The sequence below is a fragment of the Paenarthrobacter sp. NPDC090522 genome (assembly GCF_044769225.1).
GTDB lineage: Bacteria > Actinomycetota > Actinomycetes > Actinomycetales > Micrococcaceae > Arthrobacter.
In genome coordinates, this window is record NZ_JBIVXL010000006.1 from 1 (window position 1) to 113,734 (window position 113,734).

109 protein-coding genes, 3 tRNA genes and 2 rRNA genes are annotated in these 113,734 nt (G+C 62.8%); 76 read left to right on the top strand and 38 right to left on the bottom strand.

Going from position 1 to position 113,734, the window contains the following annotated elements; translation table 11 throughout:
- A 23S ribosomal RNA gene (locus tag ACIQT2_RS08910) occupies nt 1-212 on the top strand; the annotation flags it as partial.
- 152 nt (nt 213-364) lie between these two features.
- Nucleotides 365-481: ribosomal RNA gene (rrf, locus tag ACIQT2_RS08915) — 5S ribosomal RNA — on the top strand.
- Between the two features lie 209 nt (nt 482-690).
- Here the strand turns inward: rrf and ACIQT2_RS08920 are convergent.
- The gene (locus ACIQT2_RS08920) at nt 691-1,677 is read right to left on the bottom strand and encodes a hypothetical protein (protein WP_402945659.1); all 987 of its coding nucleotides are present in this window, start codon (nt 1,675-1,677) and stop codon (nt 691-693) included.
- Between the two features lie 6 nt (nt 1,678-1,683).
- On the opposite strand from ACIQT2_RS08920, the gene ACIQT2_RS08925 reads away from it, so the two are divergent.
- The 9 genes from ACIQT2_RS08925 to xerD all read left to right on the top strand — a co-directional run bounded on the left by ACIQT2_RS08925 (nt 1,684) and on the right by xerD (nt 10,886).
- A complete protein-coding gene (locus ACIQT2_RS08925; RefSeq protein ID WP_402945661.1) occupies nt 1,684-2,508 on the top strand; it encodes a hypothetical protein in 825 nt (274 codons plus the stop codon).
- Nucleotides 2,501-3,487 (top strand): HAD-IIA family hydrolase, encoded by a 987-nt coding sequence (locus tag ACIQT2_RS08930; protein ID WP_402945663.1) that lies wholly within the window; start codon nt 2,501-2,503, stop codon nt 3,485-3,487. Before ACIQT2_RS08925 ends, ACIQT2_RS08930 begins: the two co-directional genes overlap by 8 nt.
- Nucleotides 3,488-3,496: 9 nt before the next feature.
- On the top strand, nt 3,497-3,757 hold the full coding sequence (locus tag ACIQT2_RS08935; protein WP_402945665.1) for a hypothetical protein: 261 nt from the start codon (nt 3,497-3,499) through the stop codon (nt 3,755-3,757).
- A 3-nt stretch (nt 3,758-3,760) separates the two neighbouring features.
- The gene (locus tag ACIQT2_RS08940) at nt 3,761-4,573 is read left to right on the top strand and encodes a TlyA family RNA methyltransferase (RefSeq protein ID WP_402945667.1); all 813 of its coding nucleotides are present in this window, start codon (nt 3,761-3,763) and stop codon (nt 4,571-4,573) included.
- Between the two features lie 13 nt (nt 4,574-4,586).
- A complete protein-coding gene (locus ACIQT2_RS08945) occupies nt 4,587-5,609 on the top strand; it encodes an NAD kinase (protein ID WP_397322947.1) in 1,023 nt (340 codons plus the stop codon).
- A 3-nt stretch (nt 5,610-5,612) separates the two neighbouring features.
- A complete protein-coding gene (recN, locus tag ACIQT2_RS08950) occupies nt 5,613-7,352 on the top strand; it encodes a DNA repair protein RecN (protein ID WP_402945670.1) in 1,740 nt (579 codons plus the stop codon).
- A 135-nt stretch (nt 7,353-7,487) separates the two neighbouring features.
- Entirely contained in the window at nt 7,488-9,233 is a 1,746-nt protein-coding gene (locus ACIQT2_RS08955) for a CTP synthase (RefSeq protein WP_400334728.1), read from the top strand.
- 28 nt (nt 9,234-9,261) lie between these two features.
- Complete coding sequence (locus ACIQT2_RS08960; RefSeq protein WP_402945672.1) at nt 9,262-9,924, top strand: NUDIX domain-containing protein; 663 nt, start codon at nt 9,262-9,264, stop codon at nt 9,922-9,924.
- A 2-nt stretch (nt 9,925-9,926) separates the two neighbouring features.
- Entirely contained in the window at nt 9,927-10,886 is a 960-nt protein-coding gene (gene xerD, locus ACIQT2_RS08965) for a site-specific tyrosine recombinase XerD (RefSeq protein ID WP_402946074.1), read from the top strand.
- Nucleotides 10,887-10,891: 5 nt separating this feature from the next.
- On the opposite strand, the gene ACIQT2_RS08970 is transcribed toward xerD, so the two are convergent.
- On the bottom strand, nt 10,892-11,704 hold the full coding sequence (locus tag ACIQT2_RS08970) for a hypothetical protein (protein ID WP_402945674.1): 813 nt from the start codon (nt 11,702-11,704) through the stop codon (nt 10,892-10,894).
- Nucleotides 11,705-11,761: 57 nt separating this feature from the next.
- Here ACIQT2_RS08970 and ACIQT2_RS08975 point away from each other — a divergent pair, with 57 nt between their 5' ends.
- Complete coding sequence (locus ACIQT2_RS08975; protein ID WP_402945676.1) at nt 11,762-12,256, top strand: 8-oxo-dGTP diphosphatase; 495 nt, start codon at nt 11,762-11,764, stop codon at nt 12,254-12,256.
- 61 nt (nt 12,257-12,317) lie between these two features.
- Here the strand turns inward: ACIQT2_RS08975 and ACIQT2_RS08980 are convergent, their stop codons facing one another.
- The 6 genes from ACIQT2_RS08980 to ACIQT2_RS09005 form a co-directional block, all read right to left on the bottom strand.
- Nucleotides 12,318-13,457, bottom strand: coding sequence for a bifunctional 2-methylcitrate synthase/citrate synthase (locus tag ACIQT2_RS08980; protein WP_402945678.1), 1,140 nt, complete (start codon nt 13,455-13,457; stop codon nt 12,318-12,320).
- A gap of 73 nt (nt 13,458-13,530) precedes the next feature.
- The gene (prpB, locus tag ACIQT2_RS08985) at nt 13,531-14,436 is read right to left on the bottom strand and encodes a methylisocitrate lyase (protein WP_402945680.1); all 906 of its coding nucleotides are present in this window, start codon (nt 14,434-14,436) and stop codon (nt 13,531-13,533) included.
- Nucleotides 14,437-15,957: an MmgE/PrpD family protein gene (locus ACIQT2_RS08990; RefSeq protein ID WP_402945682.1), complete on the bottom strand. Its 1,521-nt coding sequence runs from the start codon at nt 15,955-15,957 to the stop codon at nt 14,437-14,439.
- A 23-nt stretch (nt 15,958-15,980) separates the two neighbouring features.
- The gene (locus ACIQT2_RS08995) at nt 15,981-16,622 is read right to left on the bottom strand and encodes a GntR family transcriptional regulator (protein ID WP_402945684.1); all 642 of its coding nucleotides are present in this window, start codon (nt 16,620-16,622) and stop codon (nt 15,981-15,983) included.
- Between the two features lie 76 nt (nt 16,623-16,698).
- Nucleotides 16,699-17,412, bottom strand: coding sequence for a response regulator (locus ACIQT2_RS09000; protein ID WP_402945686.1), 714 nt, complete (start codon nt 17,410-17,412; stop codon nt 16,699-16,701).
- The gene (locus tag ACIQT2_RS09005) at nt 17,409-19,073 is read right to left on the bottom strand and encodes an ATP-binding protein (RefSeq protein ID WP_402945688.1); all 1,665 of its coding nucleotides are present in this window, start codon (nt 19,071-19,073) and stop codon (nt 17,409-17,411) included. The genes ACIQT2_RS09000 and ACIQT2_RS09005 overlap by 4 nt, the downstream gene beginning before the upstream one ends.
- Nucleotides 19,074-19,214: 141 nt before the next feature.
- Here ACIQT2_RS09005 and ACIQT2_RS09010 point away from each other — a divergent pair, with 141 nt between their 5' ends.
- The 10 genes from ACIQT2_RS09010 (at nt 19,215) to ACIQT2_RS09055 (ending at nt 28,928) form a co-directional block, all read left to right on the top strand.
- The gene (locus tag ACIQT2_RS09010; RefSeq protein ID WP_402945690.1) at nt 19,215-20,558 is read left to right on the top strand and encodes a cation:dicarboxylate symporter family transporter; all 1,344 of its coding nucleotides are present in this window, start codon (nt 19,215-19,217) and stop codon (nt 20,556-20,558) included.
- A gap of 244 nt (nt 20,559-20,802) precedes the next feature.
- Nucleotides 20,803-21,702: a ParA family protein gene (locus ACIQT2_RS09015; protein WP_397322929.1), complete on the top strand. Its 900-nt coding sequence runs from the start codon at nt 20,803-20,805 to the stop codon at nt 21,700-21,702.
- Between the two features lie 32 nt (nt 21,703-21,734).
- Nucleotides 21,735-22,607, top strand: a complete 873-nt coding sequence (locus ACIQT2_RS09020; RefSeq protein ID WP_402946075.1) for a segregation and condensation protein A — start codon at nt 21,735-21,737, stop codon at nt 22,605-22,607.
- On the top strand, nt 22,600-23,256 hold the full coding sequence (locus ACIQT2_RS09025; protein WP_402945693.1) for an SMC-Scp complex subunit ScpB: 657 nt from the start codon (nt 22,600-22,602) through the stop codon (nt 23,254-23,256). The genes ACIQT2_RS09020 and ACIQT2_RS09025 overlap by 8 nt, the downstream gene beginning before the upstream one ends.
- A 134-nt stretch (nt 23,257-23,390) precedes the next feature.
- Nucleotides 23,391-24,602, top strand: coding sequence for a pseudouridine synthase (locus tag ACIQT2_RS09030; RefSeq protein ID WP_402945695.1), 1,212 nt, complete (start codon nt 23,391-23,393; stop codon nt 24,600-24,602).
- Between the two features lie 2 nt (nt 24,603-24,604).
- Nucleotides 24,605-25,711: a prephenate dehydrogenase gene (locus ACIQT2_RS09035; RefSeq protein ID WP_400334704.1), complete on the top strand. Its 1,107-nt coding sequence runs from the start codon at nt 24,605-24,607 to the stop codon at nt 25,709-25,711.
- Nucleotides 25,711-26,424 carry a (d)CMP kinase gene (cmk, locus tag ACIQT2_RS09040; RefSeq protein ID WP_402945697.1) on the top strand — a complete coding sequence of 238 codons (714 nt, stop codon included), beginning with the start codon at nt 25,711-25,713 and terminating at the stop codon, nt 26,422-26,424. Before ACIQT2_RS09035 ends, cmk begins: the two co-directional genes overlap by 1 nt.
- Nucleotides 26,414-27,148, top strand: coding sequence for a lysophospholipid acyltransferase family protein (locus tag ACIQT2_RS09045; protein WP_402945699.1), 735 nt, complete (start codon nt 26,414-26,416; stop codon nt 27,146-27,148). The genes cmk and ACIQT2_RS09045 overlap by 11 nt, the downstream gene beginning before the upstream one ends.
- Before the next feature lie 11 nt (nt 27,149-27,159).
- Nucleotides 27,160-28,710 carry a ribosome biogenesis GTPase Der gene (gene der, locus ACIQT2_RS09050; protein ID WP_400334699.1) on the top strand — a complete coding sequence of 517 codons (1,551 nt, stop codon included), beginning with the start codon at nt 27,160-27,162 and terminating at the stop codon, nt 28,708-28,710.
- Nucleotides 28,711-28,851: 141 nt separating this feature from the next.
- Nucleotides 28,852-28,928: transfer RNA gene (locus tag ACIQT2_RS09055), tRNA-Pro, on the top strand.
- Between the two features lie 108 nt (nt 28,929-29,036).
- Here ACIQT2_RS09055 and ACIQT2_RS09060 read toward each other — a convergent pair.
- Nucleotides 29,037-29,483 carry a MarR family winged helix-turn-helix transcriptional regulator gene (locus ACIQT2_RS09060; RefSeq protein ID WP_402945701.1) on the bottom strand — a complete coding sequence of 149 codons (447 nt, stop codon included), beginning with the start codon at nt 29,481-29,483 and terminating at the stop codon, nt 29,037-29,039.
- 172 nt (nt 29,484-29,655) lie between these two features.
- On the opposite strand from ACIQT2_RS09060, the gene ACIQT2_RS09065 reads away from it, so the two are divergent.
- On the top strand, nt 29,656-30,864 hold the full coding sequence (locus ACIQT2_RS09065; RefSeq protein WP_402945703.1) for an MFS transporter: 1,209 nt from the start codon (nt 29,656-29,658) through the stop codon (nt 30,862-30,864).
- 106 nt (nt 30,865-30,970) lie between these two features.
- On the opposite strand, the gene ACIQT2_RS09070 is transcribed toward ACIQT2_RS09065, so the two are convergent.
- On the bottom strand, nt 30,971-31,561 hold the full coding sequence (locus ACIQT2_RS09070; RefSeq protein ID WP_402945705.1) for a hypothetical protein: 591 nt from the start codon (nt 31,559-31,561) through the stop codon (nt 30,971-30,973).
- A 117-nt stretch (nt 31,562-31,678) separates the two neighbouring features.
- Here ACIQT2_RS09070 and gcvH point away from each other — a divergent pair, with 117 nt between their 5' ends.
- The 5 genes from gcvH (at nt 31,679) to ACIQT2_RS09095 (ending at nt 34,754) form a co-directional block, all read left to right on the top strand.
- A complete protein-coding gene (gcvH, locus tag ACIQT2_RS09075; protein WP_400334692.1) occupies nt 31,679-32,065 on the top strand; it encodes a glycine cleavage system protein GcvH in 387 nt (128 codons plus the stop codon).
- A gap of 139 nt (nt 32,066-32,204) precedes the next feature.
- The gene (locus ACIQT2_RS09080) at nt 32,205-32,681 is read left to right on the top strand and encodes an FHA domain-containing protein (protein WP_397322917.1); all 477 of its coding nucleotides are present in this window, start codon (nt 32,205-32,207) and stop codon (nt 32,679-32,681) included.
- 23 nt (nt 32,682-32,704) lie between these two features.
- Nucleotides 32,705-33,421: a MerR family transcriptional regulator gene (locus ACIQT2_RS09085; protein WP_400334690.1), complete on the top strand. Its 717-nt coding sequence runs from the start codon at nt 32,705-32,707 to the stop codon at nt 33,419-33,421.
- Nucleotides 33,421-33,924 (top strand): bifunctional nuclease family protein, encoded by a 504-nt coding sequence (locus ACIQT2_RS09090; RefSeq protein ID WP_397322914.1) that lies wholly within the window; start codon nt 33,421-33,423, stop codon nt 33,922-33,924. Before ACIQT2_RS09085 ends, ACIQT2_RS09090 begins: the two co-directional genes overlap by 1 nt.
- A 236-nt stretch (nt 33,925-34,160) precedes the next feature.
- Nucleotides 34,161-34,754, top strand: coding sequence for a MerR family transcriptional regulator (locus ACIQT2_RS09095; RefSeq protein ID WP_387438600.1), 594 nt, complete (start codon nt 34,161-34,163; stop codon nt 34,752-34,754).
- 82 nt (nt 34,755-34,836) lie between these two features.
- On the opposite strand, the gene ACIQT2_RS09100 is transcribed toward ACIQT2_RS09095, so the two are convergent.
- Nucleotides 34,837-35,646 carry a ParA family protein gene (locus tag ACIQT2_RS09100; RefSeq protein WP_402945709.1) on the bottom strand — a complete coding sequence of 270 codons (810 nt, stop codon included), beginning with the start codon at nt 35,644-35,646 and terminating at the stop codon, nt 34,837-34,839.
- Between the two features lie 307 nt (nt 35,647-35,953).
- Here ACIQT2_RS09100 and ACIQT2_RS09105 point away from each other — a divergent pair, with 307 nt between their 5' ends.
- Nucleotides 35,954-39,349, top strand: a complete 3,396-nt coding sequence (locus ACIQT2_RS09105; protein ID WP_402945711.1) for a pyruvate carboxylase — start codon at nt 35,954-35,956, stop codon at nt 39,347-39,349.
- A 78-nt stretch (nt 39,350-39,427) separates the two neighbouring features.
- Here the strand turns inward: ACIQT2_RS09105 and ACIQT2_RS09110 are convergent, their stop codons facing one another.
- Nucleotides 39,428-41,239 (bottom strand): AMP-dependent synthetase/ligase, encoded by a 1,812-nt coding sequence (locus ACIQT2_RS09110; RefSeq protein WP_402945713.1) that lies wholly within the window; start codon nt 41,237-41,239, stop codon nt 39,428-39,430.
- A 186-nt stretch (nt 41,240-41,425) separates the two neighbouring features.
- Here ACIQT2_RS09110 and ACIQT2_RS09115 point away from each other — a divergent pair, with 186 nt between their 5' ends.
- Entirely contained in the window at nt 41,426-42,484 is a 1,059-nt protein-coding gene (locus tag ACIQT2_RS09115; RefSeq protein WP_402945714.1) for an ROK family protein, read from the top strand.
- A gap of 26 nt (nt 42,485-42,510) precedes the next feature.
- Here the strand turns inward: ACIQT2_RS09115 and ACIQT2_RS09120 are convergent, their stop codons facing one another.
- Genes ACIQT2_RS09120 through ACIQT2_RS09130 form a run of 3 tightly spaced genes read right to left on the bottom strand, consistent with a single transcriptional unit; the run spans nt 42,511 to nt 44,613 of the window.
- Complete coding sequence (locus tag ACIQT2_RS09120) at nt 42,511-43,038, bottom strand: hypothetical protein (RefSeq protein WP_402945715.1); 528 nt, start codon at nt 43,036-43,038, stop codon at nt 42,511-42,513.
- The gene (locus ACIQT2_RS09125; RefSeq protein ID WP_400334681.1) at nt 43,025-43,828 is read right to left on the bottom strand and encodes an alpha/beta hydrolase; all 804 of its coding nucleotides are present in this window, start codon (nt 43,826-43,828) and stop codon (nt 43,025-43,027) included. Before ACIQT2_RS09125 ends, ACIQT2_RS09120 begins: the two co-directional genes overlap by 14 nt.
- Entirely contained in the window at nt 43,825-44,613 is a 789-nt protein-coding gene (locus ACIQT2_RS09130; protein WP_400334679.1) for an alpha/beta hydrolase, read from the bottom strand. Before ACIQT2_RS09130 ends, ACIQT2_RS09125 begins: the two co-directional genes overlap by 4 nt.
- A 106-nt stretch (nt 44,614-44,719) precedes the next feature.
- Here ACIQT2_RS09130 and ACIQT2_RS09135 point away from each other — a divergent pair, with 106 nt between their 5' ends.
- Complete coding sequence (locus ACIQT2_RS09135; RefSeq protein ID WP_402945718.1) at nt 44,720-45,511, top strand: lysophospholipid acyltransferase family protein; 792 nt, start codon at nt 44,720-44,722, stop codon at nt 45,509-45,511.
- A gap of 66 nt (nt 45,512-45,577) precedes the next feature.
- The gene (locus ACIQT2_RS09140) at nt 45,578-46,981 is read left to right on the top strand and encodes a class II 3-deoxy-7-phosphoheptulonate synthase (protein WP_402945720.1); all 1,404 of its coding nucleotides are present in this window, start codon (nt 45,578-45,580) and stop codon (nt 46,979-46,981) included.
- 68 nt (nt 46,982-47,049) lie between these two features.
- Here ACIQT2_RS09140 and pknB read toward each other — a convergent pair whose 3' ends face one another.
- A complete protein-coding gene (gene pknB, locus ACIQT2_RS09145; RefSeq protein WP_402945722.1) occupies nt 47,050-49,089 on the bottom strand; it encodes a Stk1 family PASTA domain-containing Ser/Thr kinase in 2,040 nt (679 codons plus the stop codon).
- Between the two features lie 75 nt (nt 49,090-49,164).
- Nucleotides 49,165-50,514: a LysM peptidoglycan-binding domain-containing protein gene (locus ACIQT2_RS09150; RefSeq protein WP_402945724.1), complete on the bottom strand. Its 1,350-nt coding sequence runs from the start codon at nt 50,512-50,514 to the stop codon at nt 49,165-49,167.
- A 260-nt stretch (nt 50,515-50,774) separates the two neighbouring features.
- On the opposite strand from ACIQT2_RS09150, the gene ACIQT2_RS09155 reads away from it, so the two are divergent.
- Entirely contained in the window at nt 50,775-51,128 is a 354-nt protein-coding gene (locus tag ACIQT2_RS09155; RefSeq protein ID WP_400334671.1) for an Rv2175c family DNA-binding protein, read from the top strand.
- 73 nt (nt 51,129-51,201) lie between these two features.
- Here ACIQT2_RS09155 and ACIQT2_RS09160 read toward each other — a convergent pair whose 3' ends face one another.
- Nucleotides 51,202-52,299, bottom strand: a complete 1,098-nt coding sequence (locus tag ACIQT2_RS09160; protein ID WP_402945726.1) for a polyprenyl synthetase family protein — start codon at nt 52,297-52,299, stop codon at nt 51,202-51,204.
- Nucleotides 52,296-52,853 carry a hypothetical protein gene (locus tag ACIQT2_RS09165; RefSeq protein WP_402945728.1) on the bottom strand — a complete coding sequence of 186 codons (558 nt, stop codon included), beginning with the start codon at nt 52,851-52,853 and terminating at the stop codon, nt 52,296-52,298. Before ACIQT2_RS09165 ends, ACIQT2_RS09160 begins: the two co-directional genes overlap by 4 nt.
- Nucleotides 52,854-52,927: 74 nt before the next feature.
- Here ACIQT2_RS09165 and dinB point away from each other — a divergent pair, with 74 nt between their 5' ends.
- The 23 genes from dinB to dnaE all read left to right on the top strand — a co-directional run bounded on the left by dinB (nt 52,928) and on the right by dnaE (nt 80,055).
- Nucleotides 52,928-54,190: a DNA polymerase IV gene (gene dinB / locus ACIQT2_RS09170; RefSeq protein WP_402945730.1), complete on the top strand. Its 1,263-nt coding sequence runs from the start codon at nt 52,928-52,930 to the stop codon at nt 54,188-54,190.
- A gap of 241 nt (nt 54,191-54,431) precedes the next feature.
- Nucleotides 54,432-54,800 (top strand): DUF3040 domain-containing protein, encoded by a 369-nt coding sequence (locus tag ACIQT2_RS09175; protein ID WP_397322898.1) that lies wholly within the window; start codon nt 54,432-54,434, stop codon nt 54,798-54,800.
- Nucleotides 54,801-55,269: 469 nt separating this feature from the next.
- On the top strand, nt 55,270-55,701 hold the full coding sequence (mraZ, locus tag ACIQT2_RS09180; protein ID WP_397322897.1) for a division/cell wall cluster transcriptional repressor MraZ: 432 nt from the start codon (nt 55,270-55,272) through the stop codon (nt 55,699-55,701).
- A 164-nt stretch (nt 55,702-55,865) separates the two neighbouring features.
- Nucleotides 55,866-56,864 carry a 16S rRNA (cytosine(1402)-N(4))-methyltransferase RsmH gene (gene rsmH, locus ACIQT2_RS09185; RefSeq protein ID WP_402945733.1) on the top strand — a complete coding sequence of 333 codons (999 nt, stop codon included), beginning with the start codon at nt 55,866-55,868 and terminating at the stop codon, nt 56,862-56,864.
- The gene (locus tag ACIQT2_RS09190; protein WP_402945735.1) at nt 56,861-57,526 is read left to right on the top strand and encodes a hypothetical protein; all 666 of its coding nucleotides are present in this window, start codon (nt 56,861-56,863) and stop codon (nt 57,524-57,526) included. Before rsmH ends, ACIQT2_RS09190 begins: the two co-directional genes overlap by 4 nt.
- A 42-nt stretch (nt 57,527-57,568) precedes the next feature.
- Nucleotides 57,569-59,365: a peptidoglycan D,D-transpeptidase FtsI family protein gene (locus tag ACIQT2_RS09195; RefSeq protein ID WP_402945738.1), complete on the top strand. Its 1,797-nt coding sequence runs from the start codon at nt 57,569-57,571 to the stop codon at nt 59,363-59,365.
- Between the two features lie 104 nt (nt 59,366-59,469).
- Nucleotides 59,470-61,101 (top strand): UDP-N-acetylmuramoyl-L-alanyl-D-glutamate--2,6-diaminopimelate ligase, encoded by a 1,632-nt coding sequence (locus ACIQT2_RS09200; RefSeq protein WP_402945741.1) that lies wholly within the window; start codon nt 59,470-59,472, stop codon nt 61,099-61,101.
- 6 nt (nt 61,102-61,107) lie between these two features.
- Entirely contained in the window at nt 61,108-62,598 is a 1,491-nt protein-coding gene (gene murF / locus ACIQT2_RS09205; RefSeq protein WP_402945743.1) for a UDP-N-acetylmuramoyl-tripeptide--D-alanyl-D-alanine ligase, read from the top strand.
- The gene (gene mraY / locus ACIQT2_RS09210; protein ID WP_400334654.1) at nt 62,595-63,704 is read left to right on the top strand and encodes a phospho-N-acetylmuramoyl-pentapeptide-transferase; all 1,110 of its coding nucleotides are present in this window, start codon (nt 62,595-62,597) and stop codon (nt 63,702-63,704) included. The genes murF and mraY overlap by 4 nt, the downstream gene beginning before the upstream one ends.
- Nucleotides 63,686-65,266: a UDP-N-acetylmuramoyl-L-alanine--D-glutamate ligase gene (murD, locus tag ACIQT2_RS09215; RefSeq protein ID WP_400334652.1), complete on the top strand. Its 1,581-nt coding sequence runs from the start codon at nt 63,686-63,688 to the stop codon at nt 65,264-65,266. Before mraY ends, murD begins: the two co-directional genes overlap by 19 nt.
- 2 nt (nt 65,267-65,268) lie before the next feature.
- On the top strand, nt 65,269-66,579 hold the full coding sequence (gene ftsW, locus ACIQT2_RS09220) for a putative lipid II flippase FtsW (protein WP_402945744.1): 1,311 nt from the start codon (nt 65,269-65,271) through the stop codon (nt 66,577-66,579).
- Nucleotides 66,576-67,694: an undecaprenyldiphospho-muramoylpentapeptide beta-N-acetylglucosaminyltransferase gene (gene murG / locus ACIQT2_RS09225; RefSeq protein WP_402945745.1), complete on the top strand. Its 1,119-nt coding sequence runs from the start codon at nt 66,576-66,578 to the stop codon at nt 67,692-67,694. Before ftsW ends, murG begins: the two co-directional genes overlap by 4 nt.
- Nucleotides 67,691-69,061: a UDP-N-acetylmuramate--L-alanine ligase gene (murC, locus tag ACIQT2_RS09230; protein ID WP_402945746.1), complete on the top strand. Its 1,371-nt coding sequence runs from the start codon at nt 67,691-67,693 to the stop codon at nt 69,059-69,061. The genes murG and murC overlap by 4 nt, the downstream gene beginning before the upstream one ends.
- A complete protein-coding gene (locus ACIQT2_RS09235) occupies nt 69,054-70,025 on the top strand; it encodes an FtsQ-type POTRA domain-containing protein (protein ID WP_402945747.1) in 972 nt (323 codons plus the stop codon). The genes murC and ACIQT2_RS09235 overlap by 8 nt, the downstream gene beginning before the upstream one ends.
- Before the next feature lie 216 nt (nt 70,026-70,241).
- A complete protein-coding gene (gene ftsZ / locus ACIQT2_RS09240; RefSeq protein ID WP_400271631.1) occupies nt 70,242-71,462 on the top strand; it encodes a cell division protein FtsZ in 1,221 nt (406 codons plus the stop codon).
- A 20-nt stretch (nt 71,463-71,482) separates the two neighbouring features.
- Nucleotides 71,483-72,196, top strand: coding sequence for a polyphenol oxidase family protein (locus ACIQT2_RS09245; RefSeq protein WP_402945748.1), 714 nt, complete (start codon nt 71,483-71,485; stop codon nt 72,194-72,196).
- Nucleotides 72,183-72,938 (top strand): YggS family pyridoxal phosphate-dependent enzyme, encoded by a 756-nt coding sequence (locus ACIQT2_RS09250; protein ID WP_402945749.1) that lies wholly within the window; start codon nt 72,183-72,185, stop codon nt 72,936-72,938. Before ACIQT2_RS09245 ends, ACIQT2_RS09250 begins: the two co-directional genes overlap by 14 nt.
- An 86-nt stretch (nt 72,939-73,024) precedes the next feature.
- Complete coding sequence (locus ACIQT2_RS09255; RefSeq protein WP_397322879.1) at nt 73,025-73,558, top strand: cell division protein SepF; 534 nt, start codon at nt 73,025-73,027, stop codon at nt 73,556-73,558.
- A gap of 109 nt (nt 73,559-73,667) precedes the next feature.
- Entirely contained in the window at nt 73,668-73,955 is a 288-nt protein-coding gene (locus tag ACIQT2_RS09260) for a YggT family protein (RefSeq protein WP_397322878.1), read from the top strand.
- Nucleotides 73,956-74,109: 154 nt separating this feature from the next.
- Nucleotides 74,110-74,820, top strand: coding sequence for a DivIVA domain-containing protein (locus tag ACIQT2_RS09265; RefSeq protein WP_397322877.1), 711 nt, complete (start codon nt 74,110-74,112; stop codon nt 74,818-74,820).
- 97 nt (nt 74,821-74,917) lie between these two features.
- Nucleotides 74,918-75,508, top strand: a complete 591-nt coding sequence (gene lspA, locus ACIQT2_RS09270) for a signal peptidase II (protein ID WP_402945752.1) — start codon at nt 74,918-74,920, stop codon at nt 75,506-75,508.
- Nucleotides 75,501-76,427, top strand: coding sequence for an RluA family pseudouridine synthase (locus ACIQT2_RS09275; RefSeq protein WP_402945754.1), 927 nt, complete (start codon nt 75,501-75,503; stop codon nt 76,425-76,427). The genes lspA and ACIQT2_RS09275 overlap by 8 nt, the downstream gene beginning before the upstream one ends.
- A 70-nt stretch (nt 76,428-76,497) precedes the next feature.
- The gene (dnaE, locus tag ACIQT2_RS09280; RefSeq protein ID WP_400334634.1) at nt 76,498-80,055 is read left to right on the top strand and encodes a DNA polymerase III subunit alpha; all 3,558 of its coding nucleotides are present in this window, start codon (nt 76,498-76,500) and stop codon (nt 80,053-80,055) included.
- A 13-nt stretch (nt 80,056-80,068) separates the two neighbouring features.
- On the opposite strand, the gene ACIQT2_RS09285 is transcribed toward dnaE, so the two are convergent.
- The gene (locus ACIQT2_RS09285) at nt 80,069-80,608 is read right to left on the bottom strand and encodes a flavin reductase family protein (protein ID WP_402945756.1); all 540 of its coding nucleotides are present in this window, start codon (nt 80,606-80,608) and stop codon (nt 80,069-80,071) included.
- A 79-nt stretch (nt 80,609-80,687) separates the two neighbouring features.
- On the opposite strand from ACIQT2_RS09285, the gene ACIQT2_RS09290 reads away from it, so the two are divergent.
- From ACIQT2_RS09290 to nrdR, 3 genes are all read left to right on the top strand, one after another.
- Nucleotides 80,688-81,221 carry a hypothetical protein gene (locus tag ACIQT2_RS09290; protein WP_402945757.1) on the top strand — a complete coding sequence of 178 codons (534 nt, stop codon included), beginning with the start codon at nt 80,688-80,690 and terminating at the stop codon, nt 81,219-81,221.
- Nucleotides 81,222-81,225: 4 nt separating this feature from the next.
- Complete coding sequence (gene hisD / locus ACIQT2_RS09295) at nt 81,226-82,590, top strand: histidinol dehydrogenase (protein ID WP_402945759.1); 1,365 nt, start codon at nt 81,226-81,228, stop codon at nt 82,588-82,590.
- Between the two features lie 167 nt (nt 82,591-82,757).
- Nucleotides 82,758-83,261 (top strand): transcriptional regulator NrdR, encoded by a 504-nt coding sequence (gene nrdR / locus ACIQT2_RS09300; protein ID WP_400334626.1) that lies wholly within the window; start codon nt 82,758-82,760, stop codon nt 83,259-83,261.
- A 93-nt stretch (nt 83,262-83,354) separates the two neighbouring features.
- Here nrdR and ppgK read toward each other — a convergent pair whose 3' ends face one another.
- Nucleotides 83,355-84,173: a polyphosphate--glucose phosphotransferase gene (ppgK, locus tag ACIQT2_RS09305; protein WP_400334624.1), complete on the bottom strand. Its 819-nt coding sequence runs from the start codon at nt 84,171-84,173 to the stop codon at nt 83,355-83,357.
- A gap of 56 nt (nt 84,174-84,229) precedes the next feature.
- Nucleotides 84,230-85,108 (bottom strand): type I methionyl aminopeptidase, encoded by an 879-nt coding sequence (gene map, locus ACIQT2_RS09310; RefSeq protein WP_402945762.1) that lies wholly within the window; start codon nt 85,106-85,108, stop codon nt 84,230-84,232.
- A 108-nt stretch (nt 85,109-85,216) separates the two neighbouring features.
- Between map and ACIQT2_RS09315 the strand changes: the two genes are divergently transcribed.
- Nucleotides 85,217-85,381 carry an SPOR domain-containing protein gene (locus tag ACIQT2_RS09315; RefSeq protein ID WP_387438536.1) on the top strand — a complete coding sequence of 55 codons (165 nt, stop codon included), beginning with the start codon at nt 85,217-85,219 and terminating at the stop codon, nt 85,379-85,381.
- Here the strand turns inward: ACIQT2_RS09315 and panB are convergent.
- Entirely contained in the window at nt 85,378-86,283 is a 906-nt protein-coding gene (panB, locus tag ACIQT2_RS09320; protein ID WP_402945765.1) for a 3-methyl-2-oxobutanoate hydroxymethyltransferase, read from the bottom strand. The two genes, ACIQT2_RS09315 and panB, sit on opposite strands and share 4 nt — an antisense overlap.
- Before the next feature lie 188 nt (nt 86,284-86,471).
- Here panB and glnA (ACIQT2_RS09325) point away from each other — a divergent pair, with 188 nt between their 5' ends.
- Together glnA (ACIQT2_RS09325) and ACIQT2_RS09330 are read left to right on the top strand one after the other, a co-directional pair.
- Entirely contained in the window at nt 86,472-87,812 is a 1,341-nt protein-coding gene (glnA, locus tag ACIQT2_RS09325; protein ID WP_397322864.1) for a type I glutamate--ammonia ligase, read from the top strand.
- A gap of 8 nt (nt 87,813-87,820) precedes the next feature.
- Nucleotides 87,821-90,832, top strand: a complete 3,012-nt coding sequence (locus ACIQT2_RS09330; RefSeq protein WP_402945767.1) for a bifunctional [glutamine synthetase] adenylyltransferase/[glutamine synthetase]-adenylyl-L-tyrosine phosphorylase — start codon at nt 87,821-87,823, stop codon at nt 90,830-90,832.
- Here the strand turns inward: ACIQT2_RS09330 and ACIQT2_RS09335 are convergent.
- Entirely contained in the window at nt 90,820-92,304 is a 1,485-nt protein-coding gene (locus ACIQT2_RS09335; protein ID WP_402945769.1) for an arylsulfatase, read from the bottom strand. The genes ACIQT2_RS09330 and ACIQT2_RS09335 overlap by 13 nt on opposite strands.
- 91 nt (nt 92,305-92,395) lie before the next feature.
- On the opposite strand from ACIQT2_RS09335, the gene ACIQT2_RS09340 reads away from it, so the two are divergent.
- From ACIQT2_RS09340 to ACIQT2_RS09380, 9 genes are all read left to right on the top strand, one after another.
- A complete protein-coding gene (locus ACIQT2_RS09340) occupies nt 92,396-92,935 on the top strand; it encodes a GNAT family N-acetyltransferase (protein WP_402945771.1) in 540 nt (179 codons plus the stop codon).
- Nucleotides 92,936-92,989: 54 nt separating this feature from the next.
- Nucleotides 92,990-93,205 carry an AsnC family protein gene (locus ACIQT2_RS09345; protein ID WP_397322859.1) on the top strand — a complete coding sequence of 72 codons (216 nt, stop codon included), beginning with the start codon at nt 92,990-92,992 and terminating at the stop codon, nt 93,203-93,205.
- 53 nt (nt 93,206-93,258) lie between these two features.
- On the top strand, nt 93,259-93,486 hold the full coding sequence (locus tag ACIQT2_RS09350; RefSeq protein ID WP_400334614.1) for a hypothetical protein: 228 nt from the start codon (nt 93,259-93,261) through the stop codon (nt 93,484-93,486).
- A gap of 1,172 nt (nt 93,487-94,658) precedes the next feature.
- Entirely contained in the window at nt 94,659-95,204 is a 546-nt protein-coding gene (locus ACIQT2_RS09355; RefSeq protein ID WP_402945774.1) for a hypothetical protein, read from the top strand.
- A gap of 100 nt (nt 95,205-95,304) precedes the next feature.
- Nucleotides 95,305-96,117, top strand: coding sequence for a hypothetical protein (locus ACIQT2_RS09360; protein WP_402945776.1), 813 nt, complete (start codon nt 95,305-95,307; stop codon nt 96,115-96,117).
- A 149-nt stretch (nt 96,118-96,266) separates the two neighbouring features.
- Complete coding sequence (locus ACIQT2_RS09365; protein ID WP_402945778.1) at nt 96,267-97,043, top strand: serine protease; 777 nt, start codon at nt 96,267-96,269, stop codon at nt 97,041-97,043.
- 253 nt (nt 97,044-97,296) lie between these two features.
- On the top strand, nt 97,297-97,914 hold the full coding sequence (locus tag ACIQT2_RS09370) for a hypothetical protein (RefSeq protein WP_402945780.1): 618 nt from the start codon (nt 97,297-97,299) through the stop codon (nt 97,912-97,914).
- Nucleotides 97,915-98,340: 426 nt separating this feature from the next.
- Nucleotides 98,341-98,850: a hypothetical protein gene (locus tag ACIQT2_RS09375; RefSeq protein WP_402945782.1), complete on the top strand. Its 510-nt coding sequence runs from the start codon at nt 98,341-98,343 to the stop codon at nt 98,848-98,850.
- 85 nt (nt 98,851-98,935) lie between these two features.
- The gene (locus ACIQT2_RS09380) at nt 98,936-99,553 is read left to right on the top strand and encodes a hypothetical protein (RefSeq protein WP_402945784.1); all 618 of its coding nucleotides are present in this window, start codon (nt 98,936-98,938) and stop codon (nt 99,551-99,553) included.
- A gap of 71 nt (nt 99,554-99,624) precedes the next feature.
- On the opposite strand, the gene ACIQT2_RS09385 is transcribed toward ACIQT2_RS09380, so the two are convergent.
- The 5 genes from ACIQT2_RS09385 to ACIQT2_RS09405 all read right to left on the bottom strand — a co-directional run bounded on the left by ACIQT2_RS09385 (nt 99,625) and on the right by ACIQT2_RS09405 (nt 102,090).
- On the bottom strand, nt 99,625-99,891 hold the full coding sequence (locus ACIQT2_RS09385) for an HNH endonuclease (protein ID WP_402945786.1): 267 nt from the start codon (nt 99,889-99,891) through the stop codon (nt 99,625-99,627).
- A 93-nt stretch (nt 99,892-99,984) separates the two neighbouring features.
- Entirely contained in the window at nt 99,985-100,218 is a 234-nt protein-coding gene (locus ACIQT2_RS09390) for a hypothetical protein (protein ID WP_402945788.1), read from the bottom strand.
- A 10-nt stretch (nt 100,219-100,228) separates the two neighbouring features.
- A complete protein-coding gene (locus ACIQT2_RS09395; protein ID WP_402945790.1) occupies nt 100,229-101,545 on the bottom strand; it encodes a hypothetical protein in 1,317 nt (438 codons plus the stop codon).
- 348 nt (nt 101,546-101,893) lie between these two features.
- Nucleotides 101,894-101,967: transfer RNA gene (locus ACIQT2_RS09400), tRNA-Leu, on the bottom strand.
- Nucleotides 101,968-102,017: 50 nt separating this feature from the next.
- Nucleotides 102,018-102,090: transfer RNA gene (locus ACIQT2_RS09405), tRNA-Leu, on the bottom strand.
- A gap of 55 nt (nt 102,091-102,145) precedes the next feature.
- Here ACIQT2_RS09405 and ACIQT2_RS09410 point away from each other — a divergent pair.
- Nucleotides 102,146-102,631 (top strand): hypothetical protein, encoded by a 486-nt coding sequence (locus ACIQT2_RS09410; protein ID WP_402945792.1) that lies wholly within the window; start codon nt 102,146-102,148, stop codon nt 102,629-102,631.
- 5 nt (nt 102,632-102,636) lie between these two features.
- Here ACIQT2_RS09410 and ACIQT2_RS09415 read toward each other — a convergent pair whose 3' ends face one another.
- The 7 genes from ACIQT2_RS09415 to ACIQT2_RS09445 form a co-directional block, all read right to left on the bottom strand.
- On the bottom strand, nt 102,637-102,918 hold the full coding sequence (locus ACIQT2_RS09415) for a hypothetical protein (RefSeq protein WP_402945794.1): 282 nt from the start codon (nt 102,916-102,918) through the stop codon (nt 102,637-102,639).
- Nucleotides 102,919-104,027: 1,109 nt separating this feature from the next.
- Nucleotides 104,028-104,453: a hypothetical protein gene (locus ACIQT2_RS09420; RefSeq protein ID WP_402945796.1), complete on the bottom strand. Its 426-nt coding sequence runs from the start codon at nt 104,451-104,453 to the stop codon at nt 104,028-104,030.
- Entirely contained in the window at nt 104,450-105,052 is a 603-nt protein-coding gene (locus ACIQT2_RS09425) for a hypothetical protein (RefSeq protein WP_402945798.1), read from the bottom strand. Before ACIQT2_RS09425 ends, ACIQT2_RS09420 begins: the two co-directional genes overlap by 4 nt.
- A gap of 18 nt (nt 105,053-105,070) precedes the next feature.
- Complete coding sequence (locus tag ACIQT2_RS09430; protein WP_402945799.1) at nt 105,071-106,372, bottom strand: replicative DNA helicase; 1,302 nt, start codon at nt 106,370-106,372, stop codon at nt 105,071-105,073.
- Nucleotides 106,369-107,238 carry a hypothetical protein gene (locus tag ACIQT2_RS09435; RefSeq protein WP_402945801.1) on the bottom strand — a complete coding sequence of 290 codons (870 nt, stop codon included), beginning with the start codon at nt 107,236-107,238 and terminating at the stop codon, nt 106,369-106,371. Before ACIQT2_RS09435 ends, ACIQT2_RS09430 begins: the two co-directional genes overlap by 4 nt.
- Nucleotides 107,239-107,540: 302 nt before the next feature.
- Nucleotides 107,541-107,858, bottom strand: coding sequence for a hypothetical protein (locus tag ACIQT2_RS09440; protein WP_402945803.1), 318 nt, complete (start codon nt 107,856-107,858; stop codon nt 107,541-107,543).
- Between the two features lie 102 nt (nt 107,859-107,960).
- Complete coding sequence (locus tag ACIQT2_RS09445) at nt 107,961-108,131, bottom strand: helix-turn-helix domain-containing protein (RefSeq protein ID WP_402945805.1); 171 nt, start codon at nt 108,129-108,131, stop codon at nt 107,961-107,963.
- Nucleotides 108,132-108,251: 120 nt separating this feature from the next.
- Between ACIQT2_RS09445 and ACIQT2_RS09450 the strand changes: the two genes are divergently transcribed.
- The 3 genes from ACIQT2_RS09450 (at nt 108,252) to ACIQT2_RS09460 (ending at nt 110,606) form a co-directional block, all read left to right on the top strand.
- On the top strand, nt 108,252-108,953 hold the full coding sequence (locus ACIQT2_RS09450) for a helix-turn-helix domain-containing protein (protein WP_402945807.1): 702 nt from the start codon (nt 108,252-108,254) through the stop codon (nt 108,951-108,953).
- Nucleotides 108,954-109,077: 124 nt separating this feature from the next.
- On the top strand, nt 109,078-110,022 hold the full coding sequence (gene xerC, locus ACIQT2_RS09455) for a tyrosine recombinase XerC (RefSeq protein WP_402945808.1): 945 nt from the start codon (nt 109,078-109,080) through the stop codon (nt 110,020-110,022).
- A 65-nt stretch (nt 110,023-110,087) separates the two neighbouring features.
- Nucleotides 110,088-110,606: a hypothetical protein gene (locus tag ACIQT2_RS09460; RefSeq protein WP_402945810.1), complete on the top strand. Its 519-nt coding sequence runs from the start codon at nt 110,088-110,090 to the stop codon at nt 110,604-110,606.
- Nucleotides 110,607-110,720: 114 nt separating this feature from the next.
- On the opposite strand, the gene glnA (ACIQT2_RS09465) is transcribed toward ACIQT2_RS09460, so the two are convergent.
- Complete coding sequence (gene glnA, locus ACIQT2_RS09465) at nt 110,721-112,145, bottom strand: type I glutamate--ammonia ligase (RefSeq protein ID WP_397322857.1); 1,425 nt, start codon at nt 112,143-112,145, stop codon at nt 110,721-110,723.
- A 311-nt stretch (nt 112,146-112,456) separates the two neighbouring features.
- Here glnA (ACIQT2_RS09465) and ACIQT2_RS09470 point away from each other — a divergent pair, with 311 nt between their 5' ends.
- Nucleotides 112,457-112,894: an RDD family protein gene (locus ACIQT2_RS09470; RefSeq protein ID WP_402945813.1), complete on the top strand. Its 438-nt coding sequence runs from the start codon at nt 112,457-112,459 to the stop codon at nt 112,892-112,894.
- Between the two features lie 75 nt (nt 112,895-112,969).
- Here ACIQT2_RS09470 and ACIQT2_RS09475 read toward each other — a convergent pair whose 3' ends face one another.
- Nucleotides 112,970-113,731, bottom strand: a complete 762-nt coding sequence (locus ACIQT2_RS09475; RefSeq protein WP_400334610.1) for a DUF4191 domain-containing protein — start codon at nt 113,729-113,731, stop codon at nt 112,970-112,972.
- Nucleotides 113,732-113,734: the final 3 nt, after the last annotated feature.

Below are 113,734 nucleotides of genomic sequence, written 5' to 3' on the forward strand. Positions count from 1 at the left end.
TGTACTGCCAAGTGCACCGCTGATTAGCTACGTTCGGATGGGATAACCGCTGAAAGCATCTAAGCGGGAAGCTCGCTTCAAGATGAGATTTCCACGCACTTCATGTGTGAGAGGCCCCCAGCCAGACCACTGGGTTGATAGGCCGGATGTGGAAGCGAGGACTAAAGACTCGTGAAGCTGACCGGTACTAATAGGCCAACAACTTACACCACCCAAAAAACACACTGCACGCGTCCACTATGTGGTTCCCAACCAACAACACCAGTTGAACAACAGGAACCAACACAACCAAATACACAACCAAGCACCACAGTTGTAACCACACAAAGCTTCCCAACCCCCAACAGGGTACGGGTAAAAAGGTTACGGCGGTCATAGCGTGGGGGAAACGCCCGGTCCCATTCCGAACCCGGAAGCTAAGACCCACAGCGCCGATGGTACTGCACCCGGGAGGGTGTGGGAGAGTAGGACACCGCCGGACAACCATTCAGGTCGAGGCCCCCCAACCACCAGGTTGGGGGGCCTCCCAGTTTAAGAAGCGAAAATGCCCGAGAACAAGTTGTGAGACTTGCCACGGGAACACTATGAGGCACCCTGGGGGTTCGGCTCCAGAAGTACGGTCGCCTAGAATTGCATAAGACAAACGAGCCGGCATCAGCTATTGCCGGCGGCGTGACAACGAAATAAGGGTTATGAGCGACTACGCACGCGCCACTGGTCGGCTCGCAACAGGAGGAATCCATAATGGCTGAGCACAACGGCGGCAATCGAGGCGGCAATCGCGGTAACTTCGGCGGGAATCGTGGTGACCGAGGGTCCTACCGCCCCAACAACAACTCCGGTGGTGCCCCCCGAGGCTTCCGCTCCAGGGAAAACCGCGACGGCAATGACCAAGGCCGTCCCTATGGCGAGCGTCCTGCCCGTGATGGGGAGCGCCGTCCGTACAACAGTGACCGCAAGTCTTTCGGAGAGCGTTCCGAGCGTGGCTTCGATCGTCCGCGTCGTGATGGCGATGACCGTCGTAGCTTCGGTGATCGTCCGCGTCGTGACGGCGACGAGCGTCGTTCGTTTGGTGGCGACAGGAAGCCTTTCGGTGACCGCCCGCGCCGTGACGGTGATGACCGTCGTAGCTTTGGTGATCGTCCGCGCCGCGATGGCGATGACCGTCGTAGCTTTGGTGATCGTCCGCGCCGTGATGGTGACGAGCGTCGTTCCTTTGGTGACCGCCCGGCACGTGGCGGCGAGCGTCCTTCCCGTGATGGTGAGCGCCGGTCGTACAACGGTGACCGCAAGCCCTTCGGTGACCGCCCGGAACGTGGTCCGCGGAACTTTGACGGTCCGCGCCGTGACGATGACCGCCGCGCTTTCGGTGATCGTCCGCGCCGTGACGATGACCGCAAGCCCTTCCGCGATCGGAACGACCGTGACCGGAATGACCGCAGTGGGGATCGTCGGTCCTTCGGGGAGAACAGGCCCAGTGGTGGCCGTTTCGGCGAAGGCCGCGAAGACCGTCCCGCCCGTGTGCCCAACGCCAAGGACATTCGTAGCGCCAACCGTCCGGACCGCGAGCGTTCGCCGGAGATCGACGCGGATGTCACGGGCAATGAACTGGACCGGGCCACGGGTCACCAGATCAAGACCCTTGAAGACCAGAATGCCGGTTGGGTCGCCAAGCACCTGGTCATGGCAGGACGCCTGATCGATGTGGAACCTGAGCTCGCGTTCCAGCACGCCCTCGCTGCGAGCCGTCGCGGTGGCCGTTTGTCTGCAGTCCGCGAGGCTGTGGGCCTGACGGCATACGCTGCCGGACACTACGGTGAGGCACTGCGTGAGTTCCGTACGTACCGCCGCATCAGCGGCTCCAACGTGCACCTGCCGGTGATGGCTGACTGTGAGCGTGGTTTGGGCCGCGCCGACCGTGCCTTGGACATGGTTCGTTCACCCGAGGCCCAGGACCTGGACGCTCCGGGCAAGGTTGAGCTTGCCATTGTGGCTTCGGGCGCCCGTGCCGACCTGAACCAGTTGGATGCAGCGGTGGCCGAACTCGAGATCCCGCAGCTGGACATCAACCGGGCCTTCTCCTACAGCCCCCGTTTGTTCCGTGCCTACGCCGAGGCCCTGACGGCTGCCGGCCGCGCTGACGAAGCAGTGCGCTGGGAGCGCCAGGCCGTCGTGGCCGAGAACGCCCTGGGCGTCGGCGAGTTCGCGGAGCCGGAGATCCTTGACCTCGGTTGGGACGAAGAGGACGAAGCAGCCGAGCGCAAGCCCCGTTTCCAGAAGCAGGACGGTGACGCCGCCGTCGGGCAGGGCGAAACTGACACTGTGATCGCCGAAGCCGCGGCCGCGGACGCTGCCCACGAGGACGTTGAAGTGGACGACGCCGAGTCCGACTACTTTGAATCCGACGACCCCGAGTCCGACATCGATTCCGCCGAGGACGAGGACGAAGACGAGGCCGAGGATGCTGAAGACAACGAGACCGCAGGAGACGAGTCCCGGAATGGCTGATGCGCTGATTGAGTCGTTTGACGCCGTTCTCTCCGATCTTGACGGCGTGGTGTACGCAGGGCCGCACGCCATCCCGGGCGCCGTGGAGTCGCTGCAGCGGCTGGAGACCGTGGGCGTCGGCTTGGGCTACGTGACCAACAATGCGTCGCGGACGCCGGCCCAGGTTGCCGCCCATCTGAGGGAACTGGGGGCGCCGGCAGAGGACCACCAAGTGGTGAGTTCCTCGCAGGCCGCGGGCGAACTGCTTGCTTCGATGCTTCCGTCGGGCGCACACGTCCTGATTACAGGCAGTGCGGCCTTGGCCCATGAGATCGAGCTGGTGGGCCTCAAGCCCGTGCACAGCGCAGCTGAACATCCGGTGGCAGTGGTGCAGGGTTTCAACCCTGAGATTGGCTGGAAGGAGCTCGCCGAGGCCTCCTACGTCGTCGCTGGCGGGGCCAAGTGGTTCGCCACCAACACGGACATGTCCATTCCGCAGGCCCGCGGAATGGCTCCGGGCAACGGCACCCTGGTGGCGGCTGTTGCCGCAGCGACCGGGCAGTATCCCCTGGTTGCGGGCAAGCCGGAAGCGCCCCTGTTCCACGCCGCTGCGAAGCGGCTCAAGGCCGACCGGCCGCTTGTGGTGGGCGACCGCCTGGACACCGACATCCTGGGTGGTAACCGCGCAGGATACGCGACGGCGGCAGTCCTGACCGGCGTCGATACGAAGCACACCATCCTGGCCGCCCGGACTGATGAACGGCCGACGTACTTGCTGTCGGATCTCACGGAGCTCTACGAGCCCTATCCGGACGTCGTCGGAGAAGACCACTCGTTCCGTTGCGGGGAGGCATCCGCCTCCGTGGAGGACAATGTTGTGACCGTCATTGGTTCCGAGGACGATCTCGATGCCTGGCGCGCGGCGTGTGCGGCCTGGTGGAGTGCTGTGCCGGATGCCTCCGAAGCGCAGGCGCCGAAGCTTGAGTGGCGTTCTCACTAGACTGGTGCGATGACCGAGTCCCCTGAAGAAACACCATGGCCCGGGCCTGCCGCCCCCACGGGTGAAACGGCGGTCGACCGGACCCTGGAACTGTTGAACGCAGTTCCGGGGACTCCGGTTTCGGAGCATGCGGACTTGTACACGGCCCTGCATGATTCGCTGTTGGAGGCCCTCGACGCCGAACCCGGCCTCCCGCCGGCCGCGGCGGGACAGACGGCGAGACAAGCGGCGGGACAGCCGGCCGCCGACACCCCGGAAGGCAACAGCTAGCGTATGGCACGACTCGATCAGGAACTCGTCACCCGTGGGCTGGCGAGGTCCCGGACGCATGCGGCCAAGCTCATTGCCGATGGCAAGGTCACGTCCGGCGGCGCCGTCCTGTCCAAGGCTTCCCAGCCGGTGGATGCCGGGACAGCCTTGCAGGTGGAACCCCATCCGGAGGATGCCTACGTCAGCCGCGCAGGTCACAAACTCGCCGGTGCACTGGCAGCCTTCCCGGACGTGGTGGTCGCCGGCCGGAGGTGCCTCGACGCCGGTGCCTCCACCGGCGGTTTCACGGACGTCCTGCTGAGGCAGGGCGCCGCCCAGGTGGTGGCGGTGGACGTCGGGCACGGCCAGTTGGTCCAACAGCTTCGGGACGACCCGCGGGTGGATGTCCATGAGGGACTCAATGTCAGGTACATGACGCCCGATCAGATCGGTGGGGCCGCGTCCCTGACCGTGGCAGACCTCTCTTTCATTTCCTTGACGTTGGTCCTGGAGCCACTGGCGGCCTGCACTGCGCCGGGCGGTGACCTGGTGCTCATGGTGAAGCCGCAGTTCGAGGTTGGCAAGGAACGCTTGAGCCGCACCGGCGTGGTGTCGTCCGAACAGGAACGACGCCGGGCAGTCGCCCAGGTGGTGCGGGCCGCGGTGGATACCGGCCTGGAGGTGCAAGGCCTCGCAGTCAGTCCGTTGCCGGGCCAGGACGGAAATGTTGAGTACTTCCTGTGGATGAAACGCAGGATGTCGGCGGTGTTGCCTAAGATCGAAGAGCGGGACGGGGACGTTGCTGCGTTGATGGAATCACTCTGGCCGAACCACTAGAAAGCAGAACCCGATGAGCAGGCACGTATTGGTCCTTGCCCACACCGGACGGGAGGAATCGCTCCGCGCGGCGTGGGATGCCTGTACCCAACTGCATTCTTCCGGACTTGTTCCGGTGTTGCAGAAGTCCGAGCTGGCCGACGTCGAACGCTTTTTCGGCGCCGTGGATACGCCCATCGAGATCCTTCACGATCACGTGAGCCTGGAAGACGTCGAACTGGTGATGGTGCTTGGCGGCGACGGCACCATCCTGCGCGCTGCCGAACTCGTCCGCGAAGTGGATGTTCCACTGCTGGGGGTGAACCTTGGCCATGTCGGATTCCTGGCTGAGAGCGAGCGTGCGGACCTGGCCCAGACCGTTGAATGGATTGCCAGCCGCCAGTACACGGTGGAAGAGCGCATGACCATCGATGTCCAGGTGTGGATCAAGGGCCAAAAGATCTGGCACACGTGGGCGCTCAATGAAGCAGCCATCGAAAAAGCCAACCGTGAGCGCATGCTGGAAGTGGTCACCGAGGTGGACGAACGTCCGCTGACCTCGTTCGGCTGTGACGGTGTGGTCCTGGCAACTCCAACAGGTTCCACGGCCTACGCTTTCTCTTCCGGCGGCCCGGTTGTTTGGCCGGAAGTGGAGGCGTTGGTGATCGTGCCGATCAGTGCCCACGCCCTTTTCGCCAAGCCCCTGGTGGTATCCCCGAGGTCCAAGCTGGCCGTAGAGATCATGAACCGGACGGATGCCTTGGGTGTGTTGTGGTGCGATGGCCGGCGTTCGGTGGACCTGCCGCCCGGAGCACGCGTCGAAGTGACCCGCTCCGCCACGCCAGTCCGGCTGGCCCGGACCCACATGACCCCGTTTTCCGCCCGGCTGGTCCGGAAGTTCCAGCTACCCATCCATGGCTGGCGTGGTCCCGCCCCACGCAGCGGCGAAGTCCACACCGGCCCGATCCCCGTGATCCGCACACCGTCGCCGGCACCCTTGCCGAGCCCGCACGAGCCTGGGCACGGTGAACCCTCCGACCCCACGAATGCGAAGTGAAGCATGCTTGAAGAACTCCGAATCCGTGACCTTGGCGTCATCACCGACGCCGCCCTCCCGCTCGGCCCTGGCCTGAGCGTCGTCACAGGTGAAACCGGCGCCGGCAAGACCATGGTGGTCACCGCCGTCGGGCTTCTCCTGGGCGCCCGCTCGGACGCCGGTGCCGTACGCAGCGGCGCCAAGTCAGCATCCGCCGAGGCGGTACTGAAGCTCGACCCGCAACACCACGCCGTGGAGCGCACCCGCGAGGCCGGCGGCGAAGCGGAAGAGTACGACGGCGTGGCTGAACTCCTGCTTGCCCGTACCGTCAGTGCCGACGGACGCAGCCGGGCTTACGTGGGTGGGCGGACGGCGCCGGTAGGCGTCCTGGCGGAGTTGGGGGAGAGCCTGGTGGTGGTCCATGGCCAAACGGACCAGATCAGGCTCAAGGGTGCGGCAGCGCAAAGGCATGCCCTGGACCGCTTTGCCGGACCATCGTTGGCCAAGCCGCTGGGGGAGTACCAGGAGCTGTACAAGCACTGGAAGTCGATTCAGTCCGAGCTGGAGACGCTGCGCAACGAGGCCCGTGAACGCTTGCGCGAAGCGGAGTCGTTGGATGCCGCGCTGACCGAGATCGATGAGATCGATCCCCAGCCCGGCGAAGACGAGGCACTCAAGGCCGAAGCTGTGAAACTGGCCAACGTCGAAGAGTTGCGGATCGCCGCGGCATCAGCCCATGAGTCCTTGATCGCGGAGGAGTTCGGTGAGTCCGGCGATGCCACCTCCTTGGTGGATGCGGCCAAGCGGACCCTCGAACAGGTGGCAGACCATGATGAGGCGCTCGGCGCTGCGGCTGCCAGGCTGGCCGAGGTTGGGTTCCTCCTGAACGACATCGCGGCCGAACTGTCCAGCTACCAGGCCGCCCTGGACACCGAGGGACCCGAGCGACTGTCCGAGATCGAGGAACGCCGCGCAGCGCTGGCCAAGCTGATCCGCAAGTACGCCCCGAGCATCGACGAGGTGCTGGAGTGGGCCGCCGTGGCGCGGATCCGCCTTGACGAACTCCAGGACGACTCGACCCGCATCGAATCCCTGGACGCGGAAGTGGCCGCGTCGGAAGATAAGCTGCGCAAACTGGCAGCGGCCATGACCAAGGCGCGGCAGAAGGCCGCCAAAGACCTCTCTTCCCGGGTCAGCGCAGAGCTGAAGGCCTTGGCCATGGCCGACGCCACGTTGGTCATTGAGCTCGAGGACAGCGGCTCCCTGGGCCCCTGGGGAACCGACGAGATCGCGTTCCTGCTCCGACCGCACTCCGGTGCCCCGGCGAGGCCTTTGGGCAAGGGTGCATCCGGCGGTGAACTGTCCCGCGTCATGCTGGCCATCGAAGTGGTCCTCGCTGCCGTGGACCCGGTTCCGACGTTCGTCTTCGACGAGGTGGACGCCGGCGTCGGCGGGCGTGCCGCCGTCGAAATCGGACGCCGGCTGGCCATGCTGGCCCGGCACGTCCAGGTGCTGGTAGTCACGCACTTGCCCCAGGTTGCCGCGTTTGCTGACCAGCACATCCGGGTCATCAAGACCTCGGTGCGCGGCGCGGATGGCAAGACCACCTCTGGATTCACCTCCAGCGATGTCCAGTTGTTGTCCGAGGAAGAACGGGTCAAGGAACTCGCCCGCATGCTGGCCGGGCAGGAGGACTCGGAGTCCGCGCAGGCCCACGCCCAGGAGCTCCTGGACGACGCGAAACTCCTTCCGCAGCAGGCCTAGTGGCCGGGAGAGGCACTGCGAGGACAATTACATTCAGTGCACTTTGTTCCGGCCGAACCCTTGATTGCAGGCAGGTAACTGGGCAACCATGGACCATTTGGGGAATCCGGACAGGACGCTTGGAAGGCGTAATTGATGATAAGCTCGAATTCCGTGGTGCAGCGATCAAATTCCCGTGTAAATTCCCGGTTCCCGGGCTCGTCCAAGACGACCAAACACATCTTCGTCACCGGCGGTGTGGCGTCCTCGCTCGGTAAGGGACTGACGGCTTCGAGCCTCGGCCACCTGCTGCGGGCACGCGGTTTGTCTGTAACTATGCAGAAGCTCGATCCCTACCTGAACGTGGATCCGGGCACGATGAATCCCTTCCAGCACGGCGAAGTGTTCGTGACTGACGACGGCGCCGAGACCGACCTCGACATCGGACACTACGAGCGCTTCCTCGACGAGAACCTTGAAGGTTCGGCCAACGTCACAACCGGCCAGATCTACTCCACGGTCATCGCGAAGGAGCGCCGCGGCGAGTACCTTGGCGATACTGTCCAGGTCATCCCGCACATCACTGACGAGATCAAGCGCCGCATGCGCCTGCCCGCCGAGGGCAAGAACGCTCCGGACGTCATCATCACCGAAATCGGTGGAACCGTTGGCGACATCGAATCGCAGCCGTTCCTGGAGTCAGCCCGCCAGGTCCGCCAGGACATCGGCCGGACGAATGTCTTCTTCCTCCACGTATCCCTGGTCCCGTACATCGGACCTTCCCAGGAGTTGAAGACCAAGCCGACGCAGCACTCCGTCGCGGCCCTGCGCTCCATCGGCATCCAGCCCGAAGCGATCGTGATCCGTTCGGACCGCGAAGTTCCCGAAGCCATGCGGGAGAAGATCGGCCGCATGTGCGACGTCGACATCGACGCCGTGGTCAACGCCGCCGATGCTCCGAGCATCTACGACATCCCCAAGACCCTGCACTCCCAGCAGTTGGACTCCTATATCGTCCGTGCCCTGGACCTGCCGTTCAAGGACGTGGACTGGAGCAAGTGGGACAAACTGCTTGAAGCCGTGCACAACCCGAAGCACGAGGTCGAGGTTGCCCTGGTGGGCAAGTACATCGACCTTCCGGACGCCTACCTTTCGGTGACCGAGGCACTGCGCGCAGGCGGATTCGCCAACGAGGCGAAGGTCAAGATCCGTTGGGTTCCCTCCGACGAATGCGAAACCCTCGCAGGTGCCACCAAGTCCCTGGCGGGCGTGGACGCGATCTGCGTTCCGGGTGGTTTCGGCATCCGTGGACTGGAAGGCAAGCTTGGCGCCCTGAAGTTCGCCCGTGAAACCAAGCTCCCTGTCCTGGGCCTGTGCCTTGGCCTGCAGTGCATGGTGATCGAGTACGCCCGCAACGTGGTTGGCCTGGAGGGTGCTTCCTCCAGCGAGTTCGAGCCCGACTCCAAGTTCCCGGTCATCGCCACGATGGAAGAGCAGTTGGACATCGTGGACGGCAAGGGAGACCTCGGCGGCACCATGCGCCTGGGGCTCTACGAAGCCAAGCTCGACGAAGGCTCCGTGGTAGCCGAAACCTACGGCACCACGTCAGTGAGCGAACGCCACCGCCACCGGTACGAGGTCAACAACAAGTACCGTGACCAGATCGCGGCCGAGGGCCTGGTGTTCTCCGGTACCTCACCCGATGGCAAGCTGGTGGAGTACGTGGAGCTTCCCCGCGACGTGCACCCGTACTACGTCGCCACCCAGGCGCACCCCGAGCTCAGCTCGCGTCCTACGCGTCCGCACCCGCTGTTCGCAGGCCTGGTGAAGGCTGCACTGGATCGCCGTGAAGGTGGAGCTGTCGAAGCAAAGCAGGCCGCCGACGCGGTAGCTGCCAAGTAAACAAACCGCACAAGCAAAGGACGGCGCGATGCCCGGTACTTCTGAAACCCCCAGCACAATACGGCAGGTTTCGGACGTGCCGAGCCCGCGCCGTCTTTTGTCCTCCAGCAAGGTCTATGAGGGCCGCATCTGGGATGTGGTCAGCGATTCCTTCCAGCTCGGCGAGGACACCGACACACTGGTGCGAGACTATATCGACCACCCCGGTGCCGTGGCCGTGTTGCCCATGAACGTGGATGGCGAAATTCTTCTGTTGAAGCAGTACCGCCACCCGGTGGGCATGGACCTCTGGGAAATCCCCGCAGGCCTCCTGGACGTGGAGGGTGAAGACTTCGTGGTGGGGGCTGCCCGTGAGCTGGCGGAAGAAGCGGACCTCACCGCGGCAACCTGGAACGTCCTTGTGGACTTCTTCAACTCGCCGGGCTCTTCCAGCGAGGCCGTCCGAATCTACCTGGCCCGCGGCCTCAGCGGCGTTCCGGAAGCCGAACGCCATGTCCGGACGGACGAAGAAGCCGAGATTGAGCTGCACTGGATTCCGTTGGACGATGCCGTGCAGGCCGTCCTTGAGGGCCGGCTGCACAACCCCTCCGCGGTCCTTGGCATCCTTGCCGCGGCCGCTGCTAAAGCTGACGGCTTCCGCAGCCTCCGCCCGGCCAATGCTCCTTGGCCGGCACACCCGAGCCAGCGCTGAGCATGGCCGAGGCCGCCACCCGGACTGCCACAGCCATTGACCGTGGGATCACCGATTACCTGCAATACGTGGGAGTGGAACGCGGCTTGGCGGCGAACACCCTTGCCGCGTACCGCCGGGACCTGGGCCGCTATGCCAATTTCCTTGCCGCGCAAGGGGTCGGCGAGCCCGGCGGAGTAACCCGTCACCATGTCACGGCGTTTGTGCAGGCCCTGTCCGACGGCGCCGACGGTGCATCCGTCCTGGGCGTTCGTTCGGCGGCCAGGACCGTGGTTGCGGTGCGGGGTTTGCATAAGTTTTGGGCTCTTGAAGGCCTGACCACCTCCGACCCCGCGGGCGACGTCCACCCACCCATGCCCGGGAAGAGGCTTCCGAAGGCCATCAGCGTGGATGAGGTGACCCGGATCCTCGAAGCTGCCGGCACGGAGACAGCCACAGGCCTGCGGGACCGCGCCCTCCTGGAGTTCCTCTACTCCACGGGTGCCCGCATCAGCGAGGCCGTGGGCCTGGACGTGGACGACGTCTCCCTTCAGGAAACGGGCCCTGGCCCGGCCATTGTCCGGCTGTTCGGCAAGGGATCCAAGGAACGCCTCGTACCCCTCGGCTCCTACGGCGCCCGGGCAGTCGGAGCTTACGTTGTCCGCGGCAGGCCGCTCCTTGCGTCCAAGGGCAAGGGCACCCCGGCCCTGTTCCTCAACGCGCGCGGCGGCCGGATCAGCCGGCAGAGCGCCTGGACCATCCTGAAGACCGCGGCTGAGAAAGCGAATATCACCAAGGATGTTTCGCCCCACACACTGCGGCATTCCTTTGCCACCCACCTCCTGGAAGGCGGAGCGGATGTGCGCGTCGTGCAGGAACTGCTGGGCCATGCCTCGGTGACCACCACGCAGGTGTACACCCTGGTGACGGCTGATACGTTGCGTGAGGTTTATGCTGCAGCGCATCCCCGGGCGCTTGGGTAGCCGCCCTAGCCAATTACGCTGAACGTCAGCTCTACTGCGTCCACGAAGACGGCCAGCAGCGATGTTCCCAGGCCGGCCACCAGGAGCAATCCGGGGTGGGCCAGGCCCACCACGACGCGCTTGAGGGCGGGCCGTCCGCGGAGGAACTTCTTGGGCACCCGGGTCTTCAACGGTATTTGCCGCCAACCACGCAGCCTGCGCAGGAACCAGGCACAGCGCACAATGAAGGCCATCCACAGCACGGACAACACCAACGGTACCGATGCCACCATCAGGTTGAAGCCCAAGGCCGTGACTTCCTTTTCGGAATCACCGATCACCGTTTGGACGGTGGTGGAGATGGAAGCGCTCATCACCACGGAGGCGGCCCACACCATGAAAGCGGCCACCAGCGCCAGGAACCGCACGAAGAAGTGGCCCAGCACGGTCGCGTCCACTGCTTTAAGGTGGCTGCGCGGGGTCGCGTGAAGGACCACCAACGTGGACACCAGCGTGGGCAGCGCGGCTACCAACACCAGCAGGTACCAGGTCCAGCCAGCCAGGTCCACCACTTCGTCCAGGACGATCAGCCCGGACCACAGCACCGTCCAGGCCCACCCGGAGTACAGGGGGTGCGCCACCAGCCAGCGCGGCAACCACGCGTCGCGGTCCGGAGCGGCCGTGGAAACCGGACCATCCGTTGGAGCCTCTGGACCTGCCACTTGGGTCACCGGATCTGGTGCAGGGACCACCGCTTCGGCCGACGGGGTCCCGGGTACTTCGGCAGCATGCTCGACGGCGGCCGTCGCCGCCCGCGGTTTACCCCCGGCTTCGTTCATGGGCTCACTGTAGCAATGGCGGCCGGACGGGGGGGAGATCGGGTTAAGGTGGGCAGCATGACTGCAGCCCATGTGACGTTGTGCTTTCTCCTCCGCGATGACGCGGAGGGCCAGTACGTCCTTCTCGGAACCAAGAAGACCGGATTCGGCAGCGGCAAGGTGGTGGGTGTCGGCGGCCATGTCGAGGCCGGTGAGACGGCCATTGAAGCCGCATGCCGGGAGGTTATGGAAGAGATCCACGTGGTGGTCGATGCCGCTGACCTCGTCCCCGCAGGAACCGTGGACTTCATTTTCCCCGCCAGGCCCGAGTGGAACATGGCCACCACCGTCTTCCTCACCCGGAGCTGGGAGGGCGAACCGTCCGAGAGCGATGAAATCGCGCCCGGCTGGTACCCGGTGGAGCAGCTGCCGGTGGAGCGGATGTGGGCCGATGCCGAGCACTGGCTTCCGGCCATGATTTCCGGCCGCCGCATCGCCGTGCGGGTGGAACTCGCGCCGGACAACCAGAACGTGGCGGGCGTCCAGACCAGGGAATGGACGGGCGTCGAGTGACGGTACGGCGCCGACTCACCCCAACAGAAGCGCACGACGGCGGGCCGTGGTGCTTGACCCGTTAGGGGACGTGCCGCTCTTCCGGTCCGTTGTATTCGCTCAGTGGGCGGATGAGTGAGTTGGACGCCAACTGCTCCATGACGTGGGCGGTCCAGCCGGTGATGCGGCTGGCGACGAACAGCGGCGTGAAGGTCTGGGTGTCGAATCCCATGAGGTGGTACGTGGGACCGGCCGGGTAGTCGAGGTTGGGCTTGATGGCCTTGGCCTCGTCCATGGCCTGCTCCAAGCCGTTGTAGAGTCCCAGGAGTTCAGGCCGTCCGTAATGGGCGATCATCTTGTCCAGGGCGGCTTTCATGGTGGGAACGCGGGAGTCGCCGTGCTTGTAGACGCGGTGGCCGAAGCCCATGACCTTCTTCTTCTGCGCCAGGGCGTCTTCCATCCACGTACGCGCCCGGGCTGCCGCGTCCTCCAGGGATTCCTCAGGGCGGATGCCGATTTCGTCGAAGGTGTGCATGACGGCCTCGTTGGCGCCGCCGTGCAAGGGGCCCTTGAGTGCCCCGATCGCCGCCGTCACCGCGGAGTGCAAGTCGGAAAGCGTCGAAGTGACCACGCGGGCGGTGAACGTGGACGCATTGAAGGAGTGCTCGGCGTAGAGGATCATCGAGACGTTGAAGGCCTCGACCACCTCGTCCACCGGTTCCTCGCCGAAGGTCATCCAGAGGAAGTTTGCCGAGTAGTCCAGATCGTCCCGTGGTTCCACCACGTCCTGGCCGCGCCGCCTGCGCTGGTCGTAAGCCACCACGGCAGGCATGGCTGCCCACAGATCCACAGCCTTCTTCTGGTTGGCAACAGGTGAGGAATCCTCGGCAAGTTCGTGACGGGCGCCCAGCACCGAGGCCGCGGTCCGGCAGACATCCATGGGATGTGCGCTTGTCGGGAGCGTGTCGATGACCGACTTGACCACGGGATCCAGTGCGCGGCCGGCGCGCTCGCGGGCCGTGAACTCTGCCAGTTGCGACTCGTCCGGCAGTTCGCCGTTCCACAGCAGGTAGGCGACTTCCTCGAAACTGCACTTGGCTGCCAGTTCCTGCACCGGGTACCCGCGGTACAACAGGGAGTTGGTGTCCGGATTGACCTTTGAAACGGCGGTGTAGTCCACCACGACTCCGGCGAGGCCCTTTTTGATGTCTTCAGCTGCCATGCTGAACTCCTTCGTTCTTGTGCAGGCCACCGGAGGGATCCCGGTTGCCTGCGTCCCCTATGATGATCCGGACCTAGCGGATGCCAGGAACCTGGAAGTTGAAAACGCCGGTATCGAATTGGTTGTATGCCTCGTAATCCACGAGGTCGTAGAGGCGAGCACGCGTAAGCATGTTTTCCACTTGCGCTTCCTGGGTCCCCGCAGCCTTGATCGATTCCAGAGTACGCTCTGCAGCGCCCATGGCAATGCGGAGCAGCGTGACTGGATAAATGACCATGTTCACCCCGACGCTTTGGAGCTGGTTCACGGTGAAGAGCTCGCTTTTTCCGAACTCGGTCATGTTGGCCAGGATGGGCACGTCCACGGCGTCGCGGATGGCTTGGAACTCGCTGAGGTCGCGCATGGCTTCGGGGAAGATCGCGTCGGCGCCGGCATCCACCAGGGCCTTGGCCCTGTCCTGCGCCGCTTGGAGGCCATCCACGGCCCGGATGTCGGTGCGGGCCATGATGAGGAAGTTCGGGTCCCGGCGGGCGTCGGCGGCGGCGCGGATGCGTTTGGTGGCGGTGTCGAGGTCCACGACGTTCTTGCCGTCCAGGTGGCCGCAGCGTTTGGGGTTGAACTGGTCCTCGATGTGGCAGCCGGCCAGGCCGGCGTTTTCGAGTTCCTGGACGGTGCGGGCCACGTTCATGGGTTCACCAAAACCGGTATCGGCGTCCACCAGGGAGGGCAGATCGGTCATGCGGGCGATCTGGCCCGCCCTGGTGGCGACTTCGGTGAGGGTGGTCAGGCCGATGTCCGGCAGGCCAAGGTCGTTGGCCAGGACCGCGCCGGAGATGTAGACCCCGGCGAAGCCCTTTTCCTCGATCAAGCGCGCGGAGAGCGGGTTGAACGCGCCGGGGAACTGCTGGACAGTCCCGGAGCTGAGGAGTTCGCGGAGCTTCGCCCGCTTCTGTTCGGGCGTGGTTTTGGAGTACAGCATTTAGAACAGTCCCTTAGGCGCGTTATTGGGGTCGATGACGCCGGGGGCGGCGGTGATGTTGAGTTGGTCGAGTTCGCCTTCGCCGAGTGCGGCGACGCGTTCGACGGCGGCGAGGAACCGTTCGATTTCGGCCTCCTCCACCAAACCGGCCGCAAGGGTGCGGAACTTGTTCACGTACTGTTCGCGGGCGAACGGCCGGGCTCCGAGCGGGTGCGCGTCGGCGACGGCGATCTCGTCAGTGACCACGGTTCCATCCGTGAGTGTAATGACAACAGTGCCGCCGAAGGCCTTCTCCGCGATGTCCAGGGAGTGGTAGCGGCGGGTCCATTCCGGGTCTTCCACGGTGGTGACCTTGTGCCAGAGTTCCACGGTGTCCGGGCGTGTGGCGCGTTCGGGGGCGTAGGAGTCCACGTGGTGCCAGGCGCCGTCCTGCAGGGCGACGGTGAAGATGTAGGGGATGGAGTGGTCAAGGGTTTCCCGGGACGCCGTGGGGGAGTACTTCTGGGGGTCGTTGGCGCCGGAGCCGATGACGTAGTGCGTATGGTGGCTGGTCTTGATCAGCACTGAGGCCACGTTGGCCGGGTCGGTGGTTTCCGGGTGTTCACGGTTGAGTTTGCGGGCCAGGTCAATCCAAGCCTGTGCCTGGTACTCGGCGGAGTGTTCCTTCGTGTACGTGTCCAGGATGGCGCGCTTGGCCTCGCCCTTCTCCGGCAGCGGTACCTCGTAGGAGGCGTCCGGGCCGTCGAGCATCCAGGCGATCACGCCGTCTTCGCCTTCGTAGATCGGCACGGGGGACGTTTGTCCACGCATGGCCCGGTCCGCTGCCTCGACGGCCATCTTTCCAGCGAAGGCCGGGGCATGGGCCTTCCACGTGGAGATCTCGCCCTTGCGGGACTGCCGGGTGGCGGTGGTGGTGTGCAGGGCCTGGCCAACGGACTGGAAGATGGTCTCCACATCCAGGCCCAGCAGGGTGCCGATGCCTGCGGCTGCGGAGGGGCCGAGGTGGGCTACATGGTCGATCTTGTGCTTGTGCAGGCAGATCGCCTTGACCAGGTTCACCTGGATCTCATAACCCGTGGCGATCGCCCGGACCAGGTCGGCACCGTTGGAGCCCACGTGCTGGGCGACGGCCAGGATCGGCGGGATGTTGTCGCCGGGGTGGGAGTAATCCGCAGCCAGGAACGTGTCGTGGTAGTCCAGTTCACGGACGGCCACGCCGTTGGCCCACGCAGCCCACTCCGGCGAAACCCGCTCCTCGATACCAAACACCGAAGCGCCCTTGCCGTTGGCAGAGGGTCCGTGGGTGAGGGCCTGGGCACGGGCGGCGACGATGGGCGCGCGGTTAAGCGAGGCGATCGCCACCGATGCGTTATCGATGATCCGGTTGATCACCATGTCCGTCACTTCGGCCGTGACCTCCACAGGATCAGCCGCGACCACGGCGATCTTGTGAGCCAACTGCTCCTCGCGGGGCAGGTTCTCCTCGGACTTGTAAACGCGGACGTGATGGTTCTGGACCATGGTGCTCCTTTGGGTTGGACGGTTCACTGGGCCGGATGTGCGGCTTTGACGTGGGTGAGGCTGCGGTGCAGGTGGACGGTGGTGGCCGCTTCGGCCAACCGTGGGTTCCCGGCGGCGATCGCTTCGGCAATGGCTGCATGTTCCGCGGCCGCGGCGGCGAGTCGGGCGGAATCATCGACCGCGAGTCGCCGGATGCGGACCAGATGGACACGGAGGCTCCGCATGGCTTGGGCGAGGTAGGTGTTGGCAACAGCGGCATCGATGGCGTCGTCCAGGCGCCCCACGAGTGCGTAGTAATCGTGACGGGCCGGGTCCGATTCCCGGAGCAGCCCGGGCGCGCGGTCTAGCTCGGCCTGCAGGTCTTTGAAAATTCCGGGGTCGCCGCGTTCCGCGGCCAAGGCTGCGGCCCTGACTTCCAAGGTTTCACGCAGTTCGAAGAGCTCATCGATGCTCTCGAGGGAGATGTCGGTGACCACGACGCCCCGGCCGCCTGCCGCCGTCGTCAGTCCTTCAGCGGTCAGTCGGCCGAGTGCTTCCCTGACCGGCGTCCTGGAGACGCCGAGGCGTTCGGACTGCTCCACTTCCGCCAGGACGGTACCGGGACGGAGGCGCCATTCGATGATGTCCTCACGGAGGGCGGTGTAAGCCCGGTCACTGGCGCGCATGATTTCCAGTGTATACATACGGCTCAAAATAAGCCATGATGTGCCGTCCATGAGCCATTAATGTATACACAGTCCGTCAGTTGCGGCGCCATCCGTATTCGTTTTCGGGCCGCCCAGGGGTTCCGTACCGCGGGGTCCGGGTGACCGTGCCGGCGTCGGCCAAGTACTCCAGGTAGCGCCGGGCCGTCACGCGGGACATTCCCACTGCTTCCATGACTTCGCTGGCGGACACCGGCAGTTCGCGGGTGCGTACCAGGTCCTTGACTGCCTCCAGTGTCGAGGGGGAGAGCCCCTTGGGCAGGGGCAGGTCCGTGGGGGCGCGAAGGCTGGCAAATGCCTGGTCCACATCGCTCTGCGAGGCGCCCGCGCCGGGGGTCCCTGTGGTGGAACCAGCCAATTGGTCGCGGAAAGCGCGGTAGCTGGTGAGCTTGTCCGCGAAGGTGGCATACGTAAACGGCTTGATGAGGTATTGCACCACGCCGATCGACACAGCGCTCCGGACAATGCTGAGTTCGCGGACGGCCGTAATGGCGATGATGTCCGCAAGGATTCCAGCGGACCGCATGCGTCGGGCCACGTCCAGTCCGTGGAGGTCGGGGAGGTTCATGTCAAGCAACACCAGGTCGACAGGTGAGCCGGAAGCGGCGAATTCGCCCAGGAGGCGGAGGGCCGACTGGCCGTCGGGGGCGGTGCCAACCACGGTGAAGCCGTCGATCCTCCCCACATAGACCGAGTGGGCATCGGAAGCGATCGGTTCGTCTTCGACCACCAGGACGCGGATATCTGTCATGCCTTCCCTTCCCCGGGAGCCGTCGTGGGCAGCACAATATGGAACTGCGCGCCGCCAGGGTTGTCTGTTGTCCCCGGATTATCGATGGACATCGTACCGTTGAGCCTTTGGATCGCTTGCCGCACCAGTGCCAGCCCGACGCCCCGGCCATGGCTGCCGCGCGGATCTCCCGTCGAGGACTTGGTGCTGTAGCCGTACTGCAGGACGTCGTCGATCGACGCCGGATCGATGCCGGCGCCGGAGTCCCGGACCACGAATTCGACGGCGGCACCTCCGGTCAGCACCTCAAGTTCCACCGATCGGGGGAGCCCGCCGGCTGCCGCTGCGTCGATGGCGTTGTCCAGCAGGTTTCCCACGATGGTCACCAGGTCCTGGATTTCCAATCCGCGAACGCCCGCGGTGCCGGACGTCCGGACCGTCAGATCCACGCCGCGTTCGTGGGCCTCGGCGGCCTTGCCCATCACCAGGGCGCTCATCACCGGTTCGTCCACTGCGGCCAGCATGTCGTCCGTCAGTTGCTGGCTCAGCTCAAGGTCCTTCGTGGCAAACTCGAGCGCCTGGGGCGTGCGGCCGAGCTCCAGGAGGGAAACGATCATGTGCAGGCGGTTGGCGTGCTCATGGGTCTGTGCGCGCAGGGCGTCGGAGAGGGTCTTCATGGTTTCCAGTTCCGTGCCAAGGGCTTCGATCTCGGTCCGGTCGCGGATGGTGGCCACGGTGCCGTAGACCGCCGGTTTCTGGCGGCTCCTGGGTGGGACGGGACCAACAGCCGGGGCCTGGTTTACCACCAGGATCCGGGAACCCGTCAGATGGATCTCGTCATGTGCCGGCCGGCCGGACTCGAACAGGGCGCGCAGGCTGCCGTCGAAGGGAAGCTCGGCGAGCCGCGGTGCCTGGTCGGGGGAGCGGTCCGCTTCGGACGGCTCCAAGCCGAGCAATTCGGCCGCCTGGTCGTTGTACATGACGGCGTTGCCGCGTGTGTCGATGAGAATGAGACCCTCGCGCACCGAGTGCAGGACCGACTCGTAGTAGGCGAAGAGCTGGGCCAGCTGCTCCGGTCCCCATCCACGCGTGACGGAGCGCAGGTATCGTCCGAGCAACCAGGACGCCACGGAACCAAAGAAGAGGACCCCCAGGGCAATGGCGCCGATGACGGTCAGCCGTTCAGCGAGATCGGTGTCCACCGTGCGCACCGTGATGCCCGCTGCCACCAGGGCTTTAACGGACCCGGCCGCGTCCTTGACCGGGGCGATGGTCCGGACCGACGGGCCCAAGGTTCCCGCAGTTACTTCGGTAAACGTTTGGCCCTGCAGGGCCGGCTCGATGGTTCCGATGTAGGGCTTGCCGAGTTCCTCGGGCCGGGGGTGGGTCCACCGTGTCCGGTCCGGGGCCATGATGGTGATGAAATCCGCATCCGCGGTGTCCATGACCTTCAAGGCATAGGGCTGCAGGGTGGCGGAAGGATCTGGGCTGGAGGCAGCCTGCAGGACCAAGGGGTTGTTGGCAATGGAAGCGACGATCGCCTGCATCCGGCTGCCCGCATCATCGTAGGCCCGGTTCCTGGCCTCGGCCACGGAGAAAGCGCCGAACGCCGCCGTCAGCACCATGACGAACAGCAGGTTCGCCACGAACAAGCGGCGGGCAATGCTCCAGCTATGAAACACGTGTGGGCCTCCCATGACCAATATGACCGCAACGGTGATGTATGTCACCAGCGGCTGAATGATGGATATCACACAAGGGCAGCGGAGTGGACACAAGTGCAGGACCGCAGCGCCTTACACAGTATCCAGAAGGAGATTCCCATGACCTCTCAACGAGGAGAGTCGGCATTGGCCGCCACCGGCGGGCGCAAGGGGCTCGACAAGTCGCACTACCTGTACATCGCTGTCATTCTCGCAGTCGTGCTCGGTGCCGTTGTTGGCCTGGTGTTCCCCGAAGTCGGCAAGTCGCTCAGGCCGCTCGGCGATGGCTTCATCAAGCTGATCAAGATGATGATCGCACCCGTCATCTTCTGCACCATCGTCCTGGGCATCGGCTCCATTGCCAAGGCCGCCACGGTGGGCAAGGTGGGCGGACTCGCCCTGGGGTACTTCGTGGCCATGTCCACGTTCGCGCTCGCCATCGGCCTGGTGGTCGGCAACCTGATCCACCCGGGCGAGGGCCTCAAGCTGACCCCCTACGACCCCAACAAGAAGGCCGCCACGGACAGCACAGTGGACTTCCTGCTCGGCATCATTCCCGGGGATATTCCGGTGCTTCCCACCTTGCTGGCCGCCATCCTGGTGGGCTTCGCGCTCCAGAAGATGGGCAAGCAGGGCCAGCCGATCCTCGCCGCCATCGGCCACGGGCAGCGCCTCGTGTTCCGCATCCTGATCATGATCATGTGGCTCGCCCCGGTAGGTGCGTTCGGTGCCATTGCCGCCGTCGTGGGCGCAACCGGTGCGCAGGCAATCCTCAGCATGTTCACCCTGATGATCGCGTTCTACATCACCTGCATCCTGTTCATCGTGGTCATCCTCGGCACCCTGCTCCGTGCAGTCGCCGGTGTGAACATCTTCAAGCTGATGAAGTACCTGGCCCGCGAATACCTGCTCATCTTCTCCACCTCGTCCTCCGAAGCTGCGCTGCCTCGCCTCATCGCCAAGATGGAACACCTGGGTGTTTCCAAGCCTGTTGTCGGCGTGACGGTCCCCACCGGTTACTCCTTCAACCTGGACGGCACGGCCATCTACCTGACCATGGCCTCCCTGTTCGTTGCCAACGCCATGGGGACGCCGCTTGACCTGGGCGCCCAGATCTCCCTCCTGGTCTTCATGATCATCGCTTCGAAGGGTGCGGCAGGCGTCACCGGCGCCGGCCTGGCAACGCTGGCCGCCGGACTGCAGGCACACAAGCCGGAGCTGCTGGGTGGCGTGGGCATGATCGTCGGTATTGACCGCTTCATGTCCGAGGCGCGGGCGCTGACCAACTTCACCGGCAACGCCGTGGCCACAGTTCTGATCGGCACGTGGGTCAAGGAAATCGATAACCGTCAGGTCAACGAGGTCCTCTCGGGCAATGCACCCTTCGACGAGCAGACCATGCTGGCCCACGACGAGGTGGCCGAGGCTCCCGAAGCCGACGCCCGCGAGAAGGCAACCGTCTAGTCCTCCACCGAATCCCGAGCCCGTCTGAAGGCCGGTGCCCGCAGGGGCGCCGGCCTTCTTTCGCGCGCGGGGGAGCGGGCAGACCCTAAACCTTCCACCTCTACTAGAGGGTAAAGGCTCAAAGGCCGGGCAATGTCAAGTTCCCCGGAATACCGTGTCGGTCGCTGTAGCCTAGGTGGGTAGCAGTGCTGGTCCCACGGGACCGGCGGCCGGGAAGATCGTCGTCGAAAGAGTGGTTGGATACGTGAGCATCGAACGGGGAACAGCAACCCTGGCAGGCACCGAGCTCGATCTGGAAGACGCAATCATGGGGCCCACGGGCCGCCCGCACCGCGACTTCCCGGAACCGGCTCCGCTTGCTTCGCACGGCCCGGCGAGAGTCATCGCCATGGTCAACCAGAAGGGTGGAGTGGGCAAGACCACGTCCACCATCAACCTTGCCGCCGCGCTCGCCGAGTACGGCCGCCGCGTGCTGTTGGTGGACTTCGACCCGCAGGGCGCCCTGTCGGCGGGGTTGGGCGTCAACCCCCATGAATTGGACCTCACCGTCTACAACGTGCTGATGGACCGTAAGGTGAGCATCCGCGAAGCCATCCACCAGACCGGCGTGGAGGGCGTGGACCTCCTGCCGGCCAACATCGACTTGTCCGCCGCCGAGGTGCAACTGGTCAATGAGGTGGCCCGCGAGCAGGTACTGGACCGTGCCCTCAAGAGCGTCGAGGACGAATACGACGTCGTCCTGATCGACTGCCAACCGTCGCTGGGCCTGCTGACCGTCAACGCACTGACTGCCGCCCACGGTGTCATCATCCCGCTCATCTGCGAGTTCTTCGCCCTCCGCGCTGTCGCCCTGTTGGTGGAAACCATCGAGAAGGTGCAGGACCGCCTGAATCCACGCCTGCAGGTGGACGGCGTCCTGGCCACCATGTACGACGCCCGCACCCTGCACAGCCGCGAGGTCATCTCCCGCCTGGTGGAGGCGTTCGGTGACAAAGTGTTCGAGACCGTCATCAAGCGTTCCATCAAGTTCGCCGACGCCACCGTTGCCGCCGAGCCCATTACCAGCTACGCGGGCAACCACGTCGGTGCGGATGCCTACCGCCGGCTCGCGAAGGAACTGATCTCGCGCGGCGGCGCACCGTAGCCGTCGGCGTGGGATCGCCGTCTGCCCCGCCGCTGGCGGTGGACTCCTCCGGGCCAACGCCCGACGCCGGCACCTCCAAAGCGTCAAAGGGCGGCTTCGAGGTACGGCTGGCCAATTTCACGGGCCCCTTCGACCTGCTGCTGGGCCTGATCGCCAAGCACAAGATGGATATCACCGAAGTTGCCCTCGCAACGGTGACGGACGAGTTCATCAAATATATCCGCAGGTTGCAGGAACTGGGGGAGGACTGGGCGCTGGACGAAGCCAGCGAATTCCTGGTCATTGCGGCCACTTTGCTGGATCTGAAGGCTGCCCGCCTCCTGCCCGCCGGCGAGGTGGAAGACGACGAGGACATTGCGCTGCTGGAGGCCCGTGACCTCCTGTTCGCGCGCTTGCTGCAGTACAAGGCTTTCAAGGAAGTGGCCGGACTCCTCGGCGACCAGTTGGAAGAAGAAGGCCGCCGGTTCCCGCGCCAAGTGGCCCTGGAGGGACATTTTGCGGCCTTGTTGCCGGAACTCGTGTGGCGCCACAGCCCGGAGCAATTTGCCGAACTGGCCGCCAAAGCGCTCAAACCCAAAGATGCCCCGCCCACCGAGGTGGGCTTGGGCCATTTGCATGCCCCACCTGTCAGTGTGAAGGAGCAAGCCGGGATCCTCGGCTACCGCCTGCAGTTGGGGGCGCCGCTGACGTTCCAGGTGCTGATCGCGGATGCCGAGAGCACCCTGGTGGTGGTTGCCCGCTTCCTGGCCCTGCTCGAGATGTTCCGTGACCGCGTGGTCGCGTTTGAGCAGCCCGCGCCCTTGGCCCAGTTGGTGGTCCGATGGAGTGGAAGCGACGCAGAATGGGACAGCTCAAACGTGAGCGAAGAGTACGAGGACCTGGGAGATGGAGCCGCAGATGACTGACCAGCCGGCAGGCACGGATGGCCTGGCCGAACTCGAGGCCCTCCCCGGCGGCGCAAAGGCAGCCCTGGAGGCTGTGTTGATGGTGATCGACGAGCCGGCCACCGCGGAGGAGCTGGCCGCGGGACTGAACGTGACCGTCGCCGTCGTCGATGATTTGCTGCAGGAAATCCGCCGCGAGTATAGCGGCTATACTGTTAAAGCCCCGGACGTGGATGCTGATGGCTTTGCCGCTGCCAGCAACGCACCCCGGGGTTTCGAATTGCGGAACATCGCCGGGGGTTGGCGGATCTACTCGCGGCCGGATTTCGCCCACATCGTTGGCAGGTTCGTCCTTGAGGGCCAAACCACCAGGCTGACCCAGGCAGCACTGGAGACTTTGGCGGTCATTGCCTATCGCCAGCCGGTCTCGAGGGCCAGGGTGTCCGCAATTCGCGGCGTTAACGTCGATTCCGTCGTCAGGACACTGACCCAGCGTGGATTGATCGAAGACGCCGGTAACGATCCCGAGTCCGGGGCAATCCTGTACCGGACAACCTCCTATTTCCTGGAACGGATGGGCATCGGTTCAGTCGCGGACTTGCCGCAGCTGTCACCGCACCTTCCCGGCCTCGAGGGGATCGACGAGCATTACGACGCAAGCCGGATGTGAGCATTCGGTACAAATACATATTGGTTCACGGCGCGCAGGGCGTGCCGCAGCAGCAGGGGCAGGCGATTGCCTGCCGGGCTGGCTAGTGTTGATTGCAGCACGGACGGCCGGCCAATACTACACAAGGACGGGTCATGACACAGGCGGGACGCCAGGGTTCACCACGTAACGGTTCGGGACGCAACAACTCCGGACGCAATGAGGCAAGGGGCGGCGCAGGGCGCTCCAACGCCGGCGGCTTTGCTGGCCGCGGCGGCAGTGCCGGCGCTGGAAAGCGCACCTTCAAGCAGGGCGAGGGCCGGCCGTTCAAGGCCGCAAAATCGCGGGAAGCGGCTCCTTTCGACCCCGACAACCCCACGACGGCCGGCGGTCGCAGCCAGGCGGCCAAGCCCGCCAAGCCCTTCCGCAAGCCCGGATCCAACAAGCCGGGTTACGGCAAGGCACCCGGCACGCCCGGCGCCCTCAAGCCCAAGCAGAAGCCCGGCAACGCCAAGCAGTACGGCTCCAAGGCCTTCGGCAGCGAGCGGTTTGGCCAAAACCTCGGTCCGGTCCGGAAGCCCGGCCGCACCCGCGGTCCGCGAGTGGACGTTCCCCAATCGGATCTGCATGACGTTGACGGGGTGCGCCTCCAGAAGGTCATGGCCCAGGCAGGCGTGGCTTCCCGCCGCGTGTGCGAGGAAATGATCCTGGAAGGCCGCGTCGAAGTGGACGGCCAGATCACCACGGAGCTTGGCATGCGGGTCGACCCCAAGTCGGCGGTCATCCACGTTGACGGCATCCGCATCCAGCTGGACGAAACCCTGGTCTACATGGTCTTCAACAAGCCCAAGGGTGTTGTGTCCACCATGGAAGACCCCGAGGGTCGTCCGTGCATCAGCGATTTCCTCAAGACCAACAAGAACAAGGGCGAACGGTTGTTCCACGTGGGGCGCTTGGATGTCGCCACCGAGGGACTGCTGTTGCTGACGAACGACGGCGAGCTCGCCAACCGCTTGACCCACCCTTCGTATGAGGTACCCAAGACCTACCTGGTCCAGGTGCGGGGACCGTTCCCGCAGGGCGTCGGAGCCCAGCTGAAGTCGGGCGTCGAGCTTGAAGACGGCATTGCGGCAGTGGACTCCTTCCGTCTGGTTGACTCAACGCCGGGCCACGTCCTGATCGAGGTTGTGCTGCACTCCGGCAAGAACCGCATTGTGCGCCGCATGTTCGACGCCGTCGGTTTCCCGGTGCAGCGGCTGGTGCGCGTCAAGGTTGGCCCCATCGGCCTCGGCGACCAGCGCCAGGGCAGCATCCGCAACCTCGGCAAGCAGGAAATCGGCCACTTGATGGCCGCCGTGGGACTCTAGGCATGTCGGCATTCCGCACGCACGGACGGGGCCATCTGGATGGCCCCGTCGTGGTACTTGGTACGGGCCTGCTCGGTGCCAGCATTGGCCTCGGCCTGCGTGGGCGCGGCGTCCCGGTTTTCCTGTTCGACACTTCGCCCACCAACCAGGCTGTGGCCGTGGACATTGGCGCGGGTCGTCCGCTTGACGAGCTGGATGCCCAGCCGCAGCTTGTGGTTGTGGCAGCTCCGCCGGATGTCACGGCAGACGTCGTCGAGAAGGCATTGGCTGACTACCCGGAAGCGGTGGTCGTCGATATTGCCAGCGTCAAGGCCGCCATCCAGGCCGACTTGCGTTCGCGGGGCGTGGATATGTCCCGCTACGTGGGCACCCACCCGATGGCGGGCCGGGAGAAGTCCGGACCCGTGGCTGCCAGGGGCGAGTTGTTCACGTCCATGCCGTGGGTCATCTGCCCGTCCGACGAAACAGCGGACGAGGCACGCCAAGTGGCGCGTTCGCTGGCGGGGGACCTGGGCGCGTTTGTTTCCCAGTTCAGCGCCGATGAACATGATGAGGCTGTGGCCCTGGTGTCGCACTTGCCGCAGATCATGTCCTCACTGCTGGCCAGCCGGCTCCAAGGCACGCCGCTCCATGCGCTGTCCCTTGCCGGCAACGGCCTGCGGGACACCACGCGTATCGCAGCGAGCGATCCCACCCTTTGGGTCCAGATCCTCGGTGGAAATGCGGACAAGGTCGTGGAAATTCTCCATGGCGTCCGCGAGGACCTCAACCGGCTGATCGGTACCTTGGAAGATCCGTTGGCCCCTGGTGCCAGGCTTGACCTCGCCCAACTGATCAGCGAAGGCAACGCCGGGCAGGCCCGGATCCCGGGGAAGCATGGCGGCCCGCCGCAGGCATATTCCTGGTTGACCATCCTGGTCGATGACAGGCCGGGCCAGATCGCGCAGCTCCTCACCGAGATCGGCGAGATCGGCGTAAACCTGGAAGACCTTCGGCTGGACCATTCGTCGGGACAGAATGTGGGCATGGTGGAAATCTCCGTCCTGCCCAGCAAGCACGACCTCCTTGTTGAAGCATTGACCGATCGTGGATGGCGGGTACTCCAGTAATGACGCGTGAATTCTTTGGCCCGGAGACGGTTGCCCGTCCCGGCAAGCCGCTCGTGATAGCGATCGACGGTCCTTCGGGATCGGGCAAATCGAGTGTCAGCAAGGAAGTGGCCAAGCGGCTGAAGCTGGCCTATCTGGACACAGGCGCCATGTACCGTGCGCTGACCTGGTACTGCCTTAAGACAGGGGTGGACCTTCACGATGGCGCCGCCGTTGAACTTGCTTCCAAGACCATGCCATTGGAAATCAGCACCAGTGCCGCGAACGAGTACGTGGCTGTGGACGGAACCGACGTGACGGAGGAAATCAGGGATCCCCGGATTTCCTCGTCCGTGAGTGCCGTGGCCACCACCCTGGGTGCCAGGACGGAACTGATCCGCCGTCAGCGGCAACTGATCGACCAGCACCATCACCGCATGGTGGTGGAAGGCCGCGATATCACCACGGTCGTCGCGCCCGGTGCCGAAGTGCGCATGCTCCTGACCGCCAGCGAGGAAGCCAGGCTCCGACGTCGCGGAATCCAGTTGGGCGGAACCCAGAGCAACGAACAACTGGCCGCCCAGGTGCTCCAGCGCGATGCGAAGGATTCCACGGTGGTGAACTTCACGCAGGCCGCTGACGGCGTGGTGACCCTGGATTCTTCGGACCTCGACTTCGAGGAAACCGTCCAAACCGCGTTGGCGATTGTCAGCAAGGTCATCTATGGCGACTGAGCAGCAGCGGCTACCGGCATCCTGGAACCGCTTCTGGAGCCGTCCCATCGGGTGGTTCCTGGGTCACGTTCTGTACAGGACGTCGGTGGCGGGCAAGAGCAATATCCCTGCCGCCGGTCCGGTCATTTTTGCCGCCAACCACATCAGCTTCCTGGACGGCCCCGTCATGTACGGAGCGGCGCCGCGGCCCATGCACATCATGGTCAAGAAGGAGATGTTCAAGGGGTTCCTGGGCAGGGTCCTGACGGCTTCGGGCCAGATCCCGGTGGACCGCAGCGGCGACCGTGCCGCCCTGCACCTGGGCAAGGAACTGCTCGACGGCGGCCGTTGCGTCGGCATCCTGCCTGAAGGGACGCGGGGGACCGGTGCCGCCGAAAGCATCAGCAGCGGAGTTGCCTGGTTGGCTGTCAACTCCGGTGCCACGGTGATTCCCGTGGCCATCCTTGGAACGCGGCACCCGGGCGAGCACCGTGACCATATTCCCCGCCTGCGCAGGAAGCTGTACGTCAGCTTCGGCGAACCCCTGACGGTGCAGCGCCGGAAGGGCGAACCGGGGCGTGTTTCAATGGACAGGGCGGCGGCGGCAATCCGCGATGCCTTGGCAGCACACGTCCAGGAAGCCGTCCGGAAGACCGGGCAGGCCCTTCCCCGGGAAGCGGCCCCTGAACCGGACCAACACCACCGCCACATCGAAGTAGCCGGAACCCCGGCAGACCACCACTGAAGGAAAGTGCAATGAGCGATACGACTCAAAAATCCGGCCACCATGGTGCCGGCGACGACGAATACACGCCCACCGGCACCGACCAGGTGGCTGAAAACCTGGCTGCGCTGGACGACGAGGAGGCAGAGCTCCGGGCCGCCACCCTCCGTGCCGGACTCGATGATTACGAGCTCGACGAAGACGACGCTGCCCTGCTCAGCGGCGACTACGAGGACGAAGGCGACGAGGGACCACTCAAGCTGGATCCCGTCCTGGCCATCATCGGGCGTCCCAATGTTGGCAAGTCCACCCTGGTCAACCGCATCCTGGGCCGTCGCGAGGCCGTGGTGGAGGACACGCCGGGTGTCACCCGCGACCGTGTGATGTATTCGGCGCGCTGGAACGGCAAGAACTTCACGCTGGTGGATACCGGCGGGTGGGAGCACGACGCCAAGGGCATCCACGCCCGCGTGGCCGACCAAGCCGAGATGGCTGTCGAGCTGGCTGATGCAGTGCTGTTCGTTGTGGACTCCGCCGTTGGCGCCACGGCAACCGATGAGGGCGTCATGAAGATGCTCCGCAAGAGCAAGAAGCCGGTCATCATGGTGGCCAACAAGGTGGACGACTTTGCGCAGGAAGCGGACTCTGCCTCCCTGTGGGGCCTGGGTTTCGGCCAGCCGTACCCGGTTTCGGCCCTGCATGGCCGCGGGGTCGCCGACCTCCTGGACCATGTCATTGACACCTTGCCGGAGTTCTCGCTGGTGGAAGGCGTCGAGCGGTCCGGTGGTCCACGCCGCATCGCACTCATCGGTCGCCCGAACGTAGGCAAGTCCTCGCTGTTGAACAAGCTCGCTGGTTCGGAGCGTGTTGTGGTGGACCCGCTGGCGGGAACCACGCGTGACCCCGTAGACGAGTTCATCGAGCTCGGCGACCGTACGTGGCGCTTCGTGGACACTGCCGGTATCCGCCGCCGCCAGCACATGGCCCAAGGCGCGGATTTCTACGCCTCGCTGCGAACTCAGGCCGCGCTCGAGAAGGCGGAGGTCGCCGTCGTGCTCCTCGCAGTGGACGAGGTCCTCAGCGAGCAGGACGTCCGCATCCTGCAGTTGGCCATCGAGTCCGGCCGTGCGCTGGTCCTGGCCTTCAACAAGTGGGACCTCCTGGATGATGAGCGTCGCCGTTATTTGGAACGCGAAATCGAACAGGACCTGGCGCACGTTGAATGGGCCCCCCGGGTGAACATTTCCGCCAAGACCGGCTGGCACAAGGACCGTTTGGTTCCTGCGTTGGACACGGCGCTGGAGAGCTGGGACCGCCGTATTCCCACGGGACGCCTCAACGCGTTCCTGGGTGAACTGGTAGCTGCCCACCCGCACCCCGTCCGTGGCGGAAAGCAGCCGCGCATTCTCTTCGGCACCCAGGCGTCCAGCAGGCCGCCGAAGTTCGTGCTGTTCACCACTGGCTTCCTGGACCCCGGATACCGCCGGTTCATCACGCGGCGCCTGCGCGAAACGTTCGGCTTCGAAGGCACGCCCATCGAGGTCAACATGCGCGTTCGCGAGAAGCGCGGCCGGAAAAAGTAAATGAGACGCGCATCACAGCCAACTTTGGCTCGGATGGCATAAGCGGCCTCCAACTTCGTGTAAGCTTTTGGAGGTGGTTCGGCCGGACTGCTTAGGTAGGAATCTTCGGAGAAATACCTTGGCGGAGAACGGTGGAACCAGCGGGCTGTAGCGCAGCTTGGTAGCGCACTTGACTGGGGGTCAAGGGGTCGCAGGTTCAAATCCTGTCAGCCCGACCATAAAGGCCGGAGTCCCGTGGAAACACGGAACTCCGGCCTTTGGTCGTTAAGGCGTGCGTCCCCTCCTGGGCGGCCCGGCGAAAGCCAGGCCACTCCTGGGGGTGTGCGTCAGACTGCCTGCAAGGCCCCGATCGCCCGCACCAGCGGCTCGAGTTCCGGAACCCGTTCGGCCGCAGCCAGGGCAGATGCCAGCGTTTCGTCGTGGACGGGTTTGGCATCCAGGAGCAGCTTTTGTCCGGCCACTGTCAGTTCCGTGTAGATCCCACGCCGGTCATCGGCGCAGAGGATGCGGGTGAGGAGCCCGCGATCCTCCAAGCGGTTCACCAGCCTGGTGGTAGCGCTGCTGGAAAGTGCCGTGGCGCGGGCGAGTTGCTGCATGCGCATGTGCCATCCGTCCTGCCGGCTGAGCGCGTCCAGGACCGTGTACTCCACTACCGAGAGTTCGCTGGACGCCTGGAGTGCCTTCTCCAGTTCGGCCTCAATGCTCCCGTGCAAGGCGGCAAGCGTGCGCCAGCCCTGTGCCCGTACCTCGACGGCGTCATCCTTGATGCCCATGTCTGCTGTGCTCCTGACTTGGTGGTGGTCCGAATGCAGGCTCCACAAAGTAGTTGCTTGCGCAAATACCTAGCGTGTGCAACTATATATACAGCGTCTGCAACTATTATTCTACGGTTCCCGGCGGCGCACTTCCACTCCAGGGGACCACCCCAATGAAGGAGCTCTCCACATGCCTGCAGGGTTGATTGCCCTTGCCCTGGGCGGTTTCGGTATCGGACTGACCGAATTCGTCATCATGGGCCTCTTGCCCGAAGTAGCGGCTGATTTCCGCGTCAGCGAAGCGTCGGCCGGCTGGTTCATCTCCGGCTACGCTTTGAGCGTCACTGTCGGAGCCCTCCTGGTGACGGCGGCCGTGACCAGGCTTCCCCGAAAACCCGTACTCATGGGCCTCCTGGTCCTCTTCATTGTTGGCAACTTCCTGTCCGCGGTGTCGGAAAGCTATAGCGCCATGCTGGTAGGCCGGATCATTGCCGCGCTGTGCCATGGAGCCTTCTTTGGCATCGGTTCCGTGGTGGCTGCGAGTCTGGTTCCCGCACACAAAAAAGCCGGAGCAATCGCCATCATGTTCACCGGCCTCACCGCGGCCAACGTCTTGGGAGTGCCCTTCGGCACCCTCCTCGGCCAGAACTTTGGCTGGCGCTCCACTTTCTGGGCCATTACCGTCATTGGGGTCATTGCCTTGGCGGGGATTGCCCTCATGGTGCCCAAGTCCAGCGCCGAAGCCGCCAAGAGCCTGCGCACCGAAATCGGGGCCTTCCGCTCCGGCCAGGTGTGGCTCTCCCTTGTGGTGACCATCCTCGGATTCGGCGGCATGTTCGGAGCGTTCACCTACATTGCCTTCACCCTGACCGAGGTCTCCGGGTTCGCGGCAAGTTCGGTTCCGTGGCTCCTGGTGCTGTTCGGTGCCGGCCTGTTCGTGGGCAACTTCCTGGGCGGCAAGGCAGCGGACAAGGCCCTCGACGCATCCTTGATGGTGATCCTCGGTGGCTTGGTGCTGGTCTTGGTGTTCTTCGCCCTGACGGCTTCCAGCAGCATCGCCACCCTCGTCTCGCTTGCGCTCATGGGTGGGTTCGGCTTTGCCACGGTTCCCGGCCTTCAGATGCGCGTCATGCATTTCGCCACGTCGGCTCCCACCCTGGCGTCCGGGGCCAACATCGGTGCGTTCAACCTTGGCAACGCGCTCGGTGCCTGGCTCGGCGGCGTGACCATCAGCGCAGGCCTCGGCTACACATCGCCCATTTGGGCGGGTGCGGGGATCACGGTGGCAGCCCTGCTGGTCATGGTGGCAGCCGCAGTGGCGGCCAAACGCAAGGCTCCTTCGGCGCCAAAGCCGGCGTCCGACGTCGAACGCGAACCCCGGGCGGCCACTGTCGCCTGACGCTGACGGCAGCATGGAAAAGCCCGCCGCGGATAGTCGTCCGGGGCGGGCTTCTTTCATGCTCTGTTGCCGTTGGGGCAGACTCCCGGGCGCAGATCGCCCGGGCTCATGGTCCGGCGGGCGTCCCGTTCCCTGCGTCTTCCGTCGACGCCGCAGCTTTGGCGGTACGCACGCGTTCCAGTTCGGCTTGCTTGAGTGCCTTCATTTGCTTGCCACGGCGACGCCACACCGCCCAAAGAATGGTGACTGCGGCGAAGATGACCGCGGCCGCCACTGCGGAGATCGCCGTCCACGTGGTGAAGAAGCCGGCATCCACGCTGAGGGTGCGCTGGCCTGCGTGGGCGGATTCGTTGGAGCCGAACACGATTCCCGCCGTCAGGAGGTTGGGCGTCGCGACGGCTACCGCCACCAGGAGAATGACGATCTTGAGGGGCCACTTCACAGCTTTGTGCGTGGCTTGCCAGGCAATCACCAAGGGAACGAAGGTGAAGACGAACCCGTAGAACATGCCCACCAGGACGCTGGCACCAAGGTCACGCCGAATTTGTCCCGCGATGACGTCGGACCACCAGCGGGGGAGTATTGCGCCCAAAACAAAGTAGGCTGCCACGGCAACAAGCAATGCCACAATGACCAGGATTATTTTGACGCCCCAATTGCCCTTTTTCCCGGGTGGTACTTGTGCTTGTTCAGTCATGGGTCAATCATGGCAGAGACCTCGCAGGGCGTAACGGAATTATGCCTATACTTTCAGCGGTGGCCGGATGCCCGGGCCGCCGTCGAGGTCCAATAAAGTCCCGATGAAAGGCGACCCATGAGCAATATTCCAGCCGATCTTTCCTATACCGCAGAACACGAATGGGTTTCGGCGCCGGACGGTGACGGAGTTGTCCGTGTAGGCATCACGGATTTTGCCCAGGATGCCCTGGGCGATGTGGTCTATGCCCAGATGCCGGAACCCGGAACCAAGATCACCGGAAATGATGTTGTGGGCGAGGTTGAATCGACCAAGAGCGTCAGCGATATCTATGCTCCGGTCAGCGGCGAAGTCATCAACAGGAATGACGCCCTGGACCAGGATCCTGCCCTCATCAACTCCGATCCTTACGGCGAAGGCTGGCTTTTTGAAGTCAAACTCGCCGAAGCTGACGCAGTGGATTCCCTGCTCAGTGCATCGGAGTACGAACAACAGGTAGGCTAAAGTTATCTGGCCCGCCCGGCTGTATTTCCCCGGAGGGGATTTACGGGAAGGGCGGGCCAGCAACCGATTTGCCCGGCGGTACCGGGAGGTGGATGTGGCCGGCAGGTTTTGGAATGCCGGCGGATGAGGAGGAAATTCCATGGTTGGCGGCGACAAGAACCAAGCCAATGTAGGGAACGGCGCGGAGGAGCAGCCCACGTCGGAGACCACCTCGATCAGCATCACGCCAACGTGGGATGAGCCCAGCATTGCCCCGAAGCTTGCGCCGGAGGAACGCGCCTCTGTTGACGCGCTCCCGCCGGACTCCGCACTGCTCATTGCACACAGCGGCCCCAACGCCGGAGCGCGGTTCCTTCTCGATGCGGATACCACCACGGCCGGCCGGCACCCTGATGCGGACATCTTCCTGGACGACGTCACCGTTTCACGCAAGCACGTCGAATTCCACCGCACTTCCGCGGGCTTCGAACTCGTGGACATGGGAAGCCTGAACGGCACGTACGTCAACCACGACCGTGTGGACCGTGTTCAACTGAAGAGCGGCAACGAAGTGCAGATCGGCAAGTTCCGGCTGACCTACTACCTGAGCCCTGGCCGCCCGGCGGGCCAAGCCTGACCCCGGGGTACCTGCCTGTGGCAATGGCCCAGCCGGAACGTCGCGGACCGCAGGTCCTGAACATCGGGGAAGTCCTGGCTCAACTGAGTGACGATTTCCCCGGGATGACCGCGTCCAAGATCCGATTCCTCGAGGAAAAGGGCCTCATCAATCCCAAGCGCACGCCTGCCGGTTACCGGCAGTATGCGGACAGTGATGTGGAACGCCTGCGGTTCGTCCTGGCACTCCAGCGCGACCAGTACTTGCCGCTGAAGGTGATCAAGGATTACCTGGACGCGATCGACCGTGGGGAGCGCCCGGACAATCTTCCGCCGGGAGTCTCGGTCACACCCCGGGCCGTCACTGCCGAGATGGCTGCTGAGGTCCATGGCCGTGCCCGGACGCTGACGGAAGAACAGCTTCGCGCCGAGTCCGGTGCGAGCGTCCCCTTGCTGGAGTCCCTCCTGAGTTTCGGGCTGATCAGCCACATTGGCGGCAAGTTCGACGAGCACGCCCTCCAGGTTGCCCGCGCCTGCGTCCAACTGGAAGTCCACGGCCTGGAGCCCCGGCACTTGAGGCCGTTCCAGGCCGCCGCCGACCGCGAGTTTGGCCTGGTGGAAAGGGCCGTGGCGCCGCTGACCTCGCGGAAGGATGCTGCGTCGCAGGCCCGTGCAGCCGAAGCCGCGCGTGAAATCAGCGACCTCTGCCTCACCCTGCACCGGGCGCTCGTCCACCACCGCATCTCACGGATGGACTCCTGATGATCGAAGTAGAAATCGTCGGCGTTCGCATCGAACTGCCCTCCAACCAGCCTTTGGTTCTGCTCCGGGAACTCAAGGGGGAGCGGCATGTTCCGATTTGGATCGGCACTCCCGAGGCCAGCGCCATCGCGCTGGCGCAGCAGGGTGTGGTCCCGCCGCGACCCATGACGCACGATCTCCTGATCGACGTTGTTGAGTCCCTGGGCCACTCGATCATCAGCGTCAACATCGTTGCGGTCGAGGACAACATCTTCTACGGCCAACTGCAGTTCGACGACGGCACGGTGGTCAGTTCGCGGGCGTCGGATGCCCTGGCCCTGGCTTTGCGGGCAAAATGCCGCATTTGGTGCGCCGACGCAGTCATGGAGGAAGCAGGCGTCCGTATCACTGAGCACGATGAGGGCGAAGACTCCGAGCCGGATCCCAGCGTGGACGAAGAACGTGAGATGCGCCGCTTCCGCGAGTTCCTGGACGATGTGGAGCCAGAGGATTTCGAAGGCTGAGTCACCCTAAGCCTAAAGTTGAGGGTGAAAGTTTCGACACGCCTTTTTTCGCGGCCAACGTCTTTGACCTAGGGCTCTTACCGGCCTAACGTCGAAGTATCAAGTTCCCGTTGCATACACTGCCGGCGCAAGTCACACTGGAAGGTGCGGTCTTGTGGGAATTACACGGCTGATTTTCAGCGTTGTGTGTCAGTGATGTGCACCGTCCCCAAGGGAACTGTCAACAAGGAGGTCACGTGAGTCCGAAAGGCGAAGCAGGCGAGCTGAAGCAGGCCTCGACCGGCATTGCCGCGCCCGCATCCGGCGCCCAAGGTTTGCTCTTTACGGAGGACCTTCCAGTGCTGGACGAGGACGCAGGCTACCGCGGCCCCACCGCATGCAAGGCCGCGGGAATCACGTACCGCCAACTCGACTACTGGGCACGCACCGGCTTGGTTGAACCCGCTGTCCGCGGCGCCGCCGGTTCCGGTTCGCAGCGCCTGTACGGATTCCGCGACATCCTGGTCCTTAAAGTCGTCAAGCGGTTGTTGGACACCGGAGTGTCGCTCCAGCAAATCCGGAGCGCCGTGGAGCACCTGCGGGAACGCGGTGTCGAAGACCTGGCACAGATCACGCTGATGAGTGATGGCGCCAGCGTCTACGAATGTACGTCCGCGGATGAAGTCATTGACCTGGTGCAAGGTGGCCAAGGCGTCTTCGGCATCGCCGTGGGCCGCGTGTGGCGCGAGGTCGAGGGGAGCCTCGCAGCCCTTCCGAGTGAGCATGCCGCCGAACAATCCTTTCCGGACGACGAACTCAGCAAGCGACGCGTAGCCCGCAAGATCGGCTGACCGCGCCCGGACTTTATGCAGTACCGAAGAAGCCGCCTCCCTCATCGGGAGACGGCTTCTTTGTGTTGGTCCAGTGGGTGGCTCAGCCTTGGCGGCGGGCCTGGGATGCTGATGGACCTGTGATGAGGTTCTGCAGCAGGGCATCGAAAAGCTTGGCGGAGTTCTTGGCCGAGTCGCCGGGCCAGTGATGCACCGAATGGGCTGCACCCTGGATCTGCTGCCAGTTTGCCTGTTCGGGAATGTGCGGGCTCAGCAGGAGTTCCCCGAACATGGATTCCATTTCGGCAAGCCTGAACGCGTGTTCCGTCGATCCCGTCCGGACACGATTGGCAACGATGCCCGCCGGGGCCAGGTTCGGTGCAAATTCCTGCTTGAACAATTGGATGGCGCGCATGGTCCGCTCGGTTCCGGCAACGGAGAAGAGTCCGGGCTCAGCCACGAGCACTACACGATCGCTGGCGCTCCAGGCCATGCGGGTCAGCCCGTTGAGTGACGGTGGGCAGTCCACCAGGACCAGGTCATAGCTACTGGTCCCCGCGAGGACGGCGGAGAGGCGCCGAAGATCCCTGCGGCTGAGGTCCGGCCGGTCATAGATGCCTGTCAGTGCCGAGCCGACGGCGACGTCCAGTGTCCCATTGCTGGAACCATTGGAAACCCAGCTGCTGCCGGAGACGTTCTCGGGGAGCCTGGCCTTGCGCGGGCTCTTGAGCATCCGCCCGATGTCCAGCTTTCCGTTGGGCTGGACGCCAAGGGCGGTGGTGGCATCGGCGTGGGGATCGAGATCCACCACCAAGGTGGAAATTCCTGCTGCGAGGGCCGCCGAGGCGAGGCCGGTTGTGACGGACGTCTTTCCCACGCCGCCTTTAAGGCTGCTGATGCTGACTACTTGCACTTGAAAACCCAAAACCTAACGCCGGTTGCCGTATCGCGCTGTTTTCCGCTCCTGCAGAGCTGGAGCCCGGGACTTGCCGAAGCCCCTTGAACATCATATGGTGCACGGTCCCCGAATCCCGCTTTCTACGCGCCCGGGGGACTCCTGCGAACGGCCTGACATATCACGCCTTATGGTCCTCCGTATCCACATACAGCGCACATGACGAATACTGTTGTGATGGTTGCCACAAAGATTTGTGTTTGATGCTGGCGGCACTACACACTGTGACCACCGACCGATCCACCCGCAATGATGCAGGAGAAGTATGTTTTCGAAAATTCTGGTGGCCAATCGCGGAGAAATCGCGATTAGGGCGTTTCGCGCTGGTTATGAACTGGGCGCAAAAACCGTTGCCGTCTTCCCGCACGAGGATCGTAACTCGATCCACCGGCAGAAGGCTGACGAGGCCTACCTGATCGGTGAGGTGGGCCACCCGGTCCGCGCCTACCTGGACGTGGAGGAGGTTGTCCGCGTCGCCAAGGAAGCCGGCGCCGACGCCATTTACCCCGGTTACGGTTTCCTGTCCGAGAACCCGGACCTCGCCCGCGCGGCAGCGGCCCAGGGCATCACTTTCGTCGGCCCGCCCGCCGAGGTGCTCGAGCTGGCAGGCAACAAGGTTGCTGCCCTCGAGGCTGCCCGCAAGGCCGGCGTTCCCGTCTTGAAGTCGAGCAAGCCGTCCAAGGACCTGGATGAGCTGATCGCGGCAGCGGATGAGATCGGTTTCCCCATCTTCGCCAAGGCAGTCGCCGGCGGTGGCGGCCGTGGCATGCGCCGCGTCGAAACCCGCGAAGCGCTCCCCGAAGCCCTTCAGTCCGCCATGCGCGAGGCAGATGCCGCCTTCGGCGATCCCACGATGTTCCTTGAACAGGCCGTGCTGCGTCCCCGCCACATCGAAGTGCAGATCCTTGCCGACGCCGAGGGCAACGTCATGCACCTCTTCGAACGTGACTGTTCGCTGCAGCGCCGCCACCAGAAGGTGGTGGAAATCGCTCCGGCGCCGAACCTGGACGAAAACATCCGCCAGGCCCTTTACCGCGACGCAGTCGCTTTCGCGAAGGCGCTGAACTACGTCAACGCCGGAACCGTCGAGTTCCTGGTGGACACCGAGGGTGCCCGCGCAGGCCAGCATGTCTTCATCGAGATGAACCCCCGCATCCAGGTTGAGCACACGGTCACCGAAGAGATCACGGACGTGGACCTGGTCCAGGCCCAGATGCGCATTGCCTCGGGCGAGACCCTCGCCGATCTTGGGCTGAGCCAGGAAACCGTCGCGATCAAAGGCGCCGCACTGCAGTGCCGCATCACCACCGAGGACCCCGCGAACGGTTTCCGTCCGGACGTCGGAAAGATCACCGGCTACCGGTCGGCCGGTGGCGCCGGTGTCAGGCTCGACGGCGGTACCGTTTACTCCGGTGCCGAGATCAGCCCTCACTTCGACTCGATGCTGGTCAAGCTCACCTGCCGCGGACGTGACTACCCGGCTGCAGTCGCCCGCGCCCGCCGCGGCCTCGCCGAATTCCGTATCCGCGGCGTATCCACCAACATCCCGTTCCTGCAGGCTGTCCTGGCGGACCCGGACTTCAACGCCGGCAACGTGGCCACTGACTTCATCGACAAGCGCCCCGAACTGCTCAAGTCCCACATTTCGGCGGACCGTGGCACCAAGCTCTTGACCTGGCTGGCAGACGTCACGGTGAACAAGCCCAACGGGGAACTGACGGTCCAGTCGGACCCGGCCGACAAGTTGCCGGTTATCGATGGCCCAGTGCCCACCTCGGGTTCACGTCAGCGCCTCCAGGAACTTGGTCCGGAAGGTTTCGCCAAGGCCCTTCGCGAACAGCAGGCCCTCGCCGTCACGGACACCACGTTCCGTGATGCCCACCAGTCCCTCCTGGCCACCCGCGTGCGCACCCGCGATCTCGTTGCTGCCGGCCCTGCGGTCACGGCTTTGCTGCCGGAACTGCTTTCCGTCGAAGCCTGGGGTGGAGCCACGTACGACGTCGCGCTTCGCTTCCTCGGCGAAGACCCATGGGACCGCTTGGCTGCTTTGCGCCAGGCACTGCCCAACACGTGTATCCAGATGCTGCTCCGCGGCCGGAATACCGTTGGCTACACACCGTACCCGGAAGAAGTCACGGAAGCGTTCGTCAACGAAGCCGCTGCCACCGGCATCGACATTTTCCGCATTTTCGACGCGCTGAACGACGTGAACCAGATGGCTCCTGCCATCCGCGCCGTCCGTGCCACGGGGACGGCAGTCGCCGAGGTGGCTCTCTGCTACACCGGCAACCTGCTTGACCCCGAAGAGAAGCTGTACACGCTCGACTACTACCTGGATCTCGCCCAGAAGATCGTCGACGCCGGTGCCCACATCCTCGCGATCAAGGACATGGCCGGCCTGTTGCGTCCGGCCGCGGCGGCCAAGCTGGTTTCCGCGCTGCGCGAGCGGTTCGACCTCCCGGTCCACCTGCACACGCACGACACCGCCGGAGGACAGCTTGCAACGCTGCTCGCCGCTGTCGACGCCGGTGTGGACGCCGTCGACGTTGCAGCCGCTTCGCTCGCTGGTACGACGAGCCAGCCGGCAGCTTCTGCCCTCGTGGCAGCCTTGGCCAATACGCCGCGGGACACAGGCCTCAGCCTGGAGAACGTGGGGGCCTTCGAACCGTACTGGGAAGCCGTGCGCCGTGTGTACGCGCCCTTCGAGTCCGGCCTTCCGGGCCCCACAGGCCGGGTTTACCAGCACGAAATCCCGGGTGGCCAGCTCTCCAACCTCAGGCAGCAGGCGATCGCCCTGGGCCTCGGTGAGCAGTTCGAGGCCATCGAGGACATGTACACGGCTGCCGACCGGATCCTTGGCCGCCTCGTCAAGGTGACCCCGTCGTCCAAGGTGGTGGGTGACCTCGCCCTGCACTTGGTGGGACTGAACGCCGATCCTGCCGACTTCAACGAGAACCCGCAGAACTACGACATTCCGGATTCCGTCATCGGTTTCCTCTCCGGCGAACTCGGTGATCCTCCCGGAGGCTGGCCCGAGCCGTTCCGCACCAAGGCCCTCCAAGGCCGCAGTGTGAAGGTGCGCGACGTCGAGATCAGCGCAGAGGACAGCGCCGCGCTGAAAGCGGATTCCAGGACCCGCCAGCAGACGCTTAACCGTCTCCTGTTCGCCGGTCCCACCAAGGACTACCAGAAGAGCGTTGACACGTACGGCAACATCTCTGTCCTTGATACGCGCGACTACCTTTACGGCCTGCAGCGCGGTGCAGAGCACATCATCGAACTGGAGAAGGGCGTCCGGCTCATCGCTCAGCTGGAAGCTGTTTCCGAAGCCGATGAAAAGGGCATGCGTACGGTGATGTGCACGCTCAACGGACAGTCCCGTCCGGTGGTTGTCCGCGACCGTTCCGTGGTGAGCAACGTCAAGGCCGCCGAGAAGGCCGATCCCGCCCAGCCGGGTCAGGTCGCGGCACCGTTCGCCGGTGCCGTCACGGTGACCGTGAAGGTTGGCGATGAAGTCAAGGCCGGCGATACCGTCGCCACCATCGAGGCCATGAAGATGGAAGCGTCAATCACCACACCCGTGGCAGGAACGGTTTCCCGCCTCGCCATCTCCGCGGTGGAGCAGGTCCAAGGCGGCGATTTGCTGCTCGTGGTCGGCTAGCCACTGAACTGAAAGAACCCCGTCGGGAAATTCTCCTGGCGGGGTTCTTTGCTGCTATGGACTTTTTACCGGGAGGTCCTAGGAGGCCCTCGGTGCCGAGTACATATCCTCGATCACCGTGTCGAAGTCCTTCATGACCTGTGCGCGCTTGACCTTGAGCGAAGGAGTCAAATGGCCGGACGCCTCGGTAAAGTCCGAGGGAACGATCCGGAACGACTTGATCGCCTCGGCCTGCGAGACGGACTGGTTGGCCTTGCTGATGAGTTTCTGGACTGCTGCCTTCACTACGGCGTTGTCAGTTGCTTCTTCCAGGGTGGTGGAACCCGGGAGTCCGTGGCGTTCAAGCCAGCCCGGCAGGGCTTCCTCATCGAGGGTCACCAAAGCCCCAATGAACGGGCGGTTGTCGCCCACCACGAGCACTTGGGAGACCAGTGCATCTGCCCGGATCTGGTCCTCAAGGAGTGCCGGGACCACGTTCTTGCCACCGGCGGTGACAATGATTTCCTTCTTGCGGCCGGTAATCTTCAGGAAGCCGTTGCTGTCCAGTTCACCGATGTCTCCGGTCCGGAACCAGCCATCAACGAAGGTCTCGTCGGTGAGGTCCTCGCGCTTGTAGTAGCCGCGCATCACGCAGACGCCTTTGGTGAGGATCTCGCCGTCGTCCGCAATCTTGACCGCGTTGCCCGGAAGCGGCGCTCCCACTGTGCCGATCTTGATCATCGACGGCGTGTTCACCGAGATCGGTGCCGTGGTTTCGGTGAGGCCGTAGCCTTCCAGGATCTGGAGGCCAATGCCTTGGAAGAAGTGGCCAAGGCGTTCGCCGAGCGGGCCTCCTCCCGAAACTGCGTGGGCAACATGCCCGCCCATGGCCGCGCGGAGCTTGCCATACACGAGCTTGTCGAAGACCGCGTGTTTGATCTTGAGGCCGAATCCCAAGGAGCCGGACTGGCGTGCCTTGGAGTACTCGATCGCGGTGTCCACCGCACGGTGGAAGATGGCACCCTTTCCGCCGTCCTCTGCCTTGGTCAGTGCCGAGTTGTAGACCTTTTCGAAGACGCGGGGTACGGCGAGGATGAACGTCGGCTGGAAGCTCTGGAGATCGCCGAGGAGGTTCTTGATATCCGGGGTGTGCGCAACTTGGACGCCGCCGGCTACCGCCAGGACGGAAATGAAACGGGCGAAGACGTGTGCCAGCGGAAGGAACATGATGGTCTTCCCCGACTCGTTGATGATCTCGCCGAGTGCTGCACGGGCATTCTCGGAAAGTTCCACGAAGTTGCCGTGGGTCAGTTCGCAGCCCTTGGGGCGGCCTGTGGTGCCGGAGGTGTAGATGATGGTGGCGAGGTCGGAGAGGCCGGCCGCGGAGCGGCGGGTTTCCAGCTCGTCATCGCTGACGTCAGCCCCGGCGGCGCGAAGGGCGTCCAGCCCGGATCCTTCGAGCTGCCAGACGTTGGTGACAGTGCTGATGTCCTCGGCAGCGACGGCCTGCCGGATGATGTCCTCGTGATGGGCGGCTTCGCCGAACGCTGCCACGGCTCCTGAATCACCCAGGTTCCAAGCCACCTGCGACGGCGAGGATGTCTCGTAGATCGGCACGGAGACGGCGCCGGCGAACCAGATGGCAAAGTCCACCAGGGACCATTCGTAGCGGGTGCGGGACATGATGCCCACGCGGTCGCCCGCGCCTACGCCGCTGGCGATCAGGCCCTTGGCCAAGGCTTTGACGTCGGCGAGGAAATCGGTGGCGCGGATGTCCTGCCATTGGCCTTGGCTGTCCAGCTTGGAAAACAGTGCGGGGTTGGATGCCTTCGCGGCCTCCCGGACAACGAAGTCCGTGATATTGGTTTCGGGGGCGACATTGACGAGGGGAGGAACACTGATTTCACGCACGGCAGCTCCTTTGATATCCACGGGCCACAAGGGGCACTGTCCACTCTAGTATGCCCACTCATGGAGGTGTGTCCGATTTCACCTACTGGCGAGTAACTTTACGGATCGCCCGCCATTTTGGGCAACTTGGCGCCACGATCGACGCCCGATGCCGGGCTGCCCGGGGCAGCGGAATAGGATGAGGGGATGCCTCAAATTCGGTCAAGCTCGCGTCCCCGGCTCCGGCCTCCTGTTGCCGGTGGGAAAGACGTTCCGTGGGGCGCCCGCCGCAGCCACCTTGGCCGGCGTGGGCTGGCCATCGGCATCGACATCGGCGGAACCAAGGTGGCCGCCGGCGTGATCGACGCCGACGGCCGGGTGCTGGCCGAAGCCCGCCGTGCCACTCCGGGGGCCGATGCCCGGGCCGTCGAGCGGACCATCGTGGAACTGGTAGACGAGCTCAGTGCCGATCACCGGATCGCTTCCGTGGGTATTGGGGCCGCCGGATGGATGGACCTCGACGGCGGAACGGTCCTGTTCAGCCCGCATCTGGCCTGGCGCAACGAGCCCCTGCGCGAAAGCCTCCAGAACCTCTTGCGGCGCCCGGTCCTGTTGACCAACGACGCCGATGCCGCCGCGTGGGCGGAATGGCGCTTTGGCGCCGGCCAAGGAGAGAGCCGCCTGGTGTGCATCACCCTGGGCACCGGGATCGGCGGCGCCATGGTGATGGACGGCCGCGTGGAGCGCGGCCGCTTTGGCGTGGCCGGCGAGTTCGGCCACCAGATCATCTTCCCCGGCGGCCACCGCTGTGAATGCGGAAACCGGGGCTGCTGGGAACAGTACGCTTCAGGCAATGCCCTGGGCCGTGAAGCCAGGCAACTCGTCAAGACCAACTCACCCGAGGGCCGGGGCCTCCTTGAAAAGGCCGGCGGCGTGGCGGACAGCATCACCGGAGCTGCAGTGACCACGTTGGCACTGAACGGTGACGCCACTTCCAAGGAACTTATTGCCGATCAGGGTGAGTGGCTTGGCCTTGGGCTCGCCAATCTCGCAGCGGCCTTGGACCCGGGTATGTTCGTCATTGGCGGCGGATTGTGCGACGCCGGCGATCTCCTGGCCGATCCGGCGAGGGCGGCGTTCGCCAAGAACCTGACTGGACGCGGCTTCCGGCCGATGGCCCGGATCGAACTCGCTGCGCTGGGGCCGCGGGCCGGGATGATTGGCGCAGCCGATCTGTCGCGGGTCAGCGGACGCGCTCACAGCTAGGCATTCAACCGCAGGAGGCTGCGCGCCTAGATGCGTGCGCCGTCGTCGTCCTCGTTCTTTTCGCGCGGAAGCCGCATGATGAGGTAGACCACCGAGGCAACAAAGGCTGCCACGATCCCCAGGATCGCTGCCAAGGGTGCCGAGCGCCAGAACATGGCCGTGAACAACAGGGCGAGCGGGCCTCCGACGGCGCCGAACCACGCCAGCATGGTCAGCGGCTCCGTTCCCGCCAGGCTCGGCGGTTCCTCCGGAACGAAGGCGCCGTCGTCGTCGGCCACATCGTAGTCCCGGGGACCTGAGGGGAAACCGGAACCATGCCGCTGGCGAGGTGCATCAGTGCCTGGTGCGTCCTGCCCTGCACCCGGAGCCGAGAGGCCCAGCGGGTCGAAATCCTGGAAGGATTTACGGTCGGCTCCGGGATCCGGGGCGCCCGCGGGTTCCGCGTCCGAAGGCGAAGATTCGGTCGCCTCCAGGCGTGCTACCAGGTCCAGCCATACGGCGTCGTCGTCCTTATTGGCGCTTTGGTCGGCTGAGTTGGGATCAGGCCTGTTCATTGGCTTTATCCTTTTCGAGCGATGGCCCGCTGCCGGCCAGTGCCGCCAGGGTTTTCTGGATGAACCCAACAGTGCCCGAGAAAATTTCCGGAGCGTCGTTGTCGAGGGTTGCCACATGGTAGCTGTTCCTGAGGTAGCTGACATCCACGTTGGCCTGTACCCGCGATTGCAGGATGGCCAGGCTGGCGTCGGACACGATGTTGTCAACCGTTGAACGGAACACCCGGACAGGGGCGTTGATCCGGGGGAGGAGGCGCACCGTGTCCTTGTACATCAGTTTCAACTGGTGGGCTGCCGCAACCGGCGTCCGCGGATAGGCGCCCTCGTCCTGGTCCGGTTTGAGGATGTCGTTGGCGATCGCCGGTGTGCTTTTCAGGACGTACTTCAACGCGCCCACGATCACTGCGCGGGGATCATCCAGCACCATCCCCGGGTTGACCACGATGGTGCCCGCCACAGGTCGGGTGGCGGCGATCCGCAAGGCCAAGGTGCCGCCCATGGACAGTCCTGCGGCGAAGACGTAGTCGCACTCTTCGGCAAGTTCCAGATAGGCGTGGTCCACTGCCCGGTGCCACTCGTGCCAGGAGCGCGTGGCCATGTCCTGCCACGTGGTCCCGTGGCCGGGCAACAGCGGAAGATTGACGGCATAACCGGCGTCCGCCAAGTGCTCCGCCCACGGCCTGATGCTGCGGGGGCTTCCGGTGAATCCGTGGGACATGACCACGCCAATGCGGGGTCCGGAGCCCATGGAGGCGCTGCGGAACGGAGCAGAATCGGGAAGCTTGTTCATGATGTCTCCGAGGCTACTCTGTCGCCGGCATGACGGCGGAAAAACTGAGCGGATTCTTCAAAAATAGTGGGGGCATCCACATCCAAGGTGGCCACATGTCCACTGCCGGGGAGGGAGACCACCCGGAGCCGGGACGGATCCAGGTGCTTGGCAATCGTGGCCACGGAACTTGGCGGGATGACGCCGTCCACAGCCGACTTGAACACCAACGCGGGTGCGTGGACCTGGGGCAAGGCGCGCGTCGCGTGCCTGAAAAGCTTCTTGAGTTCGTGGACGGACTGCAACGGCGTCTTCGAATAGTCGCCGTCCTCCGTGGCGGCCGCTGTCGGTTTCTCTTCCTCAATGGGGGACGTGGTGCGCATGACGTACTTCAGGGCACCCACGTAGCGCACCCGGCGGTCATAGAAGCTCAAACCGGGGTTGACCAACACCAGGCCTGGAACAGGGTGGAGTGAAGCCACGCGCAGGGCGACGGCCCCGCCCATGGAGAGTCCGGCAACGAAGCAGGCATTGGTTTGTCCGGCGAGATCCAGGTAGCTCCTTTCGAAAGCCCTGTACCAGTCCTGCCAGCGGGTCGTGGCAAGATCCCGCCAGTTGGTTCCATGTCCCGGGAGAAGCGGCACCGAGACGGCGAAGCCCCGATCCGCCAAGTACTCCGCCCAGGGGAGTACGCTCTGGGGACTACCGGTGAATCCATGGCAGATGGCGATACCCGTGGAGGCGTTTTCCCCGTGGCCCGGGTGGTGGAAAGCCAGTGGGGCCGCCGCTTGATGTGGTTCCGTCATGGCTCCATCGTGTCACTGTTCCGGGCATTTCTCACTGGAGTAGGGTTGCTGTTGAATCCTGGCCGCAGCCGGGAGGGCATCTGCCATCGGCCGTGAGAGGACAACCGTGTTCTATTGGGTCATGAAGAGGATCTTCCTCGGTCCCATCGTCAAACTCCTGTTCAGGCCCTGGGTCAAAGGCCTGGACAACGTTCCAGCGGACGGTGCCGCCATCCTGGCATCGAACCACCTGTCATTTTCGGACTCGATCTTCCTTCCGTTGATGGTGCACCGGCCTGTGGTCTTCCTGGCCAAATCGGAGTACTTCACGGGCAAGGGCATCAAAGGCAGGTTGACGGCGCTTTTCTTCAGGTTGAGCAACCAGTTGCCCATGGACCGGTCGGGCGGCGCGGCCTCGGAGACGTCGCTGCAGGCAGGCAAGGATGTCCTGGCCGCCGGCGGGCTGCTGGGGATCTATCCCGAGGGGACACGCAGTCCGGATGCCCGGCTCTACCGTGGCAAAGTGGGTGTCGCCCGCCTGGCCCTGCAGACACGGGTTCCCGTGGTGCCGGTGGCCATGATCGGAACGGAAAAGGTGCAGCCCATTGGAAAGAGGCTGCCTAACATCCGTCGGATCGGCTTGATCTTTGGGCAACCCATGGACTTCAGCCGGTACTACGGCATGGAGGAAGACCGGCACATCCAGCGGGCCGTCACTGACGAAATCATGTATGAACTCATGAGGTTGTCCGGTCAGGAATATGTGGATGAGTATGCGGCAGTGGTGAAGGCAAGGCTGGCCGGCAAGGGCCCGGAGCCGGTTCAGAAAGTCGAAGCGGCAGAGGAAGCTCCGGGTGGGATAGCGGAAGACCGGGAGGAGCCGGGCAGTGGCATCGGCCCCTCCGGCAGGGCACTGTGACGCATCCGGCAGGATGGGTTACGGATGCTGTGCCCCAAGACCCGCCCGGGCTACTACTCTTGTAGGGTGACTGAGCTAACCGCGAACACCGCACCATCTGTAGCAGATCCGCTTGCCAGCACCGCCCAGAGCGGTGCCGCGAACTATCCCGGACTCGATGCCTGGCGTGACCTGCCCATCTCGCAGCAGCCTTCCTGGGCCGACGCAGAGGTCTTCAAGGCCTCCGTCAGGGAGTTGTCGATCGTTCCGCCCCTGGTTTTCGCCGGTGAAGTAGACGTCCTCCGGGACCGCTTGGCCGCTGCCGCGCAGGGGAAGGCTTTCCTCCTGCAAGGTGGCGACTGCGCCGAAACCTTCGAGGCTGCCACTGCCGACAAGATCAGCGCCCGCGTCAAGACGATCCTCCAGATGGCAGTGGTCCTGACCTATGGTGCCGCGATGCCCGTCATCAAGATGGGCCGGATGGCCGGCCAGTTCGCCAAGCCGCGGTCCTCGAACGACGAAACCCGCAACGGCGTCACCCTGCCCGCGTACCGCGGAGACATCGTCAACGGTTACGACTTCACTCCGGAGTCCCGCGCCCACGACGCCGGAAGAATGCTTCAGGCCTACCACACCTCGGCTTCCACGCTGAACCTGATCAGGGCTTTCACGCAGGGCGGTTTCGCTGATCTTCGCCTGGTCCACCAGTGGAACAAGGGCTTCACGGAAAACCCGGCCCACGCCCGCTATGAATCCCTGGCCCGTGACATCGACCGCGCCATCAAGTTCATGGACTCCTGCGGCGCCGACTTCGAGGCACTCAAGCGAGTGGAATTCTTCGCGAGCCACGAGGCACTCCTCCTGGACTACGAGCGTGCGCTGACCCGCATCGACTCGCGCACGGGACTTCCGTATGACACGTCGGCACACTTCCTGTGGATCGGCGAGCGGACCCGTGAACTGGACCACGCACACGTGGACTTCCTGTCCCGTGTCCGCAACCCGATCGGCGTCAAGCTCGGCCCCACCACCAGCGGAGACGACGCCCTGCGCCTGATCGACAAGCTGGACCCGAACCGCGAATCGGGCCGCCTGACCTTCATTACCCGCATGGGCGCCAAGAACATCCGCGAAAAGCTGCCCGCCGTCGTCGAGCGTGTCACGGCTTCCGGCGCCCAGGTGCTCTGGGTGACCGACCCGATGCACGGCAACACCGTCACCTCGCCCAACGGCTACAAGACCCGCAACTTCGACGACGTCATTGACGAGGTCCGCGGGTTCTTCGAGGTCCACCACGCCCTCGGAACCGTTCCGGGTGGCCTGCACGTGGAGATGACCGGCGACGACGTCGCCGAGTGCCTCGGCGGCGCCGACCCGATCGACCAGGATGCCTTCCTGGACCGCTATGAGTCGGTCTGCGACCCGCGGCTGAACCACATGCAGTCCTTGGAGATGGCTTTCCTGGTGGCAGGAGCCCTCGCCAAGCGGTAGACGTCCCCCTACGAAAAAGGCGCGGTCCGGATTTTCCGGGCCGCGTCTTTTTATGCTTGGTTGGTCTCCTAGACCACGGTCAGCGTGATGAGGGAACCCTCGGGAACCTCGCTGTTGACCGGGTTCTGGTCCCGGACCGTACCGAAGAAACCGCCCAGGATCTCATTGACTTTGACCTCGAAACCCAGATCCTCGAGCTGCTTCCGGGCGTCCTTGGCCTGCTTGCCTACAAAGCTGGGCACCTTGACCAACTTGGGCCCCTTGGAAACGGTCAGCGTCACAGAGTCGCCCTTGATGAGGGTTCCGTTGGCAGGGGACTGCGTCACGACCGATCCCTTGGGCACGGTCTTGTCGTTTACGGTTTCCGGCGCGATCACGGCCTTCAGCCCGGCGTCCTGGATCGCCTTGACGGCGGCGTCCTGCGGCTGGCCTTTGACATCCGGCACCGGGATGGGCTGCGGACCCTTGGAGACAACCAGTGCTACAGGCGTGCCATGCCGGACTTCGGTGCCTTTGGCCGGGTCCTGTGCGAGGACGACGCCGGCAGGTGCCTTGTCGTCGAAGGCCTGGGTAACGTTGCCCAAGGCCATTTGCGCGGTGTTGAGGGCGTTCTTGGCGTCATCGAGCGTTCCGCCTGTCAGCCCGGGAAGCGCGAACAGTTGGGCGCCCTTGGACACGAAGAGCGTGATGGGCTGGAACTTCCTCACCTGCGCACCGGATTCGGGCTTGGTTCCCACAGTGAGGCCGGCCTTGATGTCGTCGTCGAAGACGTCCTGCGGTTCCGATTGGAATCCGGCCGTGCGCAGGAGTTGCTGCGCTTCGGCAACGGTCTTGTTCTTGACATCCGGGACGGTGCCGGGAGATCCCGGACCCATGCCGAAGAACCATCCCGCGGAACCTGCCAGGAGCGCCAGGATGACGATCACGATCGCCCAGATCACCCCACGGCGCCGCGGATTCCCCTCGCGGAGGGGCCGGACCGGGGTGGCCGCCGCCCTGGCCCGGTCCTTGGCTTCCTGCTTTTCAAGCCGTTTGGCTTCCCGTTTCCCGGGCGTGCGGACGGGATCGTCAACGCCGGGTATGGTGGCGCGTCCCTGGGAAGCGGCCGAGGCCATCACGGTTGTTGGGTTGCTCTGGTGGGAAATGAACTCCGTAGGCGAAGACGTGGCCGGGATGGCCTCCGTTGGGTGCTCCCCGTAGGGCACCGGGGCCGTCGCCGGAAGAGGCCCGTTCGAGGACGCTTGCTTGTGGTCGAGTTGCTCGTCACTGAGCGAGGTGCGGATATGGCGGAGCTCGGACAACAGCGCGGTCCCGTCCACTGGCCGGTTCTCGGCGTCCACCGCCGTGCACCACTGAACCAGTTCGTCCAGGTCCTGGGCCAGTCCGGGGGCGGCCTCGGAAGGCCGTGACACCGCGGAGTTGACGTGCTGGTAGGCCACCTGGATGGGGGAGTCGCCGGCGTACGGCTGCTTGCCCGTCAGCATCTCGTAGAGCATGATCCCGGCCGAGTAAATGTCGCTCCTGGCATCTGCGGCCTTACCCAGTACCAGTTCGGGTGCCAGATACGCGACGGTGCCGATCAGGGCGCCGGTGCTGGTGGTAGCGGTGACGGCGCGGGCCAGTCCAAAGTCGCCCACCTTGATCCGGCCGTCGTCGGCAATGAGCACATTCTCGGGCTTGACGTCCCGGTGGATGAGGCCGGACCCGTGGGCTGCCGCGAGTCCCTCAATGACCGGATCGATCAGGGCCAGGGCCAGCCGGGGAGGGAGGGCGCCTTGCTCGTCCAACACATCGCGGAGCGTGTGGCCTTTGACGTATTCCATCACCAGATAGGCGATGTGGCCGTCTTCGCCTTGGTCCAGGACACCCACCACGTGGGGGTGGGACAAGCTTGCGGCTGCCTTGGCCTCGCGGCTCAGGCGTTCCAGGAAAGTCTGGTCATTGGCCAGGTGGGGGTGCAGGACTTTGAGGGCCACATCGCGTTCCAAGCGCTGGTCCGTCGCCAAGTAGACCGTGGACATTCCGCCTCTCGCGAGGCGTGAGCGCACCAGGTAGCGCCCGTCCACGGTTGTTCCGATCAGGTGGTCCTGCTGAGGTTCTTGCACCATACGATCCTAATCGAGGCGTGGAAGAGGCCCGAATTCCAGCGGAATCCGGGCCTCTTCACGTGCTTGGCAGGGCTCTCAGGCGAAGGTGCGCTGGCGGGCCTTGATCGACTCCACATATCTCTTGGTGTCGTCATACATGCCGTACTTGCTCACCGAGTACTGACCTTGGTAATAACCGGCGATGGCGGTGTCCAGGTCCTTGGACGTGGCAACCAGGGCGCGGATGATGGCCACGCCGGCAGTGGCGTTGTCATAGGGGTCCAGGAGGTTCAGTTTTCGTCCTACCAGGTCCGAGGCCCACTCGCCCGACGACGGGATGACCTGCATGGTGCCGATGGCGTTGGCGGGAGAGACAGCGCGCTGGTCGAAACCGGATTCCTGTTCCGCAAAAGCCAAGGCCAGCGAAGGGCTCACCCCCATGCGACGGGCAGTGTCCGCCACGATCGTCTTCATTTCGGCGCGGCTGGGCACCGGTGAAGCGTTGAGCAGGGCCTTGTTTTCGTTTGCCGAACTCACCACCGCGGGCGGGTAAGTGAAGCCAAGGAAGGAACTGGGCACCAGAGGCGTGGTGCTCGACGCCGGCGCCAGGCTGTTGCTTCCCGGAATGGTCAGCTTCTGGCCGGGGTAGATGACCGTGGTGGCGGTGACGTTGTTGGCGCTCATGAGCGCGGACAGGGAGACGCCCTGCCGGGACGCGATGGAGCTGAGGGTGTCACCGGCCTTGATGGTGTAGGTGCCGGAGCCCGACGCCGGCGCGGATGGAGCCGGGGCAGGTGCTGGAGCGGACGGGGCGGGTGCGGAGGAACCAGCGCTGACCTTGATCTTCTGGCCGGGGTAGATGATGGAACTTCCGTTGAGGTTGTTCCAGCTGAAGATGCTGGACAGGGGAACTCCATGCCGGGCCGCAATGGCCCCCAGGGTGTCGCCGGACACCACTGTGTACGTCGCAGCAGCATCCGATGAGGCAGCCGGGGTAGGCGCAGCGGCAGGTGCCGGAGCGGGAGTGGCCGCGGGCGCCGTGCCCTTGAGCTGGATGGTTTGGCCCGGATAGATCAACGTGGTGGCCGTGAGCTTGTTCAGCTTCAACACCTCGTTGGTGTCCAGGCTGAACCGGTGGGCAATGGCACTGATGGTGTCGCCCCTGACGATCTTGTATGTGTCCGGGACGGACGGTGCCATGGGGCGCAGCGCTGCGGGAAGCGCTGACGCGACGGACTGCGCGGGGATGACATGTGCGGCCTGGGCAGCCTGGGCCTGGATCGCGGCGGCCAGCGTAGCCGGAATCTTGCGCGGCTGCGGCAACGGGGCTGCCGTGGCGGGCTGGGCCACTGCAAGCGAGGACAACACCACTGCAGGAAGCGCAGCCGTGGTTGCCGCGATGACGGGCATGCTCATGGTTCGTTTCGTCGAGCGGGGCGTGGTCATGAAGTGAGTCCTCATCTCGGCAGCGGGGGATGGTTGGGTATTGCCGCTGTTACCAATGTTACTGATGTTATCAATGATGCAGTTGTTATCAATGGTGCAAGTGTGATCAAAGTGAATCTCTCATACTTATTCCTTCGGCACAACAATTCCTCGCGATTGACGAAATCAGGCGGGAAAGCCGTGGAGGCTGAAACAGGAATGTCCGCTCCCTGAAAGCATTCGGCTAGGCGGGAGGTGGGGCGTCATGGCACCCTTGATCCGTGAGTAATCTTGAAAACCTTGTAACCGACTGGCTGCCCCTGCCCGATGTCGCCGAGTTGTTGGATGTCACCATCACCAAAGTCCACGGACTGCTCGACGAGCGCGCGATGGTGGCCGTCAGGCGGGGTGAACGGAATATCCGTTCCATCCCGGCACTGTTTATCCAGGATGGACACGTCGTGGACAGCCTTAAGGGGACCGTTGCCGTCCTCAGCGATGCGGGCTACAGCGACGAGGAATTGATTGTCTGGCTGTTCACGCCGGATGAGTCCCTGCGCGGACGTCCCATTGATGCACTGCGTGAAGGACGAAAGACGGAAATCAGGCGCAGGGCCCAATCCCTGGCCTGGTAGCAGGACCAAACAAAAGGAATCGACGGCGGTGCCACACCGCCGTCGATTCCTTTTAAGTACCTTGCCTGATGGGTCAGGCCGCGCGGCTAACGGCCGCCTCAGCCAGATGGCGGAGCGCTGAAAGCGGCAATTCCGCCAGAGGCAGCTGTTCGAGCGCCGCGAATGCCTGGTCGCTGAGTTCCGCAATGAGCGACTCAGTGGCGTCCAAGGCGCCGCATTCGACAATAATGTGACGGATGCGGTCAACTTCCTCCGCGCTGAGGTCCTGCTTTCCCAGGAGTTGGTCTACGTGGGCCGCGTCTGCAGCGGACGCCATATTGATGGCAAATCCCACCAGGACCGTACGTTTGCCTTCGCGGAGGTCGTCGCCGGCAGGTTTGCCAGTGGTTTCCGGATCGCCGAACACGCCCAGGACATCGTCACGCATTTGGAAGGCCTCGCCCAGTGGCAAGGAGAAGGCCGAGTAGCCCCTGAGCAATTCCGCGGGTGCGCCGGCGAGGGCGCCGCCCAGCGCAAGGGGATGCTCTGTTGAATACTTGGCAGACTTGTAACGGATGATCGCCTTGGCCCGATCCACTGATCCCGCACGCTCCCGGACCGGACCGGCCACTTCCTCAAGGATGTCCAGGTACTGTCCGGCCATCACTTCGGCCCGCATGAGGTTGAAGATGGACCGGGCCTGGGTACCGGCCGCCGCCCTGGGGCCGATCCGGGTAAACGATTCTTCACTGAAGGAGAGGCAAAGGTCTCCGGTCAGGATGGCGGCTGCCTGGCCGAACCGTTCGTTGTCCAGGGCCCAGCCGTTGACCTCGTGCAGTTGGCTGAATCGCTTGTGCACACTGGGGCCACCGCGGCGGGTGTCTGAACGGTCGATGATGTCGTCGTGGATCAAGGCGGCAGCCTGGAAGAGTTCCAGGGCGCAGCCTGCCGTCAGGATGTCCTGGTGGTTTTCGGCGCCGCCGGCCCCCCGCCAACCCCAATAGCACATGAGGGCACGCAGCCGCTTGCCGCCCGTGACCAGGCTCGAGATTGAGCCCAGCAGGGGCTCCACGTCGGGGGACACTGTCGCCATGATGTCCTGCTGTGAGGACAGGAAGGCTTCGAGATGGTCCGCCACGCCCAGGATGAACCGGGACTGTTCCGCCTGGAGCTGTTGCACGTGCCCGGTCACTTGACGGAACCGGCCGCCACGTTGGCGCCGATGGTAAAGGTGGAGACGCCTTCCTTCTGGCGGACAGAAAGATTAACTGTTTCGCCGTCACCCCGGATGAAGTCGATCGAGGTGACGTTGCCCACCGTTCCGGATCCGGGAACTGCTTTGAAGCCCTGGGCCTCCAAGGATGCCTTGTAGTAGTCCACCACGCCTTCCGGCGGAGCCTTGACGGTTCCGACCAAGGCCACCGTGGCCGGGGACGCCGTCTTGTCGAAGCTGCTGGAACGGACGGAAGTTTTTGGCATCACCGGAATCAGTTGCTGGGGGAAGCCTTCAACCAACGCTCCGACAGTGGCAGTGGCGCTGGGGGCAGCCGTGGCCGGACTGCTGGCAGGGGATCCCGTGGTGCTTGCTGTAGGCGTGGAGGACGCGGGGGCCGCTGAGGCGGAAGAGCTGGAGGCCGAAGGAGCAGCGGACCCCTGGGGGGCAGGGGTGCAGGCGGAAACCGCCAGGGCGACGGTGATTGCGATCAGGGCAAGTCCTCGCACGTGGGCAGTTCCAGGGAGCTTCACAGGGGTATCCTTCCGTTGGCTGACGCCGGGGCGTTCCTCCAGTTTAGTCAGTGGCCGGGCATAGTATTGCCGTTGTGAGGCAGGATGCAGTTGGCGGCGGCGCGGAAACGGACCACGGGTCGGCCCGCAGTGCTGCGGACGCCCTGCGCGAACTTCGGCGCACCAGCATCCTGCATGTGGACATGGACGCCTTTTTTGTTTCAGTGGAACTCCGGAACCGGCCGGACCTGCGGGGCAAGCCGGTCATTGTTGGATTCCCCGCCGAACGCTCCGTGGTTCTCTCCGCGTCCTACGAAGCCCGCGCAACGGGAGTGAAGTCAGCCATGCCCATGGCCATAGCCATGAGGATGTGTCCGGCTGCCGTTATCATCCAACCCCGCCACAAGCTGTACTACGAGGTTTCCGGGCAGATCATGGACATCTTCGCTTCCATCACGGATCTCGTCGAGCCGCTGAGCGTGGACGAGGCCTTCCTGGATGTGGGAGGAGCCATCCGTCGATTGGGTCCGCCGCTGGAGATCGGCCACCTGATCCGCCGTCGCGTACAGTCCGAACTCGGCATCACTGCATCGGTGGGAATTGCCGGGACCAAATTCGTGGCCAAGATCGCATCAACGCGCTGCAAGCCGGACGGCATCCTGAAGATCGACGCCGCGGACACGGTGGCCTACCTGCACAGTTTGCCGGTGAATGCGCTGTGGGGCGTCGGCGGAAAAACCGCGGAAGTCCTGGCGCGCCTCGGGATCCGGACGGTGGCCGACGTCGCCGCTACTCCGCGCGCATCACTCAAGAAGGTTCTGGGTGCCAGCGGCGAACACGTGCATCGGCTGTCCATGGGTGTGGACCCCCGCCCGGTGACTCCTACCCGGCTTGAAAAGAGCATCGGAGCCGAGGAGACCTTCACCACGGACACGGCGGATCCTTCACTGCTTAACAGGGAGTTGCTCAGGTTGTCGCACCGTGTCGCCGGACGGCTGCGCAGCGCCGGAATGCTGACACGTACGGTGGCCCTGAAACTGCGTTATTCGGACTTCTCCACTGTGACCCGCAGCAGGACCGTGCAGACTCCCATGGACAGCGCCCAGCTCATTTACCAGGTAGCTGTCCAGCTCCTGGACTCGCTGGGGACACGTCCACTGAGTGTCAGACTGGTGGGCGTCCGCGCGGAGCAATTGGAGGCTGCCGGCCAAACGTCCATGCAGCTCAGTTTTGATCGCCGGGACGACAATTGGCGGGCGGCCGAGCAGGCGTTGGACCGGGTTGCCGAGCGGTTTGGCTCCAAGACACTGCTTCCGGCACGGTTGCTCGAGCCCGGCAAGCCTCCCGAGGTGCCCTGAGCCGCGGCTTGGGGCTCCATTCGAGCTGTTTGCCCGTCTTTCAGAACGGCGCTGGACAAACTATCCTAAGGAGTACAGATATTTAGATCGTCTGGACTGCTGTTTCCTGAGCTATCGGCCCCGGGAAGCCTGCTTACCTTCGCAGGAATTCATGGGGAACCAATTCTCGGATCCGTTCGTTCTGGAAACAGACGCAAAGGCCGCGGTCCGTCCAGACGCTGGCTGACTTAAGGAGGTCGGGATGCCCCTCTCGGAGCACGAACAGAAGCTGCTGGAGCAACTCGAGAAGCAGCTTCACGAGGACGATCCGAAGTTTGCCAACACCATGGGGTCGGATCCCATTCGCAGTTGGTCCACCCGACACGTCATCATCGGTGTCCTGGGTGCCATTGCGGGCATTCTTCTCTTGCTTGTGGGAGTTTCACTCCAGCAGATATTTGTGGGCGTCCTCGGTTTCGTGGTGATGGGCGCGGGCGTCTACTTCGCAACGCTGCGTGGAGCCGCCTTCGGTAAGGGACGCAAGGGCAAGCCCGGCAAGGCCAAGTCCAAGAGTTCCTTCATGAGCAGCCTGGAAGAGCGCTGGGACGAGCGTCGCCGCGACGACAACTGAGCGTTCTGGCGTGAAATGACGCCCGGCACCAGTGGCCGGTCTTTTACCAAACCAAGAGTTTGACGTGTGGCGCCCCCGAAAGGAGCGCCACAACAGCGTCCGCCATAAGACCCGAACAGGGTCTTTTCGTGTTTAACGGGCTCGGGGCGCTCCCGCCCCTCCACTTTCCACCCCTTTCCGGATTTCCCTCCATTTCCCTCCCGTCGGGCTGCTTCCTGGCGCGATTCCGCCCGCGGGACCTTTCCGACGTAGGACAAGGGGAGGCGAATCCGCCGCGGCTTCCCTGAACCCTCCACTTCCCACCACGCCCCGAATTCCGCGTCATTCCGGCCTTCGGGAATCTCAAAGTGGTGGAGAAACGCCGCGGGGTGCGTTGACTGTGGTGCGTTGTGGAGTAAAGTGGAGCGCATAAGAGGGTAATGGCAGGGCTGGGTATGTGCGGGCACCTTGATTGAGGGGCGGTGGGCCGGTGTTTCTGGGCACCCATTCGCCGCGTCTCGATGAGAAGGGCCGGATCATACTTCCCGCCAAGTTCCGCGAGGAATTGGCTGAGGGCTTGGTTCTTACAAGGGGCCAGGAGCGCTGCATTTACGTCTTCAGCCAGAAAGAATTCGAACGCATTCACGAGTCGATGCGGGAGGCTCCACTGTCCTCCAAGCAGGCACGCGATTACATTCGGGTTTTTCTGTCTGGAGCCTCTGACGAGGTACCTGACAAGCAGGGGCGCGTGACGATTCCGCCGGCGCTCCGGTCTTACGCAGGGCTCGGCAGGGAACTGGCAGTCATCGGCGCCGGTACCCGCGCTGAGATCTGGGATGCCGAAGCTTGGGAGGAGTACCTCGCCGAGAAGGAAGCCGCCTTCTCGGAGACCGACGATGACAATCTGCCCGGGTTCTTCTAGCCCGACAGAACAGGCAGTACCGGTTCTTGGATGGGATCTCCAGCCGCCCATCGATCCGCTTTCCTGGCTCACCTTCCCCGGAGCCAGGCCGGCGGGGCGATAGGCGCGGATGGGGATCCGGTTCAAGAACCACCAGCAGGGCCAATGAGGAAAGAGGAGGCAGCGTGGAGGAGCAAGACGCGGCAAAGCCCACATCGGAACGCCACGTACCCGTCCTTAAAGACCGCTGCATCAATCTCCTCGCTCCAGGCTTCGAGGCTGCCCGGAAGCGCGGCCAAACGCCCGTGGCCATCGATGCAACGCTGGGCATGGGCGGACACTCCGAGGCCATGCTGCAAAGATTCCCGGACCTGCACCTCGTGGGCATTGACCGCGACGAGGAAGCGCTGGCGTTGGCAGGTGCGCGCTTGGAGCCTTTCGCAGGTCGGACCGACCTGGTCCACGCCGTGTATGACGAGATCGAGGAGGTCCTGGCGGATTTCGGGATCGACGAGGTGCATGGCATCCTGATGGACCTGGGTGTGTCCTCCCTGCAGCTTGATGAGCGCGAACGTGGCTTCGCGTACTCCTACGATGCCCCGCTGGACATGCGGATGGACACGAGCCGCGGACAGACGGCCGCCGATGTGGTCAATGAATACAGCGAAGAAGACCTGGTGCGGATCATCCGCAAGTGGGGCGAGGAGAAGTTCGCCGGCCGTATCGCCAACAGGATTGTCAGCGCCCGTGCGCAGAAGCCGTTCGCTACCACGGGGGAACTCGTGGAACAGATCCGGGCCGTGGTTCCCGCAGCGGCTGCAAAGAGCGGTGGGCACCCTGCCAAACGTACGTTCCAGGCCCTGCGGATCGAAGTCAATGAAGAGTTGGACGTCCTGGAACGCGCGGTCCCTGCCGCCGTGGCTTCCACGGCCTTGGGCGGTCGGGTGGTGGTCATGTCCTACCACTCCCTGGAAGACAAGATCGTCAAGTCCGTCTTCCAGGCAGGATCCAAGTCTTCGGCACCCTTGGGATTCCCCGTTGAACTTGAAGAACACAAGCCCGAGTTGAAGACACTGACCAAGGGCACCGAGGTGCCAACCGCAGAAGAAATTGCCGAGAACCCACGCGCGGCGTCAGCCCGGTTGCGGGCCGTGGAGCGCATCAAGCCAAGGAGAGCCGTATGAGCAACGCCGCAGCGAAGTCATTGCCCTCCACGGTGGGCAACACGGCCCGGGCACTTCCGTTCCCGGCGGGAAAGCCTGGGGAGGGACGCAAGCAACGGACGCCACTCTCGGTGGTCCGCAACGCGCCCCGGAAACGTCGAACGCCCGTTGTTGTGCTTTGCCTGGTTGCCTTGGCGGCTGCCCTTTTGACCGTGCTGGTACTGAACATTTCCGTGTCCACTGCCCAGTACCGCTTGGTGCAGTTGAAGGCTGAAGCCGCAACGCTCACCAAGGAAAACCAGGATCTGACACAGAAGAAGCAGAACTACGAGGCTCCGCAGAATCTGGCAGCGAAAGCGGCAGAATTGGGAATGGTACAGTCCACCGTCAAGGGCCAGATTGATGTCAACACCATGACGGTCACCGGAAAGGCAACGCCGGCCGTGAAGGGAGACAATCCCTCGGCCCTCATTGCCCCTCCGGCGATTGCCGGACAGCTCGACGTGGTTCCGCCGGTGACAACCAAGGATCCGTTGGAGAACCTCAAGCCGGCAACCCCCGCAGCCCCGGAAAACCCGGCGCAGGCAACAACTCCGGCAGCACCGGCAACCGGAACGGCTGCGCCGGCTGAACTGCACGGCGGGTCCGTCCCGGCTCCCCAGCAGAAGACTCCAGGGCAGTAAACAAACCGACCACTGAGCCAAGGCCAGCAGCAAGGAATCAACGTGGCGCAAAACCCCGGCAAATCGAAGAAGACGAAAGTGCCGGCGGCGAGGAAACGCCTGCGGGTTGGTTTGGGCATCATGCTCACCTTGCTGCTGGTGGTGGGTGGCAAGCTGTTTATGGTCCAGGGCCTGGACGTGGGCGGTATGGCCGAGGCTGCCCTCGCCAACCGGCTGACGCCCCAGGTGCTGCCTGCAGAGCGTGGGAAGATCGTCGATGCCAACGGGACCGTTCTGGCCAGCAGCGTCATCCGCTACAACATCGTGGTGGACCAGGTCCTGAACACGGCAACCACCGAGTTCAAGAGGTACAACCAGCAGACTGAGGCCGTAGAGACCATCTCCCGGGACCAGGGGATCACGGAATTGGCCACCTTGCTTGGCACCGATGCGGCAAAGGTCCGCGAGTCAGTGACGGGCGACAAGAAATACTTCGTTGTTGCCAAGGACGTCAAACCAGAACTCGAGGACAGGATTTCCAAGCTCCACGTTCCGGGTGTTGCCGCGGAAGGCGTCAGCAAACGCGTGTACCCCAACGGAAGCGTGGCGGGTGGGGTGGTCGGTTTCCTCCAGGACGGAACCACGGGCCAGGCCGGCATTGAGCAGACCCAGGACGAGGTGCTGCGGGGCACGGAAGGCAAACGCGTCTTTGAGATCGGCGCTGACGGCCTGCGCATCCCCGTTGCCACGGACGAATTGACACCCGCGGTGGATGGCAGTGACGTCAAGCTGACCATCAACACGGATATCCAGTACTTCGCCCAGCAGGCCATCCAAAGCCAGGTCAACAAGCTCAATGCCGAGTGGGGCGTGATTGTGGTGATGGACACCAAGACCGGCAACCTGATCGCCCTGGCGGACACGAACGCACCGGATCCCAACGACCCCGGCAAGGTGGATGCCAAGGACCGCGGCGTGCGCGCCGTGACGGCGGCCTACGAGCCGGGCTCGGTGGAGAAGATGATTACTGCGGCGGCCGTGATCGAGGAAGGCAAATCCAATCCGCTGGACCACTTCACCATCCCGCCGTCCTACACGATAGATGGGCAAACTTTCACGGATGCTTTCGAACACGGCACCGAGGAACGGACGCTGGCCGGCATCCTTGGCTGGTCCATGAATACGGGCACCGTCATGGCCGGCAGCAGGCTGAGCAAGGAACAGAGATACGACTGGCTGAAGAAGTTCGGCATCGGTGAACAAACGGACATCGGCTTGCCCGCCGAGGCCACGGGTATCCTTGCCAAACCGGAGCAGTGGGACGATCGCCAGCAATACACGGTGCTCTTCGGCCAGGGCGTCTCGCAATCGACGCTCCAAACGGTCCGCGCGTACCAAAGCATCGCCAACAACGGCGAGATGCTGCAGCCACGGCTCATTGACAGCTACGTCAGCCCGGACGGAGTGGAACAGAAGGTTCCCGCCAAGGACACACGGCAAGTTGTGACCAAGGAAACGGCGCAGCAGGTCCGGGACATCCTCGAGAGCGCAGTCACCGAGGGCCAGATCAAGGACGCAGCGATCGATGGCTACCGCGTGGGAGCCAAGACGGGAACATCGCAGGCGCCGCGCGAGGACGGACTGCCGGGCTTTGATGGCTATACGGCCTCGATGGTAGGCATGGCTCCCATGGATGATCCACGGTTCATCGTGGAGGTTGTCCTCCAACGCCCCAAGGGCAGCATCTACGGCATCACCAACGGACCGGTCTTCCGATCCGTCATGTCGCAGGTGCTGAGGACCTACAACGTGGCTCCGTCCACAGGAACGCCCGCGCACTTGCCGCAGTTCGTCAAGTAAGCTTCTTGGGCGCCTGTTTCGGCCCCAAGTTTCGATCCAGCACGACCGGTCCGGTGCCCTTGGCAGCCGGCCGGTCGTTCCACTGAGCACCAATGGAGAACCACGTGTCAGAGCAAAATGAGGCAGCTTCCACCGCCACGCCGGAGGCCGGGTCCGCGTTCCGCCCCGCATCCGTTGCTTCCGTGCCCCTTGAGGTCATTGCCGAAGCTCTTGGTATCACGGCGCCGGAGGCCACCGAAGGTGGGGGAGTGACAGGCATATCCCTGAACTCACGTGCGATCGAAGCGGGAGACGTGTACATGGCGCTCCCGGGGGCCAGCCGCCATGGTGCCGACTTCGTGGACCAGGCGGTTCAAGCAGGTGCTGTTGCGGTGGTGACTGACGACGCCGGTGCGCGCCAACTCGCGCTGGCGGGCGAGCAGCCCGTTCCCGTCCTGGTGGTCGACCAGCCGAGGGCCGCCGTCGGACGTTTGGCCGCCCTGATTTACCGCAGCCAGCCGGACGAGGGCGGGCACCCCACCTTGTTCGGCGTCACGGGCACCAATGGCAAGACCACCACCACGTATTTCATCAATTCGTTGCTGCGGGCTTTGGGCATGGTCCCGGGCCTCATTGGTACCATCGAGATCCTGGCGGGCGGGGAACCCATTCCCAGCCTCCTGACCACGCCGGAGTCCACGGACGTCCACGGCCTGCTTTCGCTCATGCGTGAAAGGGGCCTCGACGCCGCTTCCATGGAGGTCTCGTCGCATGCGATCTCCTATCAGCGGGTGGATGGCGTGATGTTTGACGTGGCCGGCTTCACCAACCTCACCCAGGACCACCTGGACCTCCACGGCAGCATGGAGGAGTATTTCCGGACCAAAGCCGAGTTGTTTACCGCAACTCGCGCACGCCAGGCCGTCGTGACGGTGGACGATGCGTGGGGCCGTCGGCTCGAGGAGTTGGCGGACATCCCGGTCACCACCCTTGCGGCGGCTTCGGACGACTTCGACGCCGATTGGCGCGTTTCGTCCGTGAAGGCCCGCGGCTTGGGGAGCGAATTCGAGCTCCGCCATCGCGACGGCCGTGTCCTGCAGGTCCACACGGGGCTCCCTGGCGATTTCAACGTGGCCAACGCGGCCCTTGCCACGGCCATGGTCGCCGCTTCCGGAGTGGACACGGAAACCCTGCAAAAGGCCTTGGACCAGCAGGATCCGTTGACCGTCGCGGTACCGGGCCGCATGCAGTTGGTGGCAACGGAGCCCGCTTCCGTCGTCGATTTTGCCCACAACCCCGATGCTTTGGCCCGCGCCCTGAAGGCAGTACGGTCGGCGGAAGAAGGATCGCGGGTGATCGTGGTGTTTGGAGCCACAGGACAACGCGACCAGGGAAAGCGCCCCACTATGGGCGCCATCGCGGCACAACTCGCTGACATCGTGGTCATCAGCGACGATGATCCCCACGACGAAGACCCGGCGGCCATCCGCGCCGAGGTCCTTGCCGGCGCCAAGGCAGCACGGGACAAAGACGGCCTGAGCTGCGAGATCATCGAATCCTACCCCCGCGACGCCGCCATCCGGCTGGCAGTGGACCTTGCCACGGCCCGGGACACCATTCTCGTCGCGGGCCGGGGACACGAGGTCTGGCAAGAGGTGAAGGGTGTCAACCTGGCGCTCGACGACAGGGTGGAACTGCGGAACGCCTTGACATCCAAGGGATTCAGCGTTCCAACGGACCAGCGGATAGAGTCCTAAACCGAGATGATTGCATTTACTGCGGCGGAGATCGCCGACATCACCCATGGCCGCTTGACCGGAAGCGGGGACATCGTGCCCGTTTCCGTGGTCACCGATTCAAGGGAAGCAACCCAGGGTTCGCTCTATGTTGCCAAGCCCGGAGAGCACGCAGACGGCCACGACTTCGTCAACGCGGCGTTTGAGCGCGGCGCCGTCCTGGTCCTGGGCGAACGCGAAGTCACCGGACCCGACGGCAAGCCGTATCCCGCCGTCGTGGTTGACGATGCCGTGCTCGCCATGGGCGCCTTGGCTGCCGAAGCCGTCCGCCGCATCCGGGCCGAACGCGCCGGGCGCGGTGAGGACTTTACGGTCATCGGAATCACCGGGTCAGCTGGAAAAACCACCACCAAGGACCTCCTGGCCGGCATCCTGTCCCAGGCCGGGCCCACGGTGGCTCCGCAAGGCTCCTATAACGGAGAGGTAGGCGTTCCGCTCACTGTCTTCACCGCAACGGCAGACACGCGGTTCCTGGTCATCGAGATGGGGGCCACGGGCCTGGGCCACATCAAGTACCTCGCTGACATGGTGAAGCCGGACATCGGGGTGGTGCTGGTAGTGGGTACCGCCCACGCCGGCGAGTTCGGCGGCGTCGAAAACATCGCCAAGACCAAGGGGGAACTGGTCGAGGCGCTCGGCGGGAACGGCACTGCCGTCATCAACCTCGACGACGGCCGCGTGGCCGCCATGCGTTCACGGACCACAGCCCACGTCCTCGGATTTACCTCCTCGCCGGCCACAACGGAAGAAGTGGAAGCCCGTAACGTGGTGGTGAATTCCGAGGGGCACCCGGACTTCCAGCTGGTACTGCCCGACGGCGGTCCGGCCGTCGAGGTGCGGAGCAAGCTCATCGGTGGACACCACATCACCAACCTCCTCGCCGCTGCGTCCGCGGCATTTGCGGCGGGCATTCCTGCCGCTGACATTGCGGCGTCACTCAGCTCACAGTCGGCTGCCAGCCGGTGGCGGATGGAGCGGACGGAACGGCCCGATGGCGTCACCATCATCAACGACGCCTACAACGCCAACCCGGAATCCATGCGTGCCGCCGTGCGGACGCTCGCTGACTTGGGCCAGGGACGCCGTACGTGGGCGGTCCTGGGTGCCATGCTCGAGTTGGGGGAGGACTCCATCCGCGAGCACACAGCGGTGGGCACGCAGGTAGTCCGGCTGAACATCTCCCGTCTGGTGGTGGTAGGCCGCGAAGCCCGCGCCCTGTACGTCTCCGCCATCCAGGAAGGATCCTGGGGAGACGAATGCTCGTTCACGGAAACCGCGGATGAAGCCTACGAACTGCTGCAACGGGAACTCCAACCCGGCGACCTCGTCCTGTTCAAGTCCTCCAACGGCGTTGGGCTGCGGCACTTGGGCGATCGGATAGCATTACCCCCACGGGCCGAGCCCACCGGGGAAGACGCGGCGAACAAAGCCGCAAGCGAAGGGAACGAGCTGCTGTGATTGCACTTTTGATCGGCGCCGGCGTCGCCCTTTTGGTGGCCCTCATAGGCACACCCCTGTTCATCCGGTTCCTCGTGGCCAAGAGCTATGGCCAGTTCATCCGCGACGACGGACCCACCTCGCACCATACAAAGCGCGGTACGCCCACCATGGGTGGCACCGTGGTGGTGGCGGCAGTCCTGGTGAGCTACTTCGTCACACACCTGATCATGTGGTTGATGAACCCGCGGTCACCTGGACCGTCCGCTTCGGGATTGCTTCTGTTGTTCCTCATGGTGGGCATGGGTTTCGTAGGATTCCTGGACGACTTCATCAAGATCTCCAACAAACGCAGCCTCGGACTGAACGCCCGTGCCAAGCTGATCCTTCAGGCCGCCGTCGGCATCATCTTCGCGATCCTGGTGCTTCAGTTCCCGAACGAAGACGGGCTGCGGCCGGCCTCCACCCAGATTTCACTGGTGCGCGACATACCCTGGCTGGACCTTGCCTTTGCGGGGACAGTGGTAGGTGCAATCCTCTTCATCATCTGGTCCAACCTGATCATCACCGCCGCTACCAACGGCGTGAACCTCACCGATGGGCTCGATGGCCTCGCGGCGGGCGCCTCCATCATGGTCTTTGGCGCCTATACCATCATGGGTATCTGGCAGAACAACCAGGCCTGCGGGTCCCCCCGGGAAGCCGGGAGCGGGTGCTACCAGGTGCGCGACCCCATGGACCTCGCCCTCCTTGCCGCGATCCTCAGTGCGGCCCTGGTGGGTTTCCTGTGGTGGAACACCTCGCCCGCCAAGATCTTCATGGGGGACACCGGCTCACTGGCGATCGGTGGTGCCGTAGCCGGCTTCGCCATCCTTTCCCGGACGGAACTGCTCCTGGCTTTCATCGGCGGCCTCTTCGTGCTGATCACGCTGTCCGTGATCATCCAGGTGGGTTTCTTCAGGTTGTCCGGTGGCAAACGCGTCTTCAAGATGGCACCGCTGCAACACCACTTTGAACTCAAGGGCTGGGCGGAAGTCACGGTGGTGGTCAGGTTCTGGATCCTGGCCGGCCTGTTCGTGGCCGCAGGCCTGGGTATTTTCTACGCTGAATGGGTGGTGCTGCTGTGAACCACGGCCCCGAAACAACGCAAGCGGACAACGAGAGGCTCAAGGACCTCACCACCTGGGATTCGGCCTGGAGCGGACTTCGCGTCGTAGTTACCGGCATCGGCGTGTCGGGATTCGCCGCGGCGGATACGCTGATTGAACTCGGTGCCCGGGTAGTGGTGGTGGATGCCGCCACTTCGGCGAAGGCCAAGGCACAGGCCGACACCCTGAAGATCGTGGGGGCCGTGGACGTGCTCCTCGGCGAAGACGCCGTCAGCGTCCTGCCGTTGATCGACGGTGAAAAACCCGAACTCGTCGTCACCTCTCCGGGATGGCGGCCCGACCAAGCCTTGTTGGCTGCAGCCAAACGCAAACACATTCCGGTCTGGGGCGATGTGGAACTGGCGTGGCGCCTCCGTGTGCGCGAGGGCCGGAAAACGGCGGACTGGCTGGCGATCACGGGAACCAACGGCAAAACCACCACGGTGGGAATGACCGAGTCCATGCTGCAGGCCGCGGGGCTCAAGGCCATTGCCGTGGGGAACGTAGGCACGCCAATTCTGGACGCCCTGCGCGATCCCGTGGAGTACGACGCCTTTGCCGTGGAACTGTCCAGTTTCCAGCTGCACTGGAGCCACTCCCTCTCACCTGTGGCCAGTGTTTGCCTCAACGTCGCCGAGGACCATGTGGATTGGCATGGTTCCTACGAGTCCTACCTTGCGGACAAAGCCAAGGTGTATGAGAACACCCGGATTGCAGCCATCTACAACGCCGAGCAAATCGAAACCGAGCGCATGGTGGAGAATGCCGACGTCGTGGAGGGGTGCCGGGCGGTCGCCTTCACCACCAACACGCCGTCCATCAGCATGGTGGGCGTGGTGGAGGGCCTTCTGGTGGACCGGGCCTTCATCCCGGAACGGAAGGACTCGGCCGCGGAACTCGCTGCCATGTCGGACCTCGGCCCGGTGGCTCCCCGCCACATGGTGGCCAATGCGTTGGCGGCCGCCGCGCTGGTCCGTGCTTACGGCGTTGAGCCGTCCGCGGTCAAGCAAGGCCTGGTCAACTTCCTTCCAGGTGCCCACCGGATCCAGGCCGTTGCCAAACACAACGACGTCCTGTGGATCAACGACTCCAAGGCCACCAACCCCCATGCCGCGGCTGCGGCCCTCTCCGCTTTCCACAACGTGGTCTGGATTGCCGGTGGCCTGTCCAAGGGAGTCAACTATGACGACCTCGTGAAGGAACAGGCTGCGCGGCTCAAGGCCGTGGTGCTCATCGGGATCGATACCGAGGCCTTGGAGGGGTCCCTCAGGCGACACGCACCCAATGTCCCCGTAATAGCGCAACCGAAGAGCGAAACTGAAAAGGTGGAGACCGCAGCTGCCTCACCGATTTTTGGTGAGACCATCATGGCCCAGGCCGTGGCATCGGCAGCGGGTGTGGCACAGCCGGGGGACACCGTCCTCATGGCACCTGCTGCAGCCTCCATGGATCAGTTCTCTTCCTACGCTCACCGTGGCGATGCTTTCATCCAGGCAGTCCGCGAGCTCGTGGAAGGGCAGGCACAGACCACCGAGGAGTAGCAATGGTCAGCACGCCCACCCGTAGCCGCGGCGACGCCGGCGGTACCGGGAAAGCCAAGACCCCCGGGGCTCCCGGCAATCAGCCCAAGGGACTCCGCGGACACCTCCGGAAATTTTGGGAGGGCCTGGAAGGCAAGAGCAAGGCCCCCAACAGTTCCACGTATTACCTCATCCTCGGCTGCGCCATGGCGTTGACGGCAATTGGCGTGATGATGGTGTTGTCGGCCTCCAGCGTCGAAGCCATCTCGGAAGGCAAGTCGCCGTATGCCGACGCCCTGAAGCAGGCGATGTTCGGCGTAGTGGGGCTCGTTGCCATGTACGTCATTTCGCGGACTAACGTGAGCTGGATGAAGAAGCTGTCCTGGTGTGGACTCGGCGCTGTCGTGATCCTGCTGATAGCTGTGCAGGTGTTTGGACGCAGCGCCCTGGGTAACCAGAACTGGCTGGACATCGGTGGCATCAGCATCCAGCCCTCGGAAATTTCCAAACTGGTGCTCTGCGTGTGGATCGCGGCGGTTCTGGCGCGCAAGGAAAAGTACCTGGACCGCTGGCTGCACGTCATCATCCCGGTTGTTCCGGGGGCCGGTTTGGTTCTGGGCTTGATCCTCATCGGCAATGACCTTGGCACGGCGATAGTGGTCATGGCCATCATCGCGGCTGGACTCTACTTCGGCGGCGTTCCTGGCAGGATGCTGGCGATTGCGGGCGCCGTCGGTGCCCTCGGCGCCACTGCGATGACCGTGATCAGCCCCAACCGCATGTGCCGCGTGACCGCTTGGCTGGGAGTCGCGGGTGACTCCTGTACGGCGGACTCGGACTTCAGCTACCAATCCACCAACGGCATGTACGGACTGGCGCAAGGCAGTTGGACAGGGCTGGGCCTGGGCCAGAGCCGGCAAAAGTACAACTGGCTCCCCGAAGCACACAACGACTTTATTTTTGCCATCATCGGCGAAGAATTGGGGTTGGTGGGCACCATTGTGGTGCTGGTCCTTTTCGCTGTCCTGGGCATCGCGATCTTCCGCGTGGTGGTCCGCCAGACGGACCCGTTCCAGCGCACGCTCGCGGGCGGCATCATGGTGTGGCTGCTCGGCCAGGCCAGCATGAACATGGCGGTGGTCACGCAGCTGCTTCCGGTGATCGGAGTCCCGCTGCCGTTCATCTCCGCGGGTGGCTCCGCGCTGGTCATGTCCCTGTGTGGCGTGGGCGTAGTGTTGTCCTTGGCCCGGGGCCAGTTGCCGCCGCAGCAGAGGCCCCGCCTGCTGCCACGACGAACACCCAAATCCGCACGAAAGCGTACCCGTACTTCATGACTCCTGACTCGCCCCGGTCCAGCAGGCCGTTGTCCGTCGTTCTCGCCGGTGGCGGTACAGCCGGACACATCAGTCCGCTCCTTGCCATCGCGGACGCCATCAAGGCCAAGCGTGAGGACGCGGCCATCCTGGCGGTAGGGACGCCGTCGGGCATGGAAACCAGGCTGATCCCGGCGGCGGGCTACGAGTTGGCCACCATTGACCGGGTGCCGTTTCCCCGGCGCCCCTCCCTTGACTTGCTGAAGCTGCCCGGGCGGTTGTCCGGTGCCGTCGGGCAGGCTGGCCGAATCCTCGACGACGCGAAGGCGGACGTGCTTGTGGGAGTCGGCGGTTATGTGTGCACACCCATGTACTTGGCCGCCCGCAAACGCGGCATCCCGATCGTGATCCACGAGGCCAACATGAAGGCCGGGCTCGCCAACCGGGTCGGTGCCCGTTTCAGCGACCATGTGGCCGCGGCGTTCGCCGGAACCAAACTGCGGGGCGCCCGCCACGTGGGCATGCCCATGCGCCGGGCCATTTCAGGATTGGACCGTGCCTCGGCGGCCCCTGCCGCCAAGGCATTGCTCGGTTTGGATGCCGACCGGCCCGCACTCATCGTTACTGGTGGATCGTCGGGCGCGGCCAGTATCAACCGTTCAGTGGCGGCCGCCTTGCCCGCACTCGCCGCGGCGGGAATCCAGACGCTGCATATCACCGGAACAGGGAAGGCCATCCACAACGCCGACGGCGGCCTGCTCGCCGCCGAGGGATACCGGCAAGTCGAGTACGTGGATGGCATGGAGCATGTCTACGCCGCCGCTGACGTGCTCCTGGCACGTGCCGGAGCCGCGACCGTCAGCGAAGTGGCCGCGGTGGGAGTACCCGCTGTCTTTGTTCCCTTGCCGATCGGCAATGGGGAGCAGGCCTTGAACGCTGCGGCTTTGGTGGAAGCAGGCGGTGCGCTCCTCGTCGAGGACAAAGCACTGACTCCCGACTGGTTGGAGACCCGGCTGGTGCCTCTGTTGTCCGACCGGCAGCGCCTGGAAACCATGGCCCGGACCTCGGAGCACCTTGGTATTAGAAACGCCGATCAGCGCATGGCTGATCTTGTCCTGGAAGCGGTAACCGCATGACCCACTCTCTCCACGCTCTCGAGTCCCTTGGCCGTGTCCATTTCATCGGGATAGGCGGGGTAGGCATGTCTGCCGTGGCCCGGATCATGGTGGCCAGTGGCGTGCCCGTGAGCGGCAGTGATGCCAAGGACCTCCCGGTCATGCATGACCTTGCGGCAGCGGGGGCACGCATCAACGTCGGCTACGAGGCCGGCCACCTGGGAGATGCCCAGACAGTCGTAGCCGGCTCCGCGATCCGCGACGACAACGCGGAGCTCGCCGCTGCCCGGCAGGCAGGCCTTCCCGTCCTCCACCGTTCGGAAGCGCTGGCTGCCACCATGGCGGGCCACAAGGTGGTCACTGTCGCAGGAACCCACGGAAAATCGACAACCACCTCCATGGTTGCCGTGCTGCTGAAGGAAGCTGGTTTCGATCCCACGTTTGCCATCGGCGCGAACGTGCCGTCCCTCGGGGTCAACGCCGCCCGTGGTTCTTCGGACATCTTCGTGGCCGAGGCCGATGAATCGGATGGTTCCTTCCTGAACTACCGCCCTCTCATCGCCGTCGTGACCAACGTCGAGTCAGACCATCTGGACCACTACGGGACGGCGGAGGCCGTCTTTGCGTCCTTTGACGCCTTTGCCGCGCTTTTGCCGCCGGAAGGCCTCCTGCTGGCATGCGCCGACGATGCCGGCGCCAGAGCACTTGCTGAACGTACCGCCGCCAGCGGAACCGCCCGGGTACTCACCTACGGAACCACGAACGACGCCGGTATCCGCCTTGAAGACGACGGAACCGGAAACGTTTCGATCGCCGTCGACGGTGCCAGCCACGCAGTGCACCTGCAGGTGCCTGGCCGGCACAATGCCCTGAATGCGGCCGCAGCCTTTGGCGTTGCGCTCGAACTGGGCGTGGACCCGGTCGCAGCTGCCGCAGCCTTGGGACACTTCACGGGTGCCTCGCGGCGCTTCGAATTCAAAGGAGAGGGCAGGGGAGTGCGGGTCTACGATGACTATGCACACCACCCCACCGAGGTCCGCGCGGCCCTGTCGGCTGCAAGGTCCGTAGCCGGTGACAACAAAGTGCACGTCCTCTTCCAACCGCACTTGTTCTCCAGGACCCGGGAATTCGCCGCCGAGTTTGCCGGAGCCCTGGACCTGGCGGACACCGCCCTGGTGCTGGACATCTACCCTGCCCGCGAAGATCCGATTCCCGGTGTGACGAGCGCGCTCATCGCGGACAAGCTCTCGCGCGGCCGCCTGGTGTCGGCGGCCGATGCCGTCTCTGCCCTCGTTTCGGGCGCGAGGGACGGGGACGTTGTCCTCACCGTAGGGGCGGGGGACGTTACCGCCTACGGACCCGCGATCGTGGAGGCACTGGATGGCTAGTACCCGCAGGCCAACCTTCAAACCCGGGAGCGACGCCCAGCGCGCTGCGCCGGGATCCCCTGCCATCGGCAAGCAGGACCCGGTCGTGATCAGTGCCGAGCGCGCCGTGGAGCCCACGGTGAATATCTCCACCGCAAAAGACACGTCGGCCCCGAAGATTTCGCCGAAGGGCAAGGCCGTTCGGAGCGGCAAGCGCGGAGGCAAAGCGGCAAGCCCGGCATCCGGCGAGATGACCGACCCGGGCAACGTCATTGCCTTTCCGGAACCGAAGCGACGGCGGGTCAGGCGCCACGTCCTCTGGACCCTCCTGGGGGTCCTGGCCGTTGTTGCCCTGGTGGTTGGCGGCGCTGTCTTTTCGCCGGCCTTGGCGGTCCGGACCATCACGGTGGACGGGACCAAGCTCCTGACGCCGGATGCGGTCCGGACTGCACTGGCCAAGGTCCAGGGCAAACCGCTTCCCCAGGTGACGGAACAGGAAGTGGGTGAACTGCTCAAGCCGTTGGTGCAGGTGCGCTCGGCCACCATCGAGGCCCGGCCTCCGTCCGAACTCCTGGTGCATGTGGAGGAGCGTGTACCGGTGGCGTTGTTGAAACAAGGGGACTCTTTCGTCATGGTCGACGTGGATGGCGTGCAGCTCGGAGCCACGCAGGACCAGTCCGCCGTCGCGTTGCCCCTGATTGACGCGGGTGCCGGAGCCGGCAACACCGCACTCTTTAAGTCGATCGCTGCCGTCCTGAACACCTTGCCAGCGGATGTGTTGGCCAAAATGTCCACGGCATCGGCTGCTTCGCCGGACGCGGTGGAGCTAAAATTGGTGGACGGAAAGACGGTAGTGTGGGGCAATGCCGAGGACAGGGAACTGAAGGCGAAGGCGCTTGAGGCATTGTTGAAGATGCCGCCCGATCCCAAGGTGGCCGTGAGCGTCTATGACGTCAGCGTGCCGCGGCATCCGTTCACAAAATAGCTGTTTCACAAGGTAACCCGGCCGGCGGAGATGGGCCTTATTTCTGCTCAATCAAGCGACACGCGCAAGCGGTCATTGCATGAGTGAAGCAGAGCAAATACCGTCGCTGTAGAGTTACTTGACATAACTATAACCTTCAACTAGAGGGTTAAGGTCCAAGGATTCACGTTGGACTCGATCAGTTTCGCAATAGGACACAAGCAAGGGGCACGAAACGTGGCAGCACCGCAGAATTACTTGGCCGTCATCAAGGTCGTCGGCATCGGCGGCGGTGGCGTGAATGCAGTCAACCGGATGATCGAAGTGGGCCTTCGCGGGGTCGAGTTCATCGCCATCAACACTGACGCGCAGGCGCTGCTCATGAGCGATGCCGACGTCAAGCTTGACGTTGGACGCGAACTCACCCGTGGCCTCGGCGCAGGTGCCAACCCGGAGGTTGGCAAGCAGGCCGCCGAGGATCACGCCGACGAGATCGAGGAGGTCCTTCGCGGCGCAGACATGGTCTTTGTCACGGCGGGCGAAGGCGGTGGGACCGGCACTGGCGGCGCCCCCGTGGTTGCCCGCATCGCCCGCTCGCTTGGCGCCCTGACCATCGGCGTGGTAACCCGTCCGTTCACCTTCGAAGGCCGGCGCCGCGCAGGTTCCGCCGAGGCCGGCATCGATGCGTTGCGCGATGAAGTCGACACCCTGATCGTCATCCCCAACGACCGGCTCCTCTCCATCAGCGACCGTAACGTCTCCGTCCTGGACGCTTTCCGCTCGGCTGACCAGGTGCTCCTTTCGGGTGTACAGGGCATCACTGACCTCATCACGACTCCCGGCCTGATCAACCTTGACTTCGCCGACGTGAAGTCCGTGATGCAGGGTGCGGGATCGGCCCTCATGGGCATTGGCTCCGCCCGCGGCGAAGACCGGGCAGTCAAGGCAGCGGAGCTTGCCATCGCCTCGCCGCTCCTGGAGGCCTCCATCGACGGTGCCCACGGTGTCCTGCTGTCCATCCAGGGCGGCTCGGACCTTGGTCTGTTCGAAATCAACGAGGCCGCCCGGTTGGTCCAGGAAGTGGCCCACCCGGAAGCCAACATCATCTTCGGTGCTGTGATCGACGACGCCCTGGGCGACGAAGCCCGGGTTACGGTCATTGCTGCAGGCTTTGACGACGTGAAGGCGACGTCGCCGTCCATGGACCAGTCGCGGCCCGCGCAAAACCCGGTACAGGCCGACCGTCCGGCTGCACCTTCGGCGGCCCCGGCCAGCGCGGCAGCACCGCAGCACGCCACGGCCGGAGTCGGCGCTGCGAGCCTCAGCAACTGGGGACAGCAGCGTCCCGCGGCCCTGCCTGCCGACTCGGGCTTCGACGTGGACCTTCCGGCCGTCGTCGAACCGGATCTGTCCGGCAACCGTTCGGACGACCTCGACGTTCCCGATTTCCTTAAGTAAGCACCGGGAGTCAACGCCAGGTGTTTTGGTGGCGCAATGAAGTACGTCCCGGTGTCTCCGTCGCCTTCACGGACATGGGTGCCGGGAACCTGGCGCTCCATGTAGGGGATGACCCGGGAGACGTGGAAGAGCGTCGGATCCGCCTGGAGGCAGCAGCCAATCCGGGCGGACCGCGCTTCCAGTACATGAACCAGGTGCACGGGAACCACGTCGCCGTGGTTTCCGGCTATGGTCCCGGCCCCACGGCCGATGCCATGGTATCGGTAGCCGGGACTGGGCCGGCACAGCCTTTGGCGGTCATGGTTGCCGACTGCGTACCGGTCGTCCTCCTGGGTGAGTCGGACTCGCATGATCCTGTGCTTGCTGTTGCCCACGCGGGTCGACCCGGGGTTGCCGCGGCCGTTGTGCCTGCCACGGTCGAGCACATGCGCCGCAACGGTGCCCGCGCCATCGAAGCCTGGTTGGGGCCGTCGATTTGTGGGAAATGCTACGAAGTCCCGGAGGACCTCCGCGCCGACGTTGGCCGTCTTGCGCCTGCAAGTTGGTCGGAGACGTCCTGGGGGACCCCTGCCCTGGACCTTCCTGCTGCTGTCCGGGCGCAATTGGCGGACCTTGGAGTGATGGTCAGGTACTCGGGCGGGTGCACTCTGGAGAACGAGGCCCTTTTCTCATACCGGCGGGATTCCCGAACCGGTCGATTCGCAGGTTTGGTGTGGACGCATGACAAGCTTTGAACCCGCCGCCGCTGTTCCACCTTCCGCGTCTGACGACCGCAGCTTGGTCCTCGCCCGGCGCCTGGAGTCGGTGGCGCAACGGATTGATGCAGCCACCGCCGCAGCCGGACGCACAGACCCACCCCGGTTGATTGTGGTCACCAAGTTCCATCCAGCGGCGGATGTCCGGAGGCTGGCGGCGCTGGGCGTCCGGGATGTTGGCGAGAACCGGGACCAGGAAGCTTCTGCCAAGGCCGCGGAGTTGACTGACCTGGACCTTGACTGGCATTTCATTGGCCAACTCCAAAGCAACAAAGCCAAGTCGGTCGCCAAGTACGCAAGCTCCGTCCAGTCCATCGACCGGATCCAGTTGGTGTCCGCCCTCGAAAAAGCGATTGCCAGGGAGCGGGAGGCTACCGGTCGGGCTGACCTTGAGTGCTTTATCCAAGTCAGCCTTGAGGACGACGCCGGAGCCCACCGTGGTGGCGCGCGGCCAAGCGACGTGGAGGCCATCGCGGAAGCCATTGGCCGGTCCGCGGGGCTGAGGCTCGCCGGCCTGATGGCTGTCGCACCCCTGGGGGCGGAACCCGAATCGGCCTTCGAAAGGTTGGCGGCGGTCTCGGCCCAGCTGAGGGTCCAGCATCCGGACGCGGCGGCGATCTCGGCGGGGATGAGCCAGGATCTGGAATCCGCCATCAAATTCGGAGCGACACACCTGAGAATAGGCTCCGATATTCTCGGTTCACGTCCAGCCGTGGGGTAGCGTCAAAGTATTGGAATGACGGGCCGGGGTTCCAACTACGTCAGGTCATGGCGGCCCGCCTACTGCAGAAACGATAGGAGTGCACCATGGCTGGCGCTCTGCGCAAGACAATGATCTATCTTGGGCTCGCCGACGGCGATGAACACTACGAATCTGAGCAGGCCGTCGCGCACCACGAAGAAGAACGCCCCCAGCCGCAGGAACGGGAAGAGCGCCGAGCTCCTGCCCCGGTCCGGGAAGTTGTCCGTGAAATGCCCACAGTTGACGCCGAAGAGGAATACCGCGCACCCGTGACACCCATCAAGCGTGCGGCCTCCAGCCGCGAAGATGCCTCCGGCTTGAGGCAGATCACCACCGTCCATCCCCGTTCCTACAATGACGCAAAGCTCATTGGTGAGAGCTTCAGGGACGGCATCCCCGTCATCATGAACGTCACTGACATGGGGGAGGCGGACGCCAAACGGCTGGTCGACTTCTCCGCTGGCCTGGTGTTTGGCCTGCATGGCAGCATCGAGCGGGTCACCAACAAGGTGTTCCTCCTCTCGCCGTCGTATGTGGAAGTCATCGGCGATGACAAGAAGGCCAGCGAATCGCAGGCGAGCTTCTTCAACCAGAGCTGAGAACGATCTTTATTTTTAGATGCCAGGCGGGTCATCCCGCCTGGCATCTGTGTTGCAATAGTAGGGACCGATCGGCATTCCGGAACAAGTGGGAGATCTGAGCTAACTCGTGGGCATTGTTTTCGGCCTTATCTATATTGTGTTGTTGCTGTTTTTCATTGCTCTGATCATCAGGTTGATCTTTGAATGGGTGCAGATGTTCGCCCGTCAGTGGCGGCCCCGTGGTGTGGCTTTGGTAACAGCGCACGTGGTGTATTCAGTGACGGATCCGCCACTGAAGCGCTTGAGGAGGCTCATCCCTCCCTTGCAACTGGGCGGAATCTCGCTGGACCTGGGGTTCCTGATCCTGATAATTGCCGTTAGCATCGCCATGGCGGTGACCAACGGCCTCGCTTAGCAGGGAGCGGAGCCGTATGTCCTAATGGACGAGGCCCGTAAATTCGCCAAATCAACACGATGGTGTTGAATTGGAGGAACAAGATGATATTTAGGTACCGTAGTTTTGAACGGCCGGAAGGCCTACTGACTAACTAGACCAACGAGGTGACCAGATGGCTTTGACGCCAGAAGACGTTGTCAACAAGCGCTTTCAGCCGACTAAGTTCCGCGAAGGCTACGACCAGGACGAGGTGGATGACTTCCTCGACGAGATCGTGGTTGAACTGCGTCGCCTGAACCAGGAGAACGACGAGCTCCGCAAGAAGCTCGGCGAAGCTGGTTCGGCCACGCCTGCGGCAACTGCAGCGGCCCCGGTCGTCGAGAAGGTTCCGGCTCCGGCCAAGGCGGACAAGGAAGCAGAAGCCAAGGCTGAAGCGGAAGCCAAGGCTGCCGAAGCCGCCAAGAAGAAGGAAGCAGAGCAGGCTGCCGCCGCCGCTGCGGCCGCTGAAGCTGCCAAGGCCCCGGCTCCCGCCGCCAACACCCACACGGCCTCGGCCGAGTCTGCTGCAGGCCTGCTGGCCATGGCACAGCAGATGCACGACAAGCACGTGGCGGACGGTGCCCAGCAGAAGGACAAGATCATTGCCGAGGCCCAGATCGAGGCCTCCAGCTTGGTCAACGATGCACAGGAGAAGTCCCGCAAGATCCTCGGTGCCCTCGAGCAGCAGCGTTCTGTCCTTGAACGCAAGGTTGAGCAGCTCCGTGGCTTCGAGCGCGACTACCGCTCCCGCCTGAAGGCTTACATCGAGGGCCAGTTGCGCGACCTCGACGCCCGTGGTTCCGTTGCCGCCCCCGAGGTTGGCGAAGCAACCGCTGACGTTTAGCAAGTATTCTGAAAGCCGGTGGCTGAGGACTCCTCGGCCACCGGCTTTTGCTGTTAAGGCCTTGGCAGCTCCCGCATGGTTCACGAATGAAAGCCTTATGACCGACGACATCACTGACGGCGCATCCCAGCCGGCTCCTCCTGTCCAGCGCAAGTGGCGCCCCGCCATGCTCTGGCTCTTTGCGGGCTTTGCCGTGTTCGCCTACACCTTCGACCAGCTCACCAAGCTCTGGGTCACCAGCACCATGACCGAAGGCGAGCGGATTCCCGTGCTTCCGCCCCTCCTGCACTGGTACTACATCAGGAACTCGGGAGCCGCCTTCTCCATTGGCGAGAACGTCACCTGGATCTTCACGATCGTCATGGCCGCGGTGTCCGTGGCCATCCTGTTCCAGCTTCGCAAGCTGGGCTCGGCGTGGTGGGCGCTGTCCCTCGGACTGCTCCTTGGCGGCGCGTTGGGGAACCTCACCGACCGCCTCTTCCGTGAACCGTCGTTCGCCATGGGCCACGTGGTGGACTTCATCCAACTGCCGAATTTTGCGATCTTCAATATTGCCGACTCCGCGGTGGTCTCCGGAGTGGTGATTATCTGCCTCCTGACCCTGCGGGGCATCGGCATGGATGGCAAGCGGCACGTTGCCGAGCCAAAGCCCGCCAAGGGTGGGACGGGGGAACCTGCCGGTGAGTGACTCGGTGGTTGTACCGGAAGAGCTGGCGGGCGCCCGGGCGGACGCCGGCTTGGCAAGGTTGTTGGATATTTCCCGGTCCGCCGCCGCCCTCCTGATTGCCGAGGGGCATGTCTCCAGCGGCGGAACGGCGCTGGGCAAGTCCGCCAAGCTGGTTGCCGGTGCTGTGCTGGATGTAGTGGTTCCGGAGCGTCGGGATCCCCTGGAAGTGGTGGAGGAAGTTGTGGAAGGCCTGAAGATCCTGCTGGATGACGAGGATTTCGTCGTCATCGACAAGCCGGTGGGGGTGGCTGCGCACCCCTCACCCGGGTGGGTGGGCCCCACAGTGGTAGGGGGACTGGCCGGCGCCGGGTATCGGATTTCCACGTCGGGGGCACCGGAACGGGCGGGCATCGTTCACAGGCTCGACGTCGGTACTTCCGGCGTCATGGTCGTCGCCAAGACAGAGCACGCCTACACGGTGCTGAAGCGTGCCTTCAAGGAACGGACCGTGGACAAGGTCTATCACGCCGTGGTCCAGGGTCTTCCGGATCCGCTTGAAGGGACCATCGATGCTCCGATCGGCCGGCACCCGGGGCACGACTGGCGTTTTGCCGTGGTGGAGGATGGCCGGCCCTCCGTGACCCATTACGAGGTGCTTGAAGCGTTCGGCAAAGCCACGCTGGTGGAAGTCCACTTGGAAACGGGCCGGACCCACCAGATCCGCGTGCACTTTTCCGCTCTCCGGCATCCTTGCGCGGGCGACCTCACCTACGGAGCAGATCCGCGGCTGGCTGCCACCCTTGGCCTGACCAGGCAATGGCTGCACGCGCGTCAATTGGGTTTCACGCATCCCCGCACGGGGGAATGGACAGTGGTTACCAGCGACTATCCCGCGGACCTGCAATACGCCCTGGATCTTCTGGCCAGCGGCGCTGCCTGAGCATGAGGCTGCCCGCCCGGTCCGGCCGTACCTCCGGGTGATCTCCGTGCTTGGACGGTAGACTGTCCGGGTGACTTCCAGCAATGATTCGTTCGTCCACCTGCATACCCATACCGAATACTCCATGCTGGATGGAGCAGCCCGACTGGGTGAGCTGTTCGATGAAACGGAACGGTTGGGCATGCCTGCCCTGGCGACGACGGACCACGGTTACCTCTTCGGGGCCTTCGATTTTTGGCGCAAAGCCACGGACAAGGGCATTAAGCCGATCATCGGCGTTGAGGCCTATGTGACACCGGGAACTGCGCGCGGGGACAAGGAACGCGTCCGTTGGGGCGAGGAGAGCCAGCGCAAGGACGATGTCTCCGGTGGTGGCTCCTATACGCACATGACGCTGCTGAGCTACAACAACGTGGGCATGCGGAACTTGTTCCGGGCCTCCTCCATCGCCTCGCTGGATTCCGTGTTCGGCAAGTGGCCGCGGCTGGATCGCGAACTCCTGAACACCTATTCCGAAGGACTCATTGCCACGACGGGTTGCCCGTCAGGTGAAGTCCAGACCCGGCTGCGCCTGGGCCAGTACCGTGAAGCGGTTGAGGCCGCCGCAGAGTTCCGTGACATTTTCGGGGCCGAGAACTACTTTTGCGAGCTGATGGACCATGGCCTGGACATCGAACGGCGGGTCACCGGTGACCTCCTCCGCCTGGCCAAGGACCTGAACCTCCCGCTGGTTGCCACCAACGACCTTCACTACACGCACGAGCACGATGCCAAAGCCCACGAGGCACTGCTCGCCATCCAGTCGGGTTCCACGCTCCTTGAGCCCACGTACGACAACGGCGGCTCCCGGTTCGCCTTCTCCGGCAGCGGTTACTACCTGAAGTCGCCTCAGGAAATGCGCGAGCTCTTCCGCGACCACCCCGATGCGTGCGACAACACCCTCCTGATCGCAGAGCGTTGCGAGGTGTCCTTCAACACGGACGCCAACTTCATGCCGCGGTTCCCCTGCCCGCCGGGCGAAGACGAGACGTCCTGGCTGGTGAAGGAAGTGGACAAGGGCCTCGCCTACCGTTACCCGCAGGGCATACCGGACAACGTCCGCAAGCAGGCCGACTATGAGCTCGAAGTCATTACGTCCATGGGCTTCCCGGGATACTTCCTGGTGGTTGCCGACTTCATCAACTGGGCCAAGAACAACGGAATCCGCGTCGGTCCCGGCCGTGGTTCGGGCGCCGGCTCCATGGTGGCCTACGCCATGCGTATTACGGACCTTGACCCGCTGCGGCACGGCCTGATCTTCGAACGGTTCCTCAACCCGGACCGCGTGTCCATGCCCGACTTCGACGTCGACTTCGACGATCGGCGCCGTTCGGAAGTCATCGATTATGTGACCAGGAAGTACGGCGACGAGCGCGTGGCCATGATCGTCACGTACGGCACTATCAAGACCAAGCAGGCGTTGAAGGACTCATCGCGCGTGCTCGGATACCCCTTCAGCATGGGTGAGCAGTTGACCAAGGCGCTTCCGCCTGCCGTCATGGCCAAGGACATCCCGCTGGCCGACATCCAGAACCCTGAGGCCAAGCGGTACGGTGAAGCAGGCGATTTCCGCCAGCTCGTTGCCACCGATCCCGAGGCCGCCAAGGTCTTCGAAACGGCCTTGGGCATTGAAGGGCTGAAGCGTCAGTGGGGCGTTCACGCAGCGGGCGTGATCATGTCCTCGGACCCGATCATCGACGTGATCCCCATCATGCGCCGTTTCCAGGACGGCCAGGTCATTACCCAGTTCGACTATCCGACGTCCGAAGGCCTTGGCCTCATCAAGATGGACTTCCTGGGTCTTCGAAACCTGACGATCATTTCGGATGCCCTCGAGAACATCAAGATGAACCGGGACATCGACCTGGACCTCGAAAACCTCGAACTCGACGACGCGGCGTCCTACGAACTCCTGGCACGCGGCGACACCTTGGGCGTGTTCCAGCTCGACGGCGGTCCCATGCGGTCGCTGCTCAAGCTGATGAAGCCAGACAACTTCGAAGACATCTCCGCAGTACTCGCGCTCTATCGCCCCGGTCCCATGGGCGCCAACGCCCACACGGACTATGCGTTGCGCAAGAACGGCATCCAGGATGTCATCCCGATCCACCCGGAACTGGCAGAGCCTCTGCAGGACATCCTTGGTGGCACCTTCGGCCTGATTGTCTACCAGGAGCAGGTCATGGCCGTGGCCCAGAAGCTGGCAGGCTACTCCCTGGGCCAAGCAGACATCCTGCGCCGTGCCATGGGCAAGAAGAAGAAGTCCGAACTGGACAAGCAGTTCGCCGGCTTCTCGCAAGGCATGCAGGACAACGGCTATTCGCAGGAGGCCGTCAAGACTCTTTGGGACATCCTCCTTCCCTTCTCGGACTATGCCTTCAACAAGGCCCACTCGGCCGCGTACGGTGTCATCTCCTACTGGACGGCGTACCTGAAGGCCCATTACGCGCCCGAGTACATGGCCGCCCTGTTGACATCCGTGGGCGACGACAAGGACAAGTCGGCCATCTACCTCAACGAATGCCGCAGAATGGGCATCACGGTGCTGCCGCCGGACGTCAACGAGTCGTCGCTGAACTTCACCCCGGTGGGCCAGGACATCCGCTTCGGAATGGGCGCCATCCGCAACGTCGGCGTGAACGTCGTGGACGCCATGGTTTCGGCCCGGGCCACGGAGGGTGCGTACACCTCGTTCAAGGACTTCCTGATGAAGGTCCCCGCGATTGTGTGCAACAAGCGGACCATTGAATCCCTGATCAAAGCCGGGGCGTTCGACTCCCTTGGACACCACCGTCGCGCCCTGGCCATGATCCATGAAGAGGCCATCGACTCAGTCATCACGCTCAAACGCAACGAAGCGATCGGCCAATTCGACCTTTTTGCCGGGTTCGAGGACCAGGAGCCTGAAGCTTCGCTCAGCACGGAGATTCCGGATCTTCCCGAATGGGAGAAGAAGGACAAGCTCTCCTTCGAGCGCGACATGCTGGGACTTTACGTTTCGGACCACCCGTTGCAGGGCCTGGAAGGCGTTCTGAGCCAGCACGCTGAAATGTCCATAACGTCGATCATCGCCGAGGACGGACCGCATGACGGTGCCATTGTCACCATCGCGGGCATGATCACCTCACTCAGCCGGCGCATTGCAAAAGCCAGTGGCAATGCGTATGCCAGGGCAGAAATCGAGGACCTTGGCGGCTCGATGGAAGTGATGTTCTTCGGGCAGGTCTACGGACCCATCGCTTCGGTGCTGGCCGAAGACTTGATCGTGGTGGTCAAGGGAAGGCTGCAGCGCCGTGACGACGGCGCGGTCACACTGAACTGCATGGAACTCTCCGTGCCGGACCTGAGCGAGAGCGTCAACGGACCCGTGGTCATCACCATTCCGACGTTCAAGGCTACGGAGACGGTGGTGACGGACCTGCGTGATGTCCTCAGGACCCACAGGGGGAACTCGGAAGTCAGGCTCAAGCTGATGGGTGACACCAAGGTGGAAGTCATGGGACTCCCGGTTCACTTGCGGGTCAACCCCAGTCCATCCCTTTTTGGGGACCTGAAGGTCCTCCTGGGGCCCGCCTGCTTGGACAACTAGGCATGGCCGGGGGTTAGATTTCGTAGTCCAGGGGGGCTGGCTTGCTGTAGCTGCCGCTGTGGTAGAGCAGGGGAGTGCCGTCGTCGCCCACCTGGCCGTCCACCACCTCCACAACCACCACGGCGTTGTTCTCGAAGGAGAGCCGCATCTGGATCTTTCCAACAAGCCATCCCGTGACGTCCTTGAGGATGGGGACTTCGTGGGGGCCCGGTTCCCAGTGGTCGCCTTCGAATCGGTCCCGGGTGCGGGCGAAGCGGTCGGCCAGAGCCTGGTTTTCCAGGCCCAGCATATGGACGCCGATGTAATTGGCGTTTGCCACCGCTGGCCATGAGCTGGAGCTTCGGGCCATGTTGAACGTGAAGCGCGGCGGTTCGGCAGACAACGACGCCACGGAAGTGGCCGTGAAGCCGAACGGCTTTCCGTCGAGGTTTGCCGTAATAATGGCCACTCCGGCGGCGTGGCGGCGGAACATTTCCCTGAAGGTCTGTTCGAAACCGGGTGTTGCACTTCCCACGGTGGTCTGCTCTCCTGCGCTGGGTGCTTGGGCTGGCATCTTCCATCAGGGTATTCCCCGGAGGGGCCGCAGTGGCCTTTTTCATGAGCCAGCATGAACCTTTGTTAATGTGAGTTGCATGACCGAGCCCGCAGTCCATGTTCCTGCTGACACAGAAGCAGTTCCCCTTCGCCGCCCAATGCAGCCCAAGGAGCTGCTGTGGCTTGCCGTTCCCGGCCTTTCGGGCCTTGTCCTGGGCCTCCTGTGGTGGGTACTGGCCCCTGGTGGCTTGAACATCTTGTCCGGCAATCCTGCGTTGGCCAATCCCTCGAATCCCGATTCCTGGCTGCCGAGAGACCTCGTCCTTGCCGCCCTGATGCTTATCGCGGGCTGCGTTGTGGGACTGGTGCTGGACGGCAAACTTCAAGGAAACTGGGCCGGCCGACGTTTGGCCTTTGCCTTGGTGGGTGGTGTGATCGGCGCGGGTCTGTCGTGGTTGGCAGGACTTCTCGCGGCCATGCTCTGGGGCATGGCGCCGGATCCGTCCCTTGGCCCCGAGTATGGCTTCACCCTCCGTTCGTATGCGGTCCTCCTGTTGTGGCCCGGAGCTACCGCCTTCATGACGTTCGTCCTGGCCTTGTTCGGGGTTCTTTCCGGGAAGCCCGTAAAATAGGCAGGTGACCACTCCTTCGGATACTGCTTCCCCCGCCACTGATTCCCTGAACTTCCGCACCATCGACTTCCGCGGCTGCCGGCTCTCGCTTGCGGAGTTGCGGGCCGCCGTTCCGCGGGCGCAGCATCAGACGTTGGCAGACGCGGAGCGCAAGGTCCTGGACATCATCGCTGATGTGCGCCGGCGCGGCTTCGCCGCACTGGGCGATCTCGCACGGAATTTCGACGGCGTTGAGCAGTCGCACCCGCGGGTTCCGGCAGAGGCCATTGCCCGGGCCCTGGCGGAGCTCGATCCCGCTGTCCGCGCTGCCCTCGAAGAGTCCATCAACCGTGCCCGCCAGTTTGCCGAGCGCCAGCGGCCCGCCAACGTGGACGTGAGCCTCGGTGATGGCGCCGTGGTCAGCCAGAACTGGATTCCGGTGGGCAGGGTGGGGCTTTACGTGCCGGGCGGGTTGGCCCCGCTGGCCTCGTCCGTGATCATGAACGTCGTCCCGGCGGTTGCTGCAGGCGTGCAGTCGATTGCCTTGGCATCGCCGCCCCAGAAGGACTTCGGCGGCCTCCCGCACCCCACCATCCTGGCTGCTGCATCTCTGCTCGGCATTGAGGAGGTGTATGCAATCGGTGGAGCCCAGGCAATCGTTTCATTTGCATACGGCATCCCGGGCGACGGCGCGGAACAACCGATTGAGCCCGTCGACGTTGTGACCGGTCCTGGAAACATCTTCGTTGCCACTGCCAAGCGCCTGGTCAAGGGCGTGGTGGGCATCGATTCCGAGGCCGGCACCACGGAAATTGCGATCCTGGCCGATTCCAGTGCCCAAGCGCCGCTCGTGGCTGCGGACCTCCTGAGCCAGGCCGAGCACGACCCCAAAGCAGCGTCCGTCTTGGTGACTGACTCCCCGGAGCTGGCCGACGCCGTCGTGCTTGAACTGGGCCGCCAGGCTGCAGCGACCAAGCACAGCGCCCGTGTGTTCGAGGCTCTTTCGGGGCCGCAGTCCGGTGTGGTGTTGGTTGATGACCTGGAACAGGGAATCGCCGTGTGCAACGCCTACGCGGCGGAACACCTGGAAATCATGACGGCGGATGCGTCCGCTGTTGCGGGGCGCATCCGCAATGCCGGCGCCATTTTCGTGGGCGACTACAGCCCTGTAAGCCTGGGGGACTACTGTGCAGGCTCCAACCACGTGCTGCCTACCAGTGGAACCGCAGCTTTTTCCTCCGGGCTCAATGTGACGACCTTCCTGCGGGCTGTGCAGGTCATCAACTACGACCGGTCGGCCCTGGAACAGGTCAGTAACCACATCGTCAGCTTGTCCGGCGCGGAGGATCTCCCGGGGCACGGTGACGCGGTGAAGATCCGCTTCGCCTAAGGCCGCAACCACTACATATGCGGGTGGTCACCACTACATGTAGTAATTACACGCTTGTCATTAGGGCATGGCCGTACGTAAACTGGTGCCGGAAGTGAAACTTCCGGCACCTTTTGCGTTCCCGCGAGGCAGGTGCCAGTCAACGGAAACCATCAGGGAGGCCCAACGTGTATTGTCCGTTCTGCCGGAATCCTGATTCCCGTGTGGTGGACAGCCGCATGGCTGACGATGGCTCATCAATCCGCCGCAGGCGCCAATGCCCGGAATGCGGCCGGCGCTTCACCACAGTGGAAACCACCAGCTTGTCCGTGATCAAACGTTCGGGAGTCGGTGAACCGTTCAGCCGCATCAAGGTGATCAGCGGTGTCCGGAAGGCCTGCCAAGGGCGCCCTGTCACCGAGGACGACCTCGCGATGCTGGCGCAGGAGGTCGAAGAAAACATCCGCTCGTCGGGTGCGGCTGAGATCGATGCCCACGAGGTAGGCCTGGCCATTCTGGGACCGCTGCGCAAGCTGGATGAAGTGGCCTACCTCAGGTTCGCCAGCGTGTACCAGGCCTTCGAATCACTGGAAGACTTCGAATCGGCCATCTCTTTGCTTCGCCATGAAGCAGAGGCACACGCGAAGTCCTCCGCCAAGGGCACGAAAGGCTCCGAGAAGAGCCAACTCTGACTCCGGTGGTGGCAGCGGAGGGGAAGCCGCAGCCACCACCGGCACTCTTCCCGGACCATGACCGGTCCGGCTTGGCGTCGGAACGCCGGCCTGCTATTTGGCCAGCTTGTGGTGGAGGGCCACCTCAAGGGCCGCGCCGACGATCCCGGCGTCATTCTTCAACTTTGCCGTGACAATCTTCGTGCGCAGTTCCAAATGCGGGAAGTACTCGTCGGATCGCTTGGAGATGCCACCGCCGATGATGAAGAGCTCGGGCGAGAACAGGAATTCGACGTGCTGCAGGTATCGGTTGAGGAGCACCCCGTATTCATCCCAGCTCAGGCCGTCCCGTTCGCGGGCCACGGCCGAGGCCTTCGTTTCGGCGTCGAAGCCATCCACTTCCAGGTGCCCAAGTTCGGCATTCGGAACCAATGTGCCGTTGAAGATGAAGGCCGAGCCGATGCCCGTGCCGAGGGTGATGACCAGGACCGTACCGTCAACGCCTTCGCCTGCGCCGTAGCGTGCCTCGGCGAGGCCGGCGGCGTCGGCGTCGTTGATGACCTCGACGGGACGGCCAAGCCGTTCCGTGAACTTCTTGTCAATGTCGGCGTCCAGCCAGGATTTGTCGACGTTGGCGGCCGAGTGGACCACACCGTGCTGGATGATGCCGGGAAAAGTGACGCCGATGGGAGAGTCTGCCGCGGGTGCATCGGGACGGTTGGAGAGTTCCTCCACGATTTCGGCCACCACCTCGGCGACTGCCTCGGGTGTGGCCGGCTGCGGCGTCGGAACGCGGAAGCGGTCACCGATCAACTTGCCCTTCTTGAGGTCGACAATGCCGCCCTTGATACCGGTGCCGCCGATGTCGATTCCGATCAGCGGGCGGTTCTTGTGGGTCTTCTCATCCTTTGTGGACAATTCAATTCCGTTCATGGCAGGAGGGTTGGACGTGGCGCAGCCACCGGGGCGGCGTGCCCCTTCCGGAAAGTTCAGGGAAGGGTAAGGATTTCCGCGCCGGCCTCGGTGACCAGCAGGGTGTGTTCGAATTGGGCCGTGCGTTTGTGGTCCCTGGTGACGACGGTCCAGTCGTCGGCCCACATGTCCCATTCGATGGTGCCGAGTGTCAGCATGGGCTCGATGGTGAACACCATGCCGGTCTCGATCACCGTCTTGTACGCCGGAGCGGCATCGTAGTGCGGAATGATGAGGCCCGTGTGGAAGGCCTCTCCGACGCCGTGACCGGTGAAGTCCCGAACCACGCCGTAGCCGAATCGCTTGGCATACGATTCGATGGCGCGGCCGATGACATTGATTTCGCGGCCCGGGGCCACGGCCTTGATGGCCCGGTTGAGCGACTCCTGCGTACGCTCAACCAGCAAACGGGACTCTTCGTCCACGTCGCCAACCAGGAAAGTGTAATTCGTGTCGCCATGCACGCCGTTGATGAAGGCCGTGATGTCGATGTTGAGGATGTCGCCGTCCTGCACCACCGTGGAATCGGGGATGCCGTGGCAGATCACCTCGTTCAGTGAGGAACACAGTGATTTGGGAAAACCGCGGTAGCCCAGCGTGGACGGGTACGCGTGGTGGTCCAGGAGGTACTCGTGCCCCACCTTGTCCAGTTGGTCCGTGGTCACTCCCGGCTGGATGTGCTTTCCGACCTCCACGATCGCCTGGGCAGCGATCTTGCCCGCAATCCTGATCTTCTCGATGGTTTCCGCTGACTTGACCTCCGAACCGGTGAACTTGGCCGGGGCCTTCTTGCCGACGTACTCAGGACGGGCAATCGACCCGGGAACAGCCAGCTCAGGGCTGATGGTTCCTGGGGACAGCGTGCCGATGGGTGCGGTGGAGACTGGAGAAGGCATAGATTGATCATATAAGGCGGGCACGAGACGCAAGTAACAATGCGTGCCGGTTCCAAGAGGACCCGCCAACGTTACGCGACGGAGAGTCCACTGACGCTAGGAGGAGACGTGACGGAGTACTGGTACAACGTCAAGACGCACCAGATCGAGGAGGACGCCATGTCCGACTGGACCCAGCTGATTGGTCCCTACAAAACCCGCGAAGAAGCCGAGCATGCCTTGGAAAAGGTGAAGCAGCGCAACGAAGCCTGGGATGCCCAGGACGACGACTAGAACGAGTGCTCGGGTCCCGGGAAGTGGCCTGACCGGACATCGGCGGCGTAGGCAGCGGCGGCTTCGCCCAGGGTGCTGCGGAGATCGGCATACTGCTTGACGAACTTTGCCATCTTGCCCCCACGGAGTCCGGCCATGTCCTGCCACACCAGCACCTGGCCCGTGGTGTCCTTGCCGGCGCCGATGCCAATGGTGGGAACCCGCAGGGCGGCGTCAACGGCAGCAGCTGTCCCGGCAGGAACCATCTCCATGAGAACGCTGAAGGCTCCTGCGTCCTGCAGGGCCACGGCGTCATCGATCAACCGTTGGGCATCGTCGCCGCGTCCCTGGACACGGTAGCCGCCCAAGGAATGTTCGCTCTGCGGGGTGAATCCGATGTGGGCCATGACGGGAATGCCGGCCTGCACCATGGCGCGGACTGTTTCGGCATAGTAGGCGGTCCCCTCGATCTTGACGGCGTGTGCCAGCCCCTCCTTCAGGAAGCGCACCCCTGTCGCGACGGCCTGCCCCGGGGATACCTCGTAACTGCCGAACGGTAAGTCGGCCACCACCAGGGCGCGTTTGGCGGAACGGCTCACTGCACGGCACAAGGGCAGCAGCTCGTCCACCGTGACGGGAAGGCTTGTCTCATTGCCGAAGACATTGTTGGAGGCCGAATCGCCCACCAGTAGTACTTCGATGCCGGCCTGGTCGAAGATCTCTGCAGTGTATTGCTCATAAGCGGTCAGCATGGCGAAGCGGCCGCCGTTGTCCTTGGCCTGCTGCAGGTGGTGGATCCGAATCTTGGAAATGGGCTTCCTGGCGTCCGTGGAGGGTGCTTGGTCGGCTGCGGCGGGACCCGAACCATATGGGGCGGGAACTTCGGCGGGCGTGCTGGACTCAGGAAGGTTGCTTGGGGCCATGGATAGAGCCTAAGGCGTGCTGGCGGGGGCTGCCAGCAATGTGCCAAGCGTCACCATTTGTAAACGCTGTGTTACGCGGTGTCCCTGCGGCGGCATTCGCCACGAATGCTTAGTAGAGTGAAGGCTGAGCTGCCGCGCCTTCCCGACGGAACCGTGCGGCGTGGATACCGACCGGAAAAGAGGCCCCAATGGACCGCCAGCAAGAGTTCGTTCTGCGGACGATCGAAGAGCGTGACGTGCGCTTCGTACGCTTGTGGTTCACCGACGTCGTGGGTTCGCTGAAATCCGTGGCCCTGGCGCCAGCAGAGGTTGAGGGTGCATTCGAGGAAGGACTCGGCTTCGATGGCTCCGCCATTGAGGGCCTGGCCCGTGTCTTTGAATCTGACATGCTGGCCCAACCCGACCCCTCGACGTTCCAGATCCTGCCGTGGCGCGGCGAAACCGAACAGACCTCCAGGATGTTCTGCGATGTGCTGACCCCGGATGGGGAGCCCTCCGCTGCCGATCCCCGCAACGTCCTCAAGCGCACCCTTGCCAAGGCCGCAGACATGGGTTTTACCTGCTACACGCACCCGGAGATCGAGTTCTACCTTCTCAAGTCCAAGGACCTTGGCCCGGACGGGGCCCCGGTGCCCGTGGATGAGGGCGGCTACTTCGACCACGTTCCGGGCGGAGTTGCGCAGGATTTCCGGCGCACTGCCGTTACCATGCTCGAATCAGTAGGCATATCGGTGGAGTTCAGCCACCACGAAGGCGGCCCCGGCCAGAACGAAATCGACCTTCGGTACGCCGATGCGCTGCAGACAGCGGACAACATCATGACTTTCCGCACTGTCATCAAGGAAGTGGCCCTGCAGCAGGGCACCTATGCCACGTTCATGCCCAAGCCGTTCACGGACCACCCCGGCTCCGGAATGCACACCCACTTCTCCTTGTTTGAGGGCGACACCAACGCTTTCTTTGAGGCCGGAGCCGAGTTCCAGCTCTCCAAGACCGCCCGCCAGTTCATTGCCGGCATCCTTCGGCACGCGCCTGAGTTCACGGCAGTCACCAACCAGTTCGTGAACTCGTACAAGCGGCTGTGGGGCGGCGGTGAAGCGCCGAGCTACCTGAGCTGGGGCCACAACAACCGTTCCGCCCTGGTCCGCGTCCCGCTCTACAAGCCGGGCAAGGGTCAGTCGGCGCGCATCGAGTACCGCGGCATCGACTCTGCCACCAACCCCTACCTCGCTTACGCGGTGCTCCTGGGTGCCGGTCTGAAGGGTATCGAGGAAGGCTACGAGCTCCCGGCGGCCGCCGAAGACGATGTCTGGTCGCTGACGACGGCCGAGCGGAAGGCCATGGGTCACGCTCCGCTGCCTGCCAGCCTGCACGACGCCATCCGCGCCATGGAAGAGTCGGAACTCGTGGCGCAGATCCTGGGAGAGCAGGTCTTTGAACACTTCCTGCGCAACAAGCGCGCCGAGTGGCAGGACTACCGTCTGCAGGTCACGCCTTACGAGCTGCAGCGCAACCTCGGCATCCTCTAGGCGGCGCTGTGAGCCTTGCACGCCGGCTCATCTCGGCTGGATTCAGCGACCTGGAGAAGGGGGAGCGGTTCCTCGCTGCCCCGGAACTTGAGGGCTTGGAACAGGAAGCCTTGTTCAGCGGCCTGTCCCTGGCCGCCAGTCCGGATACTGCTTTGCAGTCGCTGGTGAGGCTCATCGAGAAGAACCCCGGACTGAAAACGCTGGCCGCAGCGGACCCGGACACCAGCGAGCCGCTGTATCGGCTGCTCGGCGCGTCGGAGGCGTTGGGGGAGTTCCTCATGCGCCGGCCCGAGCACCTGGATGTGTTCAACACCAAGGTCAGCCCGGAACCCTTCTCCGCATCGAGTGACGAGCTGCGTTCCCTCTTACTGCGGTCCGTCAAAGCTGATCCTGGCTCGCTGCGTCCCATTGCCGGCCTGACCGGGCTTCCCGCCTATACGGCCTTGCGCGCTGCGTACCGGCGGGGATTGACCGAACTGGCGATCAAGGACCTGTGCGCGGCCTCGCCGCAGGACTTCATGCCGGCCGTCGGGGCCGAACTGGCTGACCTGGCCGGTGCGGCCATCGAGGCGGCCCTGGCCGTCTCCCGGGCCGAAGCGACAGGACAGTTCGACGCCGAGGAGGTTGCCGGCGTCGGGCTGGCCGTCATCGGCATGGGCAAATGCGGCGCCCGCGAACTGAACTACATTTCCGACGTCGACGTCATCTACGTGATGGAGGCGGCGGACCTTGACGACGCCCGCGCGGCAACCATCGGGACCGCCTTGGCCTCCGGTATTTCCAGGGCGATCTCCTCGTTTGCACCGGAACCCGGGCTGTGGGAGGTGGACGCGAACCTGCGTCCGGAAGGCAAGTCAGGGCCTCTTGTACGAACTCTTGCCTCGCACCTGAGCTATTACGCGAGATGGGCCGAAAGCTGGGAATTCCAGGCGCTCCTGAAGGCACGGACCATCGCGGGAGACCGGGACCTGGGCCAACGCTATGAGGAAGCCGTGCAGCCTCTTGTCTGGGCTTCCGCCGGCCGCGAAGGATTTGTGGAATCCGTCCAGGCCATGCGGCGGCGCGTGACCGACCACATTCCTGCTGCCGAGGAACAACGCCAGATCAAGCTGGGGCGGGGTGGGCTGCGGGACGTCGAATTCACCGTCCAACTCCTGCAACTCGTCCACGGAAAGTCCGACGAGTCCCTCCGCTGCCGCGACACTACTTCGGCGATCGCCGCTTTGTCCGCAGGTGGCTACATTGGGCGGGTGGACGCCGCAGCCTTCGATAACGCGTACCGGTACCTCCGCGTCCTTGAACACCGGATCCAGTTGTTCCAGCTCCGCCGCACCCACCTCATGCCCGTGGCCGAGGACGCCCAGCGTTTCCTGGCCAAAGCCGTCCTGGGGCCGTTCGCCCTCGAACGGCCGCATCCGGACCAGCTGATAGGCGCCTGGCAGAAGACCAAACGTGCAGTCCGGGACCTGCACGAACGCATTTTCTATCGCCCCCTGTTGAACACGGCGGCGAAACTCAGCAGCGAAGATGCCAAGCTCAGCCCTGAAGCCGCGCAGGGCAGGCTTGCCGCCCTGGGCTACCTCGACCCGCAGGGCGCCATGCGCCACATCGAGGCCCTGACAGCCGGAGTAAGCCGTCGGGCGGCCCTGCAGCGCCAACTTCTTCCCATCCTTCTCGGCTGGCTGGCCGAGGGCGTGGATCCGGACGCCGGGTTGCTGGCCTTCCGTCGGGTCAGTGAGGCGTTGGGGACCACCCACTGGTACCTGGGACTGCTCCGGGATTCACAGGCTGCAGCCGAACGCCTGTGCCAGGTCTTGGCGAACTCCCGACTGATTGCGGATCTGTTGGAGGTCTCGCCCGAGTCAGTGGCATGGCTGGGCAGTGACAAGGACTTGGCCCCCATCCCCTTCGACGCCCAGTGGCAGGAAATCCAGTCCAAGCTCTCGCGGCATCCGGATCCTGGAGGCGCCATGCGCCTCATCCGGCTGATCCGCCGGCGTGAAATCCTTCGAACGGCCATCGCAGACAGCGCAGGACTGTTGGACCAGGATGCTGTGGGCCTGGCCCTGGCCGAAGCGGACCGCGCAGCCGTCCTGGGTGCCCTGCACGTAGCGGAAGCAGCAGTGGCCGATGCCGGACCACTGAAGACCGACGTCCTGGTGGTGGCGATGGGCCGGCAGGGCGGGCGTGAGATCGGCTATGGGTCCGATGCGGACGTCATGTATGTGCATCGGGCACGTCCCGGGTTTACGGACGCCGAAGCGCAGGAACAGGCAACGACGATCGTTGCCAGGATCTCAAGCCTCCTGACCCAGCCACTCAAGCCGGCCATCATGGCCGAGAGGGTCCTGCAAGTGGATGCCGACCTTCGGCCGGAGGGCAAGAACGGGGCAATGGTCAGGTCCCTGGACTCCTATGGCGAGTATTACCGACGGTGGTCATTGATTTGGGAAGCGCAGGCCCTTCTGCGCGCCCGGCCCATGGCCGGATCGGACGAGCTCGCCCGGGACTTCGTCCGGCTTATCGATCCCATCAGGTACCCTGACGAATTGTCCGAGCAGGATGTACGTGAGATTCGGCGCATCAAGGCAAGGGTGGAATCCGAGCGACTGCCTCGCGGGGCCGATCCTGCCCGCCACGTGAAACTTGGCCGGGGTGGACTGAGCGACGTCGAGTGGCTGGTGCAGCTGATCCAGCTCCAACACGCTGGAAAGCACCCGGAATTGCGGAGCACCTCAACGTTGGAAGCACTTGCCGCAGCCGAACGGCTGGCCCTCATAGGAAAGGGCGACGCCGGTTTGTTGCGTCAGGCGTGGAAGCTTGCCAGCCGTATCCGGTCGGCGAACGTGATTGTGACGGGTCGGGCTTCGGACCTCTTGCCGTCGTCGCGCCGCGACCTGGAAGCGGTGGCTCGCTGGTGTGGATATGCACCGGGAACCGCGGGCAAGTTCGAGGAAGACTACCTGCGCTTGAGCCGACGTGCCCGGGGCGTGTTTGAAAAGAAGTTCTACGGGACCTGAGCCGCAGCTATTGCCTCGCGGGTGTGCCGCAAAATGGAGACCACGGGTGCGCCCGGGACCAGCCTGTCGCCAACCACGAAGCCTTCTTCGCGGTGGCGCAAGGCTTCCACCAGGCGATGCCGCCAGAGTTCCACGTCGCCTTGGTGGGCAGGATCCCCGGCGAGGTTCCAGCGTTCCTGGGGATCGGCGTCGAGATTGAACAACTCTTCGGTGCCTTTGCCCGAGCCCCAAATGTATTTGGCATGACCGTCGGTGAGCCAGTGCAGGTTCTGGCCCCAGTAGACATGTTCGCCATGGAGCCACTCGCGGACCGGGCCCGTGCCATCACCCCGGACAAGCGCGGCCAAGGACTTGCCGTCCACGCTGTCCGGAATGGGCAGCCCGGCCAGATCCAGAAGAGTGGGCATGAGGTCGCGGAGTTCCACCACATGGTCTACCACGGCGCCGCGCGTGGACCCTCCGGCACTGGGTGCATCCGCAATGATGAACGGGACCCGGGCGGAGCCCTCGTAGGGCACGGCCTTCCTGAACATGTGGTGGTCGCCCATCATCTCACCGTGGTCGCTGGTGAAAGCGATGATGGTGTCATCCAGCAGCCCGAAGTCGGCCAACGATTCCTTGATCCGGTTGACCTGGAGGTCGATCTGCGCCATGAGCCCGAAGTAGCCAGCCCGGGCCCGATGGACCACGCGGTCCGGGATGTGTCCATAGCTTGCCTGGTAGTTTCCATCTGCCCGGAAGTCGTCCCAATGATGTTCCCAATCGCCTTCCACGGTTTCGTAGGGCGGGATGTTGAGGTACTGCTCGAAGGCCCACGACGGCGGGTCGTAGGGCGGGTGGGGCCGGTGGAAGGACAAGTACAGGAAGAAGGGCTTCACCGGATCGCGCCGCTGCATCCATTCGATGGCCTGCGTTCCAATCCAATGGCTGGGGTGCAGGTGTTCGGCCTTGTCCCATGTCCTGGCCACGATGGAGTTGCAGTTGACGCCGTGGTCGAAGTAGTCGGCGTCGGCCGGCACTCCCGGTTGCCTCCGTAACCAGGGCACATAGTCGTCAAACAGGGAAAAGTGCTGCCGATGTTCCTTCCGGGCGTGGTGCAGGTAGCCGTCGTGCAGGACGACGTCGTCGAATCCCACTCTGGAGCGCTCAGGCCAAACATGCATCTTGCCGATGGCCTGCGTGTGGTAGCCGGCCTTCCGGAACTCGCCTTGGACGGTGACCGGATGTGCGGCGTGGAAGGGCACTCCGTCGTCGTAGCCCACGCGTCCGTGCCGCTCCTGTGATTGCCCCGTGAAGAGCGCGGCGCGCGCCGGAACGCAGGAGGGAGTGGCCGAGTATCCTTTGGAGAACCGCACACCGTTCCTGGCAAGTTCATCAAGGTGGGGTGTCTCAAGGTGTGGGTGCCCGTCGGCAGACAAGCAGTCTCCCCGCCATTCGTCCACACAGATGAGGATGACGTTCGGCTGGCTCATCTACGGGGTTTCCTAACTCTAGGGGAGCGGCTGGACCCACCCTAGCCGGGAATCCGAACCTGTGCGCGATTGTGACGCAAAGACTGGAGTTATGAGCTATAAAGATCAAAGGGGTACGAGCGTTGCGTGGCTGATTCCGCTGAAGGCAATCGATGCCGACGCCAGGGCCATTCACTTGGGCGACGTTGCGGAGCTCAGCCTGCAACCCGGTCAGCGGGAGTTCGTTGGCGACCCTCTCCGAATGATGCTCGCCGGCCTGGAGGACGCGTCGCAGTTCCCGTTTTCCATTGAGGCCAATGGTGCGGTTGTGGGCGTCTTGACGCTTCAATGTGGTGCTGCGCGCCTCGCCGGCTGGGAAGACGACGATTCGGCGTGGTTGCTGAGGGGGTTCGCGATCGATGCGGCAAGCCAGGGGCAGGGGATTGGCCGGTCGGCTGCTGCGGCGGCTGTGGAGGAAGCGCGAAAACTGACAGCCTGGCTGGATGGTGGCCAGGGCGGCGTCGTTCTTTCTGTCAACGAACGTAACCCTGCCGGCAGGGCTGCGTACGCCAGGGCCGGCTTCGTGGACAGGGGACGCTACCTCGGCGGGAGTTCAGGGCCCCAGCGCACCATGTTCAGGGCATTCGCCTGAGGACGCCCGTCAACCATGGTTGACGACGTCTCTGATGTCAACTATGGTTGACGGATGGAGGTGGAACGCATGAAAACCCTTGTTGGGCAGATGGACGGAATGGGGCCCGCCGAGGCACTGTACGCCGTTGCCGAATTGCAGAAGGAAGTCGGAAGGACAGAATCATCCTTGGTGCGGGCGGCCCGGCAAGCCGGTCTGTCCTGGGAAGCCATTGCCTTGTGCTTGGGAGTGTCCAAGCAAGCGGTGCATAAGAAATACGGCAAGCAGTAGCACCGCCGCTGAACCTCTGTTCGCGGGGGCGCGTTTAGCCTAAGATTCATCCCGTGACGGTGAGGCTGGACGAGGAGGGCGCGTCCTTTTCGGATGCTGCCTGCTTCCGCTGCGCGCAGGCGGGCCCACATTGGGCTTCCCGCCATGCGGCCCCCGGGCAGTACGCCTGCAGGCGCTGTTTTGCCACTTTCCTGGACGAGGATGCCGTGCCGGGCGACGCCGGCCTTCCGGGGATGGGCGTGGCGGCTGCCCACAGCATGGGCTTGCTGGAAAACAAGTAGTCTGCAGGAAACCAAGTAGTCGTTCCGGCGCGGAAGCGAAAAGACGAGTACACGCTACTCGTGTTCCCCGTGGGCCCGCTCGGCACTATTGAGGCTATGACAGTCTATGTAGTTGAAACAGCAGCACTGATCCACCGCTGCCAATGCTGCGGTGAGGAAACCGAGAGGGTCTTTTGCGACGAGTGCGCGGCCCCCGACGAGCCCGGAAAGTCACCCCGCACCAAACACTAAGCAATCGGCCCGGGCCGTATGCGTTAACGGCGAAGGGCCGCCAACAGGAGTGTTTCCTGTTGGCGGCCCTCTGCGGTTGGAGGCCGGTCAACCTCCGGCGGGGCAAAGCATGCTCTGTCCCTGGAGTTGACTAGACGCCGTAGTAGAGCTCGAACTAAACAGGTATGCATGGGGCACAATGAGATCTGCTCAGATGCCTGAATCTAAGCGAAATTTGGAGTGAAATTTACGAGCATGTCATAGGGCTGTGTGGCGTTCCTGCGGACTTTCTGCGGACTGAAAGCGCCCTGTGCGCTCACTTCCTCTTCGGGATTCTAGGTTGTCGATGCCCACTATCGGGAGATGGCGCCTTGCGGTTCATTGCTTGTATTTGTTGGATGTCCTCGATGCTGAACCTAATGGCAGACCCATACGTTTGGTGGGGCCATTGCTGCTCTTTTTTAAGCCTGTAGGCATGTGACCGGGTGATCCTTAGCAGCGCGGCTAGTTCCATGAGTGTGTATAGCTGTTGATTCATGAAGCGAGACTAGGCAGGGTGCGTCATCCCGAGCCAACAGCATCGAAGCTTGACTTCGCCCCGTTACTGCGTAGCTACACCGACCTACTTGGACTTACTGCACCTAACGACTGCGTTCTACCTGGCTCTTTGTAGGAAGGTAATCAAGACCGGGCTCAAAGTCTTCGCGACGTGACCGGACTATTACGCGGTCGCCCTCCTCTTTCGCGTGGTTGAGTCGTGATACCTGCCAGCCGGGAGCTTCGGAGGCAGTAGTATCCGGTATTGAGCATCGTGCTCGACTGTTTCGGGGAGGCATCACGGGGGAGCCGCCGTGCATACTCATGGCTTTTCTGCGCCTGGATCCCCGAGCACATCTCATTCGCATCTCACCCATTTCGCATGATCCGCGCCTGGAGATCAAATGGCGCGTAGGAGGATCCTCATGAGGTTTAGCTTCACAAAGTTCGCAACACTGCTAGCCGGCGCACTCCTGGTTGGCGCCTCATTATCTGGTTGCGGTGGTGCGAGCGGTGCTGCCCAGGCCGACTCAGTTACATCTGCGACCGCTACGCCAACACCCAGTCCGACACCCACTGCCACGGTCGCCCAGTTCGCGAGTATCATCACCGAACGGGAGGCAGATTGGCGCGACTACGAAGACAACATTGTTGACTGCGCCCTGGCCTCGATAGGCAAAACAGCTATTGATTCCGTCAAGCGCACCACTTGTGGATACTCAGTCAGCGTCGTCGTCCTGACGGCAAAACAAGCTGCCGTGCAGATCCGAAAGCTTCCCGCTCCGCCCGCGGAAGTGCAAAGTCTCGTGACGAGGACCCTCACCCACTTGGACGTGCTGGCCAAGAACCCCGCCCCCACTGCTTGCGAGGACAAGCAAAGCGAGGCGTGCGACGCCGCAATCACCCAAGCCAATGGGGAAATCAGGCCCCTCATCACCGTTCTCGACGCGTGGAAGCCATACACGCGATGACCCCTGGAGCGAGCTTTGCAGCCCGCGTAAGACTTTAGGCGAGGGCGTCACAAATGGACCGCGCGGACCGGCTACGTTCCTTTCGAGGGAGAATGCAACAATGCAGAACGCCTTGAATATCAAGCCCATCCCTTTTGAAACAAGCACGCCCGTTTACTACCAGTGGCATTTTGAGGAACTCAAGCTAAGAGGGTTTCTTCTAACGTCCAACATCGGCATGAACTCCTGGTTCGAAGATCAGTACGATTCGGCAAATACACGGGCGAACACGATTTTCGACCCGGACCGGCATGGTCTAAGCCTTCCTTATGACATCTTCATGGAAAGGACTGGTATAGATCCTAACGAGTACTGGTGGCAGCTATCGGCCGCCGCTGTAAAGGATGCCTGCGGTTTGCTCGAAGTGTTTCTCGAAGAGGCCGCTCATGAGGTTCTCGGTTCTCGGGGATCAGGCCTCTTGAAGATGCGAACCGAAGAATCGTGGCACTGGAACGCGTGCGCTGGCTTCTACGAGGATTATTTGGGTTTGCAGGTAAAGCCTGCGGAGATTGCCGATGTCATTTGGATGCGTAACAAACTCACGCATCTCCGGGATGAACTGCGGACACGAGAGGGCCTGAATGAATTTCACGAAAGGTCTGAACGGCTCGGAATTTCGCACTCACCAACGCCAGAGGAGCTAGCTCTTGGCCTAGTCCCTCACGAGCCCTACGCCGTTCGGGGAGTCCATCTGACTCAAATCCAGACCTGGCGCGTTCTGGAAATAGTTCGTTCTCATGTCGATGCCCTTGGTCTCGCACTACACGGCTTTGTGTATGGGTCCCTCACCAGTGAACCGCTTGAAGCTGTGGCTGCCGGCACGCCGGTTGATACGCCGAATTTCAAGAGCCGAGACATCCAGCGCAGGGACTAGATCGAAAGAAATAATCCTGAAAGAGTCTGATATGGGACGCGACCAAACGAGTAGCAGGGGAGCAGTGCCGCTCAGCGCGTCCAGAACGGGACACTTTGAGAGATCGGCGTGAACGAACGTAGACCTTGGAGTCAGCTATAGTCGCACGCATGACCTTCAACCCGCTCCATGCAACGGGCATGGTTTTCCTCAAGGACGCTGAAGGTGAGTTTGCATTTTCAGGCTCTTGCTTCCTCTTCCGTGAAGATAACGTCCTGCTCACGGCAGCTCACTGCGTTCCAGAATCTATTTCGACGGTTATCGTGCACTTGCCGTTTGGGCGGCGAGAAATGAAGGTGGAAACGATACATCGCCATCCAACGGCCGACGTAGCCATGCTGATATGCGGAGACCAATACGCCTATCGGGCTGGTAGCGGGTACCCGGAATCGGCTTTCTGGGATGGGGCTTCCAACTTCTCTTTGGGAGAACAGTTTTCAGCGTTTGGGTATCCGTCGGAGGGGCCGTCTTTCACATCGAGTGCAGCTCCAACACCTCGCTTCTTCACTGGCTATTATCAGAGGTTTTTCGATTATGAGAGCCACGATGGTTATAAGTACTACGCTGGCGAATTGAGCATTCCGGCTCCGGGGGGTCTGAGTGGTGGTCCCATCTTCAGGCCCGGTGCGCCGGAAATACTAACGGGGCTGGTGACGGCGAACTCTGAAACGTATGCCGTAACTGACTCGATTGATGACGTTCTTACGGATGGCACCAAGTACCGGCAGGAATCGCGGCGCGTTCTCACATACGGTGTCGGTCTCATGCTTTCCGAGATTGCTCAGTGGCTACATACATACACGCCGAATCCTGTCTCCCGAGGATGGACCATTAAGGACCCGATCACGGGAGATGACCCAACCGATAGGATCGAAGACCGGATCTAGGGTTTGGGCGGAATTATGGAAGGCGCGGTAATTGCGGAGCGCCCCAGGGAGCAGCGCACTTGGTAGCGTTGTTCGCATGCCTGATGAAGATGAGCCGAGCCCGCGTTTCCTGACGATTGAGCAGGTCGCGAGGCTCCGCGCGGGGGAGAAAGTATAAATTAGAATGCACTCAACATCAGGTCCTAAGCCCGGGTCCTCTGAACCCTCGGTTTCCGTCGAACACACAGGCGGCCAAGATCTACGGGAAATTGAAGTGACGCCAGCGCAACGACGCAGCCAACTTCTTTGGATCTTCGAGAACGAACTCCTGTTTCAGACGCGGCATGCGCTTCACGCAATCGAACCGATAAAGGGGTCACTCTTCAGCGACAACGAAGTGAAGGACCTGGAGGGCTTCTGGTTCAGCATGAACTCAGCCCTCAACGCTATAGCGAGTATTGCTAACGTCCTTTGGCCGTCTCAAGATCGGAAGCACTCAGGGCCAACTGCCGTGCAGTCCAGCTCAAGGGATAGGGCCAAGATAATGAGGGAGAATCTTGGCCTCTCTGATGACAGCATCGTGGCTCTTCGCGGTGTCCGCAACGGCCTTGCTCACTACGATGAGCGCGTGGATCGTTGGTTCGTGCAGTCGGGGAATCGAATCTTCTTAGACCTGTGCGTCTCCGGAAACGACGGCGTCTCTGCCGAGCCCGACACCACCTATGCCCGGCACTTCAACACGGACACCAAAGTACTGTCCGTTTTCGGGATCTCGCTCAACGTAGAGGCAGTGTTACAAGAAATCATCGAACTTAATCGGGTGGTTGAGAGCAGCATTTTCAAACCGAGACCAGGGCTAATCCGCAGGACCGTCATCGAGGGTAATCAATGAGTGTGGTTCGGGAATTGCTCACGGTGGTGTTGAGAGCCGGAGCGTTTAAGTTGACCGAGCAACGGGGCTTAAGATGATCAGGTGCGTATATTTGTGAGTTGGTCCGGAACAGCAAGCCACGAAATGGCTGTGACAATTCGTGTGTGGCTGCAACGAGTCCTTCAGTATTCTAAGCCTTTCGTCTCATACCAAGACATCACGAAGGGCGCTCAGTGGCTCATCAAGATTTCAGATGAACTAGCCGGGACGGCCGAAGGGATAGTCTGCGTAACTCCGTCGAACGTCACAGCGCCGTGGCTAAATTACGAAGCCGGTGCCCTTGCAAAGACTACTGGCCAAACGTCGGTTAGAACCTTGCTGCTCGGAGTCCGACCATCTGACCTTCCCTCTGGCGTCCCGCTCACCAGTTTCCAACACACTGATTCCTTGGACAAAGAAGAGATGTGGCGGCTCGTAGAGTCAATTCACGAAAAAGCGCCTGCCGGCGGGTCGTCAGCGGAGAGGGTCCGTTGGGCGTTCGAGATGGCGTGGCCTGATTTGGAAGCGAAGCTACGAGCCATAGACACCGCAACGGACGGCCCGGTTGAAACCGAACCAAGAGACGAGAAGACCCTCCTTCAAGAACTATTGAGCGAGGTCCGAGAACTATCGATTGCCATTGCGACACTCAGCGCTGAATCAAAGAATGTGGCATTGCCAGATGATGATGGTCTTGGGCTGAAGAATCGCTATAGAAATGATACGAGCCTCGTAAGGCGCATCAAGGCGGGCATGGTTCTCGAACATTCCTCGTTTGGTGCCGGGAGGGTCCTCAAAACAGATGGTGCTGATACCCGGAAAGTTGCGATAGTGCACTTCCCGGAGGCAGGCCAAAAGAAACTTCTCCTCCGCTATGCACCGGTCAGCATATTGGAAGACGATGACGTACCATCCTGATGTTATCCATGTCGGAGCCGAGCCGAAAGCAACCCTAGGACCCCTCCTTGACGCGGCACAGGCGAACCCTGACATATTCACTAGCATGCTGCCGGCGCTGATTGGATTCAGTGGGGTAATCGTTGGTGGTGTCCTTCAGGTCGTTGCAAAGCATCGAGCGGATCGTTATTCCCACATGATGGAACTGCGGCGAGAAGTAGCTGACCTCATTGTTTCCGTCAGCGGTTTTGCGACCGTGGTCGTGCAGTCATCTGTTTGGATTGATAGTGTGCGCGAGGATCTGAGGTCTAGGCTAGTTGATGATCCTGACGCAGAAGTGGATCTAGACAACGACTATCATGAACGCCTAGGTGAGGCGATGATCACCAGTCACCGGGAATCAACACAAAAAGCAGCCCGCTTGCTGGTTGCTAGTGACGAACGGATCGCAGACGAGGCAAGTTCCCTGCATCTCAAACTTGCTGATGTGATCAACGAAGTCGGTTACATGCATACGGGCAACGTTCACATCTCCGAGGACCGAGCCAAGGATATCCAGAAAGACATTATGGAGCGGATCAATGTCCTCGTGAATATGGTAGCGCCGCCAAAATACGAACGATTCTGGAACTTTAGATCCGCCAAGCGGGCGGAAAGGCTCTTGGCGCGGGAGCGTGCGCGGCGGGGGCTCGTCGAGCAAAGCTCGGCTCGATACCGAGACTAAGCAACAGCACTGGGACGTTCTAGTCGGGCGGGGTAGGAGATTGGGGCGTGGGGTGGCCTCCCCCTGCCCGTTCAGTCGAGCGACCCTGACCTTCGGACGATTGGTGCGACTATTCGTGCGCGTTTCTTGCTGTTGCACTGCCGGTGTGCTGCTTTGACGTTGCCCATTGCGTCGGCACCGCCCTTTGCCAGTGGTACTACGTGGTCTATGACGAATGACCATGGGTCTAGGTGGGGGAGGGTGTAGTCGATTGCTTTGCCGCAGATGTGGCAGGCTGGTTGGTCGCGTTTGATTCTGGCCCGCATGCGGTGACGGTTCGCACTATCCCGCTTGATCATTGGTTTGTGTTCCCTCTTGTCTAGAGCTTGCGAGTCTCCGTCACGTGCAGTTGCGATCTGTCGTGCGCCGCGTGGTATACGGGAGGGAAGTGTTCAGGGTTCAATGTATTGCAACCCACGATGCATGAGCCCTAGTTGGCTGTGGTAGGGAATGCTGTCGTTGCTGAGGAACCAGTACGAGGTGTGATCTACGTCGTCAGCTATGACTGCTGCGGCGATTACTTGCCAGTCGGTTAGGTACTCGGTTGAGTTGCCTTCTGTCTGGTTTTCGTCTGCGATGTGCGCGGCTATGGCGTCCTGTACTGCACGCTTGGTTGCCTCGCTCATCACTCACTCCTTACGCTGCTGTTAGTTCGAGCCCGCCCATCAAGGCGACGCCGTTGCGGATGCGGTAGACGAATGGCCAGGATTCGGTTTCGTTGTAGTAGTTGAATCCGAATCCTTGTTGCCAGTTCTCTACGATGCGTGCGGGTCTACCGTCTGATCCGATTGCGCCGTGAACGCTGGGCACTGCACCGTCTACCCGGCATAGGCAGCCGGGGTTGGCTGAGTATGATTCAATGGCTTCACCACGGGCACCTATCACTGAGTGGTAGGTGATTTCTGCCCGGTGCGTGTGTCCTGCCCACGTGTTGAGGTGTGGGTGTTCGTGGACGTATTGGGCCGTGGTGGATCCTTTGGCGTTTGCTTTGGTGCCGTGGATGTTGCGGGTGGTGTCGTTGTCCCAGTCGGTTGCGGCGGGGTAGGCGTCAACGTATTCGACGTTGAGTTCATCTAGGCGCAGCAGGTAGGGCAGTGACATGACTGGCCACGATTCAGGCAGGCCGGCACGCTTGAGGCCGAATGCAGCAATAGCGTTGGCTTCGATGAAGTTCTGCATGCGCTTGTCGTGGTTGCCTTCTATGACAATGATTTGCGCATCGGGGCAAGCAGCACGAAGCTTAGCGAGGAACTCATGTCCAGTATCCAAGGCTGCTTGTGTGGTGTTTGCGAACGCGGCTTCTTGGGCGAACCTGCCTTGTGATGCGAGGTCTAGGAAGTCGCCAAGGATTTGGATCTTGTCAGGCTGGTATTGCAGGGCTGCTTGCGCGAAGCATTCCATTGCGTCGGCGTCGTGGAACGGGTCTAGTGTTCCGTCTGGCAGGAGCCGGTAGCCGATCTGGGTGTCTGCGCCTTTGAGTGCGAGTTTCATTTCGCGTGGCGGGTTGACTGGCCGTGTTTTGAGTTCGATGTTGACTGGTTTGGCTTGCTGGATGACAGGCCAAGCAGGACCGCCGTTAGCACCCTCAGCGATGGGGCGTACGTGGTTGAGTTTGTTCCAGTAGCCGGATCCTGTTGCGTTGGATGTCCAGCCCCAGGAGAAGGTAACTTTGTCGGGGTCTTGCCCGGTGGAGCGGATGAACTCGCGGTAGTCATCGTGACCCCATGGCCGTTCACTGAACCTGACGTAGTTGGCGGACCCGTCGGCGTTGTGCGTTTCGGATTCGCCGCTGACCGTCTCGGCGGTGTCGTCGTTGCAGCCGCATGCGTTGTTTCGGTGGGCGTTGACGGTTGATTTGCCTACGCCGGATAGTGCTGCTGCTTCTCGTGAGCTGAGTTTGTCCCAGGAGTCGAGGGATGCGCCTGCTGCTGTTGCGTATTTGCAGGCGGTCATGGCGTCTCCTTGCTCAAGGGTTTCGTATTCGTGTTGGTGCCGCTATGAATACGTGAAGGTGATGGACAGGTACTAGCTCGCATCGCTGTGTCATGTTGTTGATCGATGGGGTTCGCTGTCCTCGTGGCATGCCAGGAATCGAACCCGGCGCCCGGCGATCTTTTGGTCAACCGGAGACGCAACCATGCGCATACCTGTCACGGTCCCGAATACCCACTACCGTGACTGAGTGTGGTGCGATACCTGCTAGCCTCACAGGTCATTCACCATCCCGTTTGCGCTATGGCATAGACGGGGAGGTCAATAGCAAAGCGTCAGAGCAACCGTCCGGAAGTCTGCGCTGTTGCGTAGCGCCCGAGAGATTCGAACTCTCACTGACCAGATCCTAAATCTGGTGCCTCTGCCAATTGGGCTAGAGCGCCGTGTTCCGGTCTTTCCCGGTGTCAGCTTGTGCGACCCCACAAGCAGGCGGTGGGTTTCCCCGGATTTGAACCGGGACTGTTCCGGGTTTGAGCCGGATGCCTCTGCCGTTGGGCTAGAAACCCTGACCCCGCAAGCTCATGTTCAACCGGGGCCTTCACGAGATATTACAATCGCTGAATGGACAATTGTGGTGGTCTGGTTGACCAAGAATCGCTCAAGATGTGCGTGTATTTGGCCGATCAGGTCGGGCAGGTCAAGATTCTTCCGTGGATTACAGCGGCCATAGGTGTTTTTGCGGCAGCGCTGACTGCTTTCCTCAGCACCTACGGCTCAAACTATCTACAGACTCGGGAGCGTCGCAATACAAGCCAGCGTCAAGCATTGCATGATGTCCAAAATTCGGCTCTAAAGCTTCGGAAGAGGCTGATCGCCCAGGCTGCCGGTACGTCATTCTCCGACGATGAGCAGTCAGCGATGATTGGGAAACTCAAGCTGTTCCTGTCAAGGGTTAAGGGGCCGGAAGTGCCCTTCGCCTTTGAGGAATGGATAAAGTATGCCCAACTCTTTTACTCAGGGTTCGAGCAGTACGAGCGTTACAAAGAGGAAGATCTTTGGTCGACGGCAGTTACGGCTTCAGGAGCTAAGCTGAAAAAACTTGATTGACCTATTTACGCCGTGGACGTGTTGCCTATCTTGAACTTGACCTGAAGTTTGTCGGCCGCCCGCTTGACATCCTTGAACCACTCGGGGCTTCCGCCCACGAATTCCACGGACTGAGGGGAAGCTTCAGAGACCAGTTCGACGATGCGGAAAGCAAAGCTCTCAGTGTTCACGACGAGGTTTCGGCCGTCAACCTGAACGTTGTCCGCGGAGCTAATATGAGCTTCTTCTACAAGGGCCTCGGCTAGATCGCGGGAGCCTGCCACGCGAGGCAGTCGTATCGATGTCATGGGCTACTCCTTTCGCGGGCCTTTACCTAGCTTTATCCTCGCACAGTTACCTGTGAGAGTCAGCATCTCGGTACCGGGAGCATCGCGTCAAAGACGGTTCCAGGAAATGGGATCCTGAAGTTTTCAGAAAAATCGCGGGTCGGCGTCAGGGTTAGTACCGCGCTGCCGGACAGTAAGAAACCAACTCCTGAGTGGCTTCTGAGGGCCTCTCGGGTTGAGCTCAGCCCTCGACCTCGATTCGGATCCGCAGTTTCTGACACCCCGGCGATTGCCATGCGCAGAGCGCTGAGATCATCTTCGGCACCCTGCGCAGCCAAACTGGACAGTAGACCGATGCCAGAATCCGCGACCGCAAGCCTCAAGACGGAGCCCCTATTGACTACTTGCGCCGCCATGAACCCATGGGCAACGTGTGCATGTTCCGGCACGTTGTTTCCAGTTTCCAGAAGCGCCCGACACATAACATTTGACAAGGCGGGTGGCAGCGCCTGATAGTCGATTAATTCGACCATGCGGGTGACTTCGGCCTGGTTTGAAAACCGTCCCAAGCTAACTAAGGACCGGGAGTCAAGGCTTGCGTCTGGGCGGACTGAAGGAAGATCGTGACGAATTCCCATTGATTCGAGGACTGAGGGAAGGCCCATTCGGGATAGGTAATTAGCTACCGAAGTATTTTGAGGTTTCCGGAAAGTGACTCCACGCCGCTGGCGGTTCTGAAGATCGAGGAAAGCCGCAAGTGCTACCAGGGTTGAAGGTCCGAACCACTGCGCTTCGGACAAGTCCACGAGGCAACTATCGCGAGCCTTTGAGGGTTGGAGGTGCCAAAAGATTTGGTCTGCGTTCATGGACCGCAAATCGGAGCGCGTCACCCAATCCAGCACGCTTGGCCCCTTCGATCCGAGTCACATTGACTAAGCAATTTTACCCAGTCGGCGGCCGCTCCTGCGAAAAAGGAATCACAGCAGTCGTGGAATCCCTAGATTGCGTGAAGCCCCGGAGCTGATGCTCTACGGGGCTTCACTTGGTTTTGGGTATACCTGTGGTCTGTGCCTCTAGTTTAACAGGCCTACGGCGGGATGACAAGCACGTAATTACTCCAGCGTGATTCGCTAGGCCGTCCCACCCTGACGCCTCTTTCGTTCCGCTTCGCGTCGGCGGCTGTAGTTGGGGTTCTTGAGCGCGCCGTGGGAGTACCAGGAGTCGCCGGCTGGCGGCAGGAAGGTTGGAGTGCGGGCTGCCATTTGCGGGGGGACGGCGGCGGCGAGGTCTTCGATGCACTCGGGGCAAGCACCTTCCTCCGCGGGCTTGAAGGTGCTTGGCATGACGACCTTCACGAGAGCCCCGCAGACCGCTGCACGATAGTTCTGGGTTTCTTCGATGAAGTAGGGGTTAGCCATCTGGGGTTCAGTGGGCGTGGGGTGTACGGCGTGGATGATTCCGGGTTCGTCGTAGATGCGGGGGACCCATGAGCCTGATGTTTCGTCGCGGGTCATGCCGTAGCTGGTGAGGCCGGCGAGGGGTGCGGTGGTGTTCATGCTGCCTTCCCGAGGGTGTTTGCGAGTTCGTTGATGGCTGGGCCTTCCCAGCTAGTGTTGCAGGCGCCGCAGCGGGCTTCGTGTCGTGTGGCGGTGATGGCGGTGTTTCTTACGTACTCATCCTCTACCCAGGTCCATGCGTGGGTGGCCTCGCAGGTGGGGCAGGCGCCTTTGACTTCGAGGCGGGGGACGGGGTTAAGGAGTGTTTCGATGGCGGTTGCCCATTTGATGGAGGAGCGGAGGCAATTCTCGGCGCTCTGGCCTGTGGTGTCGCCGGTGGTTGCTTCTGCCCAATGTTGAAGCTTCTGCTCTGGGGTGAGCGTCGGGTTGTCTTTGCCGGTGAGGGCGATGTGCATGGTGTTGAGGGTTTCGCGGATTTCTGACCAGAGGGTGACTGCGCCGAGGGCGATGGGTGATCGGGATCCGGATGATTTGGCACCAGTTGCTGCGCGGCTTCCTGAGGCTTGCTCCTGCCTCAACTGGGTAAAGAGTGCCAACTCGGTCGGGTAACTGACGTGGCCCGTTTCAGAGTCAACGAAGGTGGTCTTGTGGTCACGGGTGAGGCGGTGGACGGTGGAACGGAGGTCTGCGTGCGACATAGGGTGTTTCTCCTGGTGTTAGCTGGCGTGCGCTCGGATGTCGGCTTGCGGTGAGATGCCCTTGTCGAGGGCTTTTGAGTAGTGGCCCCAGAATGTGAGTTCTGCGACGTTGGTGGCTCCGTGTTGGTTTTTAGCCACGAGTAGGGCGAGGTCGCCGCGGTTTTCGCCCATGATCTCCCTGTGCAGGAGGATCACCACGTCGGCGTCTTGTTCGATGGCTCCGGATTCGCGTAGGTCTGACAGCTCGGGGCGTTTGTCTTGTCGTTGTTCTGATGAGCGGTTGAGTTGGGATAGTGCGATGACGGGTACTTGCATGTCCATGGCGAGGATCTTGAGTTGGCGGGACATGTCAGCGACGAATTCATGTCGCGGACGGCGATCACCCTGAGGCTGGGCCATCAATTGCAGGTAGTCAACGACGATCCCCGCCAGCGGTCTTCGCCTGTTGACTGACCGCGCGAAGCGTTTGATGTCGGTGATTGTGACGCTGGACCGATCATCGATGTACAGGGGAACGTTGTCCCACGCGGCTCTCCTGTCACGGATCTTCGCCCAATCTGTTGTGTTCAGCTTGCGCTCTATGAGGTGGGTCATATCAATGTTTAGATCAGAGGCGACGGCCCGAATTTGGACGTCGTTCCTAGACATCTCCAAGGAGTTGAACGCTACGGAGCCGTAGCGTGTGAGCCCCTTGGCAATCTGCAGCGCCACGACCGACTTGCCCACAGAGGGGCGGGCAGCCACCACGTAGACCGCCCCGGGCCGGAAACCGCCGATGATGTCATTCAGTGCTTTCCAAGGGGACGGATGGTGATTGATGTCTTCATCCAGGGAATCAATCATGAGGTCGATGGTTTCCCCGAAGGACTGAACAGTTCCGGTTGTCGCCTTTGTGGTCTGGTCAATGGCTCTGCGGGCAATCTCGACCAGTTCAGCCTCATCTCCACCTGCTGCGGCCATGGTGCTGATTTGTTTGCCCGCCGCAATGAGCCTGCGTCGCGTGGCGGACCTCGCAACGATGTCTGCGTAGTAGGTGGCGGTCGCAGGCGTGGGGACTGCTTGGGTGATCGTGTGCAGGTAGGCGTGCCCGCCGATCTGGGAAATTTCGCCTGAGGTGGTGAGTGCGTCGCTAACGGTGACGGGATCGACTGGTTTGCCAGCGGCGTGCGTGGCCAGGATCGTCCGGAAGATCGTTTCGTGGTCCGGTCGATAGAAGTCTCCACCGCTGACAAGCTCGGTCACATCGAGGATCGCTTCTCTGGAAAGCAACATGGCCCCCAGCACTGACTGTTCGGCCGCGTTATCGTGGATGTCGCTCACTTGTGGTATTCCTTCGTCCAAGCCGATGCTGTTGATGCTATGGGAGTCGCTTTGCTGAGCCACATTCGAAAGCCGGCATCCCAGTTTCGTAGTCGTCTGTCGTTCGCTTGGGCGTGAAGTTTGAAGCGCTCGGCTTCGCGGTCAATGTTTACGGTCTTTTCGGTTGCGTATGCCCTGTGTGCGTCGTTGGGTTGCCAGTTGGCAGGCAGTGGTCGCTCGGGCTTTTTACGTTCCCCCTGCACCCCCTCACCGCTAGGTGAGGTAGATGTAGTAGTAGCTGTAGATGTAGGCAGGGCTTGAGCTTGGGCAGCGTTTACCCTAAACAGGGGGGTAACGTCAGGGCTAAAGCTTTGGGTAACCGCTTGGGTATCTGGCTGCTCGTTCGCTTGGGTAAAAGCTTCGACGGGACGAGCCGGAAGTTTCAGCAAAGCGATGACCTTGTTGTTTTCGAATGCCTTCAGTTCGGGCGACTCGTTGAAAAGCCTCCGCAACTCCCAGATGAAGACTTCGCGAATGTTGTTTGAGGCGATTGCTCCGTAGGCGTTGACCATGGAGACAGTCAGTTTGGGCTGCTTCAGTAGCCCGTCATGGCGAGTGAACGACCTTATTAGGACTTCTTCGGTGTTCTCGTCCATGACGATGAATCGCTTTGCCTGAAGCTCCGCGCCAATCCTCTCAACCTCTTGCTTGGTTGTTCCGATCGCAAACTGTGAGATACGACCTGGGCGCCAGTCGGCGACGCCGGCGTAGGAGAGTTCGGGGTGGGTGAGCAGGAGTTCGTAGAGCCATTGCTGGTCGCGGCTCAGGGTTCGGTAGTCCGTGTCTGTCCAGATCCCGGTATTGATGTTCGCGCGGTCCCGCGGCACTACAGCCCCCCGTCTTCAAGAAGCGCTTCAACGAAGCTCGTAGGGCGACCGAGCCCCGCCGCAATGGCTGGGACGGAGAGGCCCTGTTTGTGCGCGTTCCTGACGTGATGCTTGTATGTGTGAGGTCGAGTCGCCGGATCCTTGCGTGCTTCGTTCAAGAAGTCCATGGCGAGGAATTGGAGCTGAAACATGGTTGGCGGGTTACGCATTGACTAGTCCTGTACGCACTGGCTGGGATTTTTCTATATGCCCCTGGTGTGGTGGCCCCGGAATGAGTGCCGGGGCCACCACACGACTAGCGGCTAGGGCATAGTTTCGAAGAATTCGTGGTCGGGGTTGTAGGCGAGGCGGAACAACTCCGCCCACGAACCTCCGGGAAGGCAACGCTTGGGGTTCTCGGCGTACAGCCATGCGGAGTAGACCGCATCAGGCAGTGCCTCGGGGGCAAGCTTGTTAGTACGTGCGAGGTGCAGAACTGTTGCTGCGTAGCGGGCTGAGTCCGTCAGAGGCTTGAACTGTTCCAGTTCGGCCGTAGTGACGGATGTCGCCAGGTCAAAGCGGTCCCGCCAAGCAGAGAACGTGACATCTGCGGAATGATCGGTTAAAGTTGCGTTACGCATATTATTTGAGGCCTTACGTCTAGTAAATGGTTCCAGGTAAGCATGGGTCGAACTTGCAAGGGCAAATTGCATAGTTCGGCCCATTTTTTTGCGCGATTATTGTCAGGCTGCTTCTGTCTTGAATACTGAGTCGATCCACGCCGTCACATCCGAGCGGCGGTAGAGGATTCTATTGCCGAACAAAGCGGAGCGTGGTCCTTTCCCTTGGTAACGCCAATAGCGCAAGGTTGCGACCGGGGTCCGGGTCAGCAGCGAGACTTCTCCGATAGTCATCAAGTGGGGTTCCACGTTCTGGCCTTCCGACTCGTTCGTTTTGAATTCACAACACTGTTGTTGAGAAGAGCATAGGACATCCGCTGGACGTTCGCAACACCTGTGTGGCAGAGTTGAAACATGCGAGATGACAGCACCGGAAGTGAGCACCCCGTAAAGGAAAAGCACTTTGCGGAAAACGTGAGGCGCCTGCGCGAGGAGCGTGGCTGGTCTCAGTCAGAGTTGGCTCGGAGGATGGTCGAGGCTGGCTGGTCTGCCTATAACCAGATGGCGATTTCGCGAACTGAGAAGAATGAGCGCTCGGTTCGGCTCGGTGAAGCTATTGCGATTGCCGAACTCTTTGACGTGAATCTCTCTACGATGATGTCTCCAACCCACCAAGTTGATCTGGAACTTCACCTCCACCAAATGTTTGAGGCGCATTCCCGGCTCCAGAAGGCCGCAGACGATTTTCTTGAGGCTCAAACGCTCCTGGCGCTCGCTGCAGACGAGATTCGTGTCGAGGGGATGATGAAAATGGCTGTTGAGGACTGGCTGAGCATGGCCCCCGAAGTAGCCGTTGCCGAGGCTCGACAGGAGCGGCTGGATAAGGGCCTCATTGAACGGCTCCAACGTGCAAGGGCGGAGGGGCACTCCACATTGACCGAGCTTGAGGCCGCGGAGCGCGCTGAAGCTGAGGCCGCAGGGTTTGCGTCCTACAGTGAACTTCTCTGGTCCACGCAGGAAAGTCGTCAGCCGCTCATGAAGAAGTTGAACGATGCCTACGAAACGATTAGGACTGCTATGGAGAGCCAGAATGGCGAGCATTCAGAAAAGGCCTGATGGTCGGTGGCGGGCCCGATACAGGGATGAGGCCGGCAAAGAACATGCAAGGCATTTCCCCCGGAGGATCGACGGTCAAAGGTGGCTTGATGAGGTTACTGCGTCAGTCGTTTCTGGAACCTATGTGGATCCAAAAACCGCCCAGACAACCGTCCAAGAATGGTCCACAACGTGGCTGAAGGGCTACGAGAACAACCGGCCCTCAACCGTTCGCCAAGCCAGAACGCACATCAAGCGTATAAATGAGAGCTTCGGCAGTCGAGCCCTTAAGAGTGTTCGCCCGTCTGAGGTCAAAGCATGGACTGCACGCCTCAGCGATGAGGGATTGGCGGACTCTACCGTTTACGCGCTGCACTCTCGGCTGGGGCAATTATTTGCAGACGCCGTGCACGATGGATTGCTGCCTAAATCGCCAGTTAGTAGTAGAACGGCTCCGAAGGCTGGCAAGCGGAGGGCTTACGTCGCGACTACGGATCAGGTGTGGTCCCTCCACGATGCGATGCCTGCCGGTCTGCAACCGGCAATCCTTCTCGCTGCTTTCGCCGGCCTACGTATTGCCGAGGCTGTCGCGTTGCGTGTTTCCGATGTGGACTTCATGCGGGGCATCATCTCGCCTGCTATTCAGTATCCGGGCGTTGAATTGAAGACAGAGGAATCGAAGAACCCCATCCCCATTCCTCAGAATCTTTGCCTTGAACTGTCTGTGAATCACACGCGGTGGGGGAGTGAGACGCTAGTGACTAACGACTGGGGCCGCTCCATCTCGCCACACCGCCTTGAGCACTACTTCCGTGAAGCCAGAAATTCCGTGAAGGGACTTCCCGAGGGCTTCCGCTTCCATGACCTTCGTCATTATTTCGCTTCTCTGCTCATCGCGCAGGGGCTTGATGTGAAGGTAGTGCAAAAGAGCCTTCGGCACTCGTCGGCTAAAACGACACTCGACACTTACGGCCACATGTGGCCCGACAAGGAAGAGACCGCTAGGGCGGCGGTCGCCTCGGTGCTGGACGAAAGGTTGCGCCTGGCTGATCATAGTGAATCTAGCAACTCGAATCAGTCTAGGGGGTAGCGTTGGCTCGTCCTTGGATCTTCTTACGTCTTGTTCATAAGGGACTCTTACTCAATGCTGCGGAGTTGAAGGCCGTAATCGTAAGGCCTGGTCAAGACCATGAGTTGGCTCAAAAGGTCTTCGAAAGTTCGGAAGAGAAGGAGCGTCACTTTGCCGAGTTGTACATTCGGCTTCACAATTATGTGGCGGCTATTGCGTCCCTTGTCGATTTGGGCAATGCCTACGTGAAGGCGGCCGGAGATTCCGAGTTCATGGCCGAGCAGGAACGCAGAAACAAAGTTGTCAAGGACAGCAATGCTGGTTTGGTTCTTAGGGGACTTCGGAACTACATGCTGCACAACAACGTGCCTGACCTAGAGATTACAGTTGCCCGTACACTGAGCCCGGATCAGAACCGCTCCACTTTGCATGTGGACTCTGAGAAACTCCTACTTGGCTGGGCGAATTGGAGTTCGGGCGCCAAGAAGTACCTGCGAAGTGTCACTGTGGTCGACCTTGGGGAGCTTGTCGATGAATACTCACAGCTCGCTGAGGACTACTACGCATGGTTCTGGGCCCAGGTAGAAGATCCGACAGGAGCCTAGATGATAAGCGCAGAAAGGCCGGCCTCAAGTAGTGAGACTTGGGGCCGGCCTTTCCTGTGTCTTGATTCTTGCGGACTGCTGGCGGACTATGCCCGCTTCTGCCGCATGATCTAGCTAGACGCCGTAGTAGAGCTCGAACTCGTAGGGGTTCGGGCGCAGGGACAGCGGACGGATCTCGTTCTCGTACTTGTACTCGATCCAGGTGTCGATCAGGTCCTGGGTGAAGACACCGCCGGCCTGCAGGAATTCGTTGTCCTCACGCAGGGCCTCGAGGGCTTCTTCCAGCGTGCCCGGAGCCTTGGGGATGTCCTTGGCTTCCTCGGCGGGGAGCTCGTAGAGGTCCTTGTCGATCGGGGCCGGGGGTTCAATGCGGTTGCGGATGCCGTCGATGCCGGCCATCAGCTGGGCAGCGAACGCCAGGTACGGGTTGGACGAGGGGTCCGGAGCGCGGAACTCGATGCGCTTGGCCTTCGGGTTGGAACCCGTGATCGGGATGCGGATACCGGCGGAACGGTTGCCCTGCGAGTACACCATGTTGACCGGAGCTTCGAAGCCCTTGACCAAACGGCGGTAGGAGTTGACGGTCGGGTTGGTGAACGCCAGGACTGCGGAGGAGTGCTTCAGCAGGCCGCCGATGTACCAGCGGGCGGTGTCGGAAAGACCGGCGTAGCCCTTCTCGTCGTAGAACAGCGGTTCTCCGTTGCTCCACAGGGACTGGTGGCAGTGCATGCCCGAACCGTTGTCGCCGAAGACGGGCTTCGGCATGAAGGTCACGGACTTGCCCCAAGCGTCAGCAGTGTTCTTGATGACGTACTTGAACTTCTGCAGGTCATCGGCAGCCGCGGTCAGCGTGGTGAACTTGTAGTTGATCTCGGCCTGGCCGGCGGAACCAACTTCGTGGTGGGAGCGCTCAACCTCAAGGCCGGCCTTGTCCAATTCGACACACATGGCGTCGCGGAGGTCAGCCTGCTTGTCGGTGGGGGAGACAGGGAAGTAGCCGCCCTTGACCGGAGTCTTGTAACCGAGGTTGCCGCCCTCTTCCTTACGGCCGGTGTTCCAGTGCGCTTCTTCGGAATCGATCTTGTAGAAGCTGCCCTGCGGGGAGGACTCGTACTGGATGTTGTCGAAGACGAAGAACTCGGCCTCGGGAGCGAAGAACGCAGTGTCTGCGATTCCGGTCGAAGCCAGGTAAGCCTCTGCCTTCTCGGCTACACCGCGGGGATCGCGGTGGTAGGGGTCGCCCGTGCGCGGGTTGACGATGGAGAAGTTCAGGGCCAGGGTCTTCTCGATGCGGAAGGTGTCGACGAAGGCCGAGGTAACATCCGGGATGAGCTGCATGTCGGATTCGGCGATGCCCTGGAAGCCGCGGATGGAAGAACCGTCGAAGAGCTGACCGTTCACGAAGAAGTCGAGGTCAACGCTCTTGGCCGGCACGTTGAAGTGCTGCTGGACGCCCGGGAGGTCAGTGAAGCGGATATCGACGAATTTGACGTCTTCTTCTTTGATGAACTTGAGGACTTCGTCCGCAGTCTTGAACATCTATGCTCCTTATGCATATCAAGTAACAGGCCCGGAAGGCCGTGTGGTCCAGCCCAAGCCGAAGACCTGGAGACACAAAAATTTCCCCTTGCCGCGGTGGCTGGCAACTCCTATCACCTTAGGGAGACGGGATTTCCCGGGGGTGTCAGCATTGTTTCCGGCAGGTTACAGAATCATCTGTTGTGTAAACGGTAGTCGGCTTGCGGGTGTCCGGTCCATGCGCGTCTGGTGGACGAACACCGGGGCAGGCTCGGCCGGTACCTGGTCCGCCCGGGTCGGATGGGCGCACCGCCAGCAGTTAAGCTTGAAAGGTGGTTGATCGTAAAGACATTGGCTCCTGGTTGAGCGGTCCGGACACCTCCGGCATTTCCAAATACCCCGGCGAGCGGCTGGGGCTCCCTGAATCGGGGCCTGGCTCCATGGCGCGTGCAGGACGCCGCATCCTGGGCATCGTCATCGACTGGACCATTGCCTTGGTCATCAGCAACTTTGCCTTCGGCGGCAACCAGTGGGCAACCCTGGCCATCTTCGCCGTGGAGCAGATCCTCCTCATTGGAACCCTTGGCTACAGCATCGGACACAGAATCGCGGGCATCCACGTGGTACGTCTCTCCGGTGGGCAGCCAGGGCCGTTGGTGGCCGTCGTGAGGACGTTGCTTGTGTGCCTGGTGATCCCTGCGGTGATCTTCGATCCGGACCAGCGGGGCCTCCACGACAAGGCCATGAACACGATCCTCATCCGCATGTAGCTTCGCTCCTTCCGTGCTGACAAGAATGCGCCCCGGGCCTCTTTCGAGGACCGGGGCGCATGTTTCGTTCTGCGGTCAGCGTCCGCGGGCCGCCTTGCGGTCCGGGCGCGCCTTGTAGGGATCGATGCCCTTCGGAATCGGGAGACGGTTGCCCAAGGAGTTGATGCGCTTGGAGACAGCATTGACCTCAACCTTGGTCAGTTCATTCTTCATCTTGCCCATGGTCTTGGCGAGCTGGTTCAGCGGAACCTGGCCTTCTCCGCGGCCGGACTCGAGGACATGGATGGTGACGTTGGGCAGGATCCTGCCCAGGCGCTTGCGCTCTGCGTCAGCCAAGGTCTTGACCCGGTGGCTGGGACCCTCCGTGACCAGGACGACTCCCGGGCGGCCTATGGCCATGAAAACTGCATCCTGGGTGCGTGGGTTCACCGCCACCGGCTGGTCCTGGGTGACCCAACCGCGGCGGAGCGTGCCCAAGGCAGCGCCGGAAGCTCCAGGCTGGTTTTCAATCTGTGCAAAGGCGGCCCTTTCAGCACGACGCGAAAGGATGAAGACGGCGGCGAGCAGGCCCAAGGGGATACCGATGATCAGGCCGGTAATCCAGTTCTCCAGAAGGAAGCCAACAACGAAGGCGACAGCGACCACGGCAAGGAACGCCAGCAGCATGATCAGCACAACCTGCGGATCGTTGCGCCGGGTCATTTTGAAGACCTCGGCGATCTGCTTCAGCTGGCTGGGCTTCTTGGCTTTGGCTTCCTTGGGCTTGCGCTGGAAGAGCCCACGCTTGGGTGAGTCGGCCGAAGGGGTCGATTTGTTGGAATCAGGGGAGTTCGCCATAGT

Bases quoted from the DNA above. Each gene is read 5' to 3' on its own strand.
- ACIQT2_RS09255 (WP_397322879.1), top strand. From the start codon at position 73,025: ATGGCTGGCGCTCTGCGCAAGACAATGATCTATCTTGGGCTCGCCGAC.
- ACIQT2_RS08935 (WP_402945665.1), top strand. From the start codon at position 3,497: ATGACCGAGTCCCCTGAAGAAACACCATGGCCCGGGCCTGCCGCCCCC.
- ACIQT2_RS09030 (WP_402945695.1), top strand. From the start codon at position 23,391: ATGACACAGGCGGGACGCCAGGGTTCACCACGTAACGGTTCGGGACGC.
- ACIQT2_RS09425 (WP_402945798.1), bottom strand. From the start codon at position 105,052: ATGTCGCACGCAGACCTCCGTTCCACCGTCCACCGCCTCACCCGTGAC.
- ACIQT2_RS09285 (WP_402945756.1), bottom strand. From the start codon at position 80,608: ATGCCAGCCCAAGCACCCAGCGCAGGAGAGCAGACCACCGTGGGAAGT.
- ACIQT2_RS09250 (WP_402945749.1), top strand. From the start codon at position 72,183: ATGACAAGCTTTGAACCCGCCGCCGCTGTTCCACCTTCCGCGTCTGAC.
- map (WP_402945762.1), bottom strand. From the start codon at position 85,108: ATGCCTTCTCCAGTCTCCACCGCACCCATCGGCACGCTGTCCCCAGGA.
- ACIQT2_RS09000 (WP_402945686.1), bottom strand. From the start codon at position 17,412: ATGACAGATATCCGCGTCCTGGTGGTCGAAGACGAACCGATCGCTTCC.
- prpB (WP_402945680.1), bottom strand. From the start codon at position 14,436: ATGCTGTACTCCAAAACCACGCCCGAACAGAAGCGGGCGAAGCTCCGC.
- ACIQT2_RS09235 (WP_402945747.1), top strand. From the start codon at position 69,054: ATGGCTAGTACCCGCAGGCCAACCTTCAAACCCGGGAGCGACGCCCAG.
- ACIQT2_RS09440 (WP_402945803.1), bottom strand. From the start codon at position 107,858: ATGCGTAACGCAACTTTAACCGATCATTCCGCAGATGTCACGTTCTCT.
- xerD (WP_402946074.1), top strand. From the start codon at position 9,927: ATGGCCGAGGCCGCCACCCGGACTGCCACAGCCATTGACCGTGGGATC.
- ACIQT2_RS09265 (WP_397322877.1), top strand. From the start codon at position 74,110: ATGGCTTTGACGCCAGAAGACGTTGTCAACAAGCGCTTTCAGCCGACT.
- ACIQT2_RS09025 (WP_402945693.1), top strand. From the start codon at position 22,600: ATGACTGACCAGCCGGCAGGCACGGATGGCCTGGCCGAACTCGAGGCC.
- ACIQT2_RS09360 (WP_402945776.1), top strand. From the start codon at position 95,305: ATGCAGAACGCCTTGAATATCAAGCCCATCCCTTTTGAAACAAGCACG.
- ACIQT2_RS09060 (WP_402945701.1), bottom strand. From the start codon at position 29,483: ATGGGCATCAAGGATGACGCCGTCGAGGTACGGGCACAGGGCTGGCGC.
- ACIQT2_RS09365 (WP_402945778.1), top strand. From the start codon at position 96,267: ATGACCTTCAACCCGCTCCATGCAACGGGCATGGTTTTCCTCAAGGAC.
- ACIQT2_RS09335 (WP_402945769.1), bottom strand. From the start codon at position 92,304: ATGAGCCAGCCGAACGTCATCCTCATCTGTGTGGACGAATGGCGGGGA.
- ACIQT2_RS09150 (WP_402945724.1), bottom strand. From the start codon at position 50,514: ATGACCACGCCCCGCTCGACGAAACGAACCATGAGCATGCCCGTCATC.
- ACIQT2_RS08990 (WP_402945682.1), bottom strand. From the start codon at position 15,957: ATGGTCCAGAACCATCACGTCCGCGTTTACAAGTCCGAGGAGAACCTG.
- der (WP_400334699.1), top strand. From the start codon at position 27,160: ATGAGCGATACGACTCAAAAATCCGGCCACCATGGTGCCGGCGACGAC.
- ACIQT2_RS09445 (WP_402945805.1), bottom strand. From the start codon at position 108,131: ATGACTATCGGAGAAGTCTCGCTGCTGACCCGGACCCCGGTCGCAACC.
- ACIQT2_RS09190 (WP_402945735.1), top strand. From the start codon at position 56,861: ATGAGCAACGCCGCAGCGAAGTCATTGCCCTCCACGGTGGGCAACACG.
- ACIQT2_RS08925 (WP_402945661.1), top strand. From the start codon at position 1,684: ATGGCAGGACGCCTGATCGATGTGGAACCTGAGCTCGCGTTCCAGCAC.
- ACIQT2_RS09355 (WP_402945774.1), top strand. From the start codon at position 94,659: ATGAGGTTTAGCTTCACAAAGTTCGCAACACTGCTAGCCGGCGCACTC.
- ACIQT2_RS09380 (WP_402945784.1), top strand. From the start codon at position 98,936: ATGCTGCCGGCGCTGATTGGATTCAGTGGGGTAATCGTTGGTGGTGTC.
- glnA (WP_397322864.1), top strand. From the start codon at position 86,472: ATGGACCGCCAGCAAGAGTTCGTTCTGCGGACGATCGAAGAGCGTGAC.
- ACIQT2_RS08960 (WP_402945672.1), top strand. From the start codon at position 9,262: ATGCCCGGTACTTCTGAAACCCCCAGCACAATACGGCAGGTTTCGGAC.
- ACIQT2_RS09340 (WP_402945771.1), top strand. From the start codon at position 92,396: ATGAGCTATAAAGATCAAAGGGGTACGAGCGTTGCGTGGCTGATTCCG.
- recN (WP_402945670.1), top strand. From the start codon at position 5,613: ATGCTTGAAGAACTCCGAATCCGTGACCTTGGCGTCATCACCGACGCC.
- ACIQT2_RS09290 (WP_402945757.1), top strand. From the start codon at position 80,688: ATGACCGAGCCCGCAGTCCATGTTCCTGCTGACACAGAAGCAGTTCCC.
- ACIQT2_RS09115 (WP_402945714.1), top strand. From the start codon at position 41,426: ATGCCTCAAATTCGGTCAAGCTCGCGTCCCCGGCTCCGGCCTCCTGTT.
- ACIQT2_RS09105 (WP_402945711.1), top strand. From the start codon at position 35,954: ATGTTTTCGAAAATTCTGGTGGCCAATCGCGGAGAAATCGCGATTAGG.
- ACIQT2_RS08955 (WP_400334728.1), top strand. From the start codon at position 7,488: ATGATAAGCTCGAATTCCGTGGTGCAGCGATCAAATTCCCGTGTAAAT.
- ACIQT2_RS09420 (WP_402945796.1), bottom strand. From the start codon at position 104,453: ATGAACACCACCGCACCCCTCGCCGGCCTCACCAGCTACGGCATGACC.
- glnA (WP_397322857.1), bottom strand. From the start codon at position 112,145: ATGTTCAAGACTGCGGACGAAGTCCTCAAGTTCATCAAAGAAGAAGAC.
- ACIQT2_RS09120 (WP_402945715.1), bottom strand. From the start codon at position 43,038: ATGAACAGGCCTGATCCCAACTCAGCCGACCAAAGCGCCAATAAGGAC.
- pknB (WP_402945722.1), bottom strand. From the start codon at position 49,089: ATGGTGCAAGAACCTCAGCAGGACCACCTGATCGGAACAACCGTGGAC.
- ACIQT2_RS09035 (WP_400334704.1), top strand. From the start codon at position 24,605: ATGTCGGCATTCCGCACGCACGGACGGGGCCATCTGGATGGCCCCGTC.
- murC (WP_402945746.1), top strand. From the start codon at position 67,691: ATGACCCACTCTCTCCACGCTCTCGAGTCCCTTGGCCGTGTCCATTTC.
- ACIQT2_RS09390 (WP_402945788.1), bottom strand. From the start codon at position 100,218: ATGAGCGAGGCAACCAAGCGTGCAGTACAGGACGCCATAGCCGCGCAC.
- cmk (WP_402945697.1), top strand. From the start codon at position 25,711: ATGACGCGTGAATTCTTTGGCCCGGAGACGGTTGCCCGTCCCGGCAAG.
- ACIQT2_RS09130 (WP_400334679.1), bottom strand. From the start codon at position 44,613: ATGACGGAACCACATCAAGCGGCGGCCCCACTGGCTTTCCACCACCCG.
- ACIQT2_RS09070 (WP_402945705.1), bottom strand. From the start codon at position 31,561: ATGACTGAACAAGCACAAGTACCACCCGGGAAAAAGGGCAATTGGGGC.
- ACIQT2_RS09010 (WP_402945690.1), top strand. From the start codon at position 19,215: ATGACCTCTCAACGAGGAGAGTCGGCATTGGCCGCCACCGGCGGGCGC.
- ftsW (WP_402945744.1), top strand. From the start codon at position 65,269: ATGGTCAGCACGCCCACCCGTAGCCGCGGCGACGCCGGCGGTACCGGG.
- gcvH (WP_400334692.1), top strand. From the start codon at position 31,679: ATGAGCAATATTCCAGCCGATCTTTCCTATACCGCAGAACACGAATGG.
- panB (WP_402945765.1), bottom strand. From the start codon at position 86,283: ATGGCCCCAAGCAACCTTCCTGAGTCCAGCACGCCCGCCGAAGTTCCC.
- ACIQT2_RS09475 (WP_400334610.1), bottom strand. From the start codon at position 113,731: ATGGCGAACTCCCCTGATTCCAACAAATCGACCCCTTCGGCCGACTCA.
- ACIQT2_RS09385 (WP_402945786.1), bottom strand. From the start codon at position 99,891: ATGATCAAGCGGGATAGTGCGAACCGTCACCGCATGCGGGCCAGAATC.
- murG (WP_402945745.1), top strand. From the start codon at position 66,576: ATGACTCCTGACTCGCCCCGGTCCAGCAGGCCGTTGTCCGTCGTTCTC.
- ACIQT2_RS09415 (WP_402945794.1), bottom strand. From the start codon at position 102,918: ATGACATCGATACGACTGCCTCGCGTGGCAGGCTCCCGCGATCTAGCC.
- lspA (WP_402945752.1), top strand. From the start codon at position 74,918: ATGACCGACGACATCACTGACGGCGCATCCCAGCCGGCTCCTCCTGTC.
- ACIQT2_RS08940 (WP_402945667.1), top strand. From the start codon at position 3,761: ATGGCACGACTCGATCAGGAACTCGTCACCCGTGGGCTGGCGAGGTCC.
- ACIQT2_RS08995 (WP_402945684.1), bottom strand. From the start codon at position 16,622: ATGCGCGCCAGTGACCGGGCTTACACCGCCCTCCGTGAGGACATCATC.
- ACIQT2_RS09175 (WP_397322898.1), top strand. From the start codon at position 54,432: ATGCCCCTCTCGGAGCACGAACAGAAGCTGCTGGAGCAACTCGAGAAG.
- ACIQT2_RS08930 (WP_402945663.1), top strand. From the start codon at position 2,501: ATGGCTGATGCGCTGATTGAGTCGTTTGACGCCGTTCTCTCCGATCTT.
- murD (WP_400334652.1), top strand. From the start codon at position 63,686: ATGGGTGGTGCTGCTGTGAACCACGGCCCCGAAACAACGCAAGCGGAC.
- ACIQT2_RS09065 (WP_402945703.1), top strand. From the start codon at position 29,656: ATGCCTGCAGGGTTGATTGCCCTTGCCCTGGGCGGTTTCGGTATCGGA.
- ACIQT2_RS09045 (WP_402945699.1), top strand. From the start codon at position 26,414: ATGGCGACTGAGCAGCAGCGGCTACCGGCATCCTGGAACCGCTTCTGG.
- ACIQT2_RS09085 (WP_400334690.1), top strand. From the start codon at position 32,705: ATGGCCCAGCCGGAACGTCGCGGACCGCAGGTCCTGAACATCGGGGAA.
- ACIQT2_RS09090 (WP_397322914.1), top strand. From the start codon at position 33,421: ATGATCGAAGTAGAAATCGTCGGCGTTCGCATCGAACTGCCCTCCAAC.
- ACIQT2_RS09410 (WP_402945792.1), top strand. From the start codon at position 102,146: ATGGACAATTGTGGTGGTCTGGTTGACCAAGAATCGCTCAAGATGTGC.
- ACIQT2_RS09450 (WP_402945807.1), top strand. From the start codon at position 108,252: ATGCGAGATGACAGCACCGGAAGTGAGCACCCCGTAAAGGAAAAGCAC.
- ACIQT2_RS08970 (WP_402945674.1), bottom strand. From the start codon at position 11,704: ATGAACGAAGCCGGGGGTAAACCGCGGGCGGCGACGGCCGCCGTCGAG.
- ACIQT2_RS09125 (WP_400334681.1), bottom strand. From the start codon at position 43,828: ATGAACAAGCTTCCCGATTCTGCTCCGTTCCGCAGCGCCTCCATGGGC.
- ppgK (WP_400334624.1), bottom strand. From the start codon at position 84,173: ATGAACGGAATTGAATTGTCCACAAAGGATGAGAAGACCCACAAGAAC.
- ACIQT2_RS09395 (WP_402945790.1), bottom strand. From the start codon at position 101,545: ATGACCGCCTGCAAATACGCAACAGCAGCAGGCGCATCCCTCGACTCC.
- murF (WP_402945743.1), top strand. From the start codon at position 61,108: ATGATTGCATTTACTGCGGCGGAGATCGCCGACATCACCCATGGCCGC.
- ACIQT2_RS09080 (WP_397322917.1), top strand. From the start codon at position 32,205: ATGGTTGGCGGCGACAAGAACCAAGCCAATGTAGGGAACGGCGCGGAG.
- ACIQT2_RS08980 (WP_402945678.1), bottom strand. From the start codon at position 13,457: ATGGCAGCTGAAGACATCAAAAAGGGCCTCGCCGGAGTCGTGGTGGAC.
- ACIQT2_RS09345 (WP_397322859.1), top strand. From the start codon at position 92,990: ATGGAGGTGGAACGCATGAAAACCCTTGTTGGGCAGATGGACGGAATG.
- ACIQT2_RS08945 (WP_397322947.1), top strand. From the start codon at position 4,587: ATGAGCAGGCACGTATTGGTCCTTGCCCACACCGGACGGGAGGAATCG.
- ACIQT2_RS08975 (WP_402945676.1), top strand. From the start codon at position 11,762: ATGACTGCAGCCCATGTGACGTTGTGCTTTCTCCTCCGCGATGACGCG.